The following is a 112,458-nucleotide window of genomic DNA, read 5'->3' on the forward strand; positions in this document are numbered from 1 at the left end:
GAGCGGCTTTGCCTACTTTGGCCAAGACCAAAGTAGGCCGCCGTAAGGGCGGAAAGGTGACTAAAAGTCGCCATCGCCGCCGAATGCGCATACATCTATCAAAACCAACACCCTGAAGGCCGAAGCCGAAGCCAAACACCAAAAAACCTACCCCTCCCGCCCCTCATGCTGCTTGCGATAAGCCCCCGGCTGCACCCCCACCGCCTTGGCAAACGCCCGGGTAAACGCCGCCACCGACTGATACCCCACCCGCCCACCAACCTGCTCCACCGTGTTGCCCGCCTTGAGCAACTGACAGGCCTGGCGCATGCGCAGCGCCAGCAGCACCTGCCCAGGCGACTGCCCGGCCAGCTCATTGAAACGCTTGAAGAACGCCGATCGCGACAGCCCCGCACACGCCGCCATGTTCTCCAGCGTCCAAGCCTGCCCCGGCTCCTCTATCAGCCGCTCCAGCAGCCCGGCAAACGCCGGCTGGCGGGCGAGGGCGACCAATCCACCCAGGGGCTGCCCCATGTGCACCTGCTGGCGCAACACATACAGGAACAGCAAGTGCGTGAGCCGCTCGAGCACCGTTTGCGACGGCTGCGGCGCCCGCCGGCATTCCTCGAGAATCAAGCCAAACAGCGCACGTGCCGCACTGCCAGCCGGATCATTGGCGCGCAGCAGGATCCAGTCCGCCAACCCCTCGACGATCAGCGACGACAAGCCCGTCTGGAAATGAAAGAAACCACAGACCAGCCCCACGCCATCGTCGGCCTGCAGGTCCAGCGCCTGCATGGCCCGGCGCGGCTGGGCGCAGGCGTCGGCAACGTCCTCGTCACCCGACAAGCGATACCCAAGGTCACGCAGCAGAAACACCGCATCACCACACTCAAGCCGCACAGGCTCGGCATGGCCATCGACGTGCAGCCAGCAATGTCCCTGCACCACCAGGTGAAAGCTGGCCCGGCCCATGCCCTGGGTGCTGGCGTGCCAGCCACCGCAATAGCGCCCGACATGGAACAGGCTGGCGTCAAGCTCAAGGCCTTCTAATAACCAATCGACAAGGTGGCTGGATGAAATCATCTAATGCAAGGACTCAGGAGCAAGGAAAGGCGACTGATGAATATGGATGCTACTTCTTATAACCAACAGACTGTAGCGACCTACATCAAAGGAGACCACTCCATGTCCGCGCGCATCACTCTACACAGCCTGCAGACCGCCCCGGAAGCCGCACGTCCGTTCCTCGAAAACGCACAGAAGAACTCCGGTTTCATCCCCAACCTGCTGGGTGTGCTGGCCAATGCCCCGGCCGCGCTGGAAACCTACGTCACCGTCTCGGCGCTCAACGGCAAGGCCGAGCTGACCCTGGCCGAGCGCGAAGTGGTGCAGTTGATTGCCGCCACCCAGCACGGTTGCGACTTCTGCGTTGCCGGCCACACCGCCGTGGCGCTGAACAAGGCCAAGCTGCCGCAGGCGGTGGTCGATGCCCTGCGCGCCCGTGGCGAGCTGCCCGACGCGCGTTACGAGACCCTGGCCGAGTTCGCCCGTGAAGTCATCGCCACCCGCGGCAACGTCGGCGACGCCACCTACCAGGCCTTCCGCGAGGCCGGTTTCACCGAGGGCAACGCCCTGGAAGTGATTCTGGGCGTGAGCCTCGCAACCCTGTGCAACTTTGCTAATGTGTTCGCCCAGACGCCGCTCAATGACGAGCTGAGCAAATACCGCTGGCAGCCTTCGGCCTAAACCGCCCGATGCCGGCGTGTCCGGCGCACCAAAGGAGTAGGGACATGCTTGATAGCGCTTTTCGCCAATGGCTGGATGCCAACGCCGAGAACATCGACCAGGGCCAGTGCGACCCGCATCTGGTGCTGGCGCACATCGCCGAATCGCAACTGCTGCGCATAGGCGTCGACCCGGCCCTGGGCGGCGCGGGCGGTGATGTCACCGAGGCGGTCGAAGCCATTGCCGCCATCGCCAGCCGCTCACTGGCGGCGGCTTTCGTCTGCTGGGGTCAGCGCGCCTTCATTGAATACCTGCTGCAAAGCCCTAACCGGGGGTTGCGCGAACGCCTGCTGCCAGCGCTGCTCAAGGGTGAGCTGGCCGGCGCCACAGGGCTTTCCAATGCCATGAAGTTCCTCTCCGGCATCGAGGCACTGCAGGTGCGCGGGCGCCCCGCAGCCGATGGCTGGAGCCTGGAAGGCCGGCTGCACTGGGTGACCAACCTGCGCAAGAGTGGTTTCGTGGTGGCGGCGGCCATCGAAGACGATGCCGGCGGCGCGCCGTTCGTGCTGGCCATCCCCTCCGATGCACCAGGGCTGGAGCGCTCCGACGACCTGCAACTGATGGGCCTGCAGTCGAGCAACACCGCCGCGCTGGCCTTCCACCAGGTGCCGCTGGCCCGTGACTGGCTGCTGCACGACAACGCCCGCGAGTTCCTGCCCAAGGTGCGCCCGGCCTTCCTCGCCCTGCAGTGCGGCATGGCCATCGGCCTGGCGCGGCGTGCCCTGGACGAAGTGCTGGAGCACTTGCAGGGCCGTGCTTCGTTCCTCGAAGAGGCGCGCCAGGTGCTCAAGGAACGCCTGGAGAACACCGTCGGCGAGCTCAAGCAGGGCCTGCTCGACGGCCGCTTCCTCAAGCAGCCGGCCGCGTTGTTCAAACTGCGCATCACCCTCGCCGAAAGCGCTGCCGATGCCGTGCAGCTGGAGCTGCAGGCCAGTGGTGGCAAGGCTTACCTCACCGCCTATGGCGAAAGCTTCGCGCGCCGCTGGCGCGAGTCGGCGTTCGTGCCGATCGTCACGCCGAGCCTGGTGCAACTGCGCGCCGAACTGCAACGCCAGGCGAGTGCGGCATGACCGACGTGCTACTCGACGCCCGCGACATCAGCCTGGGCTACCCCCGCGAGGGCGGCTGGCAGCCGGTGCTGGAGCAGTTCGACCTGGCGCTGGCGCCGGGCGAAGTGGTGACCATCCTCGGCCCCAGCGGGGTCGGTAAATCGAGCCTGCTGCGGGTGTTGGCCGGCCTGCAGCAGCCCCGAGGCGGCAGCGTGACCTTGCATGGCGAGGCACTGCAGGGCCCGCACCCGCGCCTGGCGGTGGCGTTCCAGGACCCCAGCCTGCTGCCCTGGCTGAGCCTGGAGAAGAACGTCGCCTTCGGCCTCGACTTCGCCCGCCAGCCCAAGCTGGCCGCCAGCGAGCGCCGTGCACGCATCGACCACGCCATCGCCGCGGTGGGCCTGAGCCATGCCCGCAGCCAGTACCCGGCGCAGTTGTCCGGCGGCATGGCCCAGCGCACCGCGCTGGCCCGCTGCCTGGCGCGCCAACCCGAAGTGCTGCTGCTGGACGAGCCGTTCGGCGCGCTGGACGAAGTGACCCGCGCCGACATGCAGCATCTGCTGCTGCAACTGATCGCCACCCACAACACCGCTGCGGTACTGATCACCCACGACATCGACGAAGCCCTGCTGCTGTCCGATCGCGTGCTGCTACTGGGCAACCACCCGGCGCGCACCCTCGGCCAATGGCACATCGACCTGCCGCAACCCCGGGCGCAACGGGTCGAGGAACTGGGCGCGCTGCGCATCGAAATCCTCAAAACCCTACGGCGGGCAAGCCGCACAGCCGAACCCACCCCATCCCCCTTGCCCTCGGAGGCTGTCCATGTGCATGGATGACTGCTGCTCCACCACGTCCCGTCGCGATTTTCTCAAACTCAGCGCCATGCTCACCGCCGCTGGCGCCGTGCCACTTTTGGCCAGCCTGCAGGCGCGCGCCGCCGCCGAGCCCGACGCGCCGGTGCGCATCGGCTACCTGCCGATCACCGACGCCACGCCTTTGCTGGTGGCGCACAACAACGGCCTGTTCGAGGCCGAAGGCATCAAGGCCGAACGCCCGGTGCTGCTACGCAGCTGGGCGCAGGTGATCGAGGCGTTCATTTCCGGCCAGGTCAACGTGATTCACCTGCTGTCGCCAATGACCGTGTGGGCGCGCTATGGCAGCAAGGTGCCGGCCAAGGTGGTGGCCTGGAACCATGTCGGTGGCTCGGGCCTGACCGTGGCCCCGGACATCACCGAGATGAAACAGCTCGGCGGCAAGACCGTGGCCATCCCGTTCTGGTACTCCATCCACAACGTGGTGCTGCAGCAGATGCTCAACGACAACGGCCTCACGCCGGTGTCGAAACCGGCCAACGCACAGCTGGCTGCCAACGAAGTCAACCTGCTGGTGCTGCCGCCGTCGGACATGCCGCCAGCCCTGGCCAGCAAGCGCATCGCCGGCTACATCGTCGCCGAGCCGTTCAACGCCCTGGCCGAGAACCTCAAGGTCGGCCGCGTGCAGCGCTTCACCGGTGACGTGTGGCGCAACCACGCCTGCTGCGTGGTGTTCATGCACGAACACGACCTCAACAACCGCCCGGAATGGTCGCAGAAGGTGGTCAACGCCATCGTCAAGGCCCAGCAATGGACCCGCGACCACCGCGCCGAGGCGGCCGCGCTGCTGTCCAAGGCCGGCCCTAACAAGTACACCCCGCACGAGCCTGCGGTGCTGACCAAGGTGCTGGCGCCTGCCGCCGAGGACCGTGCCGGCTATATCGCCAGCGGCGCGATCCAGCACCAGCTGTGGGATGAAAAACGCATCGACTTCCAGCCGTACCCATACCCCAGCTACACCGAGGAACTGGTCAAGCGCCTGAAAGGCACCCTGATCGAAGGCGAGAACGGCTTCCTCGCCGGGCTCGACCCCGCGCACGTCGCCCGCGACCTGGTCGATGACCGCTTCGTGCGCAACGCCATCGCTGCAGTGGGCGGCCCGGCAACCTTCGGCATTGCCGAGAACTTCCAGCGCAGCGAGGAGTTCGCGGTCTGATGCAAAGGCATGTCGTACATGGCGCCCTGGGCCTTGCGGGCCTGGCGCTGCTGCTGTTGCTGTGGTGGGCGGGGGTGCAGGTGTTCGGTGCGGCCGACGGCCTGTCGGCGCGCTTCTCGCCCCAGGCCACCCTGGCGAGCCTGGTGGAGTTGCTGGGGCAGGGCGAGGTGTACGGGCATATCTGGGTGAGCCTCAAGCGCATCCTGATCGGCCTGTTGCTGGCGCTGTTGATCGGCGTGCCGTTGGGCTTGCTGGTGGGCAGCTACCGGCACCTGGAGGCGGCAACCACGCCGGCGTTCCAGTTTCTGCGGATGATCTCGCCGCTGTCATGGATGCCGGTGGTGGTGATGCTGATGGGCGTGGGCGACCAGCCGATCTACTTCCTGCTGGCCTTCGCCGCGCTGTGGCCGATCCTGCTCAACACCGCCGCCGGGGTGCGCCAGCTCGATCCGCGCTGGTTGCAGCTCTCGCGCAGCCTCAGCGCCACGCGCTGGGAGACCCTGTGCAAGGTGATCGTGCCGGGGGTCATCGGCCATGTACTGACCGGCGTGCGCCTGGCCATCGGCATTTTGTGGATCGTGCTGGTGCCGTGCGAGATGCTTGGGGTCAGTGCGGGGTTGGGGTATTTCATCCTCGATACCCGTGACCGTCTGGCGTATTCGGAGCTGATGGCGATGGTGCTGCTGATCGGGGTGCTGGGGTTCATGCTCGATGCGCTGGCCCGAGGGTTGCACCGGCGCTGGGTGCATGCCTGAAGATTGCCGGGGGCGCTTTGCGCCCCTATCGCGACACAAGGCCGCGCCTACAGGGGATCGCGTTTCCCTGTAGGCGCGGCCTTGTGTCGCGACAGGGCTGCAACGCAGCCCTGGGCATCATCACGTTGACTTCGATTCGCACAGCGTCCTGACATCCATCGTGAATTTCTCGTCTCCCGGTTTGGCCGTATACACCATGTTGAAGGTGATCTTCTTGAGCTTTTCCGGATTTTTGTAGAGCTCTCCACCGGTGAATGCCAGCTTCCACTCCGAGATCGCCCCAGTGCCCTCGAACGGCAGGTAGCGACCATCATGGAACATCAGCTCGTGCACCCAGGTGCCGGGCTCATAGCCCAGCCCGTCCTCAGCGGTCTGTGACGACAGCGCGATTTGCTGATTGTGTCGCGGGTTGCGCAATACGTGCTCGTGTTCTGCCTGTTTGCTGTCAGCTTGCGGATACAATGCCTTGGCTCCATCAAGGTTTGCTTTGAGCAGGGTGGTACTGCCCGTCTGCGTCAAGACCGCGCACAGATTGTCTGGTTTCACGCCCTCGGCCAGTTCAAGCGTTACCGATACATACTTGATCTGGCGTAGGTAATGGCCGGGGTAGCTCTGGTCGAAGTCGCGCGCTTTGAATCCGAACATGCAGAATTTTCCGTTACCATCCCTGGACAGCAGGGGTTGCGCAGCGTCGACGTCGCTCGAGAGGCTGAAGGATCTCCTGATCGTCAGGCGCCGCTCATTGGCCAGCAGGTAGGCATTCTCCATCTGCTGCAGGTCAAGCAGCAGCGACTCGCCCACCAGCATGCCTTTGTAGGTGTCGCTCCATGCGCTGGTCTTGATGAAGGCCTCACGCTGATAGTCGCCGATCTCGTAGCGCCAAGCTGCTTCCGTACTAAGGCACAGCGACAAAACGGCGTCGTAGGCGGCACCGTAGATCAGCTGCTGGCGGGCCACCAGCCAGTTGTAGACCGGGATGATGGTGAAGCCGGTGGTCATCGAGACGTAGGCTTCTTCCAGGTTTGTGCGTTCCTGCTCGTACTGGGCGAGGGCGATGGTGGCGGCGTTGAGTTCAATATTGGTTTCGGTCAGCTGTTGCTCGATGAGTTTCAGGTCCCATTCGGTCTGGCCCCTGTCGAACGCCCACTCGTTGGCTCGGCGGTTGTACCCGGCTTGCAGCAGAAGTTCATCCGAAGCCATCTTCGAGGCATCCGCCACAGTGTGTAAGCCCATGGCAGCGTTGATCATGGGGGCCTCGGGCTTGTTGCCGCCCACGGCCATGCCATAGATCGTGGGTACCGAGGCTCCAACGATGGCGGCGCTCAACTGGAAAGGGATGCTGAGCAGCATTGCGCTGTTCGCGGTCCATGTGAGCGCCGTGGCGGCTTCTTCTTCGGGCGACCTGCCAACATCGATGAGCCTGCTCAGGTAGGCGTGCTTGGCCTTGGCTGCACCGCGACTGATTTCCAGCCCATTCTTCTTCGCTTGAATCGAGCTTATGGCTTCGCGCTGAATCCGGATGGCGAAGTCGGACATGCCGACCTCTTGAGCCTTGAGCTGTACTGACAGCGAGGTATTGAACTCCTCCTCCATCAAGCTCATGTAGTGCCGCCCGAAGTCCAGCAGCTGTTGTGCGGCAGCCCTGGCCAACGGCAGGAGCTGACGGAAGCGGTAGGCCGGGATCGGGGCGCGGTCACTATTGTAGCGGTTGGGCAGGATGCTCAAACCGCCCTTGGCCGCGCTGAAGGCGTCCAGGGTTTCGCCGCTCCAGCCCAGGGCTGGCAGTGCCTTGCCATCCAGGGTCAGGCCATGGCGCAGGTTGTGAACGCGGCTTTTCAGGGTTTTGCGCAGTTCGGTCACGCGGTTGTTGAGCGGCCTCCTGAAGTGCGCATCGTTCAAGTCGGCCAGTGGCACGGCTTTCCAGCGCGAAGTGTCGGCGCGCTCTGGCAGGGGGCCGAGCAGCCTGAGTGCCTGCTGGTAGCACAGCCAGGCCTGGTTGAGCGTGCTCAAGGTGAGCTGGCGGTAATAGTGATCACCTTGAAGCTGCCAGTTTTCCAGCAGCGAAAGGTAGATGGCCTGCTGGTAGTAACGTGACTGCACGAAGGCGTGCACGATGGGCGCTACGTCTTTCTCAAGCCTCGAACTCAGGGTCCCGACCTCCTGGAGCGGCCGAGTGCACCAGGGCGCCGGTCGGCCGGTTTCGTCGGGTTGCGTGCGGTAGGGATCGAACAGGTAGCGCAGGTACCACGACTCTGCTTCTTCGAACTGCTGTTGCTCGGTCAGGCGGTTGGCGATCAGGGCGGGCAGATGCAGGAACAGTTCTCGGAAGTAGAGGCCGTTGGCGCCGTGGAGGTCCAGGGGTACCTGGGGGCCTATGAGTAACTGCACGGCCCCGAGTGGGGTAGTTACAGACTGATGTTCAATATTAGGCTCCAACAAACACTGTGTATCCCAGCCGAGCACAGCCTCGACGCCTTGTTCGGCACGTGCAACCAGTTGTTTGCCAAATAGGGTGTTGAGGCGGATCAGATCGGAGTGCAGCATGGGAGGGATTGAGGAGGCAGTGGTGAGGTCCAGGAACTGTGCTTGTTCTGAAGTTTTATTGAGAGATATCGCCCAGGCTTCATCCAGGGAGGAGAAGTCTTCAAGAACTATAGTGGAAGAAATCTCAATGTAGGGGGCGGGATCATAGTCGTCGGTAGTTAGTGGTATGGTTCTGGCTTTAATTGTATAGCTGCCTAGCTCGGAGAATGAGAATTTGGCTTCGAAGCTTGAGGTGTTCGTGTTGAGAATTGCTATGGTCTTGTCGGTGTTTAACGGTTGTGTTGAATGTGTGCGGTTCGCGGTGATGTGTAGGCTGTCATGAATGAAATCAAGGTAGTCTACCAGTGCTCTGTGCATGTCCACTCTGATGGTCGCTGTTTTTTGTGAGCTGGAAAAATCAATCAGATAAATGTTGATGAGTGAATTATCAATCTCGACCGAGGTGCTCCATGTTTTACTGCTGATTTTATTGAGGAGCGAGTTGATTGCGCTTTGTGTGGCGTCTTGAGCTTCTTCGTTTTTATTGTTTTTTGCGTTATATAATTCGGTTTGTAATTTGTCTAATTTGTTCAGGTCTTTAGGGCGAATTAAATAAAGATCGTAAAGTATGTTTGCGATGGCTGTGGTGTCGTAGCTATTGTAGTGTTCAATAAATGCAGAGATAAACTGCAGTAGTTTGGGTTTGTCGAAGACTTGAAGAAGTTCCGATGCTCTGGTTTCGGAATGTCCTGTCTTGTATGCGTGGATGATACTTGTGGTGAATTCGTCTGGTGCTGTCTTCTCTGTCTTCTCTGTCTTCTCTGTCTTCTCTGTCTTCTCTGTCTTCTCTGTCTTCTCTGTCGAGGTGAGTAAGTTGCAACTCATGATCAAGTTTTCGCCGAGCTTGACAAATAAATTGCGGCTTGTTTCATTTATGGAGATTGGGCGTCCATCAAATTTGTGTTGTATTTTGTTTGTTTTCTCATGTGTTAGGATGGCTGTGTTGCATAAGTCATAGGTTTTGTCATTGCTCATGATTTTTTTGTCGATCAGTAGCAAGTCGCGAAGCTCTACGAAGTATGATTTTTCTGCGTCTTCTTTTTTTAGTTTTTGGCCGGACTTGACGAGTTTGTTACAGTCATAAAGTATAGCTGCCAGCCATGGGTCCGCCGCACGCTCGCCGTCATCGTAGACAAACACAATCAGGCCGGGCGTGAAGTCCTCGGTTTTAAGTCGATTGTTCTTTTTTATATCTCTGCCTAGCCACTTCCCATCCTTATAACCATCGAGGCACAATAACTCATTGCCTGGGCTCCAGGTGCAATCACTCTGCTGGTATGCATACTGGACCGTCAGCTTCCGAGTCTTGGCCACTGTCTTGTTGACGTTGTCACCGTCGGGTACCTCCGTGACTCCGCGCTCCACCCAGAACACGTACCGGCGTCCTTGGATAACCACCGGACGAATGGCATCGCAGGTGTGAGTCGTGGCGTCTGTTTTGTAGCTGCTCTGCGGAATCTCCCCCTGCACCGGCAAGGTGATCTTCTCCCATTCGCTCCAGGCCAGCGGGCTCAGCCGCTGCTTGTCGTCGCGCATGCGCATATCCAGGGTGCGCCAGTAATACTCGGTCGGTGTGCTGTTGGTCTTGCCGATGAAATGGTAGGTGTCGTTCTTCGGGTCATGGCCATCCAGGTAGCCGCTGACCACCTGCAAGTTGCTCAGGCGTTCGAACTGGGTCAGGTAGCTGCAAATGGCCTTGTGCAGTTGCGTCTCGTCGAGTTTGCCCTGATTCAGTTCCACCTCCAGCGCCTGGAACGCCACGCTCTTGTTCGGGCGGTTGGCGTAGTAGATGAGGTTCTCCGGGTGATTGATCTGTTGTTGGCGTTGCTTCCAGGTACCGTACTGACCCAGGCAGGTATTCCACACCGTGCTGTCGTCGACGGAGGGCGACGCATACTCGTAACCAGGCTCCAGATGCGCGTACAACCGATAGAGGTAGTGCTGCAGGCTGCCAATGGCTTGGTTGAGCCTGGTGGTGCCGACTTCGCTGTTCACCTGGATGTCGACCAGGCAATAACTCGATAGGTCTTCGGGGGTAGTGATGGCACCGTTCAGTTCAATCTTCGAGGGCGCCCAGTGCGCCATGAGGTAACCCGTGAGTGCGTCCCGCCAGGCTTCGCGCATGTGGCGCTCTACCGATTCGCGCCGGGCATCGTCGATGCCGGCCAGCAACAGTTGTGCGCTTCCCTGGAAGTCTGAGTAAGGCGAAACTTCACACAGTGCGCCGAGGTCCAGCAAGGATTGGCAGGACAGCCCGGTTTTCTCGCAGAGGGCCTGTAAACGCAGTATCCAGTCGATATCGCTGATGGTGTTGGGAACGCAGGGGCTCCAGGTGTCAGGCTGCTGGGGTTGAGTGGTGTCGGGCAACGTCTCGAAAGCCAGCGGGAAGTAACCCCAATTGGGATTTGCTTTCAGAAACGTCGTATTAAACGTCCATACGTCCGGGTAATAGTTTTCGTTGTACTGCTTAGTCGTGACGAGCAGCGCGCCTGGGTTGGCCTCAAGAAACGCGCTCAACTTGTCGATCAGAATGTCGGTAAGGGTTGCCGGGTCCGTCCTGGGTAGCAAGCGGTTTACGAAATCTATGAAGAATTTGCCGTGCGTACAGCTGTTGAAGTACCTCTGCTCATCCACGGAAAGCGTGGCAATGAAATCGTCGAGGGATGGGCGGGCGCGCTGTGTAATTGCGGGCTTGGCCACAAGGGTGAGCGGGCAGGCCAATTCGACCTCTTCGGCGCGCCAGCCGATCAGTGAGCCCAGGTGCTGGGCTGCCTTGACGATTGCCGACTGCTCGGTACTACCTGAGTGCCGGGACAGGTAGTCCAAGGCGCTGCTTTCGTCGAACAGGTTGCCCCGGCACTTGTCCACCCAGTCGCGAAACCGACCGAGTTGATAGCACAGGTCCAGGTTGGCGGGTGGTCGCATAGGGGCCTGAGTGCCGAGTTGCGCACTTGAGGTCTTGGGTGGTTCTGTTTCCTCGAGGTCGAAGGCCTGCGTGTGTTCGATCAGCGTCGTGATCGCAGCGGGGCTCAGGCGCAGTAGCCTGATGAGTTCGGCATGGCGAGCCAGCGTCAGCCAGCGCTGAGCATCCAAGTGTTCCACCTGGATGCTTTTGTGCCGCTCTGGTGCTGCGGCGAGAATGTCGGCCAGCAGGTCTGTCGGCGACAGGGCGCACCAGCGCATCAACGGGGGTATGTGTTCTTGCGACAGCGCAAAACCATGTTCGCCAGTTCTGAACGCCGTGACCAGAAGATTGGCTGCCAAGGCTGTCCGATGATCGTTGAGCGTGTTGGGCCCCGCGGTGTTCTGCTGCGCTTGCTGCTGTTCCCCACCGCCGCTAAGGTCCCGCGCATCATTGCTCTCGAGAGCCTCTCTGATGTGCGGGAGGAGCTCGTTCATGGCCTTGACCAGCGGGCTATCCAGCGCAAGCCGGTTAGTGGAGCCTGGCGACAAGGCTTCAAGCAGCGCCAACGGCGAGATATGTTCCTGGCGAAGCCAACCATCCAGGTTGGTCAGGGCTACCAGCCCATCCAGCGTGTCGGTGGTTTCGGTATCGCTGAGTCTGGGGGAACCGGCCAATTGGGTAGACAGGGCGCAACCGGTCAAATCCAGCAACTTCAGGAGTGCCATTGCTTCGAGCGGCGAGCGTTTTAACAGTCGAGGCAACCGACTCAAGCGGTACAACGAAGATACCAAGGGCAGGGACAGGACCAGCGTCTTCAGCTTCAATGCCTGACGGGCCTGTTCCAGATAGGCACGTGTTGTCTGCTCGTCTGTCCCCATCGCCAGACAAAGGCCAGGCAAGAGCTTGCGTTGGCCATCGGCTTTGTCGTCCGGATCGAAGGTGCGCTCATCCAGCACCAAGGGCATTTCCACCTTGGCATTCTGCCCGGCGCCTGGTCCATCGAGGACACGGTCGAGCAGCGGCAGCTGTTCACCCACGCTGAATGGAGAGACCTGCCAGACAAGCGCGGCAAACTGTTCGGCGCTGACGCTGTAAGCCTCGTTCAGGTACAGGAAGACGCCCATGGCGCGCAAGGAGCAGGGGGACAGGCGCCAGTTGCCGGTCTGGCCTTCGGCACGCAGGATCGATATCAGCAGCAGGTCGACATCGGCGAACGGCAGTGCGAGTGCCCGTTGCAGGTGGATCATCTGGTACATGCGCGCAAGGCAGTTGTGGTCGAGCTGGTCGAACTTAAGTTCGAGTCCGGGTTCGGTCATCACATCTTTGACCGTCAACGGGGTTTTGCGGTTTGCGTTGATGTAGACCGCGCCGTGGCACAGGCCGTCGATGCTGGGTGCAACCTTCGGGCGATAGGCACTGGAGCACTTGACGGCGCTGAAGGCCGTCTGGGCGTTGTCATCGATACCGGAGATCGCCAGCAGCTCGAACAGTTGCTCGGTGTTCAGGCCGGTCTTGCGGCAGTAGGTTTCGACATCCAGCAGTGTCTCGATGGCTTTGCTGGGCGTTGAATTCGCCAGCCCGTACCAGGCGCGCCATGCATTCCCGGTTGGGCGTAGCGCCTCTTGGTCAAGCAACAGGCTCTGCAATGCTGGGCTGAAACCAGTGGCATTACGCATGACCTGACGCAGTTCCTCGGTGCGCAGGCGCCCTTGGCAGAAGCTTGGGTAGCTGTACTCGAGCTGCTGCAGCAGTTCGAAGTAGGGGATCTTCTTGTGCTTGAGAATGACCTTGGTCTGTTCCAGGGCGAAGTGGAACGGCAGGAGGGCGTGCTGGCCGGCGTTGGCGAGGGTTTCGGTCAGCACTGCGTTTGCACCGGCGTGGGTTTGAGCCTGGCGCTCGAGTGCACGAATCGCCAGGCTCAGTGCGCTAACGGGTTGTTCGAGGGTTCCAGGGTCGAGAAGCAACTCGCCGAGGTCTGGCCGGCGTTGCGCCAGGGTCAGCCGGGAGGACGCCGTACTGCTCTGCTCGAGCTTCAGTGCCTCCTGATAAAGAGCATGCAGATAGGCGATGGGCCCGCTGTTCGCTTCGGGAGCATCGGCGCTGCATGTGTTGACGAGCTGTTCCGGAAACAGTTTGGCGTAGGTATTGGCGGTAGGCTGGTCGGCCATGATCGAACGCTCCCTGGTCATTTGGAGGTTTGAACGTGTAAGGCTTGAATGGCAGGGCCAGCCTTGCTGGGCCAGCTTGAGGACATTGGACGGCGGGAGGGTGGGGGGCGCAACTGACAGAAATGCCAGGTGGGTTGCGGGCGCGGCAGGGGAGCGCCGAGAACAACAGGGTGAAGGGCCTGAGCATTTCGTCGGCGGCGCAGGGTTGTGGATTGTCGGACCGCTTTGCGCCCCGTTCGCGGCACGAGGCCGCTCCTACAGGGAAGCGCGATCCCCCTGTAGGAGCGGCCTTGTGCCGCGAACGGGCTGCAAAGCAGCCCGGCGTTCTATCTCAATGCCGCGTCAGCCGCTGCCTCACACACGCCTTGGCCTGCTCCGCCAACTCATCCAGCCGCTCATCGCGCGATTGCTCCGCCTCCATCATCACCTCGTCCCCGTTCTGGTTGAGCAGGTAGGTATGGATCTGCATCACCTCGACCGTCTGGTAGATCGGCGCAATGTCCAGCCGCCCGATCAGCGCCCCGCTGGCACGCCCGGTACTGCTCATCAGCACCTGTGGCCCGGCGCTGGCGATCACCTGCAAGCCCATGGCCTCGAACCATGGCACCTGCTCGGCGAAGGCACTCAGCTCGACGCAGGCGTAGCGGCTGCGCAGGTCGTCCAGCAACGCGCGGGCGATGCCCTGGCGGCGATGGTCCTGATGCACGGCAAGGAACGCCAGGCTGCAGGCCTGCGCATCGTCCTGGGCCGGCAGCGCCAGGGCAAAGCCGAGCAACTGGTCCGGGGCGTCGGCATCCAGCGCCAGGGTCAACTGCACGGCCAGGCCCCGGGTGCCGTCCAGGGCCATCAGGTACTGGTGCACCTCCATACCCACGCCGTACTGGTACAGCGGGTACAGCGGGTTGGCCGGGCTGATGGCGACGCTGCTGAGCTGGCCGACATGGTCGATCACCAGCTGGCGGATCTGGTTCTGGAAGGATTCGGGCGGCACGCCGTCGAGGCGGCGGAGGATGAACATCGCGGGTAGGGCTCCGGGTGGGCTGAAACGCCCGCTTCGAACGAGGCGGGCGCCCAGTTTACCCGGTGTGGCTAGCGCAGCCCAGCCAGCAGCAGGTCGAGGTTCTGCACCGCGGCGCCCGAGGCCCCCTTGCCGAGGTTGTCGAACACCGCGGTCAGCAGTACCTGGCCGTGCTCGGGGTTGGCGTACAGCGCCAGGCGCAGGTCGTTGCTGTCGTTCAGCGCCTGCGGGTCAAGCGCCGGGGCCGGGCCGTCCTGATGCAAGGGCATCACCTGCACATGGCGGGCGCCCTGATAGTGCTGCTCCAGGCAGGCCTGCAGTTGTTGCGCGCTGACGCCTGGCAACAGCCGCAGTTGCACAGGGATGCTCAGGACGATGCCCTGGCGATAGGCGCCATAGCCGGGCACGAACAGCGGGCGGGCGCTGAGCCCGGCGTGCTGCTGGATCTCCGGCACATGCTTGTGCGCCAGTTCCAGGCCGTATAGCTGCAAGGTTGGCAGATAGCCTTCGGCGGGCTGCTCATGGCGCTCGACCGCCGCCCGGCCACCGCCGCTGTAGCCGGAAATGGCATGGATGCTCAGCGGGTAGTCCGCTGGCAGCAGCCCGGCCTTTACCAGCGGGTGCAGCAGGGCGATGGCGCCGGTGGGGTAGCAGCCGGGGTTGCTGATACGGCTGCTGGCGGCGATGCGCTCGGCCTGGTGCTGGTCAAGCTCCGGCAGTCCGTAAACCCAGCCTGGCGCGGTACGGTGGGCGGAGCTGGCATCGATCACCCGCACCGCCGGGTTGCGCAGCGTCGCCACGGCGTCGCGGGCGGCGTCATCGGGCAGGCACAGCAGGGCGATGTCGGCGCTGTTGATCGCCTCGCTGCGCCGCGCTGGGTCCTTGCGTTCGGCCTCGGGCAGGGTGAGCAGGCGCAGGTCCTGGCGGCCTTGCAGGCGCGCGTGGATCTGCAGGCCGGTGGTGCCTTGGTCGCCGTCGATGAAAACGAGTGGCTGGTGCATGAGGAGTATCCGGATGAAAGGGGAGTGGGCCTATGCTCGCCTGTGGCTGGATGAAAGAAAATTTGAATATCATGATCATCAGATTCATTTAATCTGAACGAAGCTACCTGCGATGAACCCTACATCGTGGGAGCGGGCTTGCCCCGCGATGGCGCCAAGCCTGGAAATGATGTTGCCTGAGGCGGGCCCTATCGCGGGGCAAGCCCGCTCCCACGAGCAGTAACGCGACCTACCTGGGAAACCCATGCGAGAAATCAGCCTCGACCGCCTGCGCACCCTGGTGGTGATCGCCGAACACGGCTCGTTTGCCGACGCCGCCCGCCAGCTCAGCCTGGCGCCGCCGACCATCAGCCTGCACGTGGCCGAGCTTGAGGCGCGCATCGGCGCGCCCCTGCTCACCCGCACCCGTGGCCAGGTGCGGCCGACCCCGGTCGGCGAGACCTTGCTGCTACGTGCTCGGCGCCTGCTGGCCGATGCCGACCAGGCGCTGGAGGAGGTGCGCCGGCAGGTCGAGGGCCTGACCGGCCGCGTGCGCCTGGGCGCTTCCACGGGCGCGATCGCCCACCTGCTGCCCCAGGCGCTCGACGCCTTGCGCGTGGATCACCCAGGCATCGACGTCCAGGTGCAGGTGCTGACCTCGCAGGCCTCGCTGGCCCGTCTGCGCGAAGGCACCCTGGACATCGGCCTGGTGGCGCTGCCGCAGATGGCAGGCAAGGGGCTGAAGCTTACGCCCTGGCGCCGCGACCCGATCCTGGCCTACGTGCCCGTCGACTGGCGCCCGCCGGCACGGGTCACGCCGGCCTGGCTGGCCGGGCGGGCGCTGATCCTCAACGACAGCACCACGCAGTTGTCGCGGGTGACTTCGGAATGGTTCGCCGCCGCAGGGCTCTACCCCGAGCCACGCATCGAACTGAACTTCAACGACGCGATCAAGAGCCTGGTGGGCGCGGGATACGGCGCGACCCTGTTGCCCCAGGAGAGCGAGGGGCCCCAGCATGATCCGCGCATCGCCCGGCGGCCTTTGCGGCCGGGGCTGTGGCGCCAGCTGGGCATCGCCTGCCGCGAGGGCGAGCCCGAGCGCGCCACCGGACACGTACTAGAGGCACTGGAGCGCCTGCGCCAATGAAAGGCTGGCGCTCCAGGGTATTTGAATTCAAAGGAGGGGTGAGGATGCTCAGCCAGAGGACACATGGGAATGATTGAATTTGTCTTGCCGTACCTGCTTTTCCTGTACGGGCGATGTACAACCTTCATCAGGTCCTCGAGGGCCTGTGGGCCACCCCTCAAGGGCTCTCTGTATCCGAACAGGAGGGCGCCCTGGTCAGTGTCATTCCTTCCATGACCGAGGCGGTGCTTGAGCAGATGCCCTGGATGTGCTTGTACGCTGCCGTGCTGACACTGCTGCTCGGCATCGCTGTGCATACCCTGTGGCGGCGCGCAGGGGTGCTGTGGTTGGTGTTGTTGAGCTGCGTGCCCGGCGTGCTCAACTACCTGCAACTATGGCCGGAGTTTTCATACCTTCCCCGCAGCGTGACCTTGCTGGGTGGCGCCGGCGCGCTGGGCAGCGAGCAGGGCCTGATCCCCTTGCTGGTACTGGCGATGGCCTCCGGCTGGGCGCTGACGGTACTGCTGTACGATAACTTCAAGTTTTCCGAACGTTTCCGGCTGCTGTTCGATCATGCCTGGTTCCCATTGGCGTTGGTGGGGGCGTTCTTCTTTGTCGCTGACAACAATGCCACGCAGAACCAGCGCAGGCTCCAGGAAGCCCAGCAGCACGCACAGCAGGCCAGTGACTATCTGTTACGCCAGGCGCAGCGATATACCAGGCACTGCCAGGCCGCTGGCGTGGAGGGCTCGCTTTCTTGCCGCTGGAGCCGTTCGGTGCAGAATCGTCTGCTCGACAATATCGAGAGCCCTGACGTCAGTTTCGCGATGTTTTCGCCTGACAGTACCAGTGGCTATTACGCTGTTGGGCGCGACGTCCCGAGCGCGGCGCAGATCATCGAGTTGCGCAAGCAATTGGCGCAGTACAACCAGGAACTGTGCCCTGTAGCCCACTTGGGTAAAGGGGTGTCGCGCAATGCCCCTCTATCGGAAAGCTGCGAGCGCGTTCCGTTTACCTACTGCACGGCGTTCCCGGATGGGCCACATGACTTGGTGGACAAGTACATTGCCGGCACGACGGTGGCGATCGCCAGTGAGTGCATTGTGCCAAGCCTGGTTGCCCTGCGTGGCGAGGTGGTCAAATACCAGGCCCTGGTAAAGTCGGACCTGCGTGCAAAGAACTTTCGTTGGCTGTACTTCCTGCTGCTCGCCGTGCTGGTGGGCGGGAAGGTTGCTAACACCAGCACCAAACTTGCGAATCTCGATAATAGGTTGAGCGAGCGACAGGTGCTGTGGCGGGGTATGAAGCGGCTGTCGGGGCGGGTGTCGGGCCTGTGCGCACGGGCTATGGTTCATGGTGCAACGTGGTTGAGCAAGCGCTGGCGCGCATGGAAGGCCGAACTGCAATAGCCTGCGACGCTCGTTCAGCATGGCGCCCGATGAGTGTGCGAGCCACCAAGCGGGGAGGCGTCAAAGCGACTCCCCCGATGCGATTCAGCGCCGTTCGCGTGCTCGCAACGCCGTCACCGTCTCGCCGCCCACCCCCCAATTGTCGGTGGGCACCTCTTCGATCACCACGAAAGTGCTGGCCGGTGGTTTGCCCAGCACCTGCTGCAACAGTCGCGTGGTGCCTTCGATCAACTGGCGTTTGTGCTCGGCGCTGACGCCTTCATCGGTGACGCGGATATGCACATAAGGCATGGTTCGATCCTCTGCGTGTTCAGTGCCAGGTGCCGGCGGTGCTGCCACCGTCGACGGGCAGGATGACGCCGCTGACGAAGCGTGCGTCGGTCAGGTACAGCACGGCGTCCACCACATCCTGCGGCTTGCCGGTACGGCCGCTCGGCGACAGCGCGCCCAGCCCTTGGGCCTGGTCGCCGTGCAGCGGGGTGTCGATGATCCCCGGGGCCACGGCGTTGACCTGCACGCCGCTGCCCGCCAGCTCCAGGGCCAGGCCCTTGACCGCCTGGTTCAGGCCGCCCTTGACCAGCACCGGCAGCAGCGCCGGTACCCGAGTATCGGGTTGCAGGGCGATCGAGGCAGTGATGGCGATGATGTGCCCGTGCCCCTGTTGCTGCATCACCCGCGCGGCGGCCTGGGCGGGGTAGAAGAAGCCCTTGAGGTTGGTGCCGACCAACGCGTCGACGTCGGCTTCGCTGTAGTCCACCACAGGTTTGGGGATGAAGATGCCGGCATTGTTGACCAGGATATCCACCCGGCCAAAGGTCTTGAGCGCGGTGGCGAACAGGCGCTCGGCGGTGGCTTTTTCGGCGATGTCACCGGCCACGCCGACGAACCCGGCCGGGTTGCCCAACTGCGCGGCCGCGGCGTCCAGGCGCACCTGGCTGCGGGCGTTGCCGACCACGTTGTCGCCGCGTTCGAGGAAGGCCTGGGCGAGGGCGAAGCCCAGGCCGCTGGAGGCGCCGGTGATGATGACGGTACGTGGGTTGCTCATAGGGGTGATCTCCAGTGGATGAGCCTTGGCTCGGGGTGGAATCACTGTAAGTTGCAACGCTCGCTTGAAAAATGAGGCGCATGGCATTTCAATCGATACACCGTGTAATCAATCGAGCCGCCATGACCCGCCATTTCGATGACCTGCAACTGGGCAGCCTGGAGCTGTTCTGCCTTGCCGCCGATGCCGGCAGCTTCACCGAGGCGGCCACCTTGGCCGGTGTCACGCCTGCCGCCGTGAGCCGGTCGGTGGCCCGCCTGGAAGAGCGCCTGGGCGTGCGCCTGTTCGTGCGTACCACCCGGCAGATGCGCCTGTCCGAGGCCGGGCAAGCCTACTACCAGCAATGCCGCCAGGCCTTGGGGCAACTGGTGGAGGCCGAGCGGCAGGTGACGGGCGGGCAGCTCGAACCCAGCGGCCGGCTGCGCATCAGCGCACCGACGCCCTATGCCCACCACCGCCTGCTGCCGCTGTTGCCGCGCTTTCGCCAACGCTATCCGCAGGTGTTGGTGGATGTGCACGTCAGCAATCGCAATGTCGATTTCGCCGAGGAGCAGTTCGACCTGGCCATCCGCGGCCGCGCCCCGGCCGACTCGCGGCTGGTGGCGCGGCGCCTGGAGGACGCCGAGCTGGTGATCGTCGCCACCCCGGGCTATCTGGCCCGGGCGGGGGTGCCGCAGACACCGGATGATCTGGCCGGGCACGACTGCATCCAGTTCGAGATGCCCAGCAGCGGCCGGCGCCCGCCCTGGAGCTTTCGGCGCGACGGGCAACTGATCGAGCTGGACACCCAGGGCGCCTTCACCTGCCAGGGCGACTTCCTCGCCACCAGCACGCTGGTGCGCCACGGCGGCGGCCTGATGCAGGCCTACCGCTTCACCGTGCAGGACGCCCTGGACAGCGGTGAGCTGGTGGAGGTGCTGGCGGATTTCGGCGGCACCTCGCGGCCCTTCATGCTGGTTTACCCGCAGGCCAGGCACATGCCGTTGAAGGTGCGCGTGTTCATCGACTTCCTGTTGGGCGAACGGCCTCTGCCGTTTGGCTGAAGCCCGCGCAGGGCGTGCGCTGGAGCACTATTCTTGTCGCTGCGTCGGCGCGTTGTGCCGCCGACCTTTCAGCAGTCCGGCTATTTCCCAGGAGAACGCTCCATGAAATCCATGACACTGCTAGTGATTGCCTCGGTACTGAGTTTTGCCGCACAGGCCGAGGACAGCGCGGCGACCAACTGCGATGCCAAGATCAATGACCTGGAGTACATCAGCAAAACCGATGGCCAGGCGCTGCATGGCGGCATGGCGCACGACTACCATGAGCTGCTCAAGGAAGCCAAGGCCGCCAAGGCCAGCGGTGACATGGAGAAGTGTCAGGCCTCGGCCGACCGTGCCAAGACCATCTACAACAAAGCGCGCGGCAAGTAGCCAGGAGCCTATGGGAGGGCGCGGGGTCTCGTGTAAGCTCGCTTGGGTCATCTCACGAGAGCTCCCCATGATCCCGCCCAGCCCGCGCCTCGACAGCCTGCTCACCGGCATCGCCCGGCCCTTCACCCGCCCAGGCTCGCACAGCGCTATCGACAAGCAGCCTCGCCAAGGTGCCTTGCAGGTGACCGCGCTGGGTATCGCGGGTGACGAACAAGGCGACCTGCGCGTACACGGTGGGGTGGAAAAAGCCATCCATCACTACCCCCGTGAACACTACGCCGCTTGGGCGGCCGAGCTGGGCGAGCACCCGCTGCTGGCGCAGCCCGGCGCCTTTGGCGAAAACTTCAGCAGCACCGGTTGGACCGAGGCCGATGTCTGCCTGGGCGACCGCATACGTGCAGGCACCGCCTTGCTGGAAATCTCCCAGGGGCGCATGCCGTGCTGGAAACTCAACGAGCGTTTCGACGTGGCGCAGATGGCCCTGCGGGTGCAGCAGAGCGGGCGCACCGGCTGGTACTACCGGGTCGTGGAGGAAGGCCTGGTGCAGGCGGGCGACAGCCTGCAGCTGGTCGAACGCCCCCATGGGTTGTGGTCGGTGGCGCGGTTGTCGGCGGTGCTGTTCGACAAATGCCTGGAGCCTGAACTGCTGCAGGAGTGCCTGGCGCTGCCGCTGGTACCGAACTGGCGGCGGACCCTGGAAAAGCGCCTGGCGCAACGCCAGGTCGAAGACTGGTCGTCGCGCCTGCAGGGGCGCAGCGACGCCTGAACATCTGCCCTACAAGACAAGGAACCCAGCATGCCCTTCGAACTGGACGACCGCCTGGTGATCGGCGTCGCGTCAAGCGCGGTGTTCGACCTCAGCGAAGCCGATGCGGTGTTCCGCCGCGAAGGCGAAGCGCAGTACCGCAAGTACCAGGAGCAGCACCTGGACGTGCCGCTGGGCAAGGGCATCGCCTACCCGTTCATCAAGCGCCTGCTGGCGCTCAATGACCTGCGCGAAGACCCGGAAGACCCGTTGGTGGAGGTGGTGCTGCTGTCGCAGAACGACCCCGATACCGGTTTGCGGGTGATGAAGACCATCGATCATTACGGGCTGAACATGACCCGGGCGATCTTCACCCAGGGCCGCTCGCCTTATGAATACATTCCGGCACTGAACATCGCGCTGTTCCTGTCCGCCGACAAGCAGCATGTGGACGCGGCCATCCAGGCCGGCTACCCGGCCGGGCAGGTGCTCGACTCGCAGTTCGATGACGACGAAAGCGACGACAACCTGCGCATCGCCTTCGACTTCGATGGCGTGCTGGCCGGGGACGAGTCGGAGGCGGTGATGCAGTCCGGCGGGCTGGGCAGCTTCCATGCCCACGAAGTGCTGAACAAGGCCCAGCCGCACAACCCCGGCCCGCTGAAGGAGTTCTTCGTGCGCATCGCGCGGATACAGGCAGCGGAGGAGCAGTTCAAACTTGACCACCCCGGCTACGAGAACCGCTTGCGGGTGTCGATCGTCACCGCGCGCAACGCGCCATCCCACGAACGTGCATTGAACACCCTGAAGAGCTGGGGGGTGATGGCCAACGATGCATTCTTCCTCGGTGGCATCGAGAAACGCCGGGTGCTGCAGGTGCTCAAGCCGCACATCTTCTTCGATGATCAGTCCGGGCATTTGAAAAGCACCAGTACGGTGGTGCCGTCGGTGCACGTGCCGTTTGGGGTGACCAACCGTTCGGCGTGACATGATCGACCCTCATCGCGGGGCAAGCCCGCTCCCACGTGGGTTGAGGCCCCGTTTCCTGGGTGCATGCAAATGCGTGGGAGCGGGCTTGCCCCGCGATGGGGCGTCAAGAAGATCGTCTCAGAACCATCGGTCGTTACGCTTTCGCCCCCGGGTCAGCGCCGGCAGGATCAACCCCAGCAGCAACCCGGCACCGGCAATGCTGCCGCCGTAGACCATGTAGCGCATCATCACCTGCTTGTTTTCATCCCCCAGCCGGGCCTGGGTGTCGCGCAGGTTCGACTGGGCCTCGGCGAGCTGCTCGTTGAGCGCCTTGTTGCGGGTTTCCAATTCGTCGATCAGCGCCTTGCGCGAGTCCAGGGTCTCCTGCATGCCTTGCACGCGGTTCTTCCAGCTGTCGTCGATGGTCTTCAACTGGCCGGACAGGTCGGCCACCTGCTGGTCGAGCTGCGGCAGGCGCTCGCTCTGGCCCGGCAGCGCCTGCAGGTCACTGCTGAGGATCCACACCAGGTCGCCGCTCTGGCCGCGCACCTGGCTGTAGTTGCCCTGGCTGGTCACCAGGCTGACTTTCTGCCCCGACTTCAGTGAGCCGACGATCCGGTGGCCATCGGTGGGGCCACTGCGCACGTAGGTACTCAGGCTGTCGCTGACCCAGCGTGCATCGCTGGCCGGCTCTTCGGCATGGGCCGGGGCGGCGAGGGCGATCAGGGCGGCGATCAGGCTGCCGCGCAGGGCGGGGAGGGCGGTGTTGGCGGGCTGCTTGTCTGGCATGGTGGTCTTCGCTGAAGCGGGGCAAATGAAGGCCCGATGACTGGGCCGGCGATCCGGTCGAGTGAATTGACCGTCAGCCAAAGACCGCTTTTTTGTAGGCAGGTTCACTGCTTAGTGCAGGAAATGCCTACAGAGTGTTGCCGGATGTACACATAAACGAAAACGGGGCAGGCCATCGCTGGCCTGCCCCGTTCATGTCAACGCGCCGGATCAGGCGACCTTGACGATCCAGCCAGCCGGTGCCTCGACGTCACCGCTCTGAATGCCGGTCAGCTCGTTGTAGAGCTTCTGGGTGACCGGGCCGACCTTTTCCAGGTCGTGGAACACGTGCAGCTTGCCGTTGTACTCGATGCCGCCGATCGGCGTGATCACCGCGGCAGTGCCGCAGGCGCCGGCTTCGATGAAGCGGTCGAGCTTGTTGATCTCGACATCGCCTTCGATCACGGTCAGGCCCAGGCGCGATTGCGCCAGTTCCATCAGCGACAGGCGGGTGATACCTGGCAGTACCGAGGCCGATTTCGGGGTGACGAACTCGTTGTTGGCGGTGATGCCGAAGAAGTTGGCCGAGCCGACCTCTTCGATCTTGGTGTGGGTCAGCGGGTCCAAGTAGATGGCGTCGGCGAAGTTGGCTTTCTTCGCTTCGGCACCCGGCTGCAGGCTGGCGGCATAGTTGCCACCGACCTTGGCCGCGCCAGTGCCTTGGGGGGCGGCGCGGTCGAAGCTGGAAATCTGGAAGTTGTGCGGCTTCATGCCGCCCTTGAAGTACGAACCTACCGGGATGGCGAAGATCGAGAAGATGAACTCGGGCGCGGTGCGCACGCCGATGTTGTCACCGGTGCCGATCACGAACGGGCGCAGGTACAGGGCACCCTTGCCGTGCGGCGGAACGAAGTGCTCGTTGGCCTTGACCACTTGCTTGCAGGCCTCGATGAACACGTCGGTGGGCACGTGCGGCATCAGCAGGCGGGCGCAGCTGCGCTGCATGCGCGCGGCATTCTGGTCGGGGCGGAACAGGTTGATCGAGCCGTCCTTGCAACGGTAGGCCTTCAGGCCCTCGAAGCACTGCTGGCCATAGTGCAGGGCGGTGGAGCCTTCACTGATGTGCAGCACGTTGTCGTCGGTCAGGGTGCCTTTGTCCCACTCGCCGTTACGCCATACGGACAGGTAACGCTTGTCGGTCTTGATGTAGTCGAAGCCCAGCTTGTCCCAGTTAATGCTTGCGTTGCTCATGACACCCTCATAGCTCAAAGCCCGAACACGGCGGGCTGCTGTTATATGCGCACCACGCCACCTTAATACATCCGGCGCGGATCGGAAACGGCCAGTCACGAATTGGCTGGGGGTGTGGCTGGGTGGTGGCTGGGTTGTTGGTTGATTCAGGGTTCGAGTTGGGTCACCAGGTGCCTGTCGGGAGATTGAGTGAAGGCCACAAGGTGATCGTCGGTGTTTTTGCAGCGCCTATGAGATCGAGCGCCGCCCGCGCGGCGCATCGCGGGGCAAGCCCGCTCCCACATTTGTTTCGGGCCAATTATTCCTGTGAAAGTACCGGCGCCTGCCTTGGTGCATGCCTTGAGTCAGGTGGGGCGGCGGCAACGCCCACGCTGAAACCGCGTCGTACCAACAAGGCAGACCAGGTGATGGCACAGGAAAGACTGGCCCGAAACAAATGTGGGAGCGGGCTTGCCCCGCGATGCGCCGCGCGGGCGGCGCTCGATCTTGAGAGCGCTGCAGAGCTGTCGCCATGCACCTGATGGCCCACATACGATCCCAAGATGGGCGCTCGGGCTGCGCAGTCCTTTCGCGACACAAAAAACGCGCAAAATCAGCGCAACCGCCGATTCCAGTCCCCACCATGATCGCGCCAGCAGGCCTCTTCACTGTCATAGCGCAAATGCCAGCCCACATGGTCCAACTGCACACCAGCCTCGGCCAGTGCCTGGGTGGTCAGCGCCAGTATCCGCGCCTTGGCCGCACCGGCCAGGGCATCGGCCTTGGCCGTGTCGTCAGTGAACACCCAGGTGATGCGCAGGCTGGCGGGGAAGTCATCGAGGTCGACCTGATGGGTGAGCCAGGCAAAGCCGACGATCTCGGCCTGGGCAGTGGCGCAAGCCTCGGTGAGGCAGGCGACCATTTCCCGCTCCAGGCGCGCCAGTGCGCGTTTATTGCTGGCCATCAGGCGTCGTCGATCTGCTGGCAGAAGCGCAGGCGGTTGCCGAACGGGTCGGCGATCTGCATTTCCAGGCCCCAGTCGACCTTCTCGGCGTGCGGGCGGGAGTAGCCGTACTGCTTGGCCAGCAGCTCCCGCTCCAGGGCCTTGAGGTCTTCGACCCGGGCGAAAATCGCCGACCCCGGGGTGGCATCGCCGTGGTGTTCGGACAGGTGCAGGATCAGCCCGTCGCGGTGGACCTGCATGTACAGGGGCAGGTCGGCGGCGAAGCGGTGCTCCCAGTCGAGGGTGAATCCGAGGAAATCAATGTAGAACTCCCGGGCCTTGTCGACCGAGAAGATCCGCAGGATGGGGATGGCGGCGGCGAATTGCATCGCAACTCCTGTGCTGTGCGTTTTCCTGGGGCGTCAGTGTAACGCCGTCGGCACCGCTTGAGGGCGCGCTTTTGCCCCGCATTTGCGCAGTGCGAGGCCCGTGGCAGCGTCGATTGAATACATCGTAGGAAAATTCATTCAGATTCATCTGATTACTTGGCCTGCAACCTGCAACATCCCGTTCATCAATTTTGATCGATTGGTCAGGCAGCCGCGCTGGCATGGTGTTCAAGACGCCATGCCAGAGCGGCCCAGGCCACGGATGACGGGGGTTTGGGATGTCCTTGCCGGAGCCGCACACGGCACACGACGAGCAGGCGGGCTGGAGCGCGCACCTGCAGCTGCGCTTCGTCCAGCGCGAGGGCGTGACCCGGCTTGGTGCGCGCCGCCATGTCGGACCTCTTTTGGTGCAGCGGCCGTTCTACCCCGAGGGCGGCCCCTGTCACGTTTATGTGCTGCACCCGCCCGGCGGCATCGTCGCCGGTGACCGCCTGGAGCTGGACATTCACCTTGAAGCGGGCAGCCATGCGCTGCTGACCATGCCCGGCGCCAGCAAGTTCTACCGTAGCATCGGCCCGACCGCGCGGCTGGCGCAGCGCTTCCACCTGGCGGCCGGCAGCACCCTGGAGTGGCTGCCCCAGGACAGCATCTTCTTCAACGGTGCCCGCGCCAGCCTCGACAGCCGTTTCACCCTGGCGCCCGGTGCCCGCCTGCTGGCCTGGGAAACCCTGTGCCTGGGCCGCCCGGTGATGAACGAACGGTTCGAGCAGGGCGCCCTCGACAGCCGCCTGTGCATCGAACTGCCCGACGACCCCGGCCTGCACGAGCGCCTGCGCATCGACGGCGGGCGCCTGGACAAGCTCGGCGGCCACCCGCTGCTCGCCACCTTCTGTGCAGCGCCTGCGGACGCACAGGTGCTGGAGCAGGTGCGCGCACTGCTGGATGAACTGCCAACGCCGGCCGGCGCGACCCTGCTCGGGCCACTGCTGGTGATTCGCCTGCTCGACCACGACAACCAACACCTGCAACACCACCTGCAGCGCCTCTGGCACTTGCTGCGCCCGGCCGTGCTCGGCCTGGCGCCGTGCCCGCCGCGCATCTGGGCCACCTGAAGAGAGCCTCCATGGAGCTGACCCCAAGAGAGAAAGACAAACTGCTGCTGTTCACCGCCGCCTTGCTGGCCGAACGGCGCCTGGCCCGTGGCCTGAAGCTCAACTACCCGGAGGCCGTGGCGCTGATCAGCGCGGCGGTGCTCGAAGGCGCCCGCGATGGCCGCACGGTGGCCGAGCTGATGAGCCTGGGCCGTGAAGTGCTGGTGCGTGAACAGGTGATGGACGGCGTGCCGGAGATGCTCCACGACGTCCAGGTCGAAGCCACATTCCCCGACGGCACCAAGCTGGTGACCGTGCATGACCCTATCGTCTGAGGTGCTGCCCATGATCCCCGGAGAAATCCAGGTCGCCGCCGGCGACATCGAACTCAACGTCGGCCGCGCCACGGTCAGCGTCAGTGTGGCCAACCACGGCGACCGGCCGGTGCAAGTCGGCTCGCACTACCACTTCTATGAAGTCAACGATTGCCTGGTGTTCGAGCGCGAGCCGGCCTTGGGCTTTCGCCTGGACATTCCGGCCGGCACCGCCGTGCGTTTCGAGCCGGGCCAGGCGCGCACCGTGCAGTTGGTGGCCTACGCCGGCAAGCGTGAAGTGCATGGCTTCCAGGGCAAGGTGATGGGCGCGCTGGAGAGCAAGGCATGAGCCGTATTTCCCGTCGGGCCTACGCCGACATGTTCGGCCCCACCGTCGGCGACCGCGTGCGCCTGGCCGACACCGCGCTGTGGGTGGAGGTGGAGAAAGACTTCACGGTCTATGGCGAAGAGGTCAAGTTCGGCGGCGGCAAGGTGATCCGCGACGGCATGGGCCAGGGCCAGATGCTGGCGGCCGAGGCCATGGACCTGGTGCTGACCAATGCGCTGATCATCGACCACTGGGGCATCGTCAAGGCCGATATCGGCGTCAAGCACGGGCGCATCGCGGCGATCGGCAAGGCCGGCAACCCCGACGTGCAGCCCGGCGTGACCGTGGCGGTCGGGCCGGGCACCGAGGTGATCGCCGCCGAAGGCAAGATTGTCACCGCCGGTGGCATCGACTCGCACATTCATTTCATCTGCCCGCAGCAGGTGGAAGAAGCGCTGACCAGCGGCGTCACCACCTTCATCGGTGGCGGCACCGGGCCGGCCACCGGCACCAACGCCACCACCTGCACCCCCGGGCCCTGGTACCTGGCGCGCATGCTCCAGGCCGCCGACAGCCTGCCGATCAATATCGGCCTGCTGGGCAAGGGCAACGCCTCGCGCCCCGAGGCATTGCGCGAGCAGATCGCCGCCGGTGCGGTGGGCCTCAAGCTGCACGAGGACTGGGGTTCGACCCCTGCGGCGATCGACTGCTGCCTGGGCGTGGCCGAAGCAATGGACATCCAGGTGGCGATCCACACCGACACCTTGAACGAGTCCGGTTGCATTGAAGACACCCTGGCCGCCATAGGCGACCGTACCATCCACACCTTCCACACCGAAGGTGCCGGCGGTGGCCACGCCCCGGACATCATCCGCGCGGCGGGGCAGGCCAACGTGCTGCCGTCGTCGACCAACCCGACCCTGCCGTACACCGTCAACACGGTCGATGAGCACCTGGACATGCTGATGGTCTGCCACCACCTGGACCCGAGCATCGCCGAGGACGTGGCCTTCGCCGAGTCGCGCATCCGCCGCGAAACCATCGCCGCCGAGGACATCCTCCACGACATGGGCGCCTTCGCCATGACCTCGTCCGACTCCCAGGCCATGGGCCGGGTCGGCGAGGTGGTGCTGCGCACCTGGCAGGTGGCGCACCAGATGAAGCTGCGCCGCGGCCCGCTGGCGCCGGACAGCAGCTACAGCGACAACTTCCGGGTCAAGCGCTACATCGCCAAGTACACCATCAACCCGGCGCTGACCCATGGCATCGGCCACGAGGTCGGTTCGGTGGAGGTGGGCAAGCTGGCCGACCTGGTGCTGTGGGCGCCGGCCTTCTTCGCGGTCAAGCCGGCGCTGGTGATCAAGGGCGGCATGATCGTCACCGCGCCCATGGGCGATATCAACGGCTCGATCCCCACGCCGCAACCGGTGCACTACCGTCCGATGTTCGGTGCCCTGGGCGCGGCGCGGCATGCCACGCGCATGACCTTCCTGTCCCAGGCCGCCATCGACCGTGGCCTGCCCGAGGAACTGAAGCTGCACAGCCTGATCGGCGTGGCCCGCGGCTGCCGACAGGTGCGCAAGGCAGACATGGTGCACAACACCCTGCAGCCAGTGATCGAGGTCGACTCGCAGACCTACCAGGTACGTGCCGACGGCGAGCTGCTGGTGTGCGAGCCGGCCAGCGAACTGCCGCTGGCCCAGCGTTATTTCCTGTTTTGAAGGCGCATCTGGGTGGTGAGGTCCTTGTAGGAGCGGGCTTGCCCCGCGAACACCGGCACAGCCGGTGCCATCTACCGAGTTGCCTGGTTCGCGGGACAAGCTCGCTCCTACAGGGGCCGGCCACAAGCACATGGTTTGTTTGAAAGGAGTGAACATGATCGTACTTACCCGCAGGGTCGCCGACGCCGAAACGGTGACCGGCAGCGTCACCCTGACTGTCGACAGCCGGATCAAGAGCCGCCTGCGCGTGAGCCTCGACGACGGCCGTGATGCCGGCTTGATGCTCGAACGCGGCCACCTGCTGCGCGGTGGCGAGCTGCTCGCCGATGCCGAAGGCGGCCAGGTGATTCGTGTGCTCGCCGCGCCCGAAGCGGTATCGACGGTGCGTTGCTGCGACCCGCACCTGCTGGCGCGCGCCGCCTACCACCTGGGCAACCGCCATGTGCCGTTGCAGATCGAGCCGGGCTTGCTGCGTTACCAGCACGACCATGTGCTCGACGACATGCTGCGTGGCCTGGGGCTGACGGTGGCTGCCGAACAGGCGCCGTTCGAGCCCGAGGCCGGCGCCTACCAGAGCGCAGCGCATAGCCACAGCCATAGCCATGCTCACGACCATCCCTTCGTGCGCCTGCAAGCCCATTCCTGAACACCTCCTGGAGCTGACCATGAAAAAGACTTTCGCCCTGATGCTGCTGATGGTGGCCGTGCCGGCCTTCGCCCACCCAGGCCACGACGCCAACCCGTTGCAGGATGGCCTGCTGCACCCGCTGACCGGCCTCGATCATTTGCTGATGCTGCTCGGCACCGGCGTGCTCGCCGCGCTGACCGGGCGCACCCTGGCCCTGCCGCTGGCCACCTTGGCGGCCATGTTCGGCGGCGCGGTGTGCGGCCATCTGTTCGGTGATGTGGTCGGCATGGAGCCGATGATCCTCGGCTCCCTGCTGGTGGCCGCCGCGGCCATGCTGCTGCCCAGCCGCCAGTTGCTGCTGTCGCTGATCATGCCGGTGTTCGCCCTGTTCCATGGCTGGGCCCATGGCGTCGAGGCCACGCCCAGCGCTTTCTGGCAGTTCAGCGCCGGCTTCGTCACCGTCAGCGGCTTGCTGCTGGCCGCAGGCTTTGCCGTCGGTTGCCTGCTGCGCCGCCATGCCGGCCTGCAGAAAGCCTTCGGCGGCGGCCTGCTGGCCGGTGCCGCGCTGGTACTGGCCGGCTGATGAACAGCGACCTGGCGCTGCTGCGCCTGCTGCAGCTGGCCAGCCCCGGCCTGCCGGTGGGCGGCTTTACCTACTCGCAGGGCCTGGAGTGGGCGGTCGAAGCCGGCTGGGTACGGGATACCGCCAGCTTTGCAGCCTGGCAGCGTGAACAGCTGCACGACACCCTCGGCTACCTCGACTGGCCGCTGTTGGCGCGCCTGTACCGTGCCTGCCAGGTGGGCGACGCCCAAGCCTTCGCGCACTGGAGTCGCGTTCTGCTGGCCAACCGCGAAACCGCCGAGTTGCGCCTTGAAGAGCAGCAGCGCGGCAGCGCACTGGCGCGCCTGCTCGATGGCTGGCAACTGGGCCAGGCGTCGGCCTGGCGACCCAGCCTTGAACTCAGCCAGCTTGGCGGCATGGCCTGGCTGGGCGCGCACTGGTCGATCCCGCTGCGCCAGCTCGCCCTCGGCCTTGGCTTTGCCTGGCTGGAAGGGGCGGTGATGGCCGGGGTCAAGCTGGTGCCGTTCGGCCAGCAAGCGGCGCAGAGCCTGCTGCGCGATCTGGGCGAGGAATTGCCCGCAGTACTCGATCAAGCCCTGGCGCTGGACGACGACCAGCTCGGCGGTGGCCTGCCGCTGCTGGCCATCGCTTCGTCACGCCACGAAACCCAATACACCCGTTTGTTCCGTTCCTGAGGACTGCCTAGATGGAAAACTACCAGCAACCCCTGCGTGTCGGTGTCGGCGGACCGGTCGGTTCCGGCAAGACCGCGCTGCTCGAATGCCTGTGCAAGGCCATGCGCGATCACTACCAGATTGCCGTGGTGACCAACGATATCTACACCAAGGAAGACCAGCGCATCCTCACCGAGGCCGGCGCGTTGGAGCCCGAGCGCATTGTCGGCGTGGAAACCGGTGGCTGCCCGCATACTGCGATCCGCGAGGACGCCTCGATGAACCTCGCGGCCGTGGAAGGGCTGGCGCGCAAGTTCGGCAACCTTGAAGTGATCTTTGTCGAGAGCGGCGGCGACAATCTCAGCGCCACCTTCAGCCCGGAGCTTGCCGACCTGACCATCTACGTGATCGACGTCGCCGAAGGCGAGAAGATCCCGCGCAAGGGGGGGCCAGGCATCACCAAGTCGGACTTCCTGGTGATCAACAAGACAGACCTGGCGCCCTACGTCGGTGCCTCGTTGGAGGTGATGGAGCGCGATACCAATCGCATGCGCCCCGAGCGGCCCTGGACCTTCAGCAACCTGAAGAAAGGTGAGGGTTTGCAGGCGGTGATCGATTTCATCGTCGAGCGAGGGATGCTTGGCGCAAGCGCTTGAATGCGCTGCGACCTTGGGCTTGCGAGGGCACATCTACAAAACAGGAAAGGATTTCCGGGGGTTAATCGGCCATCACCTGAATGCAGTGGCAAGGTTCAGGTCTAGAGTCTTTGACGCTGGCACGACCCGCCAGCGAAGTCCATTCAAGGAGTCAGAATGAGAAAGATCGCAACATTCGCGCTGTTGGCCGCTGCAAGTGTGCTCCAGGTTGCCTATGGTCAGGAGCCCACACAGCGGGATGTGGCCGAGCGTGAGGCCATTTCGCCGTTTGCCCCGCGCAACGCTGCCGATGCCGATGCCGTGAGCATTCGCTTGGCGAGCATCGGCGTCCCTCGAATGGCTTGCCCGAAAGGAACCTTGCGCACCCCGGCGGGCCACTGCCAGCCTGCGTTTGACTTCGACTGAAGGCACCGACCTGTAACGGTGGCGGCCTTTAGCAGCCACTCGGCGGTCTTGGGGTGTTCCGAGGCCGTCGGGAGGTGCTCGAAAATCGTAGAGAGGGCCAGTCCTGCGCAACAAATAATATGCTCAACCCCTAGGTTAATCCTTGCCTGCCGCAGCCGTCCGAGACACCGCCACACAGAGTAAGCTTGTGGGAAAAATCCCGGCGTGCCGACCACGGCGCCATAGAGGTACCCATGGCTTCATACACCTTGCGTCAACTCAAGTACTTCGTCACCACCGTAGAGGCCGGCAGCGTTGCCGAGGCCTCGCGTCAGCTGTACATCGCCCAACCGTCGATCTCCACGGCGATCAAGAGCCTGGAAGAAAGTTTTGGCGTGCAGCTGTTCATTCGTCATCACGCCCAGGGTGTGTCACTGACCCCCAGCGGCAAGCGTTTCTACGCCAAGACCCGCGCCCTGCTGCAGATGGCCCACGAGTTCGAACAGAACGCCCTGGCCGACAACGACACGGTGGCCGGGCATATCGACATCGGCTGTTTCGAGACCGTGGCGCCGCTGTACCTGCCACGGCTGATCGCCGGTTTTCGCGCACGTTACCCCGGGGTGGATATCCGCCTGCGCGACGGTGAGCAGCAGGAGCTGATCCAGGGCCTGACCGCCGGTACCTTCGACCTGGCGTTCCTCTACGACCATGACCTGGACGGCACCATCGAAGCCGAGCCGCTGATGCCGCCGCAGAAGCCCTACGTGCTGTTGCCGGAGAAGCACCGCTTTGCCGGCCAGGCCCAGGTGTCGCTGCGCGACCTGTGCCCGGAGCCGATGATCCTGCTCGACGTGGCGCCCAGCCGTACCTACTTCGTCAGCCTGTTCAACGAACTGGGGCTCACGCCGAACATCGTCTTCAGTTCGCCGTCGATCGAGATGGTGCGCGGGATGGTGGGGCAGGGCTTCGGATTTTCGCTGCTGGTGACCCGGCCGCATACGGAGTTCACCTATGACGGGCAGCGCCTGGTGATGCTGGATATTGCCGAGCCGGTGACGCTGTCGGGGCTGGCCGCGGCGCACCTGAAACGGGTGCAGTTGACCAAGCCGGCGCAGCTGTTCGTGGATTTCTGTCGGGAAGAGTTGGCCAAGTTCTAAAAAGCATCGCGGGGCAAGCCCGCTCCCACGCCAGTCTCAGCGTGGGAGCGGGCTTGCCCCGCGATTGCGCTTCAAAGATTTACTGCTGATCCGGCACCACCGCGATCACATCGATTTCCATCAGCCATTCAGCCTGGGCCAGGCCCGCCACCACCAGCCCGGTGGAAATCGGGAACACGCCCTTGAGCCACTTGCCAACTTCCTTGTACACCGGCTCGCGGAAGCGTGGGTCGGTGATGTAGGTGGTGGTCTTGACGATGTGCGACAGGTCCGAGCCTGCCTCCTCAAGCAGTTGCTTGACGTTCTTCATCGCCTGCTCGGCCTGGGCCTGTGGGTCACCCAGGCCCACCAGACGGCCTTCGAAGTCGGTACCGACCTGGCCGCGTACATAAATGGTGTTGCCGGCGCGGACTGCCTGGCACAGGTCATTGTCCAGGGCCTGGTTGGGGTAGGTGGCCTTGGTGTTGAACATGCGAATACGGGTATGAGTTGGCATCAGTTGGCTCCGAGGGTGCTGACGTTGCTGATCGAGGTGTTCTGCTCATCCGCGTTGCGTTGATCGCGGTCGCGGTAGGCCAGGTAGGTGCGTTGGGTGGCGATATGGCCGGCGACGTGCTTGGCGTCGTGCCATACGCCCCAGATGAACGACGAGCCACGGCGCGACAGCCAGGGCAGGCCGAGGAAGTACACGCCCGGCTCTTTGGACACGCCGCGCTGGTGCTGTGGCTTGCCGTTGGCATCGAAGGCGTCGACCTGCAGCCAGCTGAAGTCCACGCCGTAACCGGTGGCCCAGATGATGCTGGTGACATTGGCCTTGGCCAGGTCGAGTTCGCGCAGCGGGTTGCTGACGCAGTCCGGGTCGGGCAGGCGCTTGCGTGCGTCGGGTTCCGGCGGCAGGTCGAGGCCATTGCGCTCGATGTAGGCGTCGGCGGCATCCAGCAGGGCCAGGTAGTTTTCGTCGCCGCGCTGGATGTTGTCGGCCAGGTTGTCCTGGAACCGCGCCACGCCGCCTTCGAACGACTGGGTCAGGCCGACCAGGGTCATGCCCTGGTGGGCGAGGGCGCGGAAGTCCACGGTGTGGCCGCCTCGGGCGCCCGACACGGCGATGGTCACGTGTTCGCGGCCGGGCTTGGCGATTTCCGCGTCCCACTCACCGAGCACGCCCAGCCACCAGCAGAAGTCGCGGTTGCGGTAGCTGCGCGGTGGGCGGTCGTGGGCGCCGACCGACAGGTACACCTGGCGCCCGGCACGCATCAGCTCTTCGGCGATCTGCACGCCGGAGGAGCCGGCGCCGACCACCAGCACCGCGCCTGCGGGCAGTTGCTCGGGGTTGAAGTAGGCGGCCGAGTGGATCTGGTGCAGGCTTTCATCCTTTGGCGCGATGGCCGGAATGACCGGCTTCTGGAACGGGCCGGTGGCGGCCACCACGCGGTTGGCGTGGATCACGCCCTGGTTGGTTTCGATGGTGAAGCCCGGGCGGTCGGCGTTGCGCGCCACTTTCTTCACTTCCACGCCGGTGCGCACCGGCAGGTTGTATTTGCGTACGTACTGCTCGAAGTAGTCGGCGACCTGGTCCTTGCCGGCGAAGGCGTCGGCGTCCAGGTCGAATTCCAGGCCCGGGAAGCGGTCGTGCCAGACTGGCCCGTTGGCCACCAGCGAGTCCCAGCGGCCGGTGCGCCAGGCTTCGGCGATGCGGTTGCGCTCCAGTACCAGGTGCGGCACGCCGAGCTTGCTCAGGTGTTCGCTCATGGCCACGCCGGCCTGGCCGGCGCCGACCACGAGGGTGTCGATTTGGTAATTGTTCAGTGTCATGTCCGAGCCCTTGTTCAGGCGGTTGTTGTTGAGGTCGGTTGGGAGGACCGCCGTTGCCTGGGGCCAGACTAGGGATGGCTGGTAAATCGCGAAAATAGTATTTAGCTGGGGCTTGCCGATAAATTGGCGAAGGGGGTGTCGGGTTAGCAGGCCTGTGGGAGCGGGTTTACCCGCGAAGCAGCCGGCGCGTTGTATGGCACGGGCTGCGCCCGTGTTCGCGGGTGAACCCGCTCCCACAGGCCCTTAGTTTTTTCCTGTGCAATACCCATGAAAATGCTCGTTTCGCACCTGCCAGGGCTTGCCGAGAATGCAGGCAAACCCAGACAGGAGCTGCACCCATGACCTTTTCCATCATCGGCCGCTGCCAGGACACCGGCCAGGTCGGCATCGCCATCAGTTCGTCGAGCATTGCCGTGGGCGCTCGCTGCCCCTGGGTGCGTGCCGGTGTGGGCGCAGTGGCGACCCAGAACATCACCTTGCCGGCGCTCGGCCCGCAGATCCTCGATGCCCTCGAACAGGGCCAGCTGCCGCCTGCCGCCGTGCTGGACCAGGTGCTCAGCGCCAACGGCTGGAGCGAATACCGCCAGGTCACGGTGATCGACAGCCATGGCCAGGTGGCGCTGTTCACCGGCAAGGAGGCCCTGGGCGTGCACAACGCGGTGGCCGGCGAGCAATGCGCGGCGGCGGGCAACCTGTTGTCGTCGCAGGCGGTGATCGAGGCGATGGTCGCCGCCTTCGAACAGGCCGGCGGCCACCTGGCCGATCGCCTGTTGGCAGCGATGCATGCGGCCATGGCCGCCGGCGGTGAGGCGGGGCCGGTGCATTCGGCGGCGATGAAGATTGCCGGCGAGCTGACCTGGCCACTGGTTGACCTGCGCGTGGACTGGGCCGAACAGGATCCGATCGGCGAGCTGGACCAGCTGTGGCAGGCCTATCGCCCGCAGATGCAGGACTACGTGACCCGTGCGCTCAACCCCACCGTTGCGCCGAGCTACGGAGTGCCGGGCGATGAATGAGCTGTCCAGCCAGGCGTTGCTGGCGCGGCTGGTGGGGTTTGCCACCGTCAGCCGTGATTCGAACCTGGAACTGATCGGCTTCATCCGTGACTACCTGGCCGGGCTTGGGGTCGACAGCGAGCTGTTCCTCAATGAAGAGGGCACCAAGGCTAACTTGTTCGCCACCATAGGCCCGACCGATCGCGGCGGCGTGGTGTTGTCCGGGCACACCGACGTGGTGCCGGTGGACGGCCAGGCGTGGACCGTCGAGCCCTTTGCGCTGACCGAGCGTGAAGGCCGGCTGTATGGTCGCGGCACCGCCGACATGAAGGGTTATATCGCCTCGGTGCTGGCGGCGGTGCCGGCGTTCCTGGCGCAACCCTTGAAGCTGCCGGTGCACCTGGCGTTCTCCTACGACGAGGAAGTCGGTTGCCTGGGCGTGCGCTCGATGCTCGAGGCACTGCAGCAGCGGCCACACAAACCAAGGCTGTGCCTGATAGGCGAGCCCACCGAGCTCAAGCCGGTGCTTGGCCACAAGGGCAAGCTGGCCATGCGTTGCCAGGTGCATGGCGCGGCCTGCCATTCGGCGTATGCGCCCTATGGGGTCAATGCGATCGAGTATGCCGCGCGGCTGATCGGCAAGCTGGGTGAGATCGGTGACGAGCTGGCGCGGCCCGAGCAGCATGACCAACGCTTCGATCCGCCGTTCTCCACGGTGCAGACCGGGGTGATCAAGGGCGGGCGGGCGTTGAACATCGTGCCCGAGGAGTGCGAGTTCGATTTCGAGGTGCGGGCCTTGCCGGGGTTCGAGGCACAGGCGGTGGCTGACCGTTTGCAGACCTATGCCGAGGCCGAGCTGCTGCCGCGCATGCGGGCGGTGAGTGCCGGCAGTGAGATACGCCTGAAACCGTTGAGCGCGTATCCGGGGTTGGCGACGCCGGCCGACAGTGAGGCGGCTCGGCTGGTGGCACTGCTCAGTGGGTCTGATGACTTCGGCACGGTGGCGTTCGGCACCGAGGGTGGGCTGTTCGACCAGGCCGGTATCCCCACCGTGGTGTGTGGGCCAGGGAGCATGGACCAGGGGCACAAGCCGGATGAGTTCGTCAGCGTGGAGCAGTTGCGCGGGTGTGATGCGATGCTGATCAGGTTGGCGGAGTACCTGCGTACGGCTTGATGGACAGATCGCGGGGCAAGCCCGCTCCCACGGGTTGGACAGCCCCCAAGAAGTTGGACACCAATCCAACCTTTGGGAGCAGTCCAACCCGTGGGAGCGGGTTTGCCCCGCGAATGAGGCCTGGAAGTCAGAAGGTGGCCTTGACCTGCAGGCCCACCACCAGTGCGTTGTCGATAGCTTTCCCGGAAAACGCCCCCGGCTCGATGATGTACTGCACATCCGGGCGCAGGTTGAGCCAAGGCGTGGCCTGGTAGCCATAGCTCAGCTCGATCAACTGCTCGGCACTGTCCAGGTTGGGGAAGTCCTGCCCGGCATCGAACGCGGCGTCTTCCAGCACGTCCCGGCTGCGCGGGTTCGGCACCGCACGGCCATAGCCCAGCGCCACGGTGTCCTTCGGGCGGCCTTCGAACGGCTTGTACAGCACCACGCCGGTGCCATACCACTTGGTGAACGGCGAGGCCGCCTTGCTCGATGCCGAGTACTGGCCGAAGGCATGCAGGCTGCGGCCCGCCGAAGCAGGGTCGTTCCATACCGCCTGGTCGATCAGCAGGTAATGGCCGCCGCGCCCTGACACCTCTTTGCTGCTGCCGATGCGTTTCGCATCGGAGCTGTCGTAGTAGTAGCCCAGCTTGTACTCGCCCGGCAGCTCGCCCTGCAGCTTGTACACCAGCTCCACCGGCACCACCGTGCCCGTGGTGTGCTTGGGCCCCAGGTGCCAGGCGCGGCTGGAATTGCCGTTGCTCTCGGGGTCGACGTTGAACGCGGCCACCCGCAGCTGCCAGGCCGGCGAGAGGTCGTACTTGACCCGCGCACCCAGGTGGGCGTTGGGGTAGTTGGTCCAGCCGCTGCCGCCGGACATGTTCAGCGGGTGGCCGCAGAAACCGGCGTTCATGAAGTTGCACAGGATGCCGCTGTCCAGGCCGCCCAGGTCGTTGCCCATGGCCATGTAGCCAAGCTTGACGTTGAGCGCCGGGGTGAAGTTGCGCTCGTAGCTCAGTTCGGTCAGGCGGGTGTACAGGCCACCGTAGTTTTCCTGGATCGGCAGGCGGTTGCCCACCAGGTCTTCCGAGGCGCTGTTGCCGCGGCGGTCGTTGATGGTCAGCTGGACTTTGCCGTCCAGGCTGTACAGCTTCGACAGGTCGAATTGCACGCCGAGCTTGAGGTTCTGCGAGTAGCGCGCCGAACGGTGCAGGCCGCCGTGGGCGTTGTAGGCGGTTTCGCCGCTGTAGTCGCCGGTGAACTTGACGCCGTCTTCTTCGAGCTGGTGGCGCAGGCCGCCCCAGTCGCCGGTCAGGGTGTTGCGGGTGAGCAGGTCGCTGTCGGCGAGGACCGAGGTGCTGGCGACTGCCAGGAGCAGGGCAGGGGTGATGCGAATAGCGCAGGGCATTGCGGGTAATCCTGAAATCGTGTGGAAACCATCGCGGGGCAAGCCCGCTCCCACGCCAATCCTTGATGCTGGCGTGGGAGCGGGCTTGCCCCGCGATGTCTGTCAGAGGTTTATGGCAGTGCGTACGCCATCACGTAGTCGCCACGGTCGGTCGACTGGCGCGCGCCGCCAGCGGTGACCACCACGTACTGCTTGCCGGTCTTGGGCGAAACGTAGGTCATCGGGCCGCCCTGGCTGCCCACTGGCAGGCGGGCTTTCCAGACTTCGTTGCCGTTGCTGCTGTCATAGGCGCGCAGGTAGAAGTCCTGGGTGCCGGCAATGAACAGCAGGCCACCTTGGGTCGACAGGGTACCGCCCAGGGTCGGCAGGCCGATCTTGATCGGCAGGTGCATGCGGATACCCAGGGGGCCGGTGTCCTCGACGGTGCCCACCGGCACTTGCCAGGCAATTTGCCGGGTCTTCATGTCGATGGCGGTCAGGGTGCCGAACGGCGGCGCCTGGCACGGGATGCCGGCTACCGAGAGGAAGCGGTTCTTGTTCACCGCATAGGGGGTGCCCTTGAGCGGCACGGCGCCCATGCCGGTGTTCAGCGCTTCGCCACCGCCAGCTGCCGCGCCCTGGTTCTGCGAAGGGATCATCTGGATCCACAGGCCCAGGCGCATGTCGTTGACGAAGATGAAACCGTGCACCGGGTCAGTCGAGAGGCTGCCCCAGTTCATGCCACCGAGCGAACCCGGGAAGCTCAGCGACAGGTCGGTGCCTGGCGCGGTGTACAGGCCGTCGTAGCGCATCTTCTTGAAGTCGATGCGGCACAGCAACTGGTCGAACGGGGTGGCGCCCCACATGTCCGATTCGGTCAGGGTCTGCGCGCCGATCTGCGGCATGCCTACGGATTTAGGCTGGGTGGGCGAGTAGGGCTCGTTGGGGATGTTGCTCGGCTTGACCGCTACTTCATCGACTTGGGTCAGCGGCTTGCCGGTGGCGCGGTCGAGCACGTAGATCTGCCCGGCCTTGGTGCCGATCACTACCGCAGGCACGGTCTGGCCGTCGTCCTTGGTGAAATCGATCAGGCTCGGCTGCATCGGCAGGTCGAAGTCCCAGAGGTCGTTGTGCACGGTCTGGTACACCCACTTCTGGTCGCCGGTGGTGGCGTCCAGGGCCAGTACCGAAGCGCCGTAGGTGTGGTCCAGCTGGTTGCGCTCGACACCGTAGATGTCGGTGGACGAGGAGCCCATCGGCAGGAACAGGGTGTTCATGGCCGGATCGTACGACATCGGTGCCCAGCTGTTGGGGGTGCTGCGCACGTAGGTGCTGTCGCCTTCAGGGGCTTTACGGTCCTGCGGGTTGCCCGGGTCGAAGGCCCAGCGCATTTCCCCGGTGATCACGTCGAAGCCGCGGATCACGCCGCCGGGCATGTCGGTCTGGACGTTGTCGGCGACACGCCCGCCGACCACCACGGTGGTACCGGCCATCAAGGGGGCGGAAGACAACTGGTAGTACGAGTCGGGCACATTGCCCAGGCCCGTCATCAGGTTGACCTGGCCGTTGTTGCCGAAGCCCTGGCAGAACTTGCCGGTGTCGGCGTCCACGGCGATCAGGCGGCCGTCGATGGTGTTGGTGAGCAGGCGACGCTGGCAATTGGCGCCGGCGGGCACGCTGGCGACCGTGATGGGCGAGCTGCCTGGCTGGGACGGCTGGGCGATCGGCGCGCTGGCGTCGAAGTAGGCCATGCCACGGCAACGCTGCCAGACCTTGGACTGGGCGTTGATGGCGTTCTTCCACAGCTCTTTGCCGGTGTCGGCGTCGAGTGCGATCAGGTTGTTGTGCGGGGTGCAGATGAACACCTTGTTGCCAACCTGCAGCGGGGTGAGCTGGTCTTCGGCGCCGTTGCCATCGCTGATGGCCACGTCACCGGTGTGGTAGGTCCAGGCCACTTGCAGTTTGTCGACGTTGCCACGGTTGATCTGGTCCAGGGCTGCAAAACGGCTGCCGCCTTCGGTGTTGCCGTAGTGGGCCCAGTCTTTCTGTTCCTTGCCGGCTTCGACCGGGGTCAGGCCTGGGCCTTTGCCGGTGGGGGCTACGCTGGGGTGGGCGACGAACATGTTGCCGGCGGCAATCGCCAGCACCACGGCCAGCACCCCGGCGATGCCATAGGCGCCGCGGCCGCTGCCGGCGCCGTGGGCGCGCACCAGCATTGGATAGACCAGTGCCACCAGCATGCCGATCGCGCCGAACATGAACAGGCGCGAGAACAGCGGCCAGAACACCAGGCCGGCGTCGGCCACGGCCCAGATCAGCGTGCCGAGCAGGAACACGGCGTACAGCCAGGCGCCGGCGGGTTTGCGGCGGGCGATGAGCAGGCCGGCGATGGCCATGGCCAGGCCACCGACCAGGAAGTACCAGGAGCCGCCGAGGCCGGCGAGCTTGAAGCCGCCGGCGGCCAGCAGCAGGCCGAGCAGGGCGACGATCACGCCCAAGCCGACCAGGATGATTGTGGGGGCGCCAGTGGCGCGGGGGGTGTCTTTCATGCCAGGGATCTCGCAGGTGGAATGCGGCGCAGTTTAAGCCCTTAGCAAGCTAATTAACAAGTTAGTACATTTGTTGCTGGGGCTGATTGTCGCAGGTGGGGAAGGGGGAATGTGTGGCTAAAAGACTAGATCATGAGGGGAAAATGGGGTTGGGGTTCGTGATTTTCGGGGGGTGGGGAATGTGGTGGTGCGACGATGGTCGTAGGGGATTTTGTGTATTGATGGGCATGGCTGTTATCGCGTGAGGGCTTGCAGGTGTTCGTCGGTGTTTTTGCAGCGCCCTCAAGATCGAGCGCCGCCCGCGCGGCGCTTCGCGGGTAAACCCGCTCCCACAGTCTGTTTCGGGCCAGTCTCTCCTGTGCCATTACCTGGTCCGCCTTGTTTGCTCGGCACAATTTCAGCGTGGGCGCCTAGGCCGCCTCACAGGGCTCAAGTCATGCGCCAAGGCGGGCAGCGGTACTTTCACAGGACTCATTGGCCCGAAACAAACTGTGGGAGCGGGTTTACCCGCGAAGCGCCGCGCGGGCGGCGCTCGATCTCATAGGCGCTGCAAAAATACCGGCAGGCACCTGGCGGCCCTCACCCAGTCTCCCGCCATGCACCTGGCAGCCTTAACTCACCCCGCAACCCTGCAACCCCTCCAGCAAACACCGCAGCGCCCCCTTGACCCGCTCCGCCGCCGCCTGCGGATCATCCTGCGCCACCACCCAGATCCCGGTATCCCCCATGGCCCCATTGATCAGATGCGCCATGGCCACCGCGTCAAACGCCCGCAACCGCCCAGCTTCCTGCAACTCCACCAGCCCCTGGGCCATGGGTCCGATATAGCTGGCCTCTTCCAGCTCGCGTAAGCGCAGGCCCAGCACCCCCGGCGCATCCTGCAGCAGGATGCGCCGCAGGGCCGGGTCGCGCAGCAGGTCGTAGTAGTGCAGGCAGGTGTCGATGTACGCCTCCAAGGGGTCTTCATGGGTGGCGTAGCGCACATCCAGCGCCTGGTTGATCTCATCGAGCAAGCTCTGCACCACCGCGGTGAACAGCCCGGCCTTGCCACCGAAATGGTGATGCAGGGCACCACGGGTCAGGTCGGCTTCGGCGCACAGGTCGTCCATGACCACGGCACTGAAGCCTTTCTCGGTGAACTGGCGACGGGCGACGGCGATCAGCCGTTCGGTGGTGTCTGCGCTCATGGCGGCGCGGCTGCGGCGAGGGGTGGGCATGGCTGGCTCCAACTGAAAGCGATGCCGTGCAAATTAGCATACGTTGCGTATGTCAATAAATGGCATTAGCATACGCGACGTATGTCAATTCGAGGTATTCACCGTGACTGCTTCTGTAAAGCACAGCGCCGTTTCCTGGCTTGCCGAGCTGCCAGGCTTGCTGCGCCTGGCCCTGCCATTGGTGCTGGGCCTGTCCGCTGCCGAGCTGATCAGCCTGACCGACACCGTGCTGCTGGCCTCGCTCGGCACCGTGGTGCTGGCCTGCGTGGCACTGACCAGCAGTGCGGGGCTGATTTTCCATGCGGGGCTCTACGGCATGCTCGCCACAATCAGCGTGCGGGTCGGCCATGCCTTCGGCGCCGATGACCCGGCGGCGGTGGCGCGCACCCTGCGCGCAGGCCTTGGCTACGGGTTGCTGATCGGTACCCTGGGCTGCCTGGCGATGCTGGCAGCCTTGCCGCTGCTGCAGTGGCTGGGCGTGCCGTTGCCGGACCTGGCCTTGCTGACACCCTATTGGCAGACCATGGCGGTGTTCCTGATCCCGTACTGCCTGATCGTGGTGTTCAAGGACGTGCTGGAGGCCATCGGCCGCCCGTGGGTGGCGGTATGGCTGGTGATGAGCGCGGTGTTGTTCAACATCCCGCTGAGCTACGGCCTGATCCATGGCCATTTCGGCCTGCCGGCGCTGGGGCTGGTGGGGGCGGGGATTGCCGGTGTACTCGCCGAGTTGCTGGCGCTGCTGCTGGCCCTGGCTTACTGGTGCCTGGCACCGTCGCTGGCGCGCTATCGCCAGCTGCCGCGCGGGCACAAGTTGCGCTGGCGCACGCTGCTCGGCGAGGGCTGGCCGCTGGGCATGGGTTACCTGGCCGAAGCCGGCGCGGTGGTGATCGCCGCCTGGATGCTCGGCTGGCTGGGCAACGCTGCACTGGCAGCCAACCAGGTGGTGCACTCGATCGGCGCGCTGCTGTACATGCTGCCGCTGGGTATGGCGGCGGCAGTCAGCATCCGCATCAGCCAGGCCCAGGGCCGTGGTGAGGCCGCTCGCATCCGTGCCATCGGCAGCGCCACCTTCGTCAGCGTTACCGCATGGATGCTCCTGGCCACCGTGCTGCTGGTGCTGTTTGGCCGGCGCATCGCCGAGTCCATGAGCGACGACCCGCAGGTGGTCGCCATCGCCGTACCGATGTTCGTGGTGGTGGCGGCGATGCAGGTGGCCGACGGCCTGCAGTCCACCGCGCTGGGGGCCTTGCGCGGGCTGCAGGACTACCGCTGGCCGGTGGGGGTGACCCTGGTCAGCTACTGGTTGCTGGCGCTGCCGTTCAGTTATTGGCTGGCCTTCCATACCGCCTTGGGGGCGGTGGGGGTGTGGGTCGGTTTCGCCAGCGGCCTGGCCGTGGCCGCCGTGTTGCTGCCGTGGCGCTTCTATCGGCTGCAGGCCGCGCCAGCACCTGTGGCCTTGGCTCAGCCGCGGTAGAACACCGCCAGCCACACGGTGGCCACGCCGGCCTCGGTCCATTCGACCCGGTGCCGGCAGTGCGGCGGGATGTCCAGGTGGTCGCCCGGACGCAATACACGGGCTTCGCCCTCGTGCTCAAGGCGCAACCCGGCGCTGCCGCTGAGCACCACCACCCACTCGCCTTCGTCCTGGTCGTACCAGAAGCCCGGCGGGCTGGCCTGGCCGCTGGAGACGATGCGCTCGATGCGCAGGCCCGGGCGTTGCAGCAGGTCGTCGAACTGCTCGCTGGCCTGTGGGTCGAGGGCGGGCAGGGCGGTGAACAGGTTGTCAGGCATGAAGGGCGCGTCCGTGGTTGATTCCAGGTCCTGATTGTAGGAAGGTTCCTAGTTTTGCCCCAGGGAAAACTGCCATGGACAAGCTGCTGGCGCTCAAGGTGTTCATGGCGACCGTCGAGGCCCAGGGGTTTTCCGCCGCAGCACGCAGGCTTGGGGTGGCGACCTCTTCGGTGACACGCCTGGTCGATGCGCTGGAGAGCGAGCTGGGTGCCACCTTGCTCAACCGCTCGACCCGCCAGGTCAGCCTGACCGAGGCCGGTGCCGGCTACTACCAGCGTGCCCGTGACATCCTCGAAGCCTTGGCCGAGGCCGATGCCAGCGTCGCCGACCGTGGAGAGGAGCCGGTCGGCGTGCTGCGCCTGTGCCTGCCGGTGGAGTTCGGCCGGCGGGTGATCGCCCCGCACCTGGGCGCCTTCCTGGCCCGCCATCCAGGCCTGGAACTGGATATCGACCTGAGCGACCGCTTCGACGACCTGCTCGATGGCCGCTATGACCTGACCATCCGCCTCGGCGAACCCGCACCCAGCGACGAGCTGGTGTGTCGCCGGCTGGGGCAGTTCGAGCGCTGGCTGGTGGCCAGCCCGGCCTATGTGGCACAAGGCCCCGCGCTGGACGATCCACGGCAACTGAGCACACGCGCCTGCCTGCGCTTTCGCTATGGCCAGTCGGCCCGGCCCTGGCGTTTGCAGCAAGATGAACAGCGCCTGGAACTGGACGTTACTGGCCCGTTGCGCAGCGCCAACGCCGACCTGCTGCGCGAGGCCGCCATCGCCGGCAGCGGCGTGGCGCTGCTGGCAGACTGGCTGGTGCGCGAGGATGTCGCGGCCGGGCGCCTGCAACGGCTGTTCGCCGACTGGCAGGTGAGCCCGGGCGCCGCCAGCGCCACCATCAACGCGCTGTACCTGCCCAACCACCGAGGGTCGCGGCGGGTGAAAGCGTTCGTTGCGTTCTGCGAGCGCTTGCTGGCGCGCTAGCCGTTGCGCAGGGCGCAAAGCCTTGTTGCGTAGCCGATGGATTCTGCCGCGCGGTGCTTCCCGGCACCATGCCCGCACTTTTACGTCGTTTAGCGAGGCTACCCATGAATGCTTCCATCGCTGTCGCCCAGCCGTCAGCGCCCGGCCTGAGCCGCGCCCTGGTGACGCTGCTGGCTTTCTGTTGCGGCGCCATCGTCGCCAACATCTACTACGCCCAGCCCATTGTCGGGCTGATCGCGCCTGACCTGGGCCTGTCAGCCGCGCACGCCAGCTGGATCGTCTCGCTGACCCAACTGGGCTACGCCCTCGGCCTGCTGTTGCTGGTGCCGCTGGCTGACCTGCTGGAAAACCGCAAGCTGATGATCGCCACCGCAGTGCTGGCGACCGTCAGCCTGCTGCTGGCCGGCAACAGCGGCCCTGGCCAGGGCCAGTTGTTCCTGGCCTATGCCTTGCTCATCGGCTTCAGTTCGGTGGCGGTGCAGATGCTGGTGCCGCTGGCCGCGCACCTGGCGCCCGAGCACCAGCGTGGGCGGGTGGTGGGCAATATCATGGGTGGCCTGTTGCTGGGCATCCTGCTGGCCCGGCCGTTGTCGAGCCTGGTGGCCGATCATTTCGGCTGGCGCACGGTGTTCATCGGCGCGGCCGGAGTGATGCTGGCGATCATCCTGTTGCTGGCCCTGACCCTGCCGCGCCGGGAGCCCGAGCACAAGGCCAGCTATGCCGGGCTGATGGCCTCGCTGCTGGTCTTGCTGCGTCGCTACCCGCTGTTGCGCCAGCGCTCGCTGTACCAGGCGCTGATGTTCGCCGCTTTCAGCCTGTACTGGACAGCGGTGCCGCTGGCCCTGGCCGCCGAGCATGGCCTGTCGCAAAGCCAGATCGCGTTGTTCGCCCTGGTCGGCGCCGTGGGGGCGGTGGCCGCGCCGCTGGCCGGGCGCCTGGCGGATGCCGGGCATGGACGACAGGCTTCGTTGCTGGCAATGGGGCTGGCGCCGCTGGCCCTGCTGCTGGGCCTGAGCACGCCGGGCATGAGCGTGATCGGCCTGGGGCTGACCGGGGTGCTGCTGGACTTTGCGGTGCAGATGAACATGGTGATCGGCCAGCGCGAGGTCTATGCGCTCGACCCCGCCAGCCGCGGGCGCCTCAATGCGCTATACATGACCAGCATCTTCCTGGGCGGGGCCGTGGGTTCGGCGCTGGCCAGCGGGGTGTATGCGCACTTCGGCTGGACGGGCGTGGCGTTGCTGGGCGCGGCGTTGCCGGTGCTGGGGCTGGGGGCCTTCCTGTTGGCGCGTCGGGTTTAGCACAGACGGTTGGCGATCATCCCGGCCAACCCCAGCAGGCAGCCCAGGCCAACGGCAAATGCCAGTGTGCGCCAGGGTTGCCAGGCCGCCAGGTAGGCCAGGGTATGGGCCAGCCGGGCAGCGGTGAACAAGGCGCACAAAAACATCGTCGGCAGCTCAGGTGTATGCAGGGTGATTGCCAGGCCGCCGAGCACGAAGAACAGCGGGATGTTCTCCAGGTCATTGGCCCAGGCCTGGGCGGCGCGGCGTACTTCGGGGCGCTCCTGGACCGAGGCCAAGCGGCCCAGCACGGCGGCATCCTCGGCGTTGACGAAGGTCAGGTGACGCAAGCGGTAATAGCCCTGGTAGCAGGAGATCGCCAGCATCTTGAGGAACAGCAACAACACACTGGCGGCGAACACCGTGATCATGGCCGACGGCCTCTGAACCCGTGCACGACCAGGTACAGCAGCGGGCCGATCGAAACGAACAGCAAGGTCAGCAGGCAGTAGGGCAGCACACTGCGCCCCGGGCGCCCACGGCGCTGGGCATCGCGCCACATCCACAGGCAGGCCAGCGCCGCCATCAGGTACAGGTCTATGACCACCTGCAGGGTGTCGGGGCTGCTGATCAGTTGCAGCCCGAAGGCCAGCAACGACTGCTCGGCGTTGGCCATGGTCCAGCCGGTGTAGAGGGTCAAGGCGATCAGGGTGGCGAGTGCCAGCCAGGGTTTGCGCATGGTGGGAGCTCCGTGGCGGTTTCGATGCCCGAACACTAGTGATAGGGTCCCAGCCCAGCAATGACCTCAGAGGTCATGGACGACTCACCTGAACATTCGCAGGCTCAGCCCATGGACATTTCCACCTTTCACTCCACCCGGCCAACCTCCACCGCAGGTTCGCCGTTGCGCCAGTTGCGCCGCCAGGCCGGGCTCAGCCAGATGCAGCTGGCCCTGCGTGCCGGCGTTTCGCAGCGTCACCTCAGTTGCATCGAGACCGGTCGGGCCCGGCCAGGCATTGCCACCCTGCATGCCCTGCTGAGCGCGCTGGATGCGCCACTGGAGCGCTGCAACGAGGTGTTCCTCGCCGCGGGCCTGGCGCCGCGCTACCAGGCCTCGCCGCTGGATGCCCCGGCGCTGGCGGCCGTGCGCGACGCCATGGAGCACTTGTTGCAGGCCAACAACCCCGCGCCGGCAATCGTCATCGACGGTAACTGGGATGTGCTGGCGGCCAATAGTGCGACGGCCGCGCTGTTTGCCCTGCTCGGGCTGCCGCCGTCGCAGGTGGAGGGGTTGAACATGCTGGCCATGCTGTTTACGCCCGGTGGGCTGGGTGACTACCTGCTCAATGGCGCAGAGATTCGTGCGGTGGCCTGGCTGCGTGCCCGGCAGGAAGCGCTGAGCAATCCGGTATTGGCAACGCGCCTGGCACAGATGGCGTTGCCTGGCGAGCCTGAGCCGGCGCGGGGCGTATTGCCGCCGCTGCTGTTGACACGGCTGGCGTCGCCACAGGGCGAGCTGGCCTTCATGTCGACCTTCACCACCTTTGGCATGCCCCAGGACATCACGGTCGAGTCGTTGCGCATCGAGCACCTGGTGCCGGCGGATGCGCGAACCTGGCAGGTCATGCGCGAGGCCTGTTCAGCGTTTGCCTGAAGGCCCAATCGCCGGCAAGCCGGCTCCCACAGGGGGAGTGAGATGCCTGTGGGAGCCGGCTTGCCGGCGATCGGGCCGCAGAGCGGCCCCTTTGCATGTGCAGGTCAGTGATGCGCGACCGGATCATCCTGCGACAGCAGCGCCCGGGCCAGTTCCTCGTCGCTGGCCTGCAGGCCAGGGTTGGCCTGGCGTGCCTGCGCCAACGCCGACTCCAGGTAGGCGCCACGGATGGCTCCGCCGCTGGCGATGAAGGCGGTCAGTTCGTCTTGGGCGGGGATGATCCGTTTGTCGTCCTTGAAGGTCGAGTAGAGCGACGCGGAGATCCCCGCCGAGGTGGCGACGTCACCGGCATCGACCCGGGCCAGGGCGGCACCGGCAGGCAGCAGAAGCAGCAGCGAGGGAACAAGCAGTAAGTGGCGCATGGTGAGTCCTCCGCGAAGGTAAAGCCCAGGGGTATTACTGCATGTTGTTAAGAGCGCCAGGGGTGGGCAGGAGTTCCGCAAAGTGAATTCGGGGTGGGGGCACCGCTGGTCGCAGCTCAAACCGTACCGCCGGACCGACGCCTTCACGCCACTGCCACGAGCGATCAGGTCTATGGGGCGTAGGCTGGCGGTGCTGATTCTTCTGTTGTTGATTGACTTTCCCTGATGACAGAGGCGTAGTCCGGCAGGCCGTTGACGTCCTCTCTGTAGACATAGCCGAAGGTCGCTCGGTGAGATCGAGCTTGTTCGTCTGTGTATACATGTGGGTTCGTCAATTGGGGACCTTCAGCTATGAGGCGTTGGAGCTTATTGGATGCGTTGGTGATCTGTATCCCGTAGTGAACGGGATCCGCCCTTGCCCCGGTATACGTATCTCGCTTTACCTTAAGTCGGGCGATCCGGTCGTTGAGGTTTTGAATCTTGCTCGCTCTCTTCTGATCGGCTGCAGGATTGTGAGGGGTCATTCGTTCTGGATGAACGCGCTCCCAGTACTCAAAGGATGGTAGCTGCGGGTCATACTGAGAATTCGCGACAGCGTTTGGGATCTCTCGGCTGCGAGTCTGTGTGTGGACCTTGAACAGTTTGAACATATGTCCAGTAGGGTCAGTCCGATTGATCGGGTCTGCTGCGCAATAGGCGTATGCATTCACCCCTGCGGACCCGAATGGGCTGAGGCTGTCCGGCGAATTAAAGCGCATGAACAGGGGGTGATATACCCGGTAGCCATTTCCTAGAAGGTAACAGCCACTTGGCTGATCGAGGTACTGGCCGTTGAACCCAAGGCTTGATGCCAAACCAGGCAGCCTGTGGCCGAAGGCAGTGTAGGAGATCGTCTTTGATTGCCGATCAGCAAGGTACCACAGGACCGATCCAGGCGTGTTCGTCGCCAGCAAGGTCGTCATGGGGCGGGGGGTACTTGAGGTTGGCATGGCGAGCTCTGGCTAGCGATGACTGCGACAGGCCAAAGGTAGAACCGCCAAGGTCAGGGCACAACTGGCAAAACTACCAGGTTGCCGCGGCCTGCGATCGCAGGCCGCTATCCTGCTGTGCCCGTACTAGAGGTCCAACACCAGGCGCGCCGACCTGGCCCGCGACACACAGAGCATCATGGTCTGCTGCGCGGCCTTTTCCTCATCGCTCAGGTACTGGTCGAAGTGCTCGGCCTCGCCTTCGAGAATCGCCGTTTCACAGGTGCCGCACACACCTTCGCGGCACAGGCACTCGACCTTGGCGGCCTTGGATTTTTCGATGGCCTGGAGGATGGTCATGCCTTCCTCGACGTGCAGCTCGGTCCCGGAGCGGGCCAGCACCACGGTGAAGGCGGCGCCTGCGGCCGGTGCTGCTGCGGCAAACTGCTCCCAGTGCACCCGCGACTCGGCGATGCCGGTGGCGGCAGCGGTGGCGATCACGGCGTCGATCAGTGGCTTGGGCCCGCACACGTAAAGGTGCGCATCGTCGGCAAGGCCTGCGCACAGGGCGGCCAGGTCGAGCTTGCGGTCGAGGCTGTCGATATAGAAGCGCGTGTTGTCGGCGTGCGGGCCGCTCTCCAGGTCACCCTGGAAGGCGCCGTGCTCGGGCGCGCGGAAGGCGTAGTGCAGCTCGTAGGGGGTGTTGCTGCCTTCGAGCTCATGCAGCTGCGCCAGGAACGGCGTGATGCCGATACCACCGGCGATCAGCACATGGCGGCCGGCACTCGGGTCGAGGGCGAACAGGTTGTTGGGGGTGGAGATGGTCAGCTCGCTGCCCACCTCGACCTGCTGGTGCATGAACGCCGAGCCGCCCTTGGACTGCTCTTCCAGGCGCACGCCGATCTGGTAGCTGGACAGTGCGCGCGGGTCGCTCATCAGCGAGTAGGCATTGCTGAACTGGCCGCCACAGGCCGACTGCATCTGCACGATGACGTGGCTGCCGCCGGTGAAGGCGGGCAGGGCGGCACCGTCGCTGCGGGCCAGGGTAAAGCGTTTGATCTGCGGCGTGGCCTGTTCCACCTCGGTCACGCGCACCTTGAACATTTCGTATTGCTTGGCCATGGCATACCTCGACAACGAAGCCCTGCGCCAGGCCTGGCGCAGGGCAAGCCTAACGGTGTGTTCAGTCGTCCAGGTGGGCGACGGCAATCAGGTTGTGGAAGTGGGCGATGCCGTGCTCGCTGACGCCGCTGCGCTGGGCATCGACCATGATCCGGCCCTGGCCACGGTAGCCGCGGGATTTCAGGCCCTTCTGCACGCTCTCCACCAGGCGCAGGTCTTCCGGGCGGAACACTTCGCGGTACCAGTCGATCAGCTTCTGCTGCTCTTCGGTGATGTCCTTGTTGAGGAAGTAGACGTCGTAGTGCTGCAGGGTGGTTTCGGCATCGACCGGGAACTCGTAGATCACGGTCATGAAGTTTGCCCCTGGCGGCACGTTGAACATGGTGCACGGCCAGGCCCAGAAGCCGGCGAAGGAGGGGTCTTTCACCGATTCATCGAACTTGAACGACTGCTCCGAAGGTTTCGCCAGGCCGTACTGCAGGGTCCAGTTGCCGTGCAGGCTGTGGCTGTACTGGCCAACGTCCACCGAGTCGGAGAAGCCGGGGTGCGCCGGGGCGCAGTGGTAGCACTCCAGGTAGTTGTCGACGATCGACTTCCAGTTGGCCGGGGTATCGCTGACGAAGCGTGCGGCCAGGTGCAGGTCGTCGATCACCGCGCAGGCCTCGCGCATGCGCTTTTGCAGGCCTGGCAGCTGGTCTTCGACGGGGGCTGCGTCGTTGTCCATGTTGATGAACAGGAAGCCTGCGTACTCTTCGACACGCAGTTGCACCAGGCTGGAGTTGTCCTTGTCGAAGCTGGCGACGTTCTCGCAGTTGCGGGCGTGGGCCAGCTCGCCGTCGAGCTTGAAGGCCCAGGCGTGGTACGGGCAGGTGATGACGTTCTTGGCCTTGCCGCTGCCTTCGAGCAACTGGTGGCCGCGGTGCGGGCAGACGTTGTAGAACGCGCGCAGCACGTCGTCGCGGCCACGCACGATGATGATGCTTTCACCGATCACCTGGCGTGTGATGTAGGCGTTCTTCTCGGCGACTTCGCTGCGGTGGCCGACGCAGATCCAGCTGCGGGCGAAGATCGCTTCCTTCTCGTGCTCGAACACCGCGGCCTGGGTGTAGAACTTGGCCGGCAAGGTGTAGGCCACTTCAGGGTTGGCACAGAAATCGGCGGGCAGGCGTTTGAAATCGTTCATGGCTCTATCTCGGTTCTTATTGGTTAACGCGTATCTGTTGGTTAACAAGTTGGGCAAAAAAATTTGTCGCAGGTTTGGCAACGTGGGAGCGGGCTTGCCCCGCGATAGCGATGGCAGCCCATATCGCGGGGCAAGCCCGCTCCCACGACAAATCCAGACTCAGTGCACCGCCGCCGCGCTGCGTGGCGCGTGCTCTTGCGGCTCCTCACCCGCCAGGCGGGTGGCCTCTTCCTCGATGCGGTACGCCGGCACCTGGCCGTAGTCGGCCGCCAGCCACTTGAAGAAGCCGTAGATCTTCACCAGCAGGATCACCATGAACGGGATCGCGGTGAGCACCACGGCGGTCTTCATGGTCGACAGCGACGCCTTGGCGAACAGCATGGCCAGCGGCACCAGGGTCAGCACCACGCACCAGAACAGGCGCAGGGTGGGGCTCGGGTCCTCGCCTTCACGCAGGTTGCGGGTACTGGTGGCGGCCACGGCGTAGGCGGCGGCGTCCATGTGCGAGGCGCAGAACACCGCCATGATGAACAGGTACGCCGCCAGGAACAGCGTGCCCCACGGCAGGGCCAGCAGCAGGTCGGTCACCGCCGCTTCGCCACCGGCGGTGCTGAGCAGCTTGGGCACGTCGATCTGGCCGTTGATGAACTGGTGCATGCTGTAGCTTTCCAGCGCGCCGAAGAAGAACCAGCAACCGAAACTGCCGCCCAGCAGCAGGGCGAACACCACTTCCTTGATCAACCGGCCGCGCGACACGCGAGCGACGAACATGGCCACCCCCGGTGCGTAGGACACCCACCACAGCCAGTAGAACACCGTCCAGTTACGGGTAAAGGCACCGTCGCCGGCCGGGTCGGTGAACAGGCTCATCTGCACGTAGTGCTGCAGCATCAGGCCGATGGAGTTGGCCGTGTTGTTCAGGGTGAACTGGGTCGGGCCGACCAGCAGCACCACGGCGGCGAACAGCAGGGCGCCGACGCAGACCATCTTCGACAGGCGCTGCAGGCCGCCGTCGATGCCGATGTACGAGCTCAGCGAGAACAGCAGCGCCACCGCACCGATCACCAGCAATTGCACGGTGAAGGTGTTGGGGGTGCCGGCCAGGTCCGCCAGGCCACGGGTCAGGGTCGAGGCGGTGAGCGCCAGGGATACGGTCAGCGCGCCCATCATGGTCAGCAGGAAGATCAGGTCGACAGCACGGCCGACCGGGCCGGTGGCCTTGAAGCCGGTGACTGCCTCGATCACCGACGCCAGGTTCAGGCCGCTCTTCTTGCGCACATGGAAGTGGTAGGCCATGGCCAGCGAGGCCAGGGCGTAGATCGACCAGGCACTGATACCCCAGTGGAAGAACGAGTAGCTGACGCTGTATTCCAGCGCCTGGGCCGACATCGGCGCGATGTTCAGGCCGGGGGTCTGGTAGTAGTAGGCCCACTCCATCACGCCCCAGTACAGGGTCGAGGAACCCATGCCGGCGCAGATGAACATGAACACCCAGGTGGTGGTGGAGTATTCCGGCTTGCCGGCACCCAGGCGAATGTTGCCGTACTTGCTGAAGGCCAGGTACAGCACCGCCAGCGAGCTGCCGAACACCAGGACCTGCACGCTGGTACCGAAGGTGCGGGTGGCCACTTCGAACAATTGGTTGGCGAGGCTTTCCGCTTGCGCGGGGAAGGCGGCAAGGCCGATCACGGTGAGCAGCACGGCAACCAGGCTCACGGCAATCAGAAACACATCAATCTTTTTATTGTTGGGGGGCATCAATTGTCTCCAGGGGCATTTTTTTTGTAGTTGGAGTCAGGCGTTGGGAAGTCCGTATCGGGTCTTGGTTTTCCTTTCTGTTAACTTGCAGATAACAAATATCTTTTGGTTAACAGATTCTGCATTGAATCTGGGCGAGTGGCAATAGAATCGTCGGACAATCCGGATGGTTGGGTGTTGTCCGGGCTGTCGCTATCGCGGGGCAAGCCCGCTCCCACAAGAAGCAACACCTCTTTCTGTGCGTGGGAGCGGGCTTGCCCCGCGATGACCTGACGCCGGCTCAGGCGCCCAGCAACTCGGCAATCGCCTTGCCCACGTCCTGGGTCGAACGGCTGCCGCCCATGTCACGGGTGGTGTCGCCATTGGCGATCACGGTTTCGATGGCCTTGAGGATGTCGTCGTGGGCGGCCTGGTAGCGGGCGTCGTCGCCGTCCTTGCCGAGGAACTCGAGCATCAGTGCACCCGACCAGATCATCGCGATCGGGTTGGCGATGTTCTGCCCGTAGATGTCCGGCGCCGAGCCGTGCACCGGCTCGAACAGCGACGGGAATTTGCGCTCAGGGTTGAGGTTGGCCGACGGCGCGATGCCGATGGTGCCGGCGCAGGCCGGGCCCAGGTCGGAAAGGATGTCGCCGAACAGGTTGGAGGCCACCACCACGTCGAAACGCTCCGGCTGCAGCACGAAGCGCGCGCAGAGGATGTCGATGTGCTGCTTGTCCCAGCTGATCTCGGGGTAGTGCGCGGCCATGGCGGCGGTGCGCTCGTCCCAGTACGGCATGCTCACGGCCATGCCGTTGGACTTGGTGGCCGAGGTGACATGCTTGCGCTCGCGGGTCTGGGCGACTTCGAAGGCGTACTTGAGGATGCGGTCGACGCCACGGCGGGTGAACACCGACTCCTGCAGGACGAATTCATTTTCGGTGTTCTCGAACATGCGCCCACCCAGCGACGAGTATTCGCCTTCGGTGTTCTCGCGGATCACCACGAAGTCGATGTCGCCTGGCTTTTTGTTGGACAACGGGCAGGGCACACCGGGGAACAGGCGCACCGGGCGGATGTTGACGTACTGGTCGAAGTCGCGGCGGAACTTGAGCAGGGAGCCCCACAGCGAGATGTGATCCGGGACCTTGTCCGGCCAGCCGACGGCGCCGAAATACAGGGCATCGAAGCCCTTGAGCTGCTCGAACCAGTCGTCCGGCATCATCTTGCCGTGGGCCAGGTAGTAGTCGCAGCTGGCCCACTCGAAGTATTCGATCTCAAGGTTCAGGCCGTGCTTGCGGGCGGCGGCCTCGACCACGCGGATGCCTTCCGGGAGGACTTCGTTGCCGATGCCGTCACCGGGGATGGCGGCGATTTTGAAGGTCTTGGTCATGGGGGCGCATCTCGTGTTCAGGGAGGATGCAGTCATGCTATAAGGGCGCGCTGCGGAGATAATCCGCTATTCGATCAATTCTTGGTGCACGAATCGTGAATAATCTGCCGAACCTCGACGACCTTGATATCTTCCTGCAGGTAGCGCGCCGCGCCAGCTTTGCCGCCGTGGCGGACGAGCGCGGCATGTCGGCGGCGTTCGTCAGCAAGCGCATCCGCCTGCTCGAAGAGAGCCTGGGGGTGCGCCTGCTGCACCGCACCACCCGGCGGGTGACGGTGAGCGAAGAGGGCGAGCGGGTCTACCAGTGGGCGCAGCAGATCTTCGAGACCCTGCAACGCATGGGCGACGACCTCAACGCCGGCCAGCGCGAGCCCGCCGGGCAACTGCGCATCGCCAGCAGCCTGGGCCTGGGCCGGCGCTTCGTGGCGCCGGCATTGTCGGAGCTGGCGGCGCGCTACCCACGGCTGGACATCCGCCTGGACGTGCACGACCGCCTGGTGGACCTGATCGCCGAAGGGGTGGACCTGGACATCCGCGTCGGCAACGTCATCGCCCCGCACCTGATCGCCAAGCCGCTGGCGCGCAACCGCCGGGTGCTTTGCGCGGCGCCCGGCTACCTGGCCGAACGCGGCACGCCCAAGGTGTTGGCCGACCTGGCCAGCCATGACTGCCTGGTGATCAAGGAGCGCGACCACCCGTTCGGGCTGTGGCACCTGGAAGGCCCGCAAGGCGAGGAGAGCGTGCGGGTGACCGGCGCCCTGTCGAGTAACCATGGCGAGGTGGCGCACCAGTGGTGCCTGGACGGGCGGGGCATCTTGCTGCGCTCATGGTGGGATGTTCACGACAGCATCGAGGACGGTCGGCTGGTGCAGGTGCTGCCCGACTACCAGCAGGCGGCGGACATCTGGGCGGTGTACACCGCGCCGCTGGCCGGTTCGGCCAAGGTGCGGGTAGCGGTGGAGTTCTTCCGCCAGTACTTCGCCGAGCGCTATCAGTTGCCCAACTGATGGCCTAGAGAGTTTTTTCATAGGTCTGGAGAACATTTTTACTAATTTTCCCGCCGCCCAGAGTGGCGCACCATCGGCTCACATCAATAACAACTGACCGCGAATGCGGTCGATGTGGGAGCGCAGCGTGTTCGACCTTTCCTTCTGGCAGCAGCGGGCCAACCGCCAAACATTCATCGACACTGCCCTGATTGGCGGCCATTCGGTGAAGGCCTCGTCGGGGGCGACTTTCGACGCCATCAACCCAGCCACCAATCAGTTGCTCGCCCGGGTGGCGGCCTGTGCTGAAGACGAAGTCGACCTGGCCGTGCGCAGCGCCCGCCGCGCATTCGAGCAAGGGCCCTGGGCGCGCATGGCACCCACCCAGCGCAAGAAAATCCTCATCAAGCTGGCTGACCTGCTGCTGGCGCACCGCGAAGAACTGGCGCTGCTGGACTCGCTGAACATGGGCAAGCCGGTGATGGATGCCTACAACATCGACGTGCCCGGCGCGGCCGGGGTGTTCGCCTGGTACGGCGAGGCGCTGGACAAGGTCTACGACCAGGTCGCGCCCACCGCCGCCAATGCGCTGGCCACCATCACCCGCGAACCTCTGGGCGTGATTGCCGCGGTGGTGCCGTGGAACTTCCCGCTGGACATGGCCGCCTGGAAGCTGGCGCCGGCACTGGCCGCCGGCAACAGCGTGGTGCTCAAGCCCGCCGAGCAGTCGCCGTTCTCGGCCCTGCGCCTTGGCCAGCTGGCACTGGAGGCGGGCATCCCCGAAGGCGTGCTGAACGTGGTGCCGGGGTTGGGTGAGCAGGCCGGCAAGGCCCTGGGGCTGCACCCGGACGTCGATTGCCTGGTGTTCACCGGCTCCACCCAGGTGGGCAAGTACTTCATGCAGTACTCGGCCCAGTCGAACCTCAAGCAGGTGTGGCTGGAGTGCGGCGGCAAGAGCCCCAACCTGGTGTTCGCCGACTGCCAGAACCTTGACCTGGCCGCCGAGAAGGCCGCCTTCGGCATCTTCTTCAACCAGGGTGAGGTGTGCTCGGCCAACTCGCGGCTGTACGTGCAGCGCTCGATCCACGACGAGTTCGTCGAGCGGGTGATCGCCAAGGCCCAGGCCTGGCTGCCGGGCGACCCGCTCGACCCGGCCAGTGCCGCCGGCGCGATCGTCGACAGCGAGCAGACCGCGCGCATCGTGCGGGCGATCGGCCAGGCGCGCGAGGAGGGCGCGACGCTGCTCAGCGGTGGCGAGCAACTGACCTTCAATGGTTCGTCCAACTTCATCACGCCGACGATTTTCGGCAACGTCGGCAGCGACAGCCGCCTTGCCCGCGATGAAATCTTTGGGCCGGTGCTGGCCATCAGCGCGTTCGACAGCGAAGAGCAGGCGGTGCAGCTGGCCAATGACAGCATCTATGGGCTGGCGGCGTCGGTATGGAGCGACGACCTCAACCGCGCCCACCGTGTGGCCAAGGCGCTGAAGGCCGGTACGGTTTCGGTCAATACCATGGATGCGCTGGATACCACGGTGCCGTTTGGTGGCGGCAAGCAGTCCGGGTTCGGCCGCGATCTGTCGCTGCACTCGTTCGACAAGTACACGCAGTTGAAGACCACCTGGTTCCAGTTGCGGTAAGGGGTTGGGGCTGGGAGGTGTTCGTCTTTGGATGTTCTGCGCCTGGGAGATCGAGCGCCGCGCGGGCGGCGCTCGATCTTGAGGGCGCTACCGCTTTCTTGTCATGCACCAGGAACCACCCATAACAAAAAATCCCCCCGCATCCCCCCGGGCACTGCGGGTTCGGGCCGACTGGCCCAACTGCCTCGATACACACAACCATAAATCGTGAGGGAGTTTCCATGCGTACCATCACCGCGTCACTCAGCCTTGCAGTGCTCGCCGCTGCCAGCCTTCCCGCCCTTGCCGGCACTTCCAGCCTCACCGTCATCTCCTTCGGCGGCGCCACTAAGGCGGCGCAGCAGGCCGCCTACTTCCAGCCCTTCGAGCAGAGCGGGGCAGGCAAGGTGGTGGCCGGCGAGTACAACGGCGAACTTTCCAAGGTCAAGGCCATGGTTGATGTCGGCCATGTGTCCTGGGACGTGGTGGAGGTCGAAAGCCCCGAGCTGATCCGCGGCTGCGAGGCGGGCCTGTTCGAGCGCATCGACCCGGCCCTGCTGGGCGACCAGGCGAACTACCTGCCCGGTACCGTGAGCGAGTGCGGCGTGGCCAGTTATGTCTGGTCCATGGTGCTGGCCTACAACACCCAGAAACTCGCCAACGGGCCGACCTCGTGGGCGGACTTCTGGGACACCCAGCGCTTCCCGGGCAAGCGCGGGCTGCGCAAGGGCGCCAAGTACACCCTCGAGGTCGCGCTGCTGGCCGATGGCGTTCCACGCCAGGACCTGTACACCGTGCTGGGCACGCCGGAGGGGGTCAATCGGGCCTTCAAAAAGCTCGACCAGATCAAGCAGAACATCCAGTGGTGGGAGGCCGGCGCGCAACCGCCGCAATGGCTGGTGGCCGGTGATGTGGTGATGTCCGCTGCCTACAACGGGCGCATCGCCTCGGCGCAGAAGGACGGTTCCAAGCTTGGCATCGTCTGGCAAGGCAGCCTGTACGATCCGGACCACTGGGCCATCGTGCGCGGCTCCAAGAGCAAGGAACTGGCGCAGCAGTTCATCACCTTCGCAAGCCAAGCCGCCACGCAGAAAACCTTCTCCAGCCACATTCCCTACGGCCCGGTGCGGACCGATGCGGTCAATGCATTGCCGGCCGACATCCAGCAGCAACTGCCAACGGCCCCGGCCAACCTGGCCGAGGCCCAGCTGGTGAACGCCGAATTCTGGGTCGACCACGGCGAAGAGCTGGAAGAGCGCTTCAATGCCTGGGCGGCGCGCTGACCCCCGCGCTACCGCGCGCTGGTGAGCCCGCCCCGGGCATGGAAAGATGGGAAACGCCGTTGCAGCGATGCAACGGCTTTTTCCGATTCAAGAGGCAAGCAAGCAGATGAGCAGAGACCGCCTTCAATCCGCAGAGTGGTTCGAGCAGATCGCCCACGTGGTCGATTGCATCGGCACGTCGGCGTTCGTCGAGTCGCTGTTCGCCGCGCTGAACTACCTGGCGCCTTCCCACGCCATCACCGTGTTCCTGTTCCCCCATCAAGGGCTGCCGTCGGCCTTGTTCGAGCGGGACGAGGAGGGGCCGTGGATGCCCGAGGGCAGCATCGGCAAGTACCTGGAAGGCTTCTACCTGCTGTGCCCGTTCTACCGGGCCTGCATCGAGGGCATTGCCCCTGGCTGCTACCGGCTGAGCGATGTGGCACCGGACCACTTCAAGCGCAGCGAATATTACGTGTCGTTCTACCAGCATGCGCGGCTCGAGGATGAGCTGAACTACATCGTGCCACTGGGGCCCAAGCTGACCATCGCCGTGGCCTTGGCCAGTACCCGCCGCCTGGGCCGGCAGCAGGTCGACGAACTCAAGCGCATTGCCCCCTGGGTGCTGGCCGTGGTGCGCCGGCATTGGGGGGACCTGGATGCGGATGCGCTGGGTGGGCGCTTCGAAAGTGCGCTGGGGCGCCAGATCAACGCCGCGCTGACCCAGTTCGGCTCGTCGCTGTTGACCGAGCGTGAGTGCCTGGTGGCCCAGTACATGTTGCGCGGGCATTCCATCCGCTCGCTGGCCGAACGGTTGGGGATCAGCGAAGACACGGTCAAAACCCACCGCAAGCATGTGTACAGCAAACTGGACATCGCCAAGCAGTCGGAGCTGTTCTCGCTGTTCATCGCCTCGGTGGCCCAGGCCCAGGAAGGTTTGAGCAAGGATCCGTTGGAGAGCTACCTGCGGCGCAGGCGGTGAGGTTCGCCGTGAGGTTTGCAGCGCTCGATCTCAAGAGCGCTGCAAACCTGTCGCCTTGCACCTGGTGGCCCACATACGGTCGTCAAAGGGCCATCAGAGCCCCCCGCTGATCGGCCACTCCACCGCCACCCTAATCTGATCCCCATCCAACTCCGCCTGCGCCGTATCCCCCCGGTGCACGTTATGCCGCAGCGAAACCGCCACCCCCTTGGCCGCCCCACTCTGCACCACATAGCGCGCCTCCAGGTCCCGCTCCCAGTGCTTGCCATCCTTGCCATACCCCAGATACGTATACCCCCCACGCGGATCCACATGCGTGCCATCGATACCGAACCCGCGCACATACAACGCCGTCAGGCTCAACCCCGGCACGCCATAGGCCCCCATGTTCAGGTCATACCTGGCCTGCCACGACTTCTCGTTCGGCGCATTGAAGTCCGACAGCTGCACGGCGTTACCCAGGTAGATCGCCCCGCGGCTGACGTAGTCGAACGGTGTGTTGCCGTCCACCTGCTGCCAGCCCAGGCTGAACGCGTGCGGGCCCTGGGCGTAGCGCGAGACCAGGCTCCAGGTGGTGTTGTCGATGCGCCCGGACAGGGCCTTGCCAGTGTCGGTGGTGCGGTACAGGTTGAGGTCCAGGCTCAGGCTGCGCCGGTCGTCGAAGGCGTGGCTGAGGGTGCTGCCGAGGTAGTGCTGGTTCCAGGTGTCCTGGTAGCGGGACGTGTACAGGCTGGCGCTGGCGTTGGCGGTCGGGTTCCACACGGCGCCGGCCAGGTCGAAGCTGTTGCCCTGGCGGCCGTTGGAGTAGTTCACCACGAAGCCTTGGTCGTGGCTGGAGGCATTGCGGTCGGTGCCTTCGTTGAAGTGCCCGGCCACCAGCTTGAGCCGGTCGATCTCGTTGCTGGTGAGGAACCAGCCGGTGAAGGTCTCGGGCAACAGGCGGCTGTCTGACGAGCTGAACACCGGGGTCTTGACCCGTTGCTCGCCGTAGGTCAACACGGTGTTGGAGGCGCGCAGCTTGACCGCCGCACCGCCTCGGCTGTATTCGCGCTTGGGGTGGCCGTCGTTGTCGATGGCCAGCAGGCGCGCCTTGCCGGCGCGGCCGCCGCCGCTGTCGAGCTGCACGCCAAGGTAGGCGTGGGCATCGACGCCCACGCCGATGAGGCCTTGGGTGAAGCCGGAACTGAGGGTGCCCATCAGGCCATGGGCCCATTCCTCGGCCTTGCCGCTGCGTTCGGCGCGGGGTTTGTAGGCGTTGCGCGCGGCACTGTTGCGCCCGCCGTTGCGGTAGTCGCGCTGGTCGTAGACGGTGCGGTTGAGCAGGCTCCAGCTGCTGTCCTCGACGATGCCATTGGCCTTGGACTGGGCGGACTCGGCCAGGGCCAGCGGGCTGAGGCCGAGCAGCGGCAGGGCGATGAACAGCGGTTTCATTGCCCGGCCCCCAGCTTTTGCAGCTGCACGGCGAGGCGGCTGGCCGCGCGGGCAGGCAGGGCGCCTGGCAACTGCGCCGGCGCGGGCTCACCCACTTGCACCAGCATCACCATGCCCATCGCCAGGTGGGGGATGCACTGGATGCCATAAAGCCCGGGCTGGCTGAAGGTGTATTCGAACGGCTGGTTGAGCTTGCTCTTGAACGCTTCGACGCCTGCCGGCAGCAGGCCAGGAATGCTCGCGGCGTTGTGCCCGGCCTGGGTCGGCAGAAAGCGCACGGTGTCGCCCGGGGCAATGCGCAGGTGGTCCGGCTCGTAGACCATCGCCCCCTCGGCGCCGCGGTTGAGCATCTTCACTTCGAACACCTCGGCCTGGGCGGCGGCGGTGGTCAGCAAGGCGGCAAGCAGCAGGGCGGCGGAGCGAGGCGGCATGGGCAGAACTTCCTGGTTCAGGGGGCGCGAAAGCGCAGGATGCGCGCGCCGTCGAAGGGGTCGGTGAGGTAGTGGGCGCGCACGCCAAAGGTGCTCAGCAGGCGCTCTGGGGTGAGTACGGCTTCGGGCTTGCCGAGGGCGACCAGGCGGCCCTGGTCGAGCACGGCCAGGCGGTCGCAGGTGAGGGCCTGGTTGAGGTCGTGCAGCGCCACCAGGGTGGTCACCGGCAGGGCCTGGACCTGTTGCAGCAGGCTCAGCTGGTGCTGGATATCCAGGTGGTTGGTCGGCTCGTCGAGCAGCAGCAGTTGCGGGCGCTGGGCCAGGGCGCGGGCGATGTGCACGCGCTGGCGTTCGCCACCGGACAGCTCGCGCCAGATGCGCTGGCTGAGGTGGCTGGCGTCGACGTCGGCCAGGGCCTGGTCGACGATGGCGCGGTCGGCCTTGCCGAAGGGTGCCAGTGCCGACAGCCAGGGCGTGCGGCCCAGTGCCACGGCTTCGAAGACACTGATGGCGTCCTGGGTGTCCGCCTGTTGCTCGACCAGTGCCAGCTGCTGGGCGATGCGCCGACGTGGCAGTGTCGCCAAGGGTTCCCCGAGCAAGTGCACCTTGCCCGTGGTGGGCATGCGCAGGCCGGCGAGCAGCTTGAGCAAGGTGGATTTGCCCGAGCCGTTGGGGCCGACGATGCCGAGGGTTTCACCGGGGCGCACGGCCAGGTCGATAGCTTGCAGCACCTCACGGTCACCCAGGCGCAGGCTCAAGCCCTGGCAGGCGAGCGGGGCCACTTCCAGCGAATTGAGCGCGGTCATGGGCGCCCCCGGCGGCTTACCAAAATCAGTGCGAACACCGGTGCGCCGATCAGCGCGGTGACCACGCCCACGGGGATTACCTGGCCGGCGATCAGGGTACGCGAAAGGATGTCGGCGACGATCAGGAACAGCGCACCGCCAAGGGCGCTGGCCGGCAACAGGCGGCTGTGGCCGGGGCCGAGCAGCAGGCGCAGGGCGTGGGGGATGACCAGGCCAACGAAGCCGATGGCGCCGACGATCGACACCATCACCGCGGTCACCAGCGCCGTGCAACTGATCAGCAGCAGTTGGGTGCGGCGTACCGGCACGCCCAGCGAGGCGGCGGAATCGGCGCCGAAGGTGAAGGCGTCCAGTGCGCGGCGGTGCCACAGGCACACCGCAAGGCCAAGCACGGCCACCGGCAGTGCCAGCCACACCGACGGCCAGCGCACGCCACTGAGGTTGCCCAGCAGCCAGAACAGGATGCCGCGTGCCTGCTCGGCGGTGGCCGACTTAGTGATCAGGAAGGCGGTCAGGGCGTTGAACAGTTGCGACCCGGCAATACCTGCCAGGATCACCTGGGCGTTGTTGTGGCTGCTACCGCTGGCGCGCGACAGCAAAAGCACCAAGCCGAACGCTGCCAGCGCGCCGATGAAGGCACCGCCGGACAGCGACAGCGCCGCGCCGCCCAGGCCGAGCAGGCCGACCGCCACGGCGCCGGTCGAGGCGCCTGCGGACAGGCCCAGCAAGTAGGGCTCGGCCAGCGGGTTGCGCAGCAGCGCCTGCAGCACCACGCCGCAGGTGGCCAGGCCCGCGCCGCAGGCGGCGGCGACCAGGGTGCGCGGCAGGCGGTAGTTCCAGACGATGCCGGCGTCGATCGGGTCGAGGGCGTGGCCGGCCTGCCACAGCTGGTTGGCCAGCACCTGCCAGACCAGGTCGATGCCCAGGCGGGTTTCGCCGATGGCGATGCCGGCGAGCATGGCCAGCAGCAGGGCGGCCAGCGCGGCAAGGGCGAGGGGCAGCAGGCGGCTCATGGTTGTGGCGCTTGGCCGCTGGCGAAGGCTGTGGACAAGCGTTCAAGGCCGCGGAACAGGCGAATGCCGGCCTGCATGGCGTCGGCATCGAGGACGATGATGCGGCCGTTCTTCACGGCGTCCATGTTCCTGGTTACCGGGTCGCTGCGCAGGAATTCGAGCTTCTTCTGGAAGTCGTCGGCGGGGAAGCGGCGGCGGTCCATGCGGGCGACGATCAGCCAGGTGGGGTTGGCTTTGGCCAGGGTTTCCCAACCCACGGTGGGCCATTCTTCGCTGGACTCGACCACGTTGCGCACGCCCAGGGTCTGCAGCATGAAGTCGGCCACGCCCTGGCGGCCGGCGACGTAGGGGTCGATCTCAAGGTCGGCGCTGGAGAACCAGAACAGCGCGCTGGTGCCGGCAAGGTCCTTGCCGGCCAGTTGCTGTTTAGCATGTTCCAGCTGGCCCTTGAGTTGCGCGTTCAGCGCCGCGCCACGGTCCTGCACGTCGAAGATCTCGGCCAGCTGGCTGACGCTCTTGTAGATGGTCTCGACCTTGAACGGCTGCAGGCGGGTGCCGTCGGCGCCGACCAGGTTGTCCTTGCCTTCGCAGTCGGACGGTAGCAGGTAGGTGGGGATCTTCAGCTCGGCGAACTGCTCGCGGGTGCCGACCACGCCCTGGGCGCCGACCATCCACTCGAACTGCACGGCCACCAGTTGCGGGCGTTTGCCCACCACGGCTTCGAAGCTGGGGTCGTTGTCGGCCAGGCGTTCGACCTTGTCGTTCTGCGCCTTGAACTCGGGCAGCACGTTGTTGAACCACAGCGAGGTGCCCGCCAGCTTGTCGCCCAGGCCCAGCGCATAAAGCATCTCGGTGCCGGCCTGGCCGATGGTCACGGCGCGCTCGGGCGCCTGGGCGAAGGTTTGCGCCACGCCGCAGTTTTCGACGGTGAGCGGGTAATGCGTGGCGGCAGCCTGGGCCAGGCCGGTCAGCGACATGGCGGCGAGCAGGGTGGCGATACGGGGCAGCATGGTCGGGCGATCTCCTGTCGAAGGGTGCACGGAATGAGCACGGACAGGCATCGCCGGGCTTCGGGCAGGGCGCCCGAGGCAACAAGCGGATGGCCATCCCGGACACCCCGCCGGTTGGTGAACATGTGCCGGCAGGTCTCCTGACTGGTGCGTCCTGGCCCTGCGCCAGCCTTCCCGGACACATGGTCCAGTGGCATCGATGGCGCGGGCTCGGCACCTACAGTTGCGGGGGCAGTTCCCTTTGGCGCGCGTGTGGCGGCCTGGGGATTCCCTATTAATTCCGAGTGGAAACCGGCGGGCGGCATGGTAGACCATCACCCGCCGGGTGAAAACGCCTTTACAGGTATTTGAGCCAGGCGATGTCGCGCCGGCGTGCCTTCAGGCGCGCGAACCCGCGCACCGGCAGGTACAGCGCCGCAGCCAGCAGCACGGCACTGAGCCACACCGCGGCGATGCCGTCGAAGCCGAAATAGTCGCCATGGTTGAGACCGAACAGCGCCACGCAGGCCAGGTACAGCAGCTTGAGCACATACAGGTGCAGCAGGTAGAAGAACATCGGCGCGGCGCCGAACACCGCCAGCATGCTGATCCAGCGGGCGCAACCTGCGCGCTCGAAGCCGCGCAGCAGCAACAGGCCGGCGCCCAGGGTCAGGGCGAGGAACAGCAGTGACGGCGGGTATTTGGTGATGTTGAAGAAGCTCATCAGGGTGTGCGTGACACTCGGGTAGCTGCTCCATGGCGCTTCGCCGTAACCGTTGAGCAGGCGCAGCACGACGAAACCGAGCAGTGCGGCGCTGCCGGCCAACAGCAAACGGTGCTGGCGCTCGGCGGCAGGGCGGGTGCGGGCGAACCACGGACCCAGGCCATAACCCAGGGCGATCACGCCAATCCACGGCAGTACCGGGTAGGAGGTGCGCAGGCGCAGGCTGTCGGTGGCTTGCAGCCAGCCACGGTCGTGCAGGATCGCCCAGGGCACGTGCAGCGCCGACTCCGGGCCGAAATGCAGGCCGTCGAGCAGGTTGTGCCCGGCCACGATCAGCGCACCCAGCGCCAGCAGCGCCGGGCGCGGCAGCCACACCAGCAGCGACAGGGCGATCATGCTGATACCGATGGCCCAGATCACTTGCAGGTAGATCACGCCAGGCGGCAGCTGGAAGGTCCAGGCGAAGTTGACCAGGGTGAACTCCAGCGCCACCAGAAACAGCCCGCGCTTGAACAGGAACGCCGAGACGTCGCTACGGCCCTGGTACTTTTCGCCGTACAGCCAGGCCGACAGCCCGGTCAGCAGCACGAACACCGGCGCGCACAGATGGGCCAGGGTGCGGCTGGCGAACAGGCTGGGGTCGGTGGTGTCGATGCTCATCGGGTCGCTGACCTGGCGGTGCAGGAAGAAGGTTTCGCGCACGTGGTCGAGCAGCATGAACAGGATCACCAGGCCGCGCAGGGCATCGATGCTCTGCAGGCGCTGGGTGAGCAGGGTGGGGGAGGCGGTGGCGCTGGTCATCGGCAAGGGGTCGCAGGCATGAATTAATGTCAAATGAAACGTTATCTTATAACTATTTGTCTTGTGCTGAACAGAGCCTCGGGTGGGTAAATCTGCATGGCCGCCAGCAGCGAGTGCCATCTAGTGGCGATTGGCCTGCTCGGGCCACTTGTGCTTTGGCGAGCATTGGCGGATATATGCAGGCCGCGTGACGATGAATGTAATTTGCCGACAAGGACTGCCATGAAACCCACCCATCTGCTGCTGGCCTCATTGCTGCTGGCGTTGCCGTGCGCCTCGGCCCTGGCCGACAGCTGCCGCAAGAACATCCAGGGCGGCGAGGATTGCCGCTACAGCGACGGCACTACCTCAACCAGCCGCGCCAATATCATGGGCGGCTTCGATACCACCTACAGCGACGGGCGCCGCTCCAGCAGCCGCTCGAATATTCAGGGTGGGTTGGATACGCGCTACAGCGACGGCAGCTCTTCCAGTAGTCGGTCGAATATCCAGGGTGGGCAGGACACGCGCTATAGCGATGGGCGCTCTTCCAGCAGCCGGGCGAATATTCAGGGTGGGCAGGATACGCGCTACAGCGATGGCAGCTCTTCCAGCAGTCGGTCGAATATCCAGGGGGGGCAGGACACGCGTTATAGCGGGGGTAGCGGTGAGCGTGATCAGGGGCGGCGGTGGTAGGGGCTGCAGTGTGTTCGGCTGGGTATCTTCAGCGCCTATCAGATCGAGCGCCGCCCGCGCGGCGCTTCGCGGGTAAATCGCAGCGGCGAACCGCCGCTCCCACAGTTTGTTTCGGGCCAATTATTCCTGTGAAAGTACCGGCGCCTGCCTTGGTGCATGCCTTGAGTCATGTGGGGCGGCGGAAACGCCCACACTGAAACCGCGTTGTACCAACAAGGCGGACCAGATGATGGCACAGGAAAGACTGGCCCGAAACAAACTGTGGGAGCGGCGGTTCGCCGCTGCGATTTACCCGCGAAGCGCCGCGCGGGCGGCGCTCGATCTCGAGAGCGCTGCAAAGCTATCGCCCTACACCTGCCCGCCCAAACGCGCGACTAAGTCGGCCACTTGAACCCCCACATCTCCCTCACGCCGCCCGCTCCAGCACATCCAGCAACTCGACAAACTCCTGCGCCAGCCGGTGGCGTGGCGCCAGGTGCACCAGGGGCACCGCCGCTTCATGGGACTCGCGCATCTTGATCGAGTTGCTCAGGTACACCGGCAGCACCGGCAGCCCTTCACCGCGCAGCTGGTCGACCAGGGTCTGGTGCAGGGCGGTGCGCCCGGCGAACTGGTTGACCACCACGCCTTCGACCTGCAACGCGGCATTGTGGTCCTGGCGCAGCTCTTCGACCTCGGCCATCACGTTGAGCAGCGCCTGGCGCGAGAAGCTGTCGCAGTCGTAGGGGATCAGCAGGCGCTCGGCAGCCACCAGGGCGCTGAAGGTGTAGAAGTTCAGCGCCGGTGGGGTGTCGATGTAGATCCGCTCGTAGTCCGCCGACAGCTCCACCAGCAACTTGCGCAGCTTGTTGATCTTGAACTTGCTCTCCAACTTGCCCTGCAGGTCGGCAAGGTCGGGGCTGGCGGTGATCAGGTGCAGGTTGGCGTAGCGGGTTTCGGTGATGGCCACGCGGTGCTTCTTGCCGGTGGCCGGCGCGGGGGCGAGGGTCTGGCGGAAGAAATCGGCGATGCCTGCCGGGATGTCGTGGTTGACCAGGCCGGTCAGGTAATAAGTGGCGTTGGCCTGGGGGTCGAGGTCCACCAGCAGGGTGCGATAACCTTCGGCGGCACTGGCGGCGGCCAGGTTACAGGCAATGCTGGACTTGCCTACACCGCCTTTCTGGTTGAACACGACACGACGCATGGCTGAATCATCCTTGAGGGAAAATGGCAGATCGGGGTCAATCCTATGACCGAAAGGTGACAGTTTTAAGACAAAGCTTGTTACATGTCCTGCCAGCATCCTGCACCAGGGCGTACAGCGCCACTTTCACGGGGCGGCTTGCTGCAACGCCTGGAGTTCGTCCTCGACCTCTTGCATGCGCGCTTCGACCAAGGCCTGCACTTTCGGGTCCCTGGCGCTTTCGCGCATCAGCGCGGTCAGCTTTTCACTCAGCCGCTTGCCTTCAGCAGTCTCGCCCAGCGCCTTGGCCTTGGCCGGGTCGCGGGTGGCGGCGACGATGGTGTCGAACTCGCCATCGTCGAAGTTCTTTTCGCTGTAGAGCCGGTACAGGTCCTGGCGCTGGTCCTCGACGGTCAGGTGCTTGCGCAGTACCGTCTTGATCTGTTCTTCGGGCAGCTTTGGGTGGGTTACGGCCAACAGCTGCGCCATGCGCCCGATGTTGTGCTCGTAGGCTTCCTGCAGGGGCAGGTTGGAGCGGATCTTTTCTTCGCGGCTGGGTGCCTGGTCGCAGGCAGCGAGGGCGGTAAGCAGCAGGGGCAACAGCAGTCTTGGCAAGCGGGGCATGGGGCAGGGGCCTTGGGTACGGTCAGGTTGGCGAGTGTACTGCATGCGATCTGGACAGGTGCATTGGGATCAAAGCAAGGAAGACGCCTGCGGCAAACATAAAGTTGTTTGACGGCTTTTGCGTGGTCATCTAGTTATGTCCTTCGGAGATAACATTGGATGAAAGGACGAGGCCATGTACGACAGAGAAGTTATTGACTATGCCAAGGAGCAGGAAGCGCGGGTCGCGGTACTGGAATACCGCGTCCATGCTGTTGACCATGGACGTTCGACTGGGCGCCAGGCATTGATGCGAGATTATGCGCGAATCTTGTACTCATCCTCGTTCCGACGCCTGCAAGGCAAGATGCAGTTGTTGGGAATCGATGCGGGGCGCTTCAATCGCAATCGCCTGACTCACAGTCTTGAGGTAGCCCAAATTGCCCGCTCTATTGCCAGCGATCTGGACATGAAGGAAACCGTGGTCGTCGAGGCGGCTGCGCTGGCTCATGACATTGGCAATCCCCCGTTCGGCCATCATGGCGAGACCGTGCTCGACGAACTTTGCGGTGAGTGTGGAGGCTATGAGGGCAACGCTCAGGCGTTTCGCATCCTGCGCACCCTGGAGCGCAAGCACCATGCTTACGACGGCCTGAACTTGAACGTACGCACACTCATGGCGGTGACCAAGTATTTTCATTTGCGCCGGAGCAATCCGAAGAAATTCCTCTATGACGATGACTACGCGTTCCTCAGTGCCGAGTTGCAAAAGCACGACCTGCAAATCGTGAAAAGCATCGACGCTGAAATCATGGACCTGGCCGACGAGATTGCCTACGCCGCTCACGACCTTGAGGATGCCTTGAGCTTCGGCCTGATCAGCCTTGGCGAGATTCTTCATGAATTCAAAATCAGCGATCGTTTCTGCGAGGCCTACCCAGTTATTGAGCGCTTGGCCAAGGAGGTTCAAACCGATGCCATGCAGGCTAAGCGATTAGGCACTTCGGAAGAGTACGCCATGGTGCTGAAGAAGGAGCTGACCTCCAAGATCGTTCACATCCTCTGTTCCGATATCGGACTGGTCGACGGCAAATTGGGGTACAAAGAACACGCCAAGTTGGCTGAGGGCCTGAAGAAACTGCTTTTCAAAGCAATTCTGCGCAAAAAGGATGTGCAGTTGTACGAGAAGAAGGGCGAGCAGGTAATCAGAAAGCTGTTCGAGGTCTACAGCGACCCGCAGTACAACAAGAACAACATGCTTCTGCCGCCGGAACTACGCACGATCAATGACTGCCAGCAACGCGTGGTGACCGACTACATTGCTGGAATGATGGACCTCTACGCGATCCAAGAGTACGAGCGGTACTTCGGCAAGGGCAGCCTTGATCGTTATTACTTTGATTGAAACGATTCAGGCCCTGGGGCGCTACAGCAGCAGCGCCGACCAGGTCGACACCAGCAACAACCCCGCCAGGCTCTGGTTGAACCAGCGCAATGCCCGCGGTGAATTGAGCCAGCGCGCGCTGCCAGCACCCAGCAGCGCCCAGGCGGTCATGCTCGGCAGGGCGATCAGCAGAAACACCAGGGTCAACCACCACAGCGGCAGGGCTGGGGTGGCGAACAGGCTGATCATCGCCAGCGCCATCAGCCAGACCTTGGGGTTGACCAGCTGCAGGGTGGCCGCCTGCAATGGGCCGAAGCCTGCATTGCCACCGGCCTGCAACGGCGCACCGGCGCTACGCAGCATGCGCCAGGCCAGCCAGCTCAGCCACAGCGCGCCCGCCCAGCCGAGGAGCTGCTGCGCCTTCGGATGATCAAGCAACAGTTCGCCCAGGCCCAGGCCAACCAACAGCACCACCGCCGCCGCCGCGCCACAGGCCGCCACGGTGGGCGCCAGGCTGGCGCGCACGCCGCGCTGGGCACCCTGGGCGAGGATCAGCAGGTTGGTCGGCCCCGGGCTGATGCTGGAGGCCAGGGCGAAGAGGACGAAAGGCAAAAGGCTGTGGGACATGGTCGAGGCTCCGGTTGATCGTGGCCTCATGTTCGCAACCGCCCTGGCTTCAGTCTGGAAGGTTTGAGCAGCGTTTGCGGTAGTCCGCCGGCGTGAGCCGGTAGGCGCGGCGGAACCAGCGGCCCAGGTGGCTCTGGTCGGCGAAGCCGAGGGCCGTGGCGACCTCGGCCGGGCTCTGGCCACGGGCCAGCAACTGCCGCGCCCGGGTTAGGCGCAGCTGGATCAGGTAGGCATGCGGGGCCAGGCCGTAGGCGGCCTTGAAGGCGCGGGTCAGGCGGAAACGATCGACGCCGCAGACCCGCGCCAGGTCGTCCAGGCCGATGTCCTGGTCGAGGTGCGCATGCAGGTAGTCGCGGGCCACTTGCGCGGTCAGCGGCAGGCGCGGGTCAGGGTCGAGGCGCCGACGCCACTGCAGGTGGCCGGTGAGGCAGGCCAGCAGGTCGTCGATGGCGGTCTGGCGGACGATGCGCAGTTCCTGCTGGTGCAAGGCGTTGAATGCGCGGCTGGTGGCAGCGGCCAGCCGCGTATCGCAGTGCAGGGTGGCGGCGAAGCTGGGGAGGGCGTCGCTGGGTGCCTGCTCGAACAGCGTGCGCAGTTGGTTATCCAGCCAGTGGCTGTCGAGGTACAGGGTGGAGTAGGTGAAGCCTTCGGCGGTGGGCGCCAGGCCGTCATGCAAGTCGCCGGGCTCGAGCAGGAACACCTGGCCGGGTGTGCTCTGGTGGCGCACCCGGCGGCAGTTGAACTGCTGCACGCCCTGTTCGGTGACGCCGACCAGGAAGCTGTCGTGCCAGTGCGGGTCGTAGGCGTGGCCGGTGAAATGGGCGCGGACCGACTCGATGCCGGTCTCGGCGTCCTGCTTGAGGTCGATCCAGTGGCTCATGGCGAGGGCCGGTTGCGGTGGGTGCTCGACCATAACGCAGAACCGGCCCTGGGGTTTAGAACGATTGTGCAGTGCTTAACGCTGGGCGAATGCCAGGTTGATGCCAAGGCCCGCGAACGAGGCGGCAAAGCCCCGGCGCAGCCAGGCCTGCACCTTGGGCGAGTCGATCACCGCACGGCGGAACAGGTGGGCGAGCAGGCCATAGAGCACGAACACGACGAAGGTCATCAGCATGAACACCGCGCTCAGGCCGAGCATCTGCACCACGGCGGAGCCGGCGTGGGGGTCGATGAACTGCGGCAGGAAGGCGAGGAAGAACAGCGTCAGCTTGGGGTTGAGGATGTTCAGCAGGCAGGCCTTGAGCACCAGCTGGGCGGCAGCGGCCGGCGGGGCCTTTTCATCCACGGCGAAGGCTGCGCGATCACGCCAGGTGGCGTAGGCCAGGTACAGCAGATACGCGACCCCGGCGAACTTCAGCCCCTGGAAGGCCAGGGCGCTGGCGTGCAGCAGCGCCGACAGGCCGAGCACCGAGGCCAGCAGGTGGGGCACGATCCCCAGGGTGCAGCCCAGGGCGGTCCACAGGCAGGCGCGGCGCCCGGCCACCAGGGCGCTGGAGACGGTGAGAATCACCCCGCTGCCGGGGATCAGCACGATGATCAGGGCGGTGAGCAGAAATTCCAGGCTCGGCATGGGTGACAGCTCCTTGCAGTCGGGGGAAGCGCCACTATACGCCGGGGCCGACCGGCTGCAATACACCCTCCGGGCGCAGCGTGGCGAAGCGTTCGCGCAGCCAGCCATGAAGCTGCGCCACCGCGGGGGTGATCTGTTTGCGATGCGGGCACACCAGGGTGACCGGGGTCGGCTCGCCGGGGTGTTCGGGCAGCAGGATTTCCAGGGCGCCGGCGGCGATGTCGGCGCTGACGTCCAGCCACGACTTGTAGACGATGCCTTCGCCTTCCAGGGCCCAGCGCCGCACCACGTCGGCGTCGTCGCTGAACAGTGGCCCGCGTACCTGCACGGTGCGGTTGCCCAGGCGCCATTTGTCGTAGACCCGGCTCTGTTGCGAGTACAAAAGGCAGTCGTGCTGTTGCAGTGCCTCGGGCGTTTGCGGTCGGCCGTGGCGGGCCAGGTAGCCGGGGGCGGCCACCACCACCCGGCGGTTCCACGGCGCCAGGGGCAGGGCGATGTAGTTGGCGTCTTCGTTGAGGCCGTAGCGGATGGCGACGTCCACCGGGTCGCGGTAGAAGTCGGCCATCTGGTCGGAGAGCAGAAAGCGCAGGCTCAAGCCCGGGTGCTCGCGGCGAAACGCACTCAGCCAGGGCCGTAGCAGGTTGCGCCCCAGGTCCGAAGGGGCGGCCACCTGCAGCACGCCACGCAAGCTGCTGTGGTTGCCGTGCAGGTCTTCGCGGCCCTGGCGCAGGGTGTCGAGCACGCGTTGGGCGGTGGGCAGGTACAGCTCGCCCTCGGCGGTGAGGCGCAGGCTGCGGGTGGTGCGGGCGAACAGGCGCACATCGAGCTCGCGCTCCAGGCGCTTGATCGCCGCCGCCACCTGGCCGGGCAGCAGGTCGGCCTCGTGGGCGGCAGCGGTGAAGCTGCCCAGGGCGCTGGCACGGGCAAACAGTTCCAGGTCGGTGATGCGCAGCATTTTCACTCCAGGGATGAAAGTGTTGCTGCATTGTGCTGGTTTTTCTTTGCTGCCGGGAAGATAAGATGCGCCTCAATCACGAACCCCGAGGAGTTGCCGTTCATGGATACCGTTGCCCTGGCCAAGCGCCGCTACACCACCAAAGCCTACGACGCCAGCCGTCGCATCCCCCAGGCCACCATCGATGCGCTGCTCGAGCAATTGCGCCACAGCCCGTCCTCGGTCAACTCGCAGCCTTGGCACTTCATCGTTGCCGACACCGATGAAGGCAAGGCGCGCCTGGCCAAGAGCACCGAGGTGGGCTTTGCCTACAACACGCCGAAGATCCTCAATGCCTCCCATGTGATCGTGTTCGCCACGCGCACCGACATGACCGAGGCGCACCTGCAGGCGGTGCTGGAGCAGGAAGGCAAGGACGGGCGTTTCCGCAGCGACGAGGCCAAGGCCGGGCAGGACCAGAGCCGCCGTTTCTATGTCAACCTGCACCGCCACGACAACAAGGACCTGCAGCACTGGATGGAGAAGCAGACCTACCTGGCTCTGGGCACCGCGCTGCTGGGCGCCGCCGCCTACGGGCTGGATGCCACGCCGATCGAAGGGTTCGATCCGAAGGTGATGGATGCCGAGCTGGGCCTGCGCGAGCGTGGCTTTACCAGCGTGGTGGTGCTGAGCCTGGGCTACCACAGCGAGGAAGACTTCAATGCCGGGCTGGGCAAGTCGCGCCTGCCGGCGGCCGAGGTGTTCACTTTCCTCTGAAAGTAGAGGCGCCGCCATGCGGCGCTTTCGCCGGCAAGCCGGCTCCCACGGGTTCAGCATCAGCCTTCAGGGCCGCGCGGTCGTTGTGGGAGCCGGCTTGCCGGCGAATGGTCCGCATCGCGGCCCCAGTGACGCCTATTCGCTCCTCCTGCTCTTCCCCTCCATATCATCGATCAGCGCCTTGGCCAGGGCGCTGAAGGCGTCCGGGTAGCAGCCGCCTGGCGCGCACAGCTGCCATGGCGAAGCGGCGATTATCGTGGAAAGGATTTTTCACACCCGCTCGCCTAACCCAATGAGATGACCCGGTTAAGCAATCCCTGAGGTCTTTCCCCGTCAACGCAGCAACTTCCGGCAGGTGCGTGGGATCGTTCCTAGGCTGGCCGGGCTGAAGCATTTAGTTTCGAACTCGGAAATATCTTACGGATGCGGGAGCGTTCACTGGCAAGACAGTTCTGAAAAAATGCGGCTGCGGGCCTAGAGAATTGCAGGGCATGGTAAATACTCATGCCTTCACTGTTGGAGGATCTTTTCGTGTCTCACCCCACCGCCTCGCAGCTGATCGATGCCCGTATTGCCGCCTTGACCGACTGGCGAGGCCCCCGCCTTGCGCAAGTGCGCGCCCTGATCCGCCGGGCCGACCCGATCGTGCGCGAGGAAGTGAAATGGCGCGGTACGCCCGTCTGGTTCCATGCCGGTGTCCTCTGCACCGGCGAATGCTACAAGGACAAGTTGAAGCTGACATTCCTCAAAGGCGCGGAACTTGCGGACCCGACCGGATTGTTCAATGCCAGTCTCGATGGCGGCACTCGGCGCGCCATCGATCTATTCGAAGGCGACCGCCTCAATGAGCGGGCGTTCATGGCGCTGATTCGGGCAGCGGTGATCTTCAATCTGGGCTGAGTGTTCACACCGTCCCAGCATGGCAAGGGTGTACAGCGGATCAGTGAACAGTGCTCTGGTAATACGTCTGGGCAGGAGGTGGCTAAACCTGCCTCCTGCCCAGCGCTATGCAAATTGAAGTGCTCATCATCTCGTTCCAGGACCGTACACCTAGTCCAGGCACTTAAAACATGAAATGTCCTTCGGAAAGCTTGAATGTGAACTTCTCGCCAGGGGAGGAGGGGGTCCCCAATTCATCCATCATGGCCTTGTTCTTGATCCGTCCGAACTCGAGTTCGAAGGTGACCTCTATCATATAGATCTCAAGGCTTCCGGCGTTGTGACGAAATCCGACACGCCCCTTTGGTTCTCGGGTGGCTATGCCTTCATAAACAACACCCATGGACACATCGCCATCTGGGTAAGAGGTCACTGGGTAGACGTTGTCTTTGATATTTCTGCGAATGGATACGGCGATGCGATCAAAGGGCTTGTCAAGAATGGCAATCGCCTGGACATGGTCCTCATATTCACTTACCAGGTAGACGCTTATTGGTTTGAGCGTCACCACTCGCCCTGAGGGCCAGATCATCTTGCCTTTGAATATTGCATTGCCTTGTTGCGCTACCCCACCATATTCCGGGTTTTCCCGGATCAGGGTCACCAAATCTGTCTTTGACATGTTGCACGCTCCGCTGGCAAGGGGATGTCGATACAGCTGCCGACAGGTTATGTGGCCCCCAAAGCCCCGGTCTACTGGCATATTTATCAGGTCTTGCACAGCGCCTGTCACGATATTCGCCGCGTTGCTCGAGCGATATGGGCTCAGTCCTCACACGGCTTTGGTGTTGAGCAGGAGTACGCCCAGAGCAATGAACATTGCCCCGGTGGCGCGCTTGAACCTCGCGGCCAGCGGCGAGGCCTGCAGGCGCTGGCCAAAGCGGTAGGCGGTGAAGCAGCAGAACAAGTGCACCCGGCAGACGAGCAGCGCCATGCTCAGGCGCCGCGAACCGCGCTCACTGATTACCAGAGCGCCGCAGCGGCCGCTCCAATCACCCGCCCGAACACCGCGATCGCCTGGTCTACCTCGGCCTCGCTGGTGTAGCGGCCGATACTCAGGCGCACACTGTTGCGCGCCCGGCGTTCATCCAGGCCGAGGGCCAGCAGCACATGGGAGGCCGCATTGCTCGCCGAGTTGCACGCCGAGGTAGTGGACAGCGCAAGTTCGTTGGCCAGCAGGCGGCTGTTGAAGCCGCTGGCGTCGATGCACAGGTTGAGGGTATGGGGAATGCGTTGTACGGCGCAGCCATTGAGCGTCACGCCCGGCAGCGCCAGCAGGCCGTCGCGCAGGCGCTGGGCGAGCTGTTCCAGGTGCTGGTGCTCCAGGTCGCCAGGCTGGCCGGCAAGGGCGAAGGCGCTGCCCATGCCGACGATCTGGTGGGTGGCCAGGGTGCCGGAGCGCAGCCCGCGCTCATGGCCACCGCCGTGCATCTGCGCACGCAGGCCGTTGCGGGCGCGGGGGCCGACATAAAGCGCGCCGATGCCCTTGGGGCCATACACCTTGTGCGCCGAGAACGACATCAGGTCGACCGCCTGGCTGGCCAGGTCGATCAGCACCTTGCCCACCGCCTGGGCCGCGTCCACATGCAGCAGGGCGCCGTGTTCGCGTACCCGCGCGCCGATGGCGGCGAAGTCGGTGAAGGTGCCCAGTTCGTTGTTCACCGCCATCAGCGACACCAGCCGGGTGTCCGCCCGCAGCGCTGCCTGCACGGCATCGGGCTGGATCAGGCCCTGGGCGTCAGGTGCCAGGCGGGTTACCGCCCAGCCCTGGCGCTCCAGCTCGGCTGCGGTGTCGAGCACGGCTTTGTGCTCCAGCTGGCTGGTGATCAGGTGCCCGGGCTGTGGGTAGCTTTGGGCGACACCCTTGAGGGCGAGGTTGTTGGACTCGGTGGCGCCGGAGGTCCACACCAGGTCCTCGGGCTGCGCGCCGACTCGCTCAGCCACCTGACGGCGGGCCTGCTCGACCACTTCGCGGGCGGCCTGGCCGAAGCTGTGGCCGCTGGAGGCGGGGTTGCCGAAGTTGGCGGCACGGCCCAGGCAACCGAGCATGGCCTCGATGACCCGGTCATCGACAGGGGTGGTGGCGGCGTAATCGAAATAGAGGGGGGTGTTGTGCATAGCGTGAGCTTGTCCGTGCGGGACGCCGCCAGTCGGCATCCATGTACGGCATGTTACGAGGCCCGATGAGCAAAGGTTTTTCCTATTGATCGCCCGCTAGGTTGTTTCAGAATAATTCTTTCTATGGTGCGCAAGGTTAGGAGAAAAAAATTCTCCTCATGCTGCCTTTCAAGTCACAGCCATTGCCACGGCGCCTGTTTTTTCACCATTACCAGCACCATCAGGAACATCCCGGCGAATCCGATCACACCCATCCACAGCCAGTAACGGTAGAGCCGGTGGTAGCGCGGGCAAAGCGGGGAGTGCACCTCGGCGGCCTGGGCGGCGAGGGCCTGCAGGCGGGTTTGCAACAACAGTACCGGCAACCATAGCGCACCCACACCGAAGAAGATCGCCAGCGCGGCGCGCAGCCAGTCCATCGACCAGTCCATGCCTGCCATGCGCACCATGGCATAGCCGGTCAACAACTGCAGGACGCCGGCCGGGGTGGTGATCCAGGCGTCGAAGCGCACCACCATCCTGGCCACGGCGGCGATCACCCGTGCATCGCCTGTGCGGTGGGCGGCGATCAGATACAGGTAGGAGCCCATGCCGAAGCCGAACAGGAACACGGCGGCGATCACATGCAGGTATTTCAGCAGCAGGTAGTCCATCTCAACTGCGCCCCTGCTGATAGCTGACGCTGTAGCGGATCTTGTCCGGCGCGTCGATGGCCGCCAGGTATTGCGCAACGCTGATCTCGCCCACGCAGGGGCGCGCACCTGCCGCTGGCTGGTAGCCTTCGGTCAGCCTGGCCATCAGCGCCACTGCGGCGCAGCTCGGGATCTCGGGGCCTTTGTCATCGGTTGCGCTGACCTGGGCACGCAGGCGCAGTGGCTGGCCATTTTCGTCCAGGCCGCGCACGTCCAGGTACATCGCGCTCTTGCCATCGCCCCAGCGCTCGAAGCGCAGGCCCAGGCGGTGCAGGCGCCGCGCCCAGGGCAATGGGTCGCGTACCAGGCCGTACTTCACCAGCAGCGCCAGTGCCGCGTTGGCCAGGCCGCCGGCCATCAGCCCGGCACCGGCCTTGAACGCCAGGGTGCGCGCGCCGTAACGGCTGGCGAAGATGTCCATGTCCGGCACGTCGACATTGCTCAGCAAGCGCCAGCCCAGGCCTGGCAGGTGGCGCAGTTGCAGGCCGAGCCAGCCGTCGACCGCGCAGGGCTGGCCAGCGCGCCACTGGCGAATCGGTCGCCCGGCATAGGCGAGCACGCCTTCGATGGTGGACAAACCGGGCATCTTGGCAGAGGAGGAAATGCCGTGCTCGATCGACTCGATGTGGCTGAAGCGCTGGCGTTGTTCGTCGAGGATCGCCGACGACAGGCTGGGTACCGAGCTGCAGCCACTGAGCAGCGCCACGCCCGCCTGGCGGGCGCGGGCGTCGAGCTGGGCGATGCCGTTGACGAACAGCCGGCAGTCGGCCAGGTCGCAATAGCTGGCGCCGGCCTCGATGCAGGCCTCGGCGACGCGGTAGGGCTGGCCCTGGAACGGCCCGCCGGTGTGGATCACCCAGTCGATGCCCAGTTGGCGCAGGGCATCGGCGAAACCGGGGGCCATGGCATCACCGCACCAGCTGCCATGCAGCGATGCGCCGGTGCTGCTGAGCTGTGCGCCAAGCTGGGCGAGCTGCCGGGCGTTGCGCCCGGCGATGACCAGTTGCACGCCCGGCATCTGGTTCAAGTGGCGGCTGATGATGCGCCCGAAGTTGCCGTAGGCGCCGATCACCAGGGTCCTGATAGCCATGCTGCGTTCCTTGTGCCGTGAATCTGGAATGCCCGGGGCAGGGCGGCGCAAGGTTTACCGAAAGGTCGGGGCAATGCAAGCGCGGCGGGGGCGTTGCCGCCGCGTTCAGGCGTTTTCCAGCGCCTTCTGCTCCTGGCTGGCGACCCGCTCGCACAGCTCGATGATCTGCTCGCGCATCCAACGGTTGGCCGGGTCCTGGTCGGTGCTTTCGTGCCAGTACAGGTGGGTTTCCAGGGCCGGTACCTCTACCGGCAGCGGCTGGTGACGCAACTGGTGACGGCGGGCGAAGCGCTCGGGCACGGTCATGACCATGTCGGTCTGCTGCAGCACCTGCGACGCCATCAGGTAGTGCTGCGAACGCAGTGCCACGCGGCGCTGCACGCCCATCTTGCCCAGGGCCAGGTCAACGTAGCCCAGGCCGTTGCGGCGGCTGGAAATATGGATGTGGGTCATGCCCAGGTAGCTGTCGAGGGTCAGCGTGCTGTCGGCCAGCGGGTGGCCGGGGCGCATGGCGCAGACGTAGCGGTCCTGCATCAGCTTGACGTGGCGCACCTGCGGGTCGGTGTTCAGCGGTGCGTCGACGGCGAAGTCCAGGCGCCCGGCGGCCAGCTCCTTGGTGGTTTCGCGGCGCTTGCACGGGAAGCTCTCGATCACCAGCGCCGGGGCCAGGCGGCGCAGGCGCTGGAACAGCGGCGGCAAGATCACCGCCTCGGTAAGGTCGGTCATGCTGATGCGGAAAGTCTTGCTGGCCTGCAGCGGGTTGAAGATGCGGCTCTCTTGCACCGAGGTGCGCAGCAGCGACAGGGCGTTGCGCACCGGGCCGATGATGTTCTGCGCCATGGGCGTGGGCACCATGCCCTGGGCGGTGCGCACGAACAGCGGGTCGTTGAAGGTTTCGCGCAGGCGCGACAGGGCGTTGGACACCGCCGGCTGGGTGATGCCGACAATCTGCCCGGCGCGGGTCAGGTTGGCTTCGGTGTAGATGGCGTCGAAGACGATGAACAGGTTGAGGTCGACCTTGCTGAGGTTCATGGCGCCGCTCTTCATTGGAATTATCAGCCGATCATATATCGGTTATGAATGTTAATACACAGTGAAAATAGACTAGGTGGATGAAGGGTGGCTGTTCTAGGCTGCGTCCATGTTCTTCATTGACTGAAGGTAGCCCCGATGGATTTCGCCTATTCGCCCAAGGTCCAGGCACTGCGCGAGCGTGTCAGCGCATTCATGGACGCCTATGTGTACCCGGCCGAGCCGGTGTTCGAGCGCCAGGTTGCCGAAGGCGACCGCTGGCAGCCCACCGCGATCATGGAGGAACTCAAGGCCAAGGCCCGTGCCGAGGGCCTGTGGAACCTGTTCCTGCCCGAGTCGGAATACGGCGCGGGGCTGACCAACCTCGAATACGCGCCGCTGGCCGAGATCATGGGCCGCTCGCTGCTGGGGCCGGAGCCGTTCAACTGCTCGGCGCCGGACACCGGCAACATGGAAGTGCTGGTGCGCTACGCCAGCGAGGCGCAGAAGCGCCAGTGGCTGGAGCCGCTGCTGCGCGGCGAGATCCGCTCGGCGTTTGCCATGACCGAGCCGGACGTGGCCTCGTCGGATGCCACCAACATGGCTGCCACTGCCGTGCGCGACGGTGACGAATGGGTGATCAACGGCCGCAAGTGGTGGACTTCCGGCGCTTGCGACCCGCGCTGCAAGGTGATGATCTTCATGGGCCTGTCCAACCCCGACGGCCCGCGCCATCAGCAGCACTCGATGATCCTGGTGCCCACGGACGCGCCCGGGGTGAAGATCGTCCGCCCGTTGCCGGTGTTCGGCTACGACGACGCGCCCCACGGCCACGCCGAGGTGCTGTTCGAGAACGTACGCGTGCCCTACGACAACGTGCTGCTCGGCGAGGGCCGTGGCTTCGAGATCGCCCAGGGCCGCCTCGGCCCAGGCCGTATCCACCACTGCATGCGCTCGATCGGCATGGCCGAGCGCGCCCTGGAGCTGATGTGCAAACGCTCGGTCGAGCGCACTGCCTTTGGCAAGCCACTGGCGCGGCTGGGCGGCAACATCGACAAGATCGCCGACTCACGGATGGAGATCGACATGGCCCGGCTGCTGACGCTCAAGGCCGCATACATGATGGACACCGTGGGCAACAAGGTGGCGCGCAGCGAGATCGCGCAGATCAAGGTGGTGGCGCCGAACGTGGCGTTGAAGGTGATCGACCGGGCCATCCAGATCCATGGTGGCGCGGGGGTCAGTGGCGACTTCCCGCTGGCCTACATGTATGCGATGCAGCGCACGCTGCGCCTGGCCGATGGCCCGGATGAGGTACACCGGGCGGCGATCGGCAAGTATGAGGTTGGCAAGTATGTGCCCAAGGAGATGTTGCGTAGCGGGCAGTGAAAATATCAGCCGTGTAGTTCGTTTTCGCATTATGTGTAGGGCATTTCCCAAGCGCCGGACTGCCCCCGTGTTTTCGCCCTGAGTGCTGCTAGTTTCCGCTGCTTTGCATCTGCAGAGGGAAACATGAACAGGGTCAATATCGGTGGTAAAGGGCAGGCGCTGGACGGGGATGTCACGACCACTGGGGCGATATGCATTGCTGATAATCCGAACCATCGTTGTGACGGTATCCAGGTGCTGCGCAGAGGTGATGCCACCACCGAGTGCCCGGTTTGCGGCCAGCGCGGCACGGTAGTCGAAGGTATTTCGTGGTTCATGTCTAACGGTCGGGAGGTGGCGGTCGACGGTTCGCTGGTGGCGTGCGGATGCCCCAGTGGCAGTAACCGAGTGGTGGCGCCTTTGGGCATGGCGACGCGTGCACGCTCGGCGCCGGCTGGCGCTGGTGCTGCCCCAAGAGCCGACTCGGTCGCAGCATCGCGCTTCCAGCCACAGATGGCCACGGCATCGGCTACGCCGCGTGCGCTGCTGGAGCCGGGGTTTTATGTCGTACCCCGCAGCATGTCCGGGCCGCGGCTGTTGGCGCAGCTGCTGGAGCAGGATCGCACGCTGCCGATCGCTCGGGTTAAACGCCTGAATCCCACTTTCGATCAAGGTTTCAAGGCTGGCGAGATCTTCGTCCTCGGCGACCTCGATAACCACCATGCCTGCACCCGGCAAGAGGCCGAGCTGATGGCAGCGGCGCAATTGACGCGCGACGCCCTGGCCGAACTCGACGAACAGGAAGCCAACTTCATGATGGAGCACATCGGCGAGATCGCCGGGGTGCTCAGTGGCGCGAGCCTGTCGATGGGGGTGGGCAAGGACATGCTGTCGCGCGGGCTGGGGCAGGTGAGCGATACGCTCAAGGGGATCGAACAGTTGCATCAGCGGGAGTTCGGCTTGCATGGGCACTTGAAGAGCCCGCAGTTCTTTGCCTCACGCCAGGCTTTGTATCAGCAGCTGAATGCGCAATTGCGCAGTGCGTTTCTGGGTAAGTATCTGAACCTGGGCGGGCATGAAAGTCTGCGCAAGGGCTTGGGGATTTCGACCAGGAGCCTCGTGCATCACTGGTCCAAGGCCGGGGCGCCGGGTGCGATACCGGGGTATGCGACGCACCTGGATGAAGTGGCGAAGATGGCGAAGTTTTTGAAAACTGGCGCGTATGTAGCGATAGGGTTGGGGGCGACGTCGTCTTACCTGAAAGTACAGGAAGTTTGTCGGGCCGGCGAAACCGAGGCATGCAAGAAGATCCGATTTACTGAAACGGGTAGTTTTGTCGGAAGCGTTGCAGGCGGTGGCTTGGGAGGAGTAATGGGGAAAACGGCTGTGAAGGTTATCTGTAATTTGGGACCATGGGGCCGCGCTACTTGCGGTATTGCAACCATAGGCATCAGCTCTTTTGCGGGAACTAAGGTTGGCGAGTTTCTTGGCGCTGAGTCCGGAGAGATGTTGTATGAGGTCACATATGATTGATGTCAGCGAGTGGCCATCCAGCATAAAGCTGGCCCTGCTTCTTGTACCTTTCGCTGTGGGTTTGACTGGGCTTGCGATCATGCTGCAAATCGCCGCAACGCGGCACTTCAATGTGATGTGCGAAGCGCTTCACAGAAGCAGCGGGCTCCACGAAGAGCTGAGGAACGGGGGAGCCTTTACCCTGAAACTCAGATTGTCGACCGTGAGTGCGATGACGGCGGGCATCATCTGGCCAAGATTGGGTATCCGTCAGGGGTGGTTGGATGCAGAGGACAGTCGCTTGTTCCCTCCCTATCTGAAAAAACGCATGAAACTTAGTTTTTACTGCATATCGGTCAGTCTGGCATGCATGGCCTTCCTGTATCTGTTCGTCAATTTCGACCGCGCATGAACTGACGGATTTGCTGTGGGCCAGATGCAGCACAATGGGCCGCCAGGCGGCCCATCGGGTTTCACGCGTTTACTGCAAGTGCACCTTCAACTCCCCAGCCGGCTGGCGCATCGCGGCCTTCACGGCCGGTATCTGGCTCAGCGGGTTGAGCAGCCCGTAGTCGTGGATCATGCCGTTGTAGCGCACTGCAGTCACCGTCACGCCAGCCGCAGGCAGTTTCACCGCCACCGCCGTCGCCGAGCGCCTTGGCCTGTCCCAACAGTTCGTCAGCCGGCGCCTGATGCAACTGGAAGAACGCCTGGGCGTGCGCCTGCTCAACCGCTCGACCCGGCGCCTGGATGCCACGCCCCTGGGCGAGCGCTACTACCAGAACGCCCTGCGCCTGCTCGATGAAGTGCAGTTGCTCGAGCAGGCCATCAGCGGGCAGACCGTCGAGCTGCACGGCACTTTGCGCCTGAGCGCGCCGCTGTCGTTCGCCATCGCCCATCTGGGGTGCCGGTTGACCAAGTTCCTGCAACTGCACCCCGGCGTGGATGTGGAGGTGGACCTGAGCGACCGCGCCGTGGACCTGATCGGCGAGGGCTACGACCTGGCCCTGCGCATCGGCATCCTGGAAGACTCAAGCCTGGTGGCCCGGCGTATCGGGGCGGTGGAGCGGGTGTACTGCGCCAGTCCCGCTTACCTGGCGGCACATGGCACGTCGCTGGCGCCGGAGCAGATGCGCGGGCACGACTGCCTGCCCTACGGGCATGCGCGGCAGGTGCAGTGGCAGTTCAAGGGGGAGGGCAAGGGCACCAGCATCGCCGTGAGCGGGCGCATGCGCGCCAACAATGGCGAGATGCTCAGGGATGCGGCGGTGGCGGGGATGGGCATCACCTACCTGCCGACCTTCATCGTCGGCAAGGCCCTGGATGACGGGCGCCTAGTGCAGGTGCTGGAGGACTGGACGGTGTCGGCGCTGCAGCTGTCGGCGGTGTACTCGCAGCGCCGGCAAGTGGCCCGGCCGGTGCAGGTGTTCGTGGAGTTTCTGCGGGAGCGGCTGGTGGCGTTGTTAGGATTGAAGCCAAGCCACCCTGTGCCGGCCTCATTGCAGGCTATCGCCAGCTCCCACAAGGCTGAGCATCGTGTGACCGAAATGCATTACCTGTGGGAGCTGGCGAAGCCTGCGATGGGCCCTCGCATGAAGCGCTGCCAATGACTTTGGTCAGGCAGCAGCCGCCAGCTTGGCGCTCGTCTGGCGACGACGGTAAGCGCTGTCGCGGCTGGCCAGCCACCAGTACAGCGGCGTGGTCACCGCCAGGCCCACCAGCCAGGACAGGTCGGCGCCGTTGATGTACTCGGACACCTGGCCGACATACAGCGGGGTGTTCATGAACGGGATCTGCACCACGATGCCAATGGCGTAGGCCAGCAACGCTTGCGGGTTATAGCGGCCGTAGATGCCGCCATCGACCTTGAAGATCGATTGGATGTCGTAGTCGCCTTTGTGGATGGCATAGAAGTCGATCAGGTTGATCGCGGTCCACGGCACCAGCACCACCAGCAATACCAGCACCATGTCGACGAAGTGGCCGATGAAGTCCGCCGAGGCGAACACCGCCACCACGCAGCAACCGGCCAGCACCAGCAGCGACAGCACGGCACGGCTCTTGGCGGTGGGGATCCAGCGGTGGGCGAAGGTCTGCACCAGGGTGATGATCGACAGCACCGCGCCATACAGGTTGAGGGCGTTGTGGCTGATCACGCTGAGCAGGAACAACACCAGCATCACCGGGCCGAGGGTGCCGGTAGCGAGCTTGACGGCGTCCATGGTGTCCATGCCTGCAGGGATCGCCAGCACGGCGACGGCGCCGAAGATGAACGACAGGCTCGAGCCCAGCGCCGAACCCAGGTAGGTGGTCCAGAAGGTCGACGACACTTTCACGTCGGCCGGCAGGTAGCGCGAGTAGTCCGATACATAGGGGGCGAAGGCGATCTGCCACAGCGCCGCCAGCGACACGGTGGCCAGCCAGCCGGCTAGGTTGAAGCCGCCGCGGGTGAGGAAGTCGTCGCTCTGCACATGGCTGAAGATGTAGCCGAAGCCGACCACTATGCCGATGCCCAGCACCCAGGTGCCGATGCGGTTGAGCACGTGGATGAAGCGGTAGCCGATGATGCCGATGATGCCCGAGCCCAACGCGCCGATGACGATGCCCACCGGTACCGGCACGCTGTCGACCACGCCGTGCAGCGACTTGCCGGCCAAGACGATGTTGGAGGCGAAGAAGCCGATGTACATCACCCCGGCGATCACCACCACCAGCAGCGCGCCGAGCGAGCCGAACTGGGCGCGGCTCTGGATCATCTGCGGGATGCCCATCTGCGGGCCCTGGGCCGAATGCAGCGCCATCAGCACGCCGCCGAGCAGGTGGCCGACCAGGATGGCGACGATACCCCATACCAGGTTGAGGTGGAACAGCTGCACGCCCAAGGCGCCGGTGACGATCGGCAGCGGGGCGATGTTGCCGCCGAACCACAGTGTGAACAGATCCCTTACCTTTCCATGGCGGTCTTGCGGCGGCACGTAGCCGATCGTGTGTTTCTCGATGAGGGGTGCCGAATTGGCTGCACTGGTCATGAATGACTCCAAGGCAAGGAGGGCGCAACCGAAGTTGCCGGGCGCGTGCCGACAAGGGGCGACGCGTTCTTGTTGCAGCGATGATGGCGGCGGGGCAGGCAAGGGGAAATTAGTAAATTTGTGCTCATGAACCTTAAAAAAGCTAAGGCTGGCAAAAGGTTAAGCGGGGGGCGGTAGCAAGGTGGGTGCCAAGTGGCGGGAGGCGGCGTGGCAGGCAGCGTACGGCAGGGCAAGTGGTTTTGTGGTGGTCGATGGTGGTGCGCAGTGCGCGTTGCCTGTTCAGGCCTCTATCGCGGGGCAAGCCCGCTCCCACGGGACCGAGGTGTTTTTGGGGAGTGGAACGTGGGAGCGGGCTTGCCCCGCGATAGAGGCGGTGTTGCCGAGTGTTGTTACATCGGCAACAACCGATCCTGGATCACCTCTTTCATCACCAGCGTCGAGCTCAAGCGCTTCACATTGGGAATGCTGGTCAGCTGCTCGTCATACAGCTTCTGGAACGCCGGCAGGTCCTTGGCCACTACATGCAGCAGGTAATCCGGGTCGCCGAACAGCCGCTGCGCCTCGACGATCTGCGGTATCTGCGAAACCGCCGCTTCGAAGTCCGCCACCGGCTGGCGGGTAACCTCGCGCAGGGTGACGAACACCAGCGCGGCGAAGTTCAGGCCCAGGGCGCTGGGGGCCAGGCGGGCGTGGTAGCCAAGGATGGCGCCGGACTCCTCCAGCGCCTTGAGCCGACGGTGGCAGGGCGACAGGCTCAAGCCCACGCGCTCGGCCAGTTCGGTTACCGACAGGCGCCCGTCTTTTTGCAGTTCGGCAAGGATCTTTCGATCGGTTCGGTCCATGAGGGAAGAATCTTCCAGGTTGTTGGCTGAGATGGGGAATATACGAAAGAAAATCCCCGGGCGATATCCGTAATCTTGCTTCCAACGAAACCCCTGTGGAAGGAAGATCCAAAGTGACCATGAGTGTATTGGCGGCGTTCTGGGCCGTGTCCCTGCTGTTCGTGATCACCCCGGGTGCCGACTGGGCCTACGCCATTTCCGCCGGGATGCGCGGGCGCTGGGTGATGCCGGCGGTGGCGGGGATGCTTTCGGGGCACTTCCTGGTGACGCTGATCGTGGCGGCCGGGGTCGGCAGCCTGATCGCCGGGCACCCGCTGGCGCTGACCCTGCTGACCCTGGCGGGCTGCGTTTACCTGCTGTGGCTGGGCGGCAACCTGCTGCTGCGCCCGGCGGTGCCCGAGGCCGGGGAGGGGGGCGTGACGGACAGCGGGTCGCGTTGGGCGCTCAAGGGTTTTTGCGTGAGCGGCCTCAACCCCAAGGTGTTCCTGCTGTTCCTGGCGCTGTTGCCGCAGTTCACCGACCCGCAGGCAAGTTGGCCGGTGTGGTTGCAGATCCTGTTGCTGGGGCTGGTGCACCTGGCCAGTTCGCTGGTGGTGTACCTGATGGTGGGGTATGGCGCCAAGGCGGTGCTGCGGACCCGGCCGGCGGCGGCGCAGGTGGTCGGGCGGGTGTCGGGGATGGTGATGATCGTGATTGCGCTGGGGTTGATTGCAGGGCAGTTGCGTTGAGCGTCGGGAGGCGGCCGGCTATCAGCGCTCGCCAGGTCGAGCGCCGCTTGCGCGGCGTTCGATCTGACAGGCACCGCAGCTAGGCCGGTAAGCAGGCGATGCCGCGCGCCATCACTTGGCTTTCAACACCTTCGGGTTCGAGTTGCCCCAGATCGTGTAGAGGTCGGCCAGCAACGCCCCGTTGATGGTCTCAAGCTCAGCCTGGGTGATCTCGTCAGCTCCTTGCTTGCCGTACAGCACCACTTCATCGCCCGCCTTGACCCCCGGGATGTCGGTGACGTCGACCATCAGGGTATTCATGGTGACCTTGCCAATCACCGGCGCGCGCTTGCCATTGATCAGCACCGAGGCCTTGTTGGAGAACGCGCGGCGATAGCCGTCCGAGTAGCCTGCGGGAATGTTGGCCACCCGCGAGTCACGGCTCAGGGTGTAAGTGTGGTCGTAACTGATGCCACTGCCGGCCGGGTAGCTGTTGACCGCTGCCACCTGCGACTTGAACTGCATGACACGCTCGAACTCCTCGTGGCCGCCTACGGGGTAGCCATACAGCGCGGCGCCCGGGCGCACCATGTCCAACCAGCCCTCAGGCACCTCCAGGGTGGTGAAGGTGTTGGCGCAGTGCAGCAGCAGTTTGCTGCGATCGAGTTTGGCCTGGCGAATCAGCAGCGCCGACTGTTCCTTGAATCGGGCAAGGCCCTTGAGCACATCCTCACGTTCCTCCACGGGGAAGTGGGTCATGATGCCGACCACCTGCAGATGCCCGAGGGTAGCCATGGCAACTGCGTCCTTGAGCCCTTGGGGCGTACCCATTTCCACGCCGTTGCGGCCCATGCCGGCGGAGTTGAGTGCCAGGTGCACCTTCAGCCGCTGACCACTGCGCTTGGCCAGGGCATCCAGTTGCTGTGCCACTTCCAGGTTGCCGACCAACTCGTCCATGGCATAGGGCAGCGCATCCTGCACCTCGCCCAGGCTGGCAATGCGCAGCCGCATGAGCCGCCCCTTGAAGCCTTTTTCGCGGACCACGCGTGCCTCTTCGTTGCTGGTAACGCCAATGCAGCTGACGCCCATGCGTATAGCCGCTGGCACCAGCAGCGCAATACCGTTGCCATAGGCGTCGGCCTTCATGACGGCGCAGACCTGGCTTTTGCCGGCGACGAGTTTCTGGATACGCGCGATGTTGTGCTCGAAGGCAAGCTGGTCGATTTCCAGCCATGCGTTGCTGTGTGCCTGGGTCGCAGCAGCGGGTGCGTCGCTGCGGCCGGTGTCGAGCAAGGGGGCGGCGTGGGCGAAACTTGCACCGCTGGCGAGCAGCAGGGCGATGGCGATGCGGCTAAGGGCGTGTCGGGTCATGTCGGGGTTTCCGTTCTTGTTGGTAGGGCGGGCTGGCGGTGCTCTCGGCAGCGCAACCCGCCTTCGGAAGTGTCCCGGATAGGCCGCAATGAAACCTGTCGTGATGGGGCTGGGCGGCGACGGATCGAGTCGTTGCAGACGCAATCTCGACAGCTCGCGCTGGGCCCTATTGGCGAGGGGAAAGATGGATGCCTGCGATCATGCAGCGCACCGAGCCACCCGCCATTTCGATCGTCGGCACGTCCAGCGGTACCAGCCGCGCCGAGCGCTCTATGCGTTGCCGCTGCTCGGCCGTGAGGCTGTTGAATGCTCGGCGTGACAGCGCAAGAAGCCGCCCATCCCGCCCGGACAGCTCGATGGCGTTGCCCGCGAACTCGTTGATCTGTTGGTTGGTCAGGTCAATTACGTCTCGGCCGGATTCGATCAAGCGCATGCGTACCTCTTCGGCCCGCGCCTTGTTGGTGAAGGTGTCGAACCCCACTAGGGCGAACTCGGTCGCCACGCACATCAGCACGTTGGTGTGGTAGATCGGCGAGCCCTTTTCATCCGCCGTATCGAACACCATGGGCTCGAAATTGAAATGGGTGCTGAACCGCTCGAGGGCTATCGGGTCGGCGCGGTTCGAGCGTGCGGTGTAGGCGACCCTGGACAAGTGGTCGAACACCATCGCCCCCGTGCCTTCCAGGAACAGCTCGTCTTGCTCCAGGCCCGAGTAGTCGATCACGTCCTGCACCCGGTACTCGTGCTTGAGCATCTCGATGACATCGGCCCGCCGCTCGCGGCGACGGTTCTTCGAGTACATCGAGTAGATGGCGACATGGCCACCGGGGTGGGTGGAGAACCAGTTGTTGGGGAACACCGAGTCAGGGGTGTCGTGCTCGCCCAGGTCATCGAACAGGTGAACCCGCACACCCTCGGCCATGAGCCGCTGCGCCGCCTGGGTGACTTCGTCACGCGCCACTTCGGCGAGGGTTGCCGTGGCGATTTCAGGGTTGGCGCTCTGGAAGGAATTGTCTGCTGCGGTTTCCGGGTTGGGGGTGAAGGCATGCGGGCGGACCATGACCACTGCCGCAGGTGCCTGAATCGAACGTGTTGGAAATGCCATCTTGTTATTACCGGGGTTGAGTGCGTGCAGCAACATCGGCTGCGCGTCGGGTTTGTTTTAATGGAAATGCACCCAAGGCACGAATCAAGTCCGAGCGTGTCGGGGGTGTCAATTAAACAGTGCACTTGGCAAGCGCGTTTTAATCGCAGGGTGTGCAATATCAACTGCCGGAAAATTGTGATGAAAGAAGGCGTCAATATGAAGCGTGCAGGTTGCCAGTTTTGAAAGACTTCTACACAATCTGCGCCCCTCGAATGACAATCTGAACAGCCTGGTATTCAACATGGATAATATTGATCGGGCGCTGGTCGCGCTGTTGCGGGACAATGCGCGTACGCCAGTCCTGACGCTCGCGAAAAAACTGGGGGTTGCCAGGGCAACTGTGCAGAACAGGATCACCAAGCTGGAAGAACAGGGCGTGATTCTGGGTTACACCATCCGCCTGCGGTCGGATGCTCCCGAGCAAGGGGTAAGGGCCATCACCAGCATCGCCATCAGTGGCCACCATGCTGCCGAGGTCAAGCGTGCGCTACGGGGGCACCCCAATGTGGTCGCCATCCACACCACCAACGGCCGCTGGGACCTGATGGCGGAACTGCGTGCCGACACGCTGGAAGGCTTTGACCGGGTGTTGAACTCCATTCGCTCGATCCCCCATATCGAGAACACCGAAACCAGCATTTTGCTGTCCACGTTCAAAATGTGATCACTCGGCCTGCAGGTTCCGGCCGTGCCACTGGACACTCTGTCAGCCGAGGCTGGCACTCTGTATGAAGCGGGGTGCGGTGTGCGCAGTTTGTTATGTTCCGCTTGGCCAGGTCGACTGGCAGAATAAGTCGGCTCATTAGTTCCGAGTTTCAAAAAGCTAGCCAGTCCGGTGAAACTGTTCACTGGACTTTTATTGTCGTTTGTGTGGTTTTCCATCCCTGTCTTGAAACTTTCAAGTACTCAAGAGAACTGTACGTGCGTGCCAGTTTTACACGGGTGTGGTTAAAGACCAGGTTTTACCAAAAAAGAATAAGAGGTTAATGATGCAACACACCTGTGACGCGCCTGACGCGACAGCAGAAGATGGCCGTGTGCTCAAGCGGCGGCTGGAGAATCGCCACATCCAACTCATCTCGATCAGTGGCGCCATAGGCACCGGCCTGTTCATGGGCTCAGGCAAGATCATCGCCCTGTCGGGCACCTCGATCATCCTGGTGTACGCGATCATCGGCTTCTTCGTTTTCTGCATCATGCGGGCGATGGGCGAGATGCTCCTCGCCAACCTCGAAATGGGCTCGTTCGCCGACCTCGTGCACCACTATCTGGGGCCACGCGCCGGGTACATTCTCAGTTGGTCCTACTGGCTCAGCTGGGTGGTGGCGGCCGTGGGTGATGTGGTTGTGGTGGCGGGCTTCATGCAGTACTGGTACCCCGATCTGCCCACCTGGCTGCCGGCCTTTGCCACGATGTTCCTGCTGTTGGGCCTCAACATGCTCGCGGTCAAGGCGTTCGGCGAGGTCGAATTCTGGTTCGGGCTGATCAAGGTCGTTGCCATCGTGCTGTTGGTGATCACCGGGCTGGTCATGGTTGCCACTGCCTACACATCGCCAGCGGGCGTGACGGCGTCCTTCAGCCACCTGGTTGCCCCGGGCGTGGTCATGCCCCACGGCATCCTGGGCTTCCTGGCGGGCTTTCAGATCGCGATTTTTTCGTTTGTCGGCACTGAACTGGTCGGCACTGCCGCCGCCGAGGCGAAGAACCCGGAGAAAACCCTGCCCAAGGCCATCAACACCATCCCGGTGCGTATCCTGCTTTTCTACATCGCGGCGCTGGCGTGCATCATCAGTGTGGTGTCATGGGCCAACGTCCCCGCCAATCGCAGCCCGTTCGTCGAGCTGTTCCTGCTGGGTGGGCTTCCGGCAGCTGCCGGCATCATCAACTTTGTCGTGCTCACATCGGCGGCGTCCTCGGCCAACAGTGGCGTGTATTCAGGGTCGCGGATGCTCTATGGCCTGGCCCATCAGCGCCAGGCACCCTTGGCGTTCGGGCGCTTGTCGGGCACGGGCACGCCCGTCCGTGCGCTGATGTTCTCGGGGGTGTGCATGGCCCTGGCCTTGACGCTGCTGTTCGTGATCCCGGAAGTCATGACGGTGTTCACCCTGGTGTCGACCATCTCGGCAGTGATGATCATCGTCACCTGGTCGCTGATCCTGATGGCTTACTTTGCCTATCGCCGGCAGAACCCGCAGGCGCACCAGCAATCCACCTTCAAGCTCCCGGGCGGCAAGGCCTGTGCGGCCCTGTCGCAGGTCTTCTTGTTGTTCGTCCTGTGTTTGCTGGCCCTGGAGCCTGATACCCGCACTGCGCTGTACGTCATGCCGTTCTGGTACGCCGGCTTGCTGCTGGCCTACCGGCGTCGTGAAAGAACCAATGCTCGCCAGATGGCGACCCACTGACCACGGCTATTGGCCGGGTGAACGTTCCGCGGGTTCAAGGGGGATGAATGAACATCAAACACAAGCTGATGTGGACCTTTGCCGGGATCGCAGTGATACCGATAAGCCTGGTTGCCATGCTGGTCGTGCTCAATCTGCGTGGTGAGGCGCGAGAGAATTTCTTCGACAACAGCACCCGGGAAATTCGCCAGGTAGGCAATGCGATGAGCCTGTTCTTCCAGGGCATCGAGCAGAACGTCAACTACCTGGCCGCGCAACCTTTGGTCACGGCCACGGGCAGTGAGGTCAACAAGTACCTGGGCGCCAGCACCGGCAATGAGCTGGGCGCCCGGGACCAGCAGATTTTCCAGTTCATGACCCGTCTGGCGGAATCTCACCCCAGCTATGCCTATGTGTCCTATGGGCTTGCAGACGGTGGTTACGTGGGGTGGCCCGCCGTGAAGGACTTCGCCGACTACGACCCGCGCCAGCGCCCCTGGTATCAACTGGCGATCGCCAACCCCGGCAAGACCTTGCGCACGGCGCCCTATTACTGGGCCGCCGATGACACCGTGCAGGTCAGCATCGTGCGCGCCGTCGCCAACCCACTGGGCAACCCGGGCGGCGTGGTCAGCATCGACGTGTCGCTCAAAGGGCTGACCGAGATCCTCAAGCAGATCAAGCTGGGCGACAGCGGCTACGTGATGCTGCTGGAGAACAACGGCAACGTGATGGTCGACCCCCGTGATGCCAGCCACAACTTCAAGCAGCTCTCCAGTTTCGGCGATGGCTACGCCGACCTGGCCAAGGCCGGCAAAGGCCTGCTGGAGGTCGAGCTCAATGGCGAACGCTTCATGGCCAACATCTACCCTGACGAGCAATTGGGCTGGACCTTCATCGGCCTGATCCGCCACGACGAAGTGATGCGCAGCACCTCGCGCCTGAGCTGGCTGATCGGCGCCATCGCGTTGCTGCTGGCTGCAGCGTTCGCTGTTGTCGGTACCGCGTTCGCCAAACTGATCGTGCGCCCGATCAACCATGTCAGCCGCGGCCTGGAGGACATCGCCCAGGGCGAGGGCGACCTGACCCGCAACCTGGAGATCCGTGGCCGTGACGAAACGGCGCAGTTGGCCAACTGGTTCAACCAGTTCCTCGCTGCCATCCGCAGCCTGATCCAGCACATCGGCGCGGCTGCCGGCAAGATCCTCAGCACCTCCGACCGCTCGACACGTGTTGCCCATGACATGGCCGAGGCTGCCGGGCGCCAGCGTGAGGCGGTGGACATGGTGTCCACCGCCTTCCATGAGATGGTCGCCACCGCCAATGAAGTTGCGCGTTCGTGCAGCCAGGCCGCGCAATCGGCCGACAGCGGCCAGCAGCAGGCCCGTGACGGCCAGCAGCAGATCGACGCCGCGGTACACAGCGTCGATCGGTTGAGCCAGGAGATCGAGCAGTCGGCCCAGTCGATCCAGCAACTGGAGCGCGACAGCAATGCCATCCAGTCGATCCTCGGCACGATCCGTTCAATTGCCGAACAGACCAACCTGCTGGCCCTCAATGCGGCAATCGAAGCGGCCCGTGCCGGCGAGCAGGGCAGGGGTTTCGCGGTGGTTGCCGACGAAGTGCGGGCGCTGGCCAAGCGCAGCGCCGACTCCACCGCAGAGATCGACGGCTTGCTGGGCAACCTGGCCAACCGTACCGCGCAGGTCGCCGAGCAGATGCACGCCAGCCTGGAAGGCTCGCAGCTGTCGGTCAGCCGCATCGGCCTGGCCCGCGACAGCTTCGGCCGGATACGCGAGGCGGTGGACGTCATCCGCGACATGAACACGCAAATTGCCACGGCCGCCGAAGAGCAGCACCAGGTGGCCGAGGACATCAACCGGCACATCAGCCAGATTCACGGCGATGCGCAGTTGGTGGCCGAACTGGCCCAGGCGGCGCGGCAGGATTCGCAGAGCCTGGCGGGCTTGTCGAACGAGTTGGATACGCTGGTGCGACGGTTTCGGACCTGATTGCCCGGCGCAAGGGGGTAAGCCAAGCGCAGCCCCCTGTCAGGCCTACTCCACGCTCTCGACCACGCCCTGGTCTTCACCCAGGAACCCACCGCTCTGGTGCTGCCAAAGCCGTGCATAGGTGCCGTTCTTGCCCAGCAGTTCGGCATGGGTGCCTTGCTCGACAATGCGCCCCTCGTCCATGACGATCAGCCGGTCCATGGCCGCGATGGTGGACAGCCGATGGGCGATGGCGATGACGGTCTTGCCTTGCATCATCTCGTCGAGGCTTTCCTGGATGGCCACTTCGACCTCCGAGTCCAGCGCGCTGGTGGCCTCGTCCAGCAGCAGGATCGGGGCGTTCTTGAGCATCACCCGGGCAATGGCCACGCGCTGGCGCTGGCCGCCGGACAGCTTGATGCCGCGCTCACCCACCAGGGTGTCGTAGCCGCTGTTGCCTTGCTTGTCGCTGAGCTGGCTGATGAACCCATCGGCCTGGGCATTGGCCGCGGCGCTGCGGATCTGTGCATCGGTGGCTTCGGGGCGGCCATAGGCGATGTTGTCGCGGATGGAGCGGTGCAGCAGCGAGGTGTCCTGGGTAACCATGCCGATGGCGCTGCGCAGGCTGTCCTGGGTGACCTCGGCGATGTCCTGCCCGTCGATGCGGATCGTGCCGCTGTTGACGTCGAAGAAGCGCAGCAGCAGGTTGATCAGCGTGGACTTGCCGGCACCCGAGCGGCCCACCAGCCCGACTTTTTCACCGGGGCGAATGTGCAGGGTGAGGTCGTCGAGCACCTGGCGTTCGCCGCCATAGTTGAAGCTCACTTTGTCGAAGGTCACCGCGCCGCCGCGGGTCTCAAGCACGCCAGCGTTCGGCGCATCCTGCACCTTGGGGCCGCGGGTGAGGGTGGCCATGCCGTCCTGCACGGTGCCGATGTTCTCGAACAGCGAGGTCATCTGCCACATGATCCAGTGCGACATGCCATTGATGCGCAGTGCCATGGCGGTGATCGCCGCCACGGCGCCGGCACCGACCTGGCCCTGGTGCCACAGCCACAGGGCATAGCCGCCGGCACCGAGAATCAGGGCGACCACCAGCGCCTGGTTGACGATCTCGAACTGGCTGACCAGGCGCATCTGGCGAAAGCCGGTGAGCTTGAAGTCTTCCATGGCCGCGCGGGCGAAGTGCGCTTCGCGCTTGGAATGGGAGAACAGCTTCACGGTGGTGATGTTGGTGTAGGCATCGGAGATGCGCCCGGTCATCGACGAGCGCGCATGGGCCTGCTCCTGGCCGACCTTGCCCAGGCGCGGCACGAAGTACAGCATCGCCAGCCCGAACAGCACCAGCCAGGCCATGAACGGCAGCATCAGTTGCAGGGCGAAACCGCCGGCCAGGGCGATGATCGCGATGAAGTACACGCCGATGCCGGGGATGATCTCGATGAAGGTGAACAGCACCTCGCGCACCGCCAGCGCGGTCTGCATCACCTTGGTGGTGACCCGGCCCGAGAATTCATCGGAGAAGAACGACAGGCTCTGGCGCAGCATCAGGCGGTGGAAGTCCCAGCGCAGGCGCAGCGGCAGGTTGATCGCCAGCACCTGGTGTTGCATCAGGGTGCGCAGCGCCACCAGCCCGATACTGGCCAGCAGCACCAGGCCGATGCCCCACAGCACGCGGCTTTCCTCACCGCTGGCGGCGGTGCCCGCCTGCCAGGCCGGGAGCAGGTCGACCACCTGGCCGAGGAAGGAGAACAGCCAGGCTTCGTAGATCGATACGCCGGCACTGAACAGCGCAAGGGCGAGGATGTAGCCGCGGGCGCCGCGGGTGCAGGCCCACAGGAAACGCAGCAGCCCTACCGGTGGCGGTGGGACTTCATCGGGTGGGAAGGGGTCTAGCCATCGCTCGAACACACGCAGCATTCAGGTCTCCGCAAAGGTAAGTCAGGTTTGTTTTTGACACAGGGGCTGGCATGTAGCCCTTGCTTGCATTGCATGAGGTCAGCATGGCCAGGTGGCGGCAACTGTCTTGCTCGCCATTCCAACAACTGCGCGATCCCTGTGGGAGCGGGTTCACCCGCGAACACGGGCGTAGCCCGTGCCAGGCACCGAGGTGTCAGCTTCGCGGGTAAATCGCAGCGGCGAACCGCCGCTCCCACAGGCAGAGTGCAGGCCTTGAACCCCGCGATTTCTGTTTTTACGCTGAAATCCTGGGGCTGCTCTGCAGCCCTTTCGCGACACAAGGCCGCTCCTACAGTGGGCGTGCACATTCATTGTGTGGTCATCCCTTGATCATCGCCTGCAGTGCCGCTTTCGCTTCGGGCGTCTGCAGGCGGGCGATGAACGCCAGGCCTTCACGCTCAACCGTTGCCGCAAGCTCCTGGCGATGGGCATCCTTGAGCAATTGCTTGCTGATGCGTAGGGCATCGCTGGGCAGGCGCTGCAGGCGTCGGGCCAGTTTCACGGCGGCGGCCTGGCATTGTGCGCCATCCTCCAGCAGCTCGGTCGCCAGCCCCCACTGCACGGCCTGCTCGCCGCTGAGCAACTGGCTGCACAGCAACACCTGCGCGGCCCGCGCGTGGCCCAGCAGGCGTGGCAGCAACAGGCTGGCGCCGAACTCCGGGCACACGCCCAGCGGCACGAACGGCGTACGCAGCTTGGTATCGCGGGTGACCAACACCTGGTCGCAATGCAGCAGCAGGGTGGTACCGATACCGATCGCAGGGCCCGCAACCGCCGCAATCAGCGGCTTGTCCAGCGCCAGCACCGCCCACATCATGCGGAACACCGGGCTGTTCAGGTCGGTGGGCGGCTGGTCGAGAAAGTCCGGCAGGTCGTTGCCGGCGGTGAAGCACTCGGCGCTGCCGGTCAACAGGATCACCTCGACCTGCGGGTCGTCGTTGGCCGCCTCGAACAACTCGGCCAGGCGGGTGTACATGGCGTTGGTCAGCGCATTGAGCTTGTCCGGGCGGTTCAGGCGCAGGGTCAAAAGGCCTTCGTCGAGTTCGTGCAGGATCAGATCGGTCATGGGGCGGCACCTTGTGTTGTTCTTGTGGTGGGCTCAGAAGGTCGGCGGGGTGATCACCCAGATCACCACCGCATCGACGTCGCCGGGGTTGCCGTAACGGTGCGGCTCCTGGCTGGAAAAACTGAAGCTGTCGCCTTCGCTCAGCTGGAAGTGGCGTTCGCCTACCCACAGCTCGAAGGTCCCGCACAGCAGGTAGCCGGCCTCTTCGCCGTCATGGCTGTAGCTTTGCTCGCTGTAGGTGCCCGGGGGGAAGCGCGAATGCAGCATTTCCAGCTCGCGGCTGGGTTGCGGGGTGAGCAGTTGGTCGACGATGCCGTCCTCGTAGTGCACGCTCAGCCGGCTGTTCCTGCGCACCACATAGCCCTCATCTTCCGGGGCAGTGACCGCTTCGCTGGCAAAGAACCACTGGATGGTCACGCCCAGGGTGCGGGCGATGTTGAACAGCGCCGGGATCGACGGGTAGGACAGGTTGCGCTCCAGCTGGCTGATGTAGCCGGCGGTCAGCCCGCTCTGTTCGGCCAGCTCGGCCAGGGTCATGCCGCGGCGCTTACGCAGGCCGCGGATGCGGGTGCCGAGGAACTGCGGCGCGGGGCTGCCGTCCTCGGCAGGTGGCGGCGCTTTGGCAATGTGGCGATTCATGGCGGTTTCCAGTCGGCCCTGCAAAGTCCCGGAGTATAAACAGGCTCACAAGGCGGCGGCGACCTTCAACCCTTCATGGATCGCTTCCTCGGCGGTGCGCGGGGCCAGGCAGTCGCCGATGCGCTGCACCTGGGCGAGGTCCTTGATCTGCTCGGCCAGGGTGTCGACCGGCTGATGGCCCTGGCACAGCACCAGGGTGTCGATGCCTTCGAAGATCATCGCCTCGCCGCTGGCGGTGTGCTGCAGGTAGACGCTGTTGTCGTCGCAGCCATACAGGCGGGCATAGGGCGTGATCGGGATGCCCAGCTTGTGCAGCTCGCCGGCCAGCTGGTCGCGCACGTACAGCGGCAGGCTCTCGCCGCAATGGGTGCCGTTGACCGCCAGCTGCACCTGATGCCCGGCGCGCACCAGGCGCTCGGCGATGCCAGGGCCGATCCAGTCGCAGCGCCAGTCCACCACCAGTACCGAACGGCCGAGCTTCACCTCGTCGCGCAGCACTTGCCAGGCATCGACCACCTGCAGCTCGCCGCCACGCTCGAACGCCGGCCAGTACGGCTCGGCACCGGTGGCGACGATCACCGCGTCCGGGCGTTCGCGCTCGACCAGGGCGCGGTCGACGCGGGTATTGCGTACCACCTCGACCCCGGCCAGTTGCATCTCCCGTTGCAGGTTGGTGCTGGCGCCGCCGAACTCGCTGCGCCGGGGCAGCAGCTGCGCCAGCAGCACCTGGCCGCCCAGTTGCGCGCTGGCTTCAAACAGCGTCACCTGGTGCCCGCGTGCCGCCGCCACGGCGGCGGCCTTCATGCCGGCGGGGCCGCCACCCACCACCATGACCCGCTTGCGCACGCTGGCCGGGGGCAGGTGGCCGTACTGCTGTTCACGCCCGGTTTCCGGGTGCTGGATGCAGGAGATCGGCAGCCCGCGGTGGAAGTGGCCGATGCAGGCCTGGTTGCAGGCGATGCAGGCGCGCACATCCTCGGCGCGGCCGCTGTCGGTCTTGTTCGGCATCTGCGGGTCGCAGATCAGCGCGCGGGTCATGCCGCATACATCGGCCTGGCCACGGGCGAGGATCAGTTCGGCTTCCTGGGGCTGGTTGATCCGGCCGGTGACGAACAGCGGTATCTGCAGGCGCGACTTGAAGGTGCCGGCTTCGCGGGCCAGGTACGCCGCTTCGATGGCCATCGGCGGGACGATATGAATCGCGCCGCCCAGCGAGGCGGAGCTGCCGGCGACGATGTGCACGTAGTCCAGGCTCGCTTGCAGGGCCTGCACGGCGGCCAGCGATTCGTCTTCGGTAAGGCCCTCGGCATCGCGTTCGTCGGCGCTGATGCGCAGGCCGACGATGAACTGCTCGTCGGTGGCGGCGCGTACGGCGGCAAGGATCTCGCGCAAAAAGCGCAGGCGCTGTTCCAGGCCGCCGTTGTAACCGTCGCTGCGGCGGTTGACCCGGGGGTTGATGAACTGCGCGGGCAGGTAGCCATGGCTGGCGACCACTTCGACACCGTCGATGCCGGCCTGGTGCAGGCGCCGCGCCGCAGCCGCGTAGCCGGCGACGATCTCGTCGATCATCGATTGGTCGAGCTCGCGCGGCATCACCCGGAAGCGCTCGTTGGGCACGGCGGAGGCGCTGTAAGCGACCGCCAGCAGGCCGTCGGCGGACTCCATGATTTCGCGGCCCGGGTGGAAGATCTGCGACAGCACCACGGTGCCCTGGGCGTGGCACACCTCGGCCAGGCGCCGGTAGCCGTCGATGCAGGCATCGTCGGTGGCCATCAGCACATGGGAGGTGTAGCGGGCGCTGTCATGTACCCCGGCCACCTGCAGCACGATCAGCCCGACGCCGCCCTCGGCACGGGCCTTGTGATAGGCGATAAGCCGCTCGTTGACCAGGTTGTCGGTGGGCATGGAGGTGTCGTGGCCGCTGGACATGATGCGGTTTTTCAGGCGCTTGCCACGGAGCTGCAGCGGTTCGAACAGGTGCGTGAAGGCGGTCGGCATACGGGCAGGCTCCAGCGGGGATGTTGTTGTTTTTTTCTTATAAAAGTGTACCTATAGTAAAAAATCAACTTGTTTTTTTACTGGTCGTTGTCTAGTTTCGACAGCACCCCCGCCTCAGGGGCGAACCTCACAAAAACAACAAAGAGGGTCCATCAATGAGCGCTTTTGCACGAAAACCCGGGATGTACGCGGTGCTGTTGTGGCTTGGCCTGGGCAGCGCCCAGGCGGCGTCGGACATGGTCGTGGTGGGCTATGGCGGTGCCGGGCAGAAGGCCCAGGACGTGGCGTTGTTCCAGCCGTTCAGCGCCCAGGACAAGAGCAAGCTGATCCAGACCGAGTACAACGGCGAGATGGCGCGGATCAAGGTCATGGTCGACACCGGCAGTGTCGACTGGGACGTGGTGCAGATCGAAGGGCCCGACCTGCTGCGCGGTTGTGATGAAGGCATGTACGAGCGGCTGGACTGGAACAAGCTGGGCCACAAGGACCAGCTGATTGCCGACGCCGCGCAGGAATGCGGTTCGGCGGCGCTGGTGTGGAGCGTGGCGATCGCCTACGACCGCGACAAGCTGGCCCAGGCGCCGACCTCCTGGGCCGACTTCTGGGACGTGAACAAGTACCCGGGCAAGCGCGGCCTGCGCAAGCGTGCGGTGTACAACCTGGAGTTCGCCCTGCTGGCCGACGGGGTCAAGGTAGAGGATGTGTACAAGGTGCTGGCCACCCCGGCAGGCGTCGACCGCGCGTTCGCCAAGCTGAGCCAGCTCAAGCCCAGCATCCAGTGGTGGGAGGCGGGTGCCCAGCCGCCGCAATGGCTGACCGCCGGCGACGTGGTGATGACCTCGACCTACAGCGGCCGCATCGCCGCCGCCGCACAGAACGGCAGCCCGCTGGCGCTGGTGTGGCCCGGCAGTCTTTATGGCATGGACTATTGGGCGATCATCAAGGGCTCGAAACATGTGCAGCAGGCCGAGCGGCTGATTGCCTACACCAACCAGCCCGAGGCGCAGGTGCGTTACGTCGAACAGATCCCCTACGGCCCGACCAACACCCAGGCGGCTGCGGCGCTGGCGCCGGAGCTGGCCAAGTGGGTGCCGACTTCCAAGGAGAACCTTGAAGGCGCCCTGGCCATGAACGTCGAGTTCTGGGTCGACCATGGCGAGGAGCTGGAGGAACGCTTCAACGCCTGGGCGGCCAGCAAGTAACCCATTGCGGCTGGACAGTCTTCTACTCTTCAGCCGCCCTTCACCAACCTGGAACCCGTGACCATGCCTACCGAACGACACCTGCGCGAAGAGCTTGCGGCCTGCTACCGGCTGATCGCGCACTTTCGCATGACCGACCTGATCTTCACCCATATCTCGGTGCGTCTGCCGGGGCCCGAGCATCATTTCCTGATCAACCCCTACGGCTTGATGTTCGATGAAATCACCGCCTCCAACCTTGTGAAGATCGACCTGCACGGCCAAGCCGTCGAGCCTTCGCCTTATCCGGTGAACCCGGCGGGTTTCGTGATCCACAGCGCCATCCATGGCGCCCGCGAAGATGCGCAGTGTGTGCTGCATACCCATACCCGCGCCGGTTGCGCGGTGGCGGCGCTGGAGTGCGGGTTGCTGCCGGTGAACCAGATTTCGATGGAGTTCTACGGCAAGGTCGCCTACCACGACTATGAGGGCGTGGCGCTGGACCTGAGCGAACAGCAGCGGCTGGTGGCCGACCTGGGGCAGCAGCCGGTGATGATCCTGCGCAACCACGGCCTGCTGACCGTAGGGCGCAGCGTGAGCGAGGCGTTCATGCGCATGTATTACCTGGAGAAAGCCTGCGAGATCCAGCTCGCCGCCCAGGCCAGCGGCAAGCTGGTGTTGCCGCCCCATGCGGTGTGCGCGCATACCGAGCGGCAGTTCAATGACCCCGGGCGGCCGTTGGAGGAGGGGCAGTTGGCCGATCCGGACGCGATGCAGTTGGCCTGGGCGGCGTTGTTGCGCTTGCTGGACAAGGTGGAGCCTGGCTATCGCGATTGAACAACTGTCTTGCAGTGCTTGTGCTGGCCTCATCGCTGGCAAGCCAGCTCCCACAGGGGATGCGCATGGCTTGAAGTCAACGCGGTCGAGGTGGGAGCTGGCTTGCCAGCGATGAGGCCAGGATACGCAGCACAAAACATTGGCTCTTAATGGCTTTTGTACACGGGGTATCGCCAGTTGTCGGACTTGCTATACAGTCGTTCAACTGCATATCCCGCCACGAGACCCACCCATGTCCCAGGAAGCCCGCTTCAGCCGCATGCTGCCCGAACTGCGCAAGGCCAATCTGGTCGAGGCCACCCTGGCCTGCCTGAAACGCCATGGCTTCCAGGGCGCCTCGATCCGCAAGATCTCCGCCGAGGCCGGCGTGTCGGTCGGCCTGATCAGCCATCACTATTCCGGCAAGGACGAACTGGTCGCCGAAGCCTACATGGCCGTCACCGGCCGGGTGATGCAGCTGCTGCGCGAGGCCATGGACCAGGTCGCGCCCAACGCCCGCGAGCGCCTGTCGGCGTTCTTTCGTGGCTCGTTCAGCGCCGAACTGCTCGACCCGCAATTGCTCGACGCCTGGCTGGCCTTCTGGGGCGCGGTGAAAACCGCCGAGGCGATCAACCAGGTGCACGACCACTCCTACGGCGAATACCGCCGCGAACTGCGAAGCCTGCTCAGCGAATTGGCACGGGAGGAGGGGTGGCAGCGCTTCGACGCCGACCTGGCCGCCATCAGCCTGAGCGCGTTGCTGGACGGCCTGTGGCTGGAGTCGGGCCTGAACCCCGGCACCTTCACCCCGGCCCAGGGCGTGCAGATCTGCGAAGCCTGGGTCGACGGCCTGCAAGCCGGCGGTCGGCAACGCTTCACCCTGCCGGCCGAGGGCTGTTGATCGACCGTTCAGCAATCGCTAGTCTTGGCCCACTCTAATAAGAAACACGCCCACGGGCGACTCAGGACCAAACGCAATGACCTCTCGGGTACTGATCGTCGACGACGATCCGCTGATTCGTGATTTGCTCCAGGCCTACCTGTCCCAGGAAGGCTATACCGTCCACTGCGCCGCCACCGCGGAACAGGCCGAGGCGCTGCTGGCCGAGCAGCCGGTGGAGCTGGTGATGCTGGATATCCGCCTGCCCGGCAAGGACGGCCTGACCCTGACCCGCGAACTGCGGGTGCGTTCGGAAGTGGGGATCATCCTGATCACCGGCCGCAACGACGACATCGACCGCATTGTCGGCCTGGAATGCGGCGCCGACGACTACGTGAGCAAGCCGCTCAACCCCCGCGAGCTGGTGTCGCGGGCCAAGAACCTGATCCGCCGCGTGCGCCACGCCCAGGGCGCACGGCCCGCCACCCAGGCATCTGCCGCCCTCAAGCAGTTTGGCGAATGGGCACTGGACTGCGACCGCCGCCGCCTGATCGATGCGCAAGGTGGCGAAACCCTGCTGACCCACGGTGAGTTCCAGCTGCTCAGCGTGTTCCTGCGCAACAGCGGCCACACCCTGAGCCGCGACCAGTTGATGGACCAGATCCGCAACCGCGAGTGGGTGCCCAACGACCGTTCCATCGACGTGCTGGTCGGGCGCCTGCGGCGCAAGCTGCACGACGACCCCGCCGAACCCGAGCTGATCATCACCATCCACGGCGCCGGCTACCTGTTCACCGCAAGCGTGGCCGCGTGATCCGGCGCCTGTTCGGCCTGCTGGTGTTGCTGCTGAGCGGCGCATTGCAGGCCGCCGAAACCGTCCGTTACTGCGATTACCCGGTTTACCCGCCGGTGTCCTGGAGCGATGGCAAGCAACCGCGCGGCCTGGCGCCGACGGTGGTGCGCGAGCTGTTCGGGCGGCTGGGCTACCGGGTCGAGATGGTGGTGCTGGGCAACTGGCAGCGGTGCCTGCTGGACGCCGCCGAAGGGCGGGTGGACGTGGTGCTGGCCTACGCCTCGCAGCAACGCGCCCAGGCCATGCGCTTTTCCACGGTGCCGGTGCTGCGCGAAGAGGTGGCGGTGTTTGCCAACCGCCAGCGGCCGCTGAAGTTCGCAAGCCTCGAAGACCTGGCCCGGTACCGTGGCGGGCTGCTGTTCGGCGAGAGCTACGGCGCTGACTTCGACCGTTTCGTGGCGCGGCACCAGAACATCGAATGGGTGTCGGACAGCGGGCAGAACTTCGGCAAGCTGATCCGCGGGCGCATCGATTTCGTGATCCAGGAGCGGCGCACCGGCCAGCTGTTCGTCGAGCACCTGCCCGGCGCCCGGGACATCGTCGCGCTGGGGCCTGCGCTGAGTGTCGACTACCTGCGCGTGGCGGTGTCGCGCCACTCGCCCTTGAGTGAGCACATGAACGAGATCGACGCGCAGTTGCAGAAAATGACCGAAGCCGGCGAACTGGAACGCTGGCTGCATGAAAGCGAGGTCACCTACCGCGACATGGTCAGGCAGCCATGACCCGCCTGCAACCGGGTGGCCTGCTGCGTCGGCTGCTGCTGTTCATCCTGCTGTTCAGCCTGTGCTTCACGGTGCTGGCCAGCAGTGTGCAGCTGTACTTCGAGTACCGCCGCGAAATGCGCGACATCGATGGGCGCATGGAGCTGATCCGTGCCGGTTACCTGGCCAGCCTCGAGCGCAGCCTGTGGGACCTCAACCAGGAGCAGCTGAACGTGCAGTTGCGTGGGCTGGTGGACTTCTCCGATGTGGCGCGGGTGCGCCTGAACAGTGACGACTTCACCTTGCAGCAAGGGGATGCGGCGCCAACGGGGCCGCTGCGGGTCGAGCGCTTTGCCCTGGATTTCCAGCCGCCTTCCGGGCCTGTGCGCCACCTTGGCGAGCTTGAGGTGAGCATCGACCTCGGCGCGGTGCACCGGCGCTTGTTCACCACCGGCCTGACCAGCCTGCTGTGGATGAGCGTGTTCCTCTGCGGGCTGGCGCTGGCGCTGTCGGGGTTGTTCTATCGGCTGGTGACCCGCCATTTGCAGGTGATGGCCGACTTCGCCCGACGCATCGGTGCCGGGCAGTGGCACGAACCGCTGCGCCTGAACAAGCGCCGCTCAGCGTACCCGGACGAGATCGACAGCGTGGCACTGGCGCTGGACGACATGCGCCGGGCGATCCTCAGCGATATCGAGCGCCGCGAGACCGATCGCCTGGCCCTGCAGGACAACCGCGACGAGCTGCAGAAGCAGGTCGAGCGGCGCACCGCCAGCCTGCTGCGCGCCAAGGACGACGCCGAGGCGGCCAACCTGGCCAAGTCGCGCTTCCTCGCCACCATGAGCCACGAACTGCGCACGCCGCTCAACGGCATCCTCGGCATGGCCGAACTGCTGCGCGACGCCGGCTTGGCGGCGCAGGATCGCAAGCGCCTGGAGGCGCTGTACAAGGCTGGCGAAGGGTTGCTGGGCATCCTGAACGAAGTGCTCTATTTCGCCAGGCTCGAAGAAGGCGAAAGCCACCCGGAAACCGTGGGCTTCTCACTGCGCCAATTGTGCGACGAAGTGCTGACGCTGCTCGAACCCCGGGCCCTGGCCAACGACAGCCTGGTGCTGTGCCGCATCGACCCACAATTGGCCACGCACCAGCGCGGTGCCGAGCAGTACCTGCGTCAGGTGCTGAGCAACCTGCTGGCCAATGCGATCAAGTTCACCGAGGGCGGCGAGATCCTGGTCGAGGTGCAGGTGCTGCGCGAGGAGGCAGGGCGCCAGCACCTGCGGCTGAGTGTCAGCGACGATGGCATCGGTATCTGCGAGGCGATGCAGCCGAAGATCTTCGACCGCTTCGTGCAGGCCAGCGAGGCGGTGGCGCGGCGTTATGGCGGCACGGGCCTGGGGCTGGCGATCAGCAAGCACCTGGTCGAACAGATGGGCGGGCAGATCGGCGTGCGTAGCCGCGAGGGGGAGGGCAGTTGCTTCTGGTTTGAGCTCGACCTTGATGCCGTGCAACTGGCCGAGGCGCTGCCGGCTACCGTTGCAGGCACGGCGCCGCTGGACATTCTGGTGGTGGAGGACGTGGCGCTTAACCGTGAGGTGGTGCGCGGGTTGCTGGAGCGTGACGGCCACCGGGTGTGGCTGGCCGAGGATGCCGAGCAGGGGCTTGAACTGTGCGCACAGCGGCGCTTCGATCTGCTGCTGCTGGATGTGCACCTGCCGGGCATCAGCGGCGTGGCGCTGTGCCGACAGGTGCGTGCGGGCGATACCCCCAATCGGGACACGCGCGTTCTGGCGCTGACCGCCAGTGTCCAGCCGGGGCTGGTGCGCGCTTACCTGGATGCCGGCATGCAGGGCGTGCTGGGCAAACCGCTCAAGCTTGCCAACCTGCGCCAGGCGCTGGCAGGCCAGGACCAGCAACAGCAAGCGGCACCGGCTACCTGGCTGGACCACGACTTGCTGGATACCCACCGCACCCTGCTCGGCGCGCAGAAGCTGCAAGGCCTGCTGGCCGGCCTGCGTGACGCGCTGCACCAGCAGCGCCAGGCACTGCTTGAAGCGGTCGAGGCGGGGGACTGTACCGAGGTGACTCACCTGGCCCATCGGCTGGCAGGCAGCAGCGATTCCATGGGCTTTTGCGGGCTGGCGGCCACCTTGCGCAGCCTCGAAACGCACGCCCTGGCGCGGGATAAAACCGCGGTGCGGGCCATGGCCGCGTCGCTGGGTGAGCAACTGCTGCGCGCCGAACACAGCCTGGCTGAACTGTTGGCCGCCTGAGCGACAAAAAACTTACGACTTTTTACATCTTCGATCTTTACGGTCAATCGGGCCTTACATCGCTTTCCAATAATCGGGGCAGCCGCTGCACACGCGGCCCTAAAGGCTTATTGGAGATAACAATAATGAAAGGCCGTAAAGCTGAAGGTATCCAACTCACACGGGCATTGAAGAGCCGGCACATCTTCATGCTCTCGCTCGGCGGCGTGATCGGCACCGGGCTGTTCATGGGCTCGGGCGTGACCATCAACCAGGGCGGGCCGGTGGGCGCGATCCTGGCTTACCTGGTGGCCGGTTTCCTGATGTACCTGGTGATGGTCTGCCTGGGCGAGCTGTCGGTGCAGATGCCGGTGTCCGGCTCGTTCCAGGCCCATGCGACGAAATTCATCGGCCCCGCCACCGGCTTCATGATCGGCTGGGTGTACTGGATGAGCTGGGCCACCACCGTGGGCCTGGAGTTCACCGCCGCCGGCATGCTGATGGAACGCTGGTTCCCAGGCGTGCCGATCTGGTACTGGTCGGCGCTGTTCGTGGCGGTGCTGTTCGGCATCAACGCGCTGGCTACCCGTGCCTTCGGCGAGGCGGAATACTGGTTCGCCGGCATCAAGGTGGCGGCGATTCTCGGCTTCATCATCGTCGGGGTGCTGGTGATCTTCGGCGCCATCCCGCTGACCAGCGGGGCACCGGCGCCAATGATGAGCAACCTGATCGGTGAGTCACTGTTCCCCAACGGCCTGTCGGCGGTGTTCGCCGTGATGATGACCGTGGTCTACGCCTTCCAGGGCTGCGAGATCATGGGCGTGGCGGCGGGTGAAACCGACCAGCCGGAAAAGAGCATCCCGCGGGCGGTGCGCAACGTGGTGTTCCGCGTGCTGATCTTCTATGTGCTGGCCATCGTGGTGTTGTCGGCGATCGTGCCCTGGCAGCAGGCCGGGCTGATGGAAAGCCCGTTCGTGCAGGTGTTCGACATGGTCGGCATCCCCTATGCGGCGGACCTGATGAACTTCGTGATCCTCACCGCGATCCTGTCGGTGGGCAACTCGGGGCTGTATGCCTCCACCCGTATCCTCTGGGCGATGTCCAAGACCGGCATGGCGCCCAAGAGCCTGTCGCCGCTGAGCAGCCGAGGCGTACCGCTGCGCGCGCTGTTCATCACCCTGTGCTTCGCGCTGGTCTCGCTGATGACCAGTTTCGTTGCGGCGGACACTTTGTTCATGGTGCTGATGGCGGTGAGCGGCATGTCGGGGACGGTGACCTGGATCGTGATTGCCCTGGCGCAGTACCGCTTCCGCCAGCAGTTCCTGCGCGAGGGCGGGCAGGTGAGCGACCTCAAGTACCGGGCGCCGCTGTACCCGCTGGTGCCGTTGCTGTGCATCACCCTGTGCAGTTCGCTGTTCGTGTTCTTGGCGATGGATGAGACCCAGCGGCCTTCGTTGTATTGGGGCTTTGGGTTTATTGCGCTTTGTTATGCGGCGTATTTCGTGGTGCAGCGTCGGCGCCAGGGGGGGGTGGTGGAGGTGCCGGTGGTTTGAGGGGGGTGGTAGGTGTTCGCCGGCGAATTAGGTGAGGGCACACCAGGTGCCCGCCGGTGATTTTGCAGCGCCTATGAGATCGAGCGCCGCCCGCGCGGCGCATCGCGGGACAAGCCCGCTCCCACATCTGTTTCGGGCCAGTCTTTCCTGTGCCATCACCTGGTCCGCCTTGTTGGTACGACGCGGTTTTGGTGTGGTCGCTAACGTTGCTTCACATGACTCAAGACATGCACCAAGGCGGGCAGCGGTACTTTCACAGGACTCATTGGCCCGAAACAGATGTGGGAGCGGGCTTGTCCCGCGATGCGCCGCGCGGGCGGCGCTCGATCTTGAGAACACTGCAAACCTTTCGCCATGCACCTCGCAGCCCAATCGCGATCCTGCTCTTCCCCAGATTCCCCACCACTTGTTCGAAGTTGTAACACCGCCTTCTCCCCCAATTGCCTCCTTGTTGAACACTCGTTTAGCATGAGCCTCAAGTCACCCACCCTCAGCACAATCACAACAATCCGAGGCCCGTCATGACTGCTCCGTCGTCCCTACTCATCCAGGTTGAAGCCGGCGTCGCCTGGATCACCCTGAACCGCCCCGACCAGCGCAACGCCCTGGACATCCCGACCCTCAAACACCTGCACGCCACCCTGGAAGCCTGCAACAGCGACCCAGCCGTGCGCGTGGTGGTGCTGACCGGCACTGGCCGCAGCTTCTGTGCCGGTGCCGACCTTGCCGAATGGGCCGAGGCCGAAGCCCGCGGCGCACTGGAAACCTACGGCTGGACCGAAACCGCCCACGCCCTGATGCAGTGCCTGCACAGCCTCGACAAACCCACCATCGCCGCCATCAACGGCACCGCCGTCGGCGCCGGCATGGACCTGTCGCTGTGCTGCGACCTGCGCCTGGCCGCGCAATCGGCCCGCTTCAAGGCCGGCTACACCAGCATGGCCTACTCGCCGGACGCCGGCGCCAGCTGGCACCTGCCACGGCTGATCGGCAGCGAACAGGCCAAGCGCCTGCTGTTCCTCGACGAACTGTGGGGCGCCGAGCGTGCCCTGGCCGCAGGCCTGGTGGGTGAAGTGGTCGCCGACGAGCAACTGGCCACGGCCGCCGCCGAACTGGCGGCGCGCCTGGCCCAGGGCCCGACCTTCGCCCATGCCCAGACCAAGCGCCTGATCCGTGACGGCGCCCAGCGCAGCCTGGCCGAACAGCTCAGTGCAGAACTGGCCGCCGGCCTGCTCTGCGGGCGCAGCGAAGACGGCGCCGAGGCCTTGCGCGCCGCCAGCGAAAAACGCGCGCCACGCTTCATCGGCAAATAAGCACTCCCTCTTTCTCCGGTTAACCAGGAACAGGCCATGAATTTCCAACTGACCCAAGAACAAGAAATGTTGGTGGATGCCGTACGCAGCTTCGTCGCCAAGGAGCTGCTGCCCCATGAAGAGGCCGTGGACCGCGCCGATGAAGTCTCTCCCGAACTCGCTGCGCAGATCCGCGGCAAGGCCATCGCCGCCGGTTTCTACGCCTTCAACATGCCCGAGGAAGTGGGCGGCGGCGGCCTCGACTACTTGTCCCAGGCGCTGATCGAGCGCGAGCTGTCGAAGGTCTCCTGGGCGCTGCACGTGTTCGTCGCGCGGCCCTCGAAGATCCTCATGGCCTGCACCGGCCAGCAGATCGACGACTACCTGCTGCCGTGCATCCAGGGCGAGAAGATCGACTGCTTCGCCCTGACCGAGCCGGGCGCCGGCTCCGACGCCAACGCCATCAAGACCCGCGCCCTGCGCGAGGGCGACGACTTCGTGCTCAACGGCAGCAAGCACTTCATCAGCCATGCCGGGCACGCCGACTTCGCCATCGTCTTCGCCGTCACCGACACCTATGAGCACAACGGCCGCAAGCGCAACGCAGTGACCGCCTTCCTGGTCGACCGCGACACCCCGGGCATGACCATCCGCCGTGGCCCGAAATGCGTGAGCAACCGTGGCTACCACACCTACGAGATGTTCTTCGACGACTGCCGGGTGCCGGCCAGCAAGGTGCTCGGTGAAGTCGGCAAGGGCTGGGAAGTGGCCAACGCCTGGCTGACCGCAGGCCGGGTGATGGTCGCCGCCAACTGCGTCGGCCAGGCCCAGCGCGCGCTGGATGCGTCGCTGCAATGGGCAGCCGACCGCAAACAGTTCGGCCAGGCGATCGGCAGCTACCAGGGGGTGTCGTTCAAGCTGGCCGACATGGCCACGCAGATCCGCGCCGCCGAGCTGTTGACCCTGCACACCGCCTGGAAGATGGACCAAGGCAGCATGACCGACGGCGAGGCCGGCATGGCCAAGCTGTTCGCCAGCGAAGTGCTGGGCAAGGTGGCCGACGAGGCCGTGCAGATCTACGGCGGCATGGGCCTGATGGACGAAGGCCCGGTGGAGCGGATCTGGCGCAACGCGCGGATCGAGCGGATCTGGGAAGGCACCTCGGAGATCCAGCGCCACATCATCTCCCGCGAACTGCTGCGCCCGCTGCTGCGCTGACCGGAGCCTCGCCATGTCCAACGCCATTCGTGACAACCTCAAGCGCCTGCTGGCGCCCCGGCACCTGGCCTTCATCGGCGGGCGCAGCATGGCCCGCGCACTCAAGCGCTGCGCCGACGGCGGCTACCAGGGCCAGCTGTGGCTGGTAAACCCGCAGCACGACCGCATCGACGGCGTGCCGTGCGTGCGCAGCGTGGCCGAGCTGCCCTGCGCGCCGGACGCGGTGTTCATCGCCACCAACCGCGAACTGACCCTGGCCTGCGTCGCCGAACTGGCCGCCAAGGGCGCGGGCGGGGCGATCTGCTATGCCTCGGGCTTCGCCGAAAGCGGCGCCGAAGGCCAGGCCCTGCAACAGCAATTGCTGACCGCCGCCGGCGACATGGCCCTGCTCGGGCCCAACTGCTACGGCCTGCTCGACTACCTGCACAGCGCCGCCCTGTGGCCCGTGGCCCACGGCGGCAAGGCGGTGGACAAGGGCGTGGCGGTGCTGACCCAGAGCGGCAACTTTGCCTACAACCTGTCCATGAGCGACCGTTCGCTGCCGGTGGCCTACATGGCCTCGGTGGGCAACCAGGCACAGCTGGGCATCGCCGAACTGATGGACGTGCTGCTCGACGAGCCACGGGTCACCGCCATCGGCCTGCACCTGGAAGGCTTGAAGAACGTGCCGGGCTTTGCCCGCGCCGCGCACAAGGCGCTGGAAAAGGGCATCCCGATCATCGCGCTGAAGACCGGCGTGTCGCAGATTGGCGCTGAGCTGGCGCTGAGTCATACCAGCTCGCTGTCCGGCTCCGACGCCCTCTACGACAGCCTGTTCGAGCGCCTTGGGGTGATCCGCGTCAGTGGCCCGGTGAGCTTCGTCGAAACCCTCAAGGCCGCCGCCTGCGGCAACCTGCCCAAGGGCGACAGCCTGATCGCCCTGGCCTGCTCAGGCGGGGACGCCGGGCTGATCGCCGACTACAGCGAAAGCAACCAGCTGCGCCTGCCTGCCCTGGACAGTAGTCAGGTCGACGAACTGGCCCAGGTGCTGCCGGCCTACGCCAACCTGGTCAACCCGCTGGACTTCACCACGGCGATCTGGGGCGACGGCGAGGCCAAGCAGCGCATGCTCGACAGCGCCCTGCGCAGCGGCGCCGACGCGGCCATGCTGGTGCTGGATTACCCCGCCGAGTTCACCGGCGAACGCAAGGAATGCGACCTGCTGCTGGGGCTGTTCTGCGAGGCGCTGCAGCGCCACGGCAAGACCGGCTTCGTCACCTCGGCCTTCCCCGAACTGCTGCCGGCCAGCGCCCGCGAGCGTTTGCACGCGGCCGGCGTACCGGCCCTGCAAGGGGTGGAAGATGGCCTGGCGGCCTGGGGACGGGTGGCCCGCTATGGGCAAAAACGCGAGGCGTTGCTGGCCCTGGGCGAGTCGGCGCTGGTGCCGCTGTGCCCGCAGGCACTAAGCGGTGACAGCCATCTGCTCAATGAGTGGGAGTCCAAGCAGGCCCTGCGTGGCTTTGGCTTGCCCGTGCCGAACGGCGTGTTGAGCAGCCCGCAGCAGGCGCTGGCCGATGCGCGCACGGTAGGCTTCCCGCTGGTGCTCAAGGCCGTCAGTGCGCAGTTGCCGCACAAGACCGAGGCCGGCGCCGTTGCCCTAAACCTGGGCGATGAAGCGGCCTTGAGCCGGGCGCTGGAACACATGCGCACGCGCATCGCCGCCTACGCACCCGGCGTCGTTTTCGATCAGGTGCTGCTCGAACCCATGGCCAGTGCACCGCTGGCCGAGTTGATCGTCGGCATCAAGCGCGAGCCGGATTTCGGCCTGGCGCTGGTGATCGGAGCCGGCGGCATCCTCGTCGAGCTGCTCAAGGACAGCAAGAGCCTGCTGTTGCCGACCACCGACGGCGCCATCCGCAACGCCGTGCTCGGCCTGCGCAGCGCCGCCTTGCTGCAGGGCTTTCGCGGTAAACCCGCAGCGGACCTGGACGCGCTGGTGGCGGCCATTCGCGCGGTGGCCGACTACGCCTGCGAGAACGCCAACCAGCTGCTGGAGCTGGATGTGAACCCATTGATGGTCGGTGCCACCGGCACCACCGCGGTCGACGCCTTGATCCGCCTCGGCCAGGCGTGAGGATTTGAACATGACGAACAACACACTGACCGGTGGCCAGGCGCTGGTGCGCCTGCTGGCCAACTACGGCGTCGACACCGTCTTCGGCATCCCCGGCGTGCACACCCTGGAGCTGTACCGCGGCCTGCCCGGCAGCGGCATCCGCCATGTGCTCACCCGCCACGAGCAGGGCGCCGGCTTCATGGCCGACGGCTATGCGCGGGTCAGCGGCAAGCCGGGGGTGTGCTTCATCATCACCGGCCCCGGCGTGACCAACGCCGCCACCGCCATTGGCCAGGCCTACGCCGACTCGATTCCGCTGCTGGTGATCTCCAGCGTCAACCATACGGCCAGCCTGGGCAAAGGCTGGGGCTGCCTGCACGAGACCCAGGACCAGCGCGCCATGACCGCGCCGATCACCGCGTTCTCGGCGGTGGCCCTCAAGGCCGAGGACCTGCCGGAGCTGATCGCCCGCGCCTATGCGGTATTCGACAGCGAACGGCCGCGCCCGGTGCATATCTCGGTGCCGCTGGATGTGCTG

Annotated in this window: 103 protein-coding genes, 3 pseudogenes and 1 riboswitch (1 of these 107 only partly in view); of the genes and pseudogenes, 55 read left to right on the top strand and 51 right to left on the bottom strand. The window is 64.8% G+C overall.

What is annotated here, in order from left to right; translation table 11 throughout:
* Nucleotides 1-147 precede the first annotated feature (147 nt).
* The gene (locus DM373_RS06670) at nt 148-1,065 is read right to left on the bottom strand and encodes an AraC family transcriptional regulator (RefSeq protein ID WP_110992775.1); all 918 of its coding nucleotides are present in this window, start codon (nt 1,063-1,065) and stop codon (nt 148-150) included.
* A gap of 102 nt (nt 1,066-1,167) precedes the next feature.
* Between DM373_RS06670 and DM373_RS06675 the strand changes: the two genes are divergently transcribed.
* The 5 genes from DM373_RS06675 to DM373_RS06695 are packed head-to-tail and all read left to right on the top strand — an operon-like array spanning nt 1,168 to nt 5,602.
* Nucleotides 1,168-1,728: a carboxymuconolactone decarboxylase family protein gene (locus DM373_RS06675; protein WP_110992776.1), complete on the top strand. Its 561-nt coding sequence runs from the start codon at nt 1,168-1,170 to the stop codon at nt 1,726-1,728.
* 8 nt (nt 1,729-1,736) lie between these two features.
* A complete protein-coding gene (locus DM373_RS06680) occupies nt 1,737-2,837 on the top strand; it encodes an acyl-CoA dehydrogenase family protein (RefSeq protein WP_110992777.1) in 1,101 nt (366 codons plus the stop codon).
* Entirely contained in the window at nt 2,834-3,655 is an 822-nt protein-coding gene (locus DM373_RS06685) for an ABC transporter ATP-binding protein (protein WP_110992778.1), read from the top strand. Before DM373_RS06680 ends, DM373_RS06685 begins: the two co-directional genes overlap by 4 nt.
* On the top strand, nt 3,642-4,847 hold the full coding sequence (locus tag DM373_RS06690) for an ABC transporter substrate-binding protein (protein WP_110992779.1): 1,206 nt from the start codon (nt 3,642-3,644) through the stop codon (nt 4,845-4,847). Before DM373_RS06685 ends, DM373_RS06690 begins: the two co-directional genes overlap by 14 nt.
* Nucleotides 4,847-5,602, top strand: a complete 756-nt coding sequence (locus DM373_RS06695) for an ABC transporter permease (RefSeq protein WP_110992780.1) — start codon at nt 4,847-4,849, stop codon at nt 5,600-5,602. Before DM373_RS06690 ends, DM373_RS06695 begins: the two co-directional genes overlap by 1 nt.
* A gap of 120 nt (nt 5,603-5,722) precedes the next feature.
* On the opposite strand, the gene DM373_RS06700 is transcribed toward DM373_RS06695, so the two are convergent.
* From DM373_RS06700 to argC, 3 genes are all read right to left on the bottom strand, one after another.
* Entirely contained in the window at nt 5,723-13,258 is a 7,536-nt protein-coding gene (locus DM373_RS06700) for a Tc toxin subunit A-related protein (RefSeq protein WP_167409805.1), read from the bottom strand.
* 331 nt (nt 13,259-13,589) lie between these two features.
* Nucleotides 13,590-14,276: a GNAT family N-acetyltransferase gene (locus tag DM373_RS06705; RefSeq protein WP_110992782.1), complete on the bottom strand. Its 687-nt coding sequence runs from the start codon at nt 14,274-14,276 to the stop codon at nt 13,590-13,592.
* 71 nt (nt 14,277-14,347) lie between these two features.
* Nucleotides 14,348-15,277, bottom strand: a complete 930-nt coding sequence (gene argC / locus DM373_RS06710) for an N-acetyl-gamma-glutamyl-phosphate reductase (RefSeq protein WP_110992783.1) — start codon at nt 15,275-15,277, stop codon at nt 14,348-14,350.
* Nucleotides 15,278-15,521: 244 nt separating this feature from the next.
* Between argC and DM373_RS06715 the strand changes: the two genes are divergently transcribed.
* Both DM373_RS06715 and DM373_RS06720 read left to right on the top strand, forming a co-directional pair.
* Nucleotides 15,522-16,403 carry a LysR family transcriptional regulator gene (locus tag DM373_RS06715; RefSeq protein WP_110992784.1) on the top strand — a complete coding sequence of 294 codons (882 nt, stop codon included), beginning with the start codon at nt 15,522-15,524 and terminating at the stop codon, nt 16,401-16,403.
* Nucleotides 16,404-16,516: 113 nt separating this feature from the next.
* On the top strand, nt 16,517-17,791 hold the full coding sequence (locus tag DM373_RS06720; RefSeq protein WP_157966814.1) for a hypothetical protein: 1,275 nt from the start codon (nt 16,517-16,519) through the stop codon (nt 17,789-17,791).
* 84 nt (nt 17,792-17,875) lie between these two features.
* On the opposite strand, the gene DM373_RS06725 is transcribed toward DM373_RS06720, so the two are convergent.
* Complete coding sequence (locus DM373_RS06725) at nt 17,876-18,082, bottom strand: tautomerase family protein (protein WP_110992786.1); 207 nt, start codon at nt 18,080-18,082, stop codon at nt 17,876-17,878.
* Between the two features lie 19 nt (nt 18,083-18,101).
* Complete coding sequence (locus DM373_RS06730) at nt 18,102-18,836, bottom strand: SDR family NAD(P)-dependent oxidoreductase (protein ID WP_110992787.1); 735 nt, start codon at nt 18,834-18,836, stop codon at nt 18,102-18,104.
* Nucleotides 18,837-18,958: 122 nt separating this feature from the next.
* Between DM373_RS06730 and DM373_RS06735 the strand changes: the two genes are divergently transcribed.
* The 4 genes from DM373_RS06735 (at nt 18,959) to DM373_RS06750 (ending at nt 21,983) form a co-directional block, all read left to right on the top strand.
* On the top strand, nt 18,959-19,879 hold the full coding sequence (locus DM373_RS06735) for a LysR family transcriptional regulator (RefSeq protein ID WP_110992788.1): 921 nt from the start codon (nt 18,959-18,961) through the stop codon (nt 19,877-19,879).
* A 102-nt stretch (nt 19,880-19,981) separates the two neighbouring features.
* On the top strand, nt 19,982-20,251 hold the full coding sequence (locus DM373_RS06740; protein WP_110992789.1) for a hypothetical protein: 270 nt from the start codon (nt 19,982-19,984) through the stop codon (nt 20,249-20,251).
* 67 nt (nt 20,252-20,318) lie between these two features.
* Nucleotides 20,319-21,017 carry an MOSC domain-containing protein gene (locus tag DM373_RS06745; protein ID WP_110992790.1) on the top strand — a complete coding sequence of 233 codons (699 nt, stop codon included), beginning with the start codon at nt 20,319-20,321 and terminating at the stop codon, nt 21,015-21,017.
* Between the two features lie 30 nt (nt 21,018-21,047).
* The gene (locus DM373_RS06750; protein WP_110992791.1) at nt 21,048-21,983 is read left to right on the top strand and encodes a 5'-nucleotidase; all 936 of its coding nucleotides are present in this window, start codon (nt 21,048-21,050) and stop codon (nt 21,981-21,983) included.
* 120 nt (nt 21,984-22,103) lie between these two features.
* On the opposite strand, the gene DM373_RS06755 is transcribed toward DM373_RS06750, so the two are convergent.
* The 4 genes from DM373_RS06755 to DM373_RS06770 all read right to left on the bottom strand — a co-directional run bounded on the left by DM373_RS06755 (nt 22,104) and on the right by DM373_RS06770 (nt 25,295).
* On the bottom strand, nt 22,104-22,754 hold the full coding sequence (locus DM373_RS06755; RefSeq protein WP_110992792.1) for a TIGR04211 family SH3 domain-containing protein: 651 nt from the start codon (nt 22,752-22,754) through the stop codon (nt 22,104-22,106).
* A 210-nt stretch (nt 22,755-22,964) separates the two neighbouring features.
* The gene (locus DM373_RS06760) at nt 22,965-23,984 is read right to left on the bottom strand and encodes a branched-chain amino acid aminotransferase (protein ID WP_110992793.1); all 1,020 of its coding nucleotides are present in this window, start codon (nt 23,982-23,984) and stop codon (nt 22,965-22,967) included.
* Nucleotides 23,985-24,576: 592 nt separating this feature from the next.
* Nucleotides 24,577-24,930 (bottom strand): hypothetical protein, encoded by a 354-nt coding sequence (locus DM373_RS06765; protein ID WP_110992794.1) that lies wholly within the window; start codon nt 24,928-24,930, stop codon nt 24,577-24,579.
* Entirely contained in the window at nt 24,927-25,295 is a 369-nt protein-coding gene (locus DM373_RS06770) for a glyoxalase superfamily protein (protein ID WP_110992795.1), read from the bottom strand. The genes DM373_RS06765 and DM373_RS06770 overlap by 4 nt, the downstream gene beginning before the upstream one ends.
* Nucleotides 25,296-25,573: 278 nt before the next feature.
* Here DM373_RS06770 and DM373_RS06775 point away from each other — a divergent pair, with 278 nt between their 5' ends.
* The 10 genes from DM373_RS06775 (at nt 25,574) to DM373_RS06820 (ending at nt 32,813) form a co-directional block, all read left to right on the top strand.
* Nucleotides 25,574-26,407, top strand: coding sequence for an urease accessory protein UreD (locus tag DM373_RS06775; RefSeq protein ID WP_110992796.1), 834 nt, complete (start codon nt 25,574-25,576; stop codon nt 26,405-26,407).
* An 11-nt stretch (nt 26,408-26,418) separates the two neighbouring features.
* Nucleotides 26,419-26,721: an urease subunit gamma gene (locus DM373_RS06780; protein WP_110992797.1), complete on the top strand. Its 303-nt coding sequence runs from the start codon at nt 26,419-26,421 to the stop codon at nt 26,719-26,721.
* A 10-nt stretch (nt 26,722-26,731) separates the two neighbouring features.
* Nucleotides 26,732-27,049, top strand: a complete 318-nt coding sequence (locus DM373_RS06785; protein ID WP_110992798.1) for an urease subunit beta — start codon at nt 26,732-26,734, stop codon at nt 27,047-27,049.
* Nucleotides 27,046-28,749 (top strand): urease subunit alpha, encoded by a 1,704-nt coding sequence (ureC, locus tag DM373_RS06790; RefSeq protein WP_110992799.1) that lies wholly within the window; start codon nt 27,046-27,048, stop codon nt 28,747-28,749. The genes DM373_RS06785 and ureC overlap by 4 nt, the downstream gene beginning before the upstream one ends.
* A 154-nt stretch (nt 28,750-28,903) precedes the next feature.
* On the top strand, nt 28,904-29,395 hold the full coding sequence (gene ureE / locus DM373_RS06795) for an urease accessory protein UreE (RefSeq protein ID WP_110992800.1): 492 nt from the start codon (nt 28,904-28,906) through the stop codon (nt 29,393-29,395).
* A gap of 19 nt (nt 29,396-29,414) precedes the next feature.
* On the top strand, nt 29,415-29,960 hold the full coding sequence (locus DM373_RS06800) for a HupE/UreJ family protein (RefSeq protein ID WP_110992801.1): 546 nt from the start codon (nt 29,415-29,417) through the stop codon (nt 29,958-29,960).
* Nucleotides 29,960-30,634, top strand: a complete 675-nt coding sequence (locus tag DM373_RS06805) for an urease accessory protein UreF (RefSeq protein ID WP_110992802.1) — start codon at nt 29,960-29,962, stop codon at nt 30,632-30,634. Before DM373_RS06800 ends, DM373_RS06805 begins: the two co-directional genes overlap by 1 nt.
* Before the next feature lie 11 nt (nt 30,635-30,645).
* A complete protein-coding gene (ureG, locus tag DM373_RS06810; RefSeq protein ID WP_110992803.1) occupies nt 30,646-31,269 on the top strand; it encodes an urease accessory protein UreG in 624 nt (207 codons plus the stop codon).
* Between the two features lie 156 nt (nt 31,270-31,425).
* The gene (locus DM373_RS06815) at nt 31,426-31,674 is read left to right on the top strand and encodes a hypothetical protein (RefSeq protein ID WP_110992804.1); all 249 of its coding nucleotides are present in this window, start codon (nt 31,426-31,428) and stop codon (nt 31,672-31,674) included.
* A gap of 233 nt (nt 31,675-31,907) precedes the next feature.
* On the top strand, nt 31,908-32,813 hold the full coding sequence (locus DM373_RS06820; protein WP_110992805.1) for a LysR family transcriptional regulator: 906 nt from the start codon (nt 31,908-31,910) through the stop codon (nt 32,811-32,813).
* Nucleotides 32,814-32,892: 79 nt separating this feature from the next.
* Here DM373_RS06820 and DM373_RS06825 read toward each other — a convergent pair whose 3' ends face one another.
* Both DM373_RS06825 and DM373_RS06830 read right to left on the bottom strand, forming a co-directional pair.
* Entirely contained in the window at nt 32,893-33,309 is a 417-nt protein-coding gene (locus DM373_RS06825; protein ID WP_110992806.1) for a RidA family protein, read from the bottom strand.
* Nucleotides 33,309-34,625 (bottom strand): flavin-containing monooxygenase, encoded by a 1,317-nt coding sequence (locus DM373_RS06830; RefSeq protein WP_110992807.1) that lies wholly within the window; start codon nt 34,623-34,625, stop codon nt 33,309-33,311. Before DM373_RS06830 ends, DM373_RS06825 begins: the two co-directional genes overlap by 1 nt.
* A gap of 338 nt (nt 34,626-34,963) precedes the next feature.
* On the opposite strand from DM373_RS06830, the gene DM373_RS06835 reads away from it, so the two are divergent.
* Entirely contained in the window at nt 34,964-35,641 is a 678-nt protein-coding gene (locus DM373_RS06835; protein WP_110992808.1) for a DUF1028 domain-containing protein, read from the top strand.
* Nucleotides 35,634-36,794, top strand: coding sequence for an acetylornithine deacetylase (gene argE, locus DM373_RS06840; protein ID WP_110992809.1), 1,161 nt, complete (start codon nt 35,634-35,636; stop codon nt 36,792-36,794). Before DM373_RS06835 ends, argE begins: the two co-directional genes overlap by 8 nt.
* A gap of 127 nt (nt 36,795-36,921) precedes the next feature.
* Here the strand turns inward: argE and DM373_RS06845 are convergent, their stop codons facing one another.
* The 3 genes from DM373_RS06845 to DM373_RS06855 all read right to left on the bottom strand — a co-directional run bounded on the left by DM373_RS06845 (nt 36,922) and on the right by DM373_RS06855 (nt 41,926).
* Nucleotides 36,922-38,181 carry a carbohydrate porin gene (locus DM373_RS06845; protein ID WP_110992810.1) on the bottom strand — a complete coding sequence of 420 codons (1,260 nt, stop codon included), beginning with the start codon at nt 38,179-38,181 and terminating at the stop codon, nt 36,922-36,924.
* Nucleotides 38,182-38,291: 110 nt separating this feature from the next.
* Nucleotides 38,292-40,709, bottom strand: coding sequence for a glucose/quinate/shikimate family membrane-bound PQQ-dependent dehydrogenase (locus DM373_RS06850; protein WP_110992811.1), 2,418 nt, complete (start codon nt 40,707-40,709; stop codon nt 38,292-38,294).
* A gap of 611 nt (nt 40,710-41,320) precedes the next feature.
* Nucleotides 41,321-41,926, bottom strand: coding sequence for a TetR/AcrR family transcriptional regulator (locus DM373_RS06855; RefSeq protein WP_110992812.1), 606 nt, complete (start codon nt 41,924-41,926; stop codon nt 41,321-41,323).
* A 103-nt stretch (nt 41,927-42,029) separates the two neighbouring features.
* Here DM373_RS06855 and DM373_RS06860 point away from each other — a divergent pair, with 103 nt between their 5' ends.
* Nucleotides 42,030-43,400 (top strand): MATE family efflux transporter, encoded by a 1,371-nt coding sequence (locus tag DM373_RS06860; RefSeq protein ID WP_157966815.1) that lies wholly within the window; start codon nt 42,030-42,032, stop codon nt 43,398-43,400.
* On the opposite strand, the gene DM373_RS06865 is transcribed toward DM373_RS06860, so the two are convergent.
* Nucleotides 43,388-43,717 (bottom strand): cupin domain-containing protein, encoded by a 330-nt coding sequence (locus DM373_RS06865; protein ID WP_110992814.1) that lies wholly within the window; start codon nt 43,715-43,717, stop codon nt 43,388-43,390. The two genes, DM373_RS06860 and DM373_RS06865, sit on opposite strands and share 13 nt — an antisense overlap.
* A 74-nt stretch (nt 43,718-43,791) precedes the next feature.
* On the opposite strand from DM373_RS06865, the gene DM373_RS06870 reads away from it, so the two are divergent.
* Nucleotides 43,792-44,691, top strand: coding sequence for a LysR family transcriptional regulator (locus tag DM373_RS06870; RefSeq protein WP_110992815.1), 900 nt, complete (start codon nt 43,792-43,794; stop codon nt 44,689-44,691).
* A gap of 104 nt (nt 44,692-44,795) precedes the next feature.
* Nucleotides 44,796-45,992 carry an MFS transporter gene (locus DM373_RS06875; protein ID WP_110992816.1) on the top strand — a complete coding sequence of 399 codons (1,197 nt, stop codon included), beginning with the start codon at nt 44,796-44,798 and terminating at the stop codon, nt 45,990-45,992.
* Here the strand turns inward: DM373_RS06875 and DM373_RS06880 are convergent.
* A complete protein-coding gene (locus DM373_RS06880; protein ID WP_110992817.1) occupies nt 45,989-46,402 on the bottom strand; it encodes an MAPEG family protein in 414 nt (137 codons plus the stop codon). The genes DM373_RS06875 and DM373_RS06880 overlap by 4 nt on opposite strands.
* Nucleotides 46,399-46,710 carry a DUF2834 domain-containing protein gene (locus DM373_RS06885; protein ID WP_110992818.1) on the bottom strand — a complete coding sequence of 104 codons (312 nt, stop codon included), beginning with the start codon at nt 46,708-46,710 and terminating at the stop codon, nt 46,399-46,401. The genes DM373_RS06880 and DM373_RS06885 overlap by 4 nt, the downstream gene beginning before the upstream one ends.
* Before the next feature lie 111 nt (nt 46,711-46,821).
* Here DM373_RS06885 and DM373_RS06890 point away from each other — a divergent pair, with 111 nt between their 5' ends.
* On the top strand, nt 46,822-47,625 hold the full coding sequence (locus DM373_RS06890) for a helix-turn-helix domain-containing protein (RefSeq protein ID WP_244215047.1): 804 nt from the start codon (nt 46,822-46,824) through the stop codon (nt 47,623-47,625).
* A 104-nt stretch (nt 47,626-47,729) separates the two neighbouring features.
* Here DM373_RS06890 and DM373_RS06895 read toward each other — a convergent pair whose 3' ends face one another.
* The 6 genes from DM373_RS06895 to DM373_RS06920 form a co-directional block, all read right to left on the bottom strand.
* Nucleotides 47,730-48,047, bottom strand: a complete 318-nt coding sequence (locus DM373_RS06895; RefSeq protein ID WP_110992819.1) for a DUF2388 domain-containing protein — start codon at nt 48,045-48,047, stop codon at nt 47,730-47,732.
* 170 nt (nt 48,048-48,217) lie between these two features.
* Nucleotides 48,218-49,036: an RHS repeat-associated core domain-containing protein gene (locus DM373_RS06900; protein WP_110992820.1), complete on the bottom strand. Its 819-nt coding sequence runs from the start codon at nt 49,034-49,036 to the stop codon at nt 48,218-48,220.
* A gap of 126 nt (nt 49,037-49,162) precedes the next feature.
* Nucleotides 49,163-50,137, bottom strand: a complete 975-nt coding sequence (locus tag DM373_RS06905) for a PDR/VanB family oxidoreductase (protein WP_110992821.1) — start codon at nt 50,135-50,137, stop codon at nt 49,163-49,165.
* Nucleotides 50,138-50,198: 61 nt separating this feature from the next.
* The gene (locus DM373_RS06910) at nt 50,199-51,320 is read right to left on the bottom strand and encodes an aromatic ring-hydroxylating oxygenase subunit alpha (RefSeq protein ID WP_110992822.1); all 1,122 of its coding nucleotides are present in this window, start codon (nt 51,318-51,320) and stop codon (nt 50,199-50,201) included.
* Nucleotides 51,321-51,479: 159 nt separating this feature from the next.
* On the bottom strand, nt 51,480-53,078 hold the full coding sequence (locus tag DM373_RS06915; RefSeq protein ID WP_110992823.1) for a BCCT family transporter: 1,599 nt from the start codon (nt 53,076-53,078) through the stop codon (nt 51,480-51,482).
* A 280-nt stretch (nt 53,079-53,358) separates the two neighbouring features.
* Nucleotides 53,359-54,450 carry a tartrate dehydrogenase gene (locus DM373_RS06920; RefSeq protein WP_110992824.1) on the bottom strand — a complete coding sequence of 364 codons (1,092 nt, stop codon included), beginning with the start codon at nt 54,448-54,450 and terminating at the stop codon, nt 53,359-53,361.
* A gap of 95 nt (nt 54,451-54,545) precedes the next feature.
* Here DM373_RS06920 and DM373_RS06925 point away from each other — a divergent pair, with 95 nt between their 5' ends.
* From DM373_RS06925 to DM373_RS06940, 4 genes are all read left to right on the top strand, one after another.
* Nucleotides 54,546-55,457, top strand: coding sequence for a LysR substrate-binding domain-containing protein (locus DM373_RS06925; RefSeq protein ID WP_110992825.1), 912 nt, complete (start codon nt 54,546-54,548; stop codon nt 55,455-55,457).
* Nucleotides 55,458-55,584: 127 nt separating this feature from the next.
* Nucleotides 55,585-57,075, top strand: a complete 1,491-nt coding sequence (locus tag DM373_RS06930) for an aldehyde dehydrogenase (protein WP_110992885.1) — start codon at nt 55,585-55,587, stop codon at nt 57,073-57,075.
* A gap of 221 nt (nt 57,076-57,296) precedes the next feature.
* Nucleotides 57,297-58,337: an ABC transporter substrate-binding protein gene (locus tag DM373_RS06935; protein ID WP_110992826.1), complete on the top strand. Its 1,041-nt coding sequence runs from the start codon at nt 57,297-57,299 to the stop codon at nt 58,335-58,337.
* A 106-nt stretch (nt 58,338-58,443) separates the two neighbouring features.
* Nucleotides 58,444-59,295 carry a helix-turn-helix transcriptional regulator gene (locus DM373_RS06940; RefSeq protein WP_110992827.1) on the top strand — a complete coding sequence of 284 codons (852 nt, stop codon included), beginning with the start codon at nt 58,444-58,446 and terminating at the stop codon, nt 59,293-59,295.
* 93 nt (nt 59,296-59,388) lie between these two features.
* Here DM373_RS06940 and DM373_RS06945 read toward each other — a convergent pair whose 3' ends face one another.
* From DM373_RS06945 to DM373_RS06970, 6 genes are all read right to left on the bottom strand, one after another.
* Nucleotides 59,389-60,726 (bottom strand): OprD family porin, encoded by a 1,338-nt coding sequence (locus DM373_RS06945; protein ID WP_110992828.1) that lies wholly within the window; start codon nt 60,724-60,726, stop codon nt 59,389-59,391.
* Entirely contained in the window at nt 60,723-61,157 is a 435-nt protein-coding gene (locus DM373_RS06950; protein ID WP_110992829.1) for a pseudoazurin, read from the bottom strand. The genes DM373_RS06945 and DM373_RS06950 overlap by 4 nt, the downstream gene beginning before the upstream one ends.
* Nucleotides 61,158-61,174: 17 nt before the next feature.
* Complete coding sequence (locus DM373_RS06955) at nt 61,175-61,963, bottom strand: ABC transporter ATP-binding protein (protein WP_110992830.1); 789 nt, start codon at nt 61,961-61,963, stop codon at nt 61,175-61,177.
* Nucleotides 61,960-62,976, bottom strand: coding sequence for a FecCD family ABC transporter permease (locus tag DM373_RS06960; protein WP_110992831.1), 1,017 nt, complete (start codon nt 62,974-62,976; stop codon nt 61,960-61,962). The genes DM373_RS06955 and DM373_RS06960 overlap by 4 nt, the downstream gene beginning before the upstream one ends.
* Entirely contained in the window at nt 62,973-63,986 is a 1,014-nt protein-coding gene (locus tag DM373_RS06965) for an ABC transporter substrate-binding protein (RefSeq protein WP_110992832.1), read from the bottom strand. The genes DM373_RS06960 and DM373_RS06965 overlap by 4 nt, the downstream gene beginning before the upstream one ends.
* 113 nt (nt 63,987-64,099) lie before the next feature.
* Nucleotides 64,100-64,297, bottom strand: a riboswitch (cobalamin riboswitch).
* Between the two features lie 26 nt (nt 64,298-64,323).
* Nucleotides 64,324-65,490, bottom strand: coding sequence for an acetyltransferase domain-containing protein (locus DM373_RS06970; protein ID WP_110992833.1), 1,167 nt, complete (start codon nt 65,488-65,490; stop codon nt 64,324-64,326).
* A gap of 222 nt (nt 65,491-65,712) precedes the next feature.
* Here DM373_RS06970 and DM373_RS06975 point away from each other — a divergent pair, with 222 nt between their 5' ends.
* Nucleotides 65,713-66,165, top strand: coding sequence for a hypothetical protein (locus DM373_RS06975; protein WP_110992834.1), 453 nt, complete (start codon nt 65,713-65,715; stop codon nt 66,163-66,165).
* 406 nt (nt 66,166-66,571) lie between these two features.
* Here the strand turns inward: DM373_RS06975 and DM373_RS06980 are convergent, their stop codons facing one another.
* Together DM373_RS06980 and DM373_RS06985 are read right to left on the bottom strand one after the other, a co-directional pair.
* Nucleotides 66,572-67,348 (bottom strand): ParA family protein, encoded by a 777-nt coding sequence (locus DM373_RS06980; protein WP_110992835.1) that lies wholly within the window; start codon nt 67,346-67,348, stop codon nt 66,572-66,574.
* Nucleotides 67,349-67,474: 126 nt separating this feature from the next.
* On the bottom strand, nt 67,475-67,951 hold the full coding sequence (locus DM373_RS06985) for a DUF2059 domain-containing protein (RefSeq protein ID WP_110992836.1): 477 nt from the start codon (nt 67,949-67,951) through the stop codon (nt 67,475-67,477).
* A gap of 175 nt (nt 67,952-68,126) precedes the next feature.
* Between DM373_RS06985 and dgt the strand changes: the two genes are divergently transcribed.
* Nucleotides 68,127-69,335 (top strand): dGTP triphosphohydrolase, encoded by a 1,209-nt coding sequence (gene dgt, locus DM373_RS06990; protein WP_110992837.1) that lies wholly within the window; start codon nt 68,127-68,129, stop codon nt 69,333-69,335.
* 21 nt (nt 69,336-69,356) lie between these two features.
* Here dgt and DM373_RS06995 read toward each other — a convergent pair whose 3' ends face one another.
* The 4 genes from DM373_RS06995 to DM373_RS07010 form a co-directional block, all read right to left on the bottom strand.
* Entirely contained in the window at nt 69,357-69,941 is a 585-nt protein-coding gene (locus DM373_RS06995) for a LysE family translocator (RefSeq protein ID WP_110992838.1), read from the bottom strand.
* A 49-nt stretch (nt 69,942-69,990) separates the two neighbouring features.
* Complete coding sequence (locus DM373_RS07000) at nt 69,991-70,821, bottom strand: AraC family transcriptional regulator (RefSeq protein ID WP_110992886.1); 831 nt, start codon at nt 70,819-70,821, stop codon at nt 69,991-69,993.
* A gap of 75 nt (nt 70,822-70,896) precedes the next feature.
* Nucleotides 70,897-71,511, bottom strand: coding sequence for a LysE family translocator (locus DM373_RS07005; RefSeq protein WP_110992839.1), 615 nt, complete (start codon nt 71,509-71,511; stop codon nt 70,897-70,899).
* Nucleotides 71,512-71,545: 34 nt separating this feature from the next.
* Complete coding sequence (locus DM373_RS07010) at nt 71,546-72,466, bottom strand: LysR family transcriptional regulator (RefSeq protein WP_110992840.1); 921 nt, start codon at nt 72,464-72,466, stop codon at nt 71,546-71,548.
* A 102-nt stretch (nt 72,467-72,568) separates the two neighbouring features.
* On the opposite strand from DM373_RS07010, the gene nfsB reads away from it, so the two are divergent.
* Nucleotides 72,569-73,222, top strand: coding sequence for an oxygen-insensitive NAD(P)H nitroreductase (gene nfsB, locus DM373_RS07015; protein WP_110992841.1), 654 nt, complete (start codon nt 72,569-72,571; stop codon nt 73,220-73,222).
* A gap of 504 nt (nt 73,223-73,726) precedes the next feature.
* On the top strand, nt 73,727-74,122 hold the full coding sequence (locus DM373_RS07025; RefSeq protein WP_110992843.1) for a DUF1801 domain-containing protein: 396 nt from the start codon (nt 73,727-73,729) through the stop codon (nt 74,120-74,122).
* 163 nt (nt 74,123-74,285) lie between these two features.
* Here the strand turns inward: DM373_RS07025 and DM373_RS07030 are convergent, their stop codons facing one another.
* The 6 genes from DM373_RS07030 to DM373_RS07055 form a co-directional block, all read right to left on the bottom strand.
* Nucleotides 74,286-74,783 (bottom strand): hypothetical protein, encoded by a 498-nt coding sequence (locus tag DM373_RS07030; RefSeq protein ID WP_110992844.1) that lies wholly within the window; start codon nt 74,781-74,783, stop codon nt 74,286-74,288.
* A 150-nt stretch (nt 74,784-74,933) separates the two neighbouring features.
* Nucleotides 74,934-75,095 carry a hypothetical protein gene (locus tag DM373_RS07035; RefSeq protein WP_208642781.1) on the bottom strand — a complete coding sequence of 54 codons (162 nt, stop codon included), beginning with the start codon at nt 75,093-75,095 and terminating at the stop codon, nt 74,934-74,936.
* A 29-nt stretch (nt 75,096-75,124) separates the two neighbouring features.
* Entirely contained in the window at nt 75,125-76,279 is a 1,155-nt protein-coding gene (locus tag DM373_RS07040) for a cysteine desulfurase family protein (RefSeq protein WP_110992845.1), read from the bottom strand.
* A 173-nt stretch (nt 76,280-76,452) separates the two neighbouring features.
* On the bottom strand, nt 76,453-76,932 hold the full coding sequence (locus DM373_RS07045; protein ID WP_110992846.1) for a DUF2269 family protein: 480 nt from the start codon (nt 76,930-76,932) through the stop codon (nt 76,453-76,455).
* 1 nt (nt 76,933) lies between these two features.
* Nucleotides 76,934-78,061: a saccharopine dehydrogenase family protein gene (locus DM373_RS07050; RefSeq protein ID WP_110992847.1), complete on the bottom strand. Its 1,128-nt coding sequence runs from the start codon at nt 78,059-78,061 to the stop codon at nt 76,934-76,936.
* A 105-nt stretch (nt 78,062-78,166) separates the two neighbouring features.
* Nucleotides 78,167-79,093, bottom strand: a complete 927-nt coding sequence (locus tag DM373_RS07055; RefSeq protein WP_110992848.1) for a LysR family transcriptional regulator — start codon at nt 79,091-79,093, stop codon at nt 78,167-78,169.
* Between the two features lie 138 nt (nt 79,094-79,231).
* Here DM373_RS07055 and DM373_RS07060 point away from each other — a divergent pair, with 138 nt between their 5' ends.
* From DM373_RS07060 to DM373_RS07070, 3 genes are all read left to right on the top strand, one after another.
* Nucleotides 79,232-80,461: an acyl-CoA dehydrogenase gene (locus DM373_RS07060; protein ID WP_110992849.1), complete on the top strand. Its 1,230-nt coding sequence runs from the start codon at nt 79,232-79,234 to the stop codon at nt 80,459-80,461.
* A gap of 123 nt (nt 80,462-80,584) precedes the next feature.
* Entirely contained in the window at nt 80,585-81,973 is a 1,389-nt protein-coding gene (locus DM373_RS07065; RefSeq protein ID WP_110992850.1) for a PAAR domain-containing protein, read from the top strand.
* Nucleotides 81,966-82,364: a hypothetical protein gene (locus DM373_RS07070; RefSeq protein WP_110992851.1), complete on the top strand. Its 399-nt coding sequence runs from the start codon at nt 81,966-81,968 to the stop codon at nt 82,362-82,364. The genes DM373_RS07065 and DM373_RS07070 overlap by 8 nt, the downstream gene beginning before the upstream one ends.
* Before the next feature lie 69 nt (nt 82,365-82,433).
* Here DM373_RS07070 and DM373_RS07075 read toward each other — a convergent pair.
* Nucleotides 82,434-82,595: pseudogene (locus tag DM373_RS07075) on the bottom strand (alpha/beta hydrolase); the annotation flags it as partial.
* Between DM373_RS07075 and DM373_RS07080 the strand changes: the two are divergent.
* Nucleotides 82,573-83,415, top strand: a pseudogene (locus tag DM373_RS07080) (LysR family transcriptional regulator); the annotation flags it as partial. The pseudogenes DM373_RS07075 and DM373_RS07080 sit on opposite strands and share 23 nt — an antisense overlap.
* A 153-nt stretch (nt 83,416-83,568) precedes the next feature.
* On the opposite strand, the gene DM373_RS07085 reads toward DM373_RS07080, so the two are convergent.
* Both DM373_RS07085 and DM373_RS07090 read right to left on the bottom strand, forming a co-directional pair.
* On the bottom strand, nt 83,569-84,981 hold the full coding sequence (locus DM373_RS07085; RefSeq protein WP_110992852.1) for a purine-cytosine permease family protein: 1,413 nt from the start codon (nt 84,979-84,981) through the stop codon (nt 83,569-83,571).
* A gap of 389 nt (nt 84,982-85,370) precedes the next feature.
* Nucleotides 85,371-85,823: an Lrp/AsnC family transcriptional regulator gene (locus DM373_RS07090; protein WP_110992853.1), complete on the bottom strand. Its 453-nt coding sequence runs from the start codon at nt 85,821-85,823 to the stop codon at nt 85,371-85,373.
* A 113-nt stretch (nt 85,824-85,936) separates the two neighbouring features.
* Here DM373_RS07090 and DM373_RS07095 point away from each other — a divergent pair, with 113 nt between their 5' ends.
* Nucleotides 85,937-86,551: a LysE family translocator gene (locus DM373_RS07095; RefSeq protein WP_110992854.1), complete on the top strand. Its 615-nt coding sequence runs from the start codon at nt 85,937-85,939 to the stop codon at nt 86,549-86,551.
* A gap of 111 nt (nt 86,552-86,662) precedes the next feature.
* Here DM373_RS07095 and alr read toward each other — a convergent pair whose 3' ends face one another.
* Together alr and ctlX are read right to left on the bottom strand one after the other, a co-directional pair.
* Nucleotides 86,663-87,901: an alanine racemase gene (gene alr / locus DM373_RS07100; protein WP_110992855.1), complete on the bottom strand. Its 1,239-nt coding sequence runs from the start codon at nt 87,899-87,901 to the stop codon at nt 86,663-86,665.
* A gap of 166 nt (nt 87,902-88,067) precedes the next feature.
* Nucleotides 88,068-89,006: a citrulline utilization hydrolase CtlX gene (gene ctlX / locus DM373_RS07105; protein WP_167409807.1), complete on the bottom strand. Its 939-nt coding sequence runs from the start codon at nt 89,004-89,006 to the stop codon at nt 88,068-88,070.
* A gap of 283 nt (nt 89,007-89,289) precedes the next feature.
* On the opposite strand from ctlX, the gene DM373_RS07110 reads away from it, so the two are divergent.
* The 4 genes and pseudogenes from DM373_RS07110 to DM373_RS29600 all read left to right on the top strand — a co-directional run bounded on the left by DM373_RS07110 (nt 89,290) and on the right by DM373_RS29600 (nt 93,441).
* Nucleotides 89,290-89,712: an Lrp/AsnC family transcriptional regulator gene (locus DM373_RS07110; RefSeq protein WP_110992856.1), complete on the top strand. Its 423-nt coding sequence runs from the start codon at nt 89,290-89,292 to the stop codon at nt 89,710-89,712.
* 325 nt (nt 89,713-90,037) lie between these two features.
* Nucleotides 90,038-91,450 carry an amino acid permease gene (locus tag DM373_RS07115; protein WP_110992888.1) on the top strand — a complete coding sequence of 471 codons (1,413 nt, stop codon included), beginning with the start codon at nt 90,038-90,040 and terminating at the stop codon, nt 91,448-91,450.
* Between the two features lie 203 nt (nt 91,451-91,653).
* A pseudogene (locus DM373_RS29595) lies at nt 91,654-92,583 on the top strand (cache domain-containing protein); the annotation flags it as partial.
* 129 nt (nt 92,584-92,712) lie between these two features.
* Nucleotides 92,713-93,441 carry a methyl-accepting chemotaxis protein gene (locus DM373_RS29600; RefSeq protein WP_425272566.1) on the top strand — a complete coding sequence of 243 codons (729 nt, stop codon included), beginning with the start codon at nt 92,713-92,715 and terminating at the stop codon, nt 93,439-93,441.
* A gap of 45 nt (nt 93,442-93,486) precedes the next feature.
* On the opposite strand, the gene DM373_RS07125 is transcribed toward DM373_RS29600, so the two are convergent.
* From DM373_RS07125 to DM373_RS07145, 4 genes are all read right to left on the bottom strand, one after another.
* Entirely contained in the window at nt 93,487-95,340 is a 1,854-nt protein-coding gene (locus tag DM373_RS07125; RefSeq protein ID WP_110992858.1) for an ABC transporter ATP-binding protein, read from the bottom strand.
* A gap of 358 nt (nt 95,341-95,698) precedes the next feature.
* Nucleotides 95,699-96,445 (bottom strand): enoyl-CoA hydratase-related protein, encoded by a 747-nt coding sequence (locus DM373_RS07135; protein WP_110992859.1) that lies wholly within the window; start codon nt 96,443-96,445, stop codon nt 95,699-95,701.
* 33 nt (nt 96,446-96,478) lie between these two features.
* Complete coding sequence (locus DM373_RS07140; RefSeq protein ID WP_110992860.1) at nt 96,479-97,084, bottom strand: cupin domain-containing protein; 606 nt, start codon at nt 97,082-97,084, stop codon at nt 96,479-96,481.
* Nucleotides 97,085-97,129: 45 nt separating this feature from the next.
* Complete coding sequence (locus DM373_RS07145; RefSeq protein ID WP_110992861.1) at nt 97,130-99,082, bottom strand: oxidoreductase; 1,953 nt, start codon at nt 99,080-99,082, stop codon at nt 97,130-97,132.
* A 155-nt stretch (nt 99,083-99,237) separates the two neighbouring features.
* On the opposite strand from DM373_RS07145, the gene DM373_RS07150 reads away from it, so the two are divergent.
* The 11 genes from DM373_RS07150 to DM373_RS07200 all read left to right on the top strand — a co-directional run.
* Nucleotides 99,238-100,284: an ABC transporter substrate-binding protein gene (locus DM373_RS07150; protein WP_110992862.1), complete on the top strand. Its 1,047-nt coding sequence runs from the start codon at nt 99,238-99,240 to the stop codon at nt 100,282-100,284.
* A 63-nt stretch (nt 100,285-100,347) separates the two neighbouring features.
* The gene (locus tag DM373_RS07155) at nt 100,348-101,100 is read left to right on the top strand and encodes a class II aldolase/adducin family protein (RefSeq protein ID WP_110992863.1); all 753 of its coding nucleotides are present in this window, start codon (nt 100,348-100,350) and stop codon (nt 101,098-101,100) included.
* Nucleotides 101,101-101,332: 232 nt separating this feature from the next.
* Entirely contained in the window at nt 101,333-101,980 is a 648-nt protein-coding gene (locus DM373_RS07160; protein ID WP_110992864.1) for a TetR family transcriptional regulator C-terminal domain-containing protein, read from the top strand.
* Between the two features lie 76 nt (nt 101,981-102,056).
* A complete protein-coding gene (locus DM373_RS07165; protein WP_110992865.1) occupies nt 102,057-102,773 on the top strand; it encodes a response regulator in 717 nt (238 codons plus the stop codon).
* Nucleotides 102,773-103,534 carry a substrate-binding periplasmic protein gene (locus DM373_RS07170; RefSeq protein ID WP_167409808.1) on the top strand — a complete coding sequence of 254 codons (762 nt, stop codon included), beginning with the start codon at nt 102,773-102,775 and terminating at the stop codon, nt 103,532-103,534. The genes DM373_RS07165 and DM373_RS07170 overlap by 1 nt, the downstream gene beginning before the upstream one ends.
* The gene (locus DM373_RS07175) at nt 103,531-105,783 is read left to right on the top strand and encodes an ATP-binding protein (RefSeq protein WP_110992867.1); all 2,253 of its coding nucleotides are present in this window, start codon (nt 103,531-103,533) and stop codon (nt 105,781-105,783) included. Before DM373_RS07170 ends, DM373_RS07175 begins: the two co-directional genes overlap by 4 nt.
* 125 nt (nt 105,784-105,908) lie before the next feature.
* Nucleotides 105,909-107,315, top strand: a complete 1,407-nt coding sequence (locus DM373_RS07180) for an amino acid permease (RefSeq protein WP_110992868.1) — start codon at nt 105,909-105,911, stop codon at nt 107,313-107,315.
* Nucleotides 107,316-107,836: 521 nt separating this feature from the next.
* Entirely contained in the window at nt 107,837-108,628 is a 792-nt protein-coding gene (locus tag DM373_RS07185; protein WP_110992869.1) for an enoyl-CoA hydratase/isomerase family protein, read from the top strand.
* A gap of 36 nt (nt 108,629-108,664) precedes the next feature.
* The gene (locus DM373_RS07190) at nt 108,665-109,825 is read left to right on the top strand and encodes an acyl-CoA dehydrogenase family protein (protein WP_110992870.1); all 1,161 of its coding nucleotides are present in this window, start codon (nt 108,665-108,667) and stop codon (nt 109,823-109,825) included.
* A 13-nt stretch (nt 109,826-109,838) separates the two neighbouring features.
* Nucleotides 109,839-111,938, top strand: a complete 2,100-nt coding sequence (locus DM373_RS07195) for an acetate--CoA ligase family protein (protein WP_110992871.1) — start codon at nt 109,839-109,841, stop codon at nt 111,936-111,938.
* Nucleotides 111,939-111,948: 10 nt separating this feature from the next.
* Nucleotides 111,949-112,458, top strand: partial view of a 5-guanidino-2-oxopentanoate decarboxylase gene (locus DM373_RS07200; protein WP_110992872.1) — the 5' end (the start) only. It continues 1,098 nt past the right edge of the window; 510 of the gene's 1,608 nt are visible here — the first part of the coding sequence; its start codon is at nt 111,949-111,951; the stop codon falls past the right edge of the window.

The sequence above is a fragment of the Pseudomonas sichuanensis genome (genome assembly GCF_003231305.1).
GTDB lineage: Bacteria > Pseudomonadota > Gammaproteobacteria > Pseudomonadales > Pseudomonadaceae > Aquipseudomonas > Aquipseudomonas sichuanensis.

Coding starts and splice junctions, on each gene's coding strand:
- DM373_RS06670 (WP_110992775.1), bottom strand. CDS start 1,065: ATGATTTCATCCAGCCACCTTGTCGATTGGTTATTAGAAGGCCTTGAG.
- DM373_RS06675 (WP_110992776.1), top strand. CDS start 1,168: ATGTCCGCGCGCATCACTCTACACAGCCTGCAGACCGCCCCGGAAGCC.
- DM373_RS06680 (WP_110992777.1), top strand. CDS start 1,737: ATGCCGGCGTGTCCGGCGCACCAAAGGAGTAGGGACATGCTTGATAGC.
- DM373_RS06685 (WP_110992778.1), top strand. CDS start 2,834: ATGACCGACGTGCTACTCGACGCCCGCGACATCAGCCTGGGCTACCCC.
- DM373_RS06690 (WP_110992779.1), top strand. CDS start 3,642: ATGTGCATGGATGACTGCTGCTCCACCACGTCCCGTCGCGATTTTCTC.
- DM373_RS06695 (WP_110992780.1), top strand. CDS start 4,847: ATGCAAAGGCATGTCGTACATGGCGCCCTGGGCCTTGCGGGCCTGGCG.
- DM373_RS06700 (WP_167409805.1), bottom strand. CDS start 13,258: ATGGCCGACCAGCCTACCGCCAATACCTACGCCAAACTGTTTCCGGAA.
- DM373_RS06705 (WP_110992782.1), bottom strand. CDS start 14,276: ATGTTCATCCTCCGCCGCCTCGACGGCGTGCCGCCCGAATCCTTCCAG.
- argC (WP_110992783.1), bottom strand. CDS start 15,277: ATGCACCAGCCACTCGTTTTCATCGACGGCGACCAAGGCACCACCGGC.
- DM373_RS06715 (WP_110992784.1), top strand. CDS start 15,522: ATGCGAGAAATCAGCCTCGACCGCCTGCGCACCCTGGTGGTGATCGCC.
- DM373_RS06720 (WP_157966814.1), top strand. CDS start 16,517: ATGTACAACCTTCATCAGGTCCTCGAGGGCCTGTGGGCCACCCCTCAA.
- DM373_RS06725 (WP_110992786.1), bottom strand. CDS start 18,082: ATGCCTTATGTGCATATCCGCGTCACCGATGAAGGCGTCAGCGCCGAG.
- DM373_RS06730 (WP_110992787.1), bottom strand. CDS start 18,836: ATGAGCAACCCACGTACCGTCATCATCACCGGCGCCTCCAGCGGCCTG.
- DM373_RS06735 (WP_110992788.1), top strand. CDS start 18,959: ATGACCCGCCATTTCGATGACCTGCAACTGGGCAGCCTGGAGCTGTTC.
- DM373_RS06740 (WP_110992789.1), top strand. CDS start 19,982: ATGAAATCCATGACACTGCTAGTGATTGCCTCGGTACTGAGTTTTGCC.
- DM373_RS06745 (WP_110992790.1), top strand. CDS start 20,319: ATGATCCCGCCCAGCCCGCGCCTCGACAGCCTGCTCACCGGCATCGCC.
- DM373_RS06750 (WP_110992791.1), top strand. CDS start 21,048: ATGCCCTTCGAACTGGACGACCGCCTGGTGATCGGCGTCGCGTCAAGC.
- DM373_RS06755 (WP_110992792.1), bottom strand. CDS start 22,754: ATGCCAGACAAGCAGCCCGCCAACACCGCCCTCCCCGCCCTGCGCGGC.
- DM373_RS06760 (WP_110992793.1), bottom strand. CDS start 23,984: ATGAGCAACGCAAGCATTAACTGGGACAAGCTGGGCTTCGACTACATC.
- DM373_RS06770 (WP_110992795.1), bottom strand. CDS start 25,295: ATGCAATTCGCCGCCGCCATCCCCATCCTGCGGATCTTCTCGGTCGAC.
- DM373_RS06775 (WP_110992796.1), top strand. CDS start 25,574: ATGTCCTTGCCGGAGCCGCACACGGCACACGACGAGCAGGCGGGCTGG.
- DM373_RS06780 (WP_110992797.1), top strand. CDS start 26,419: ATGGAGCTGACCCCAAGAGAGAAAGACAAACTGCTGCTGTTCACCGCC.
- DM373_RS06785 (WP_110992798.1), top strand. CDS start 26,732: ATGATCCCCGGAGAAATCCAGGTCGCCGCCGGCGACATCGAACTCAAC.
- ureC (WP_110992799.1), top strand. CDS start 27,046: ATGAGCCGTATTTCCCGTCGGGCCTACGCCGACATGTTCGGCCCCACC.
- ureE (WP_110992800.1), top strand. CDS start 28,904: ATGATCGTACTTACCCGCAGGGTCGCCGACGCCGAAACGGTGACCGGC.
- DM373_RS06800 (WP_110992801.1), top strand. CDS start 29,415: ATGAAAAAGACTTTCGCCCTGATGCTGCTGATGGTGGCCGTGCCGGCC.
- DM373_RS06805 (WP_110992802.1), top strand. CDS start 29,960: ATGAACAGCGACCTGGCGCTGCTGCGCCTGCTGCAGCTGGCCAGCCCC.
- ureG (WP_110992803.1), top strand. CDS start 30,646: ATGGAAAACTACCAGCAACCCCTGCGTGTCGGTGTCGGCGGACCGGTC.
- DM373_RS06815 (WP_110992804.1), top strand. CDS start 31,426: ATGAGAAAGATCGCAACATTCGCGCTGTTGGCCGCTGCAAGTGTGCTC.
- DM373_RS06820 (WP_110992805.1), top strand. CDS start 31,908: ATGGCTTCATACACCTTGCGTCAACTCAAGTACTTCGTCACCACCGTA.
- DM373_RS06825 (WP_110992806.1), bottom strand. CDS start 33,309: ATGCCAACTCATACCCGTATTCGCATGTTCAACACCAAGGCCACCTAC.
- DM373_RS06830 (WP_110992807.1), bottom strand. CDS start 34,625: ATGACACTGAACAATTACCAAATCGACACCCTCGTGGTCGGCGCCGGC.
- DM373_RS06835 (WP_110992808.1), top strand. CDS start 34,964: ATGACCTTTTCCATCATCGGCCGCTGCCAGGACACCGGCCAGGTCGGC.
- argE (WP_110992809.1), top strand. CDS start 35,634: ATGAATGAGCTGTCCAGCCAGGCGTTGCTGGCGCGGCTGGTGGGGTTT.
- DM373_RS06845 (WP_110992810.1), bottom strand. CDS start 38,181: ATGCCCTGCGCTATTCGCATCACCCCTGCCCTGCTCCTGGCAGTCGCC.
- DM373_RS06850 (WP_110992811.1), bottom strand. CDS start 40,709: ATGAAAGACACCCCCCGCGCCACTGGCGCCCCCACAATCATCCTGGTC.
- DM373_RS06855 (WP_110992812.1), bottom strand. CDS start 41,926: ATGCCCACCCCTCGCCGCAGCCGCGCCGCCATGAGCGCAGACACCACC.
- DM373_RS06865 (WP_110992814.1), bottom strand. CDS start 43,717: ATGCCTGACAACCTGTTCACCGCCCTGCCCGCCCTCGACCCACAGGCC.
- DM373_RS06870 (WP_110992815.1), top strand. CDS start 43,792: ATGGACAAGCTGCTGGCGCTCAAGGTGTTCATGGCGACCGTCGAGGCC.
- DM373_RS06875 (WP_110992816.1), top strand. CDS start 44,796: ATGAATGCTTCCATCGCTGTCGCCCAGCCGTCAGCGCCCGGCCTGAGC.
- DM373_RS06880 (WP_110992817.1), bottom strand. CDS start 46,402: ATGATCACGGTGTTCGCCGCCAGTGTGTTGTTGCTGTTCCTCAAGATG.
- DM373_RS06885 (WP_110992818.1), bottom strand. CDS start 46,710: ATGCGCAAACCCTGGCTGGCACTCGCCACCCTGATCGCCTTGACCCTC.
- DM373_RS06890 (WP_244215047.1), top strand. CDS start 46,822: ATGGACATTTCCACCTTTCACTCCACCCGGCCAACCTCCACCGCAGGT.
- DM373_RS06895 (WP_110992819.1), bottom strand. CDS start 48,047: ATGCGCCACTTACTGCTTGTTCCCTCGCTGCTGCTTCTGCTGCCTGCC.
- DM373_RS06900 (WP_110992820.1), bottom strand. CDS start 49,036: ATGCCAACCTCAAGTACCCCCCGCCCCATGACGACCTTGCTGGCGACG.
- DM373_RS06905 (WP_110992821.1), bottom strand. CDS start 50,137: ATGGCCAAGCAATACGAAATGTTCAAGGTGCGCGTGACCGAGGTGGAA.
- DM373_RS06910 (WP_110992822.1), bottom strand. CDS start 51,320: ATGAACGATTTCAAACGCCTGCCCGCCGATTTCTGTGCCAACCCTGAA.
- DM373_RS06915 (WP_110992823.1), bottom strand. CDS start 53,078: ATGCCCCCCAACAATAAAAAGATTGATGTGTTTCTGATTGCCGTGAGC.
- DM373_RS06920 (WP_110992824.1), bottom strand. CDS start 54,450: ATGACCAAGACCTTCAAAATCGCCGCCATCCCCGGTGACGGCATCGGC.
- DM373_RS06935 (WP_110992826.1), top strand. CDS start 57,297: ATGCGTACCATCACCGCGTCACTCAGCCTTGCAGTGCTCGCCGCTGCC.
- DM373_RS06940 (WP_110992827.1), top strand. CDS start 58,444: ATGAGCAGAGACCGCCTTCAATCCGCAGAGTGGTTCGAGCAGATCGCC.
- DM373_RS06945 (WP_110992828.1), bottom strand. CDS start 60,726: ATGAAACCGCTGTTCATCGCCCTGCCGCTGCTCGGCCTCAGCCCGCTG.
- DM373_RS06950 (WP_110992829.1), bottom strand. CDS start 61,157: ATGCCGCCTCGCTCCGCCGCCCTGCTGCTTGCCGCCTTGCTGACCACC.
- DM373_RS06955 (WP_110992830.1), bottom strand. CDS start 61,963: ATGACCGCGCTCAATTCGCTGGAAGTGGCCCCGCTCGCCTGCCAGGGC.
- DM373_RS06960 (WP_110992831.1), bottom strand. CDS start 62,976: ATGAGCCGCCTGCTGCCCCTCGCCCTTGCCGCGCTGGCCGCCCTGCTG.
- DM373_RS06965 (WP_110992832.1), bottom strand. CDS start 63,986: ATGCTGCCCCGTATCGCCACCCTGCTCGCCGCCATGTCGCTGACCGGC.
- DM373_RS06970 (WP_110992833.1), bottom strand. CDS start 65,490: ATGACCAGCGCCACCGCCTCCCCCACCCTGCTCACCCAGCGCCTGCAG.
- DM373_RS06975 (WP_110992834.1), top strand. CDS start 65,713: ATGAAACCCACCCATCTGCTGCTGGCCTCATTGCTGCTGGCGTTGCCG.
- DM373_RS06980 (WP_110992835.1), bottom strand. CDS start 67,348: ATGCGTCGTGTCGTGTTCAACCAGAAAGGCGGTGTAGGCAAGTCCAGC.
- DM373_RS06985 (WP_110992836.1), bottom strand. CDS start 67,951: ATGCCCCGCTTGCCAAGACTGCTGTTGCCCCTGCTGCTTACCGCCCTC.
- dgt (WP_110992837.1), top strand. CDS start 68,127: ATGTACGACAGAGAAGTTATTGACTATGCCAAGGAGCAGGAAGCGCGG.
- DM373_RS06995 (WP_110992838.1), bottom strand. CDS start 69,941: ATGTCCCACAGCCTTTTGCCTTTCGTCCTCTTCGCCCTGGCCTCCAGC.
- DM373_RS07000 (WP_110992886.1), bottom strand. CDS start 70,821: ATGAGCCACTGGATCGACCTCAAGCAGGACGCCGAGACCGGCATCGAG.
- DM373_RS07005 (WP_110992839.1), bottom strand. CDS start 71,511: ATGCCGAGCCTGGAATTTCTGCTCACCGCCCTGATCATCGTGCTGATC.
- DM373_RS07010 (WP_110992840.1), bottom strand. CDS start 72,466: ATGCTGCGCATCACCGACCTGGAACTGTTTGCCCGTGCCAGCGCCCTG.
- nfsB (WP_110992841.1), top strand. CDS start 72,569: ATGGATACCGTTGCCCTGGCCAAGCGCCGCTACACCACCAAAGCCTAC.
- DM373_RS07025 (WP_110992843.1), top strand. CDS start 73,727: ATGCCTTCACTGTTGGAGGATCTTTTCGTGTCTCACCCCACCGCCTCG.
- DM373_RS07030 (WP_110992844.1), bottom strand. CDS start 74,783: ATGTCAAAGACAGATTTGGTGACCCTGATCCGGGAAAACCCGGAATAT.
- DM373_RS07035 (WP_208642781.1), bottom strand. CDS start 75,095: ATGGCGCTGCTCGTCTGCCGGGTGCACTTGTTCTGCTGCTTCACCGCC.
- DM373_RS07040 (WP_110992845.1), bottom strand. CDS start 76,279: ATGCACAACACCCCCCTCTATTTCGATTACGCCGCCACCACCCCTGTC.
- DM373_RS07045 (WP_110992846.1), bottom strand. CDS start 76,932: ATGGACTACCTGCTGCTGAAATACCTGCATGTGATCGCCGCCGTGTTC.
- DM373_RS07050 (WP_110992847.1), bottom strand. CDS start 78,061: ATGGCTATCAGGACCCTGGTGATCGGCGCCTACGGCAACTTCGGGCGC.
- DM373_RS07055 (WP_110992848.1), bottom strand. CDS start 79,093: ATGAACCTCAGCAAGGTCGACCTCAACCTGTTCATCGTCTTCGACGCC.
- DM373_RS07060 (WP_110992849.1), top strand. CDS start 79,232: ATGGATTTCGCCTATTCGCCCAAGGTCCAGGCACTGCGCGAGCGTGTC.
- DM373_RS07065 (WP_110992850.1), top strand. CDS start 80,585: ATGAACAGGGTCAATATCGGTGGTAAAGGGCAGGCGCTGGACGGGGAT.
- DM373_RS07070 (WP_110992851.1), top strand. CDS start 81,966: ATGATTGATGTCAGCGAGTGGCCATCCAGCATAAAGCTGGCCCTGCTT.
- DM373_RS07085 (WP_110992852.1), bottom strand. CDS start 84,981: ATGACCAGTGCAGCCAATTCGGCACCCCTCATCGAGAAACACACGATC.
- DM373_RS07090 (WP_110992853.1), bottom strand. CDS start 85,823: ATGGACCGAACCGATCGAAAGATCCTTGCCGAACTGCAAAAAGACGGG.
- alr (WP_110992855.1), bottom strand. CDS start 87,901: ATGACCCGACACGCCCTTAGCCGCATCGCCATCGCCCTGCTGCTCGCC.
- ctlX (WP_167409807.1), bottom strand. CDS start 89,006: ATGGCATTTCCAACACGTTCGATTCAGGCACCTGCGGCAGTGGTCATG.
- DM373_RS07110 (WP_110992856.1), top strand. CDS start 89,290: ATGGATAATATTGATCGGGCGCTGGTCGCGCTGTTGCGGGACAATGCG.
- DM373_RS07115 (WP_110992888.1), top strand. CDS start 90,038: ATGCAACACACCTGTGACGCGCCTGACGCGACAGCAGAAGATGGCCGT.
- DM373_RS29600 (WP_425272566.1), top strand. CDS start 92,713: ATGGTGTCCACCGCCTTCCATGAGATGGTCGCCACCGCCAATGAAGTT.
- DM373_RS07125 (WP_110992858.1), bottom strand. CDS start 95,340: ATGCTGCGTGTGTTCGAGCGATGGCTAGACCCCTTCCCACCCGATGAA.
- DM373_RS07135 (WP_110992859.1), bottom strand. CDS start 96,445: ATGACCGATCTGATCCTGCACGAACTCGACGAAGGCCTTTTGACCCTG.
- DM373_RS07140 (WP_110992860.1), bottom strand. CDS start 97,084: ATGAATCGCCACATTGCCAAAGCGCCGCCACCTGCCGAGGACGGCAGC.
- DM373_RS07145 (WP_110992861.1), bottom strand. CDS start 99,082: ATGCCGACCGCCTTCACGCACCTGTTCGAACCGCTGCAGCTCCGTGGC.
- DM373_RS07150 (WP_110992862.1), top strand. CDS start 99,238: ATGAGCGCTTTTGCACGAAAACCCGGGATGTACGCGGTGCTGTTGTGG.
- DM373_RS07155 (WP_110992863.1), top strand. CDS start 100,348: ATGCCTACCGAACGACACCTGCGCGAAGAGCTTGCGGCCTGCTACCGG.
- DM373_RS07160 (WP_110992864.1), top strand. CDS start 101,333: ATGTCCCAGGAAGCCCGCTTCAGCCGCATGCTGCCCGAACTGCGCAAG.
- DM373_RS07165 (WP_110992865.1), top strand. CDS start 102,057: ATGACCTCTCGGGTACTGATCGTCGACGACGATCCGCTGATTCGTGAT.
- DM373_RS07175 (WP_110992867.1), top strand. CDS start 103,531: ATGACCCGCCTGCAACCGGGTGGCCTGCTGCGTCGGCTGCTGCTGTTC.
- DM373_RS07180 (WP_110992868.1), top strand. CDS start 105,909: ATGAAAGGCCGTAAAGCTGAAGGTATCCAACTCACACGGGCATTGAAG.
- DM373_RS07185 (WP_110992869.1), top strand. CDS start 107,837: ATGACTGCTCCGTCGTCCCTACTCATCCAGGTTGAAGCCGGCGTCGCC.
- DM373_RS07190 (WP_110992870.1), top strand. CDS start 108,665: ATGAATTTCCAACTGACCCAAGAACAAGAAATGTTGGTGGATGCCGTA.
- DM373_RS07195 (WP_110992871.1), top strand. CDS start 109,839: ATGTCCAACGCCATTCGTGACAACCTCAAGCGCCTGCTGGCGCCCCGG.